The sequence below is a fragment of the Pseudomonas sp. 1L-B-1-E-C1 genome (assembly GCF_057291835.1).
In genome coordinates this window covers 287,463-402,805 of the sequence record NZ_JBXAWN010000002.1, presented here as the reverse complement: position 1 = coordinate 402,805, position 115,343 = coordinate 287,463, and the positions used below count along the sequence as shown (strand labels likewise).

Here is a 115,343-nt window from a genome sequence, read left to right as displayed (position 1 = left end):
GGCTGCGCGATGATCTGGCGTTTTTGACCAGCGAACTGAGCGTCGAACAGACCTACATTGCCGCTCTGCTCTTGGGCAGCGCCCGTTGCAATCAGTTACGCCAGAGCCAGATTGCCAGACTCGCCGAGGTGATCGAGCCGTGGAGCGCGCTGCTCACGCTGTATCCCGATCGCGCCAATGACGGTCTGTTTGCGGTCAGCCCGGAACTCGATGTCGGCCCGCGTTACCGCAAGATGTTTCGCAGCGAACAACAGAGCGAGCTGATGGGCTTCGACCCGCAACCGCTGGTGAATAACCTCGAAGCGCATTTACAGCAGCAACCGACAACCACGCCGTTGCCCCTCTCTGCAGGGCTCAGCGTCGACACCCTGCAACATCTGCACGCCACCTGGGGGCAGGCCGCCGAGCGCAGCTTTCAGCGCAGCGCCGGCCAGGGCACGTTGACCGTGTGCGTCGGCATGAGCGCCCTGCACTTCTATCTCGGCGGCGAGCGCACCTTCAGCGAATTACTCAAACATCCGGTGGCCCCCGCGGCGAATTTCAGCCGCGTCGTAGCCAACGGGGAAAAGGACAGCTGGAGCCAGGCATTCGACGCGGCACCGCAAAGCAACGATGAGCTGTTGCCGTACGAGGAAATCCAGTACGACCAGTTGGTAGAAGACGAAAGCCCCGGCAACGCGCCGAATTATCCGACTTACGCCCTGCCGGTGATCAATCATAGCCCCGGCGGTTATTGCCTGGCCTGGCCGAGCGAGGTGCCGGCCGAATTGCAGGCCGGGGAAATGCTCGGCATTCAGGACAGCGAAAGCAGAGGCTGGAGCATTGCAGTGATTCGCTGGATCCGCCAGGTACGCGGCAGCGGCACGCAGATGGGCATCGAACTGGTCGCGCCACACGCCCAGCCGTGTGGGCTGCAACTGGTGCGTTCAAAGGACGATCACGGCCATTATTTGCGCGCTTTGCTGTTGCCGGAGATCAGCGCGATCGACTTGCCGGCTACCGTACTGGCGCCGCGCCTGCCTTTTCAGGAAGGCAGCAAGGTTTTGATCAACACTCAGGGCGAGGAACACCGCGCGGGGCTGGATCGGCGGGTGGCGAGTACGCACAGCTTCAACCAGTTCGCCTATCGCTCGCTGGATACTGCGCAGAATGGCGGGGGTGAAGAGGATTTTGATTCGTTGTGGAATTCGCTTTAAAGCAAAAGATCGCAGCCTTCGGCAGCTCCTACAGGGAAATGCATTCCAAATGTAGGAGCTGCCGAAGGCTGCGATCTTTTTGCTTTGTCAGTTACAACTGCCCGTCGCGATCGCGGAAACCCAGAAGATACAACACGCCATCCAGCCCCAGCGTTGAAATCGCCTGCTTCGCCGATTGCTTCACCAGCGGTTTGGCGCGGAACGCCACGCCCAGCCCGGCAATCGCCAGCATCGGCAAGTCGTTGGCACCGTCGCCGACAGCAATGGTCTGTTCCAGGCGCAAGCCTTCCTTGTGCGCCAGCTCCTTAAGCAAGTCAGCCTTGCGCTGTGCATCGACAATCGGCTCGATCGCCACGCCGGTGCACTTGCCGTCGACCACTTCCAGCTCGTTGGCGAACACGTAGTCGATACCGAGTCTGGCTTGCAGCTGCTTGGCGAAATACGTGAACCCACCCGAGAGAATCGCGGTTTTGTAACCCAGGCGCTTGAGTTCGGCAAACAGGGTTTCAGCGCCTTCGGTCAGGCGCAGCGAGGCGCCGATCGAGTCGAGCACACTGACGTCGAGGCCCTTGAGCAGCGCCAGACGCTCCTTGAAGCTGGCGCGGAAATCCAATTCGCCGGCCATCGCGCGTTCAGTGATCTCCGAAACCCGATCACCTACGCCGGCCGCCTTGGCCAATTCGTCGATCACTTCCGCTTCGATCAGCGTCGAGTCCATGTCGAAAACAGCCAGACGGCGGTTACGGCGGAATAGCGAATCTTCCTGAAAGGCGATATCGACGTTCAATTCCTGCGCAACGCTGAGGAATTCGGCGCGCAGGGCCTGCGGATCGGCCGCTTCGCCACGTACGGAAAACTCGATGCAGCCCTTGCCCTTATCGGCCGGAGTATCCAAAGGCATGCGCCCCGACAGGCGGTCGATATGGTCGATGTTCAGGCCATATTTGGCGGTGATCGCGCTAACCGCCTGCAACTGGCCAGCGGTGACCTTGCGCGTCAGCAGGGTAACGATATGGCGTTTCTTGCCCTGATTGCCCACCCACTGCTGGTAATCCTCTTCGGACACCGGGGTGAAGCGCACTTGCTGATCCAGTTCATAACCCTTGAACAGGATGTCCTTGAGCACCGACTTGCCCTGCTCGGAATCGGGAATCTCAACCAGGATGCCGAACGACAGGGTGTCGTGGATCACCGCCTGACCGATGTCGAGAATATTCACACCACCTTGTGCCAGAACACCGGTGATGGCCGCCGTCAGACCCGGACGGTCGACTCCCGTGATGTTAATCAGGACGATTTCGCGCAACGCGCACCCCCGCAACTGGAAAAAAACCGCATTCTACCCACTTTCAGTGACCATCGGGCACCGCGAGCGCTTTGCCGGTCTGGGGCCTGTCGCTATACTGCGCGTCAACTTCACGGACAAAGAGCCGAGCTCAAGTGAACCGGCCCACGCCAGTCAAAACCGATAACTTCTTCCTGCTGATCTTCCGTGCACTGCGCCACCGCCGTGTACCGATTGCATTGCGCATTGCCAGCCACAACGTGATCCTGGTCGCTCTGGCCCTGGTGATCTATGCCGGGGTGATGGGTCTGCAATTCAAGCAGGCCATGCACGAGCAGGCCGATGCGCTGGGCGAAAGCCTGACCACGCAGACCGCCACATCCGCCACCGAGCTGCTGGTGTCCAACGACATCCTCAGCCTCAACGTGCTGCTCAACAACCTGACCAAGAACAAACTGGTCGCTCACGCGGCGATCTACAGTGTCGACAACCGCATCCTCGCCGAGTCCGGCCAGCGTCCCAAGCACAGCCTGCTGGGCGAAGCCGAGGGCATGTACGAGAGCAAGATCACTTTCCAGGACGTGACCGCCGGGCAACTGCGCATCAGCCTGGACATGGATCAGTTCCAGCAGCCGATGACTATCAGCCTGCAGAGCATGGGCATTTTGAGCGCGATTCTGCTGGCACTGTCGCTGGCCCTGAGCTTGCGCATGGGTCGTTATCTGTCGACGCCGCTGCTGCAATTGCGCGTGTGGCTGCGCCGGATCGACGCACACACGCCGGGCATTGATCGGCAGGATGAAATCGGCGATCTGGCGCGCCAGCTGCACGCCAGCTACGCCCCGGAACCCGAGCCTGAGCCTGAACCCGAGCCGGAATTCGCCGAGGATGAAGACGAGCCGGAATTCGAGGTGCGTAACCTGCGCGATCCGAGCTTCGACGAAAGCCGCCCGCTGGCCGCGAAGAAACCGGCACCGCGTCATTTGGTGAGCACGGTCGAAGACGATGATGACGACGACGACGCTTTCGCCGACCTGCGCGACGAATCGCTCAACAGCGCCGCCCAACCGCTCACGCGCAAACCGACCCCTGACGTCCCGCAGCACACCGCCGTACTGGCTGTGCAACTGGGTTCGCAGGAACAACTGCGCCGCTTGCCTCGCGCACGTCTGGAAGAATTGCAGGAACGCTATCGTGACTGCCTTGAACAGGCCGCTTCGCTGTATCAGGGCGAAATCGAAACCCTCAACGATGGCAGCACACTGCTGCTGTTCCACACCGAAGATTGCGGCGACGACTACCTGACCAATGCCATCTGCTGCGGCGAACTGCTGCGTGCGCTAGGTCATCAGTTGCAGATCGAGGTCGCAGACAGCGGCATCACCCTGCAATTGCAACTGGGCCTGACGCTGGGCGATGAGTTGTTCGGTTTGAGCCAGATTGATCTGCTGCTGACCGATTCTGCGCAGGATGCACTGGCCTTGTCGCAACACAGCCGCAACCTGCTGCTGGTCGAGCGCAAGATCAGTGACGACGCGCTGATCCGCCAGCGTGCGCGGATCCGGCCAATCGCCAGCCCTGAAGGCGCTTGCTGTGTCGAGCGGTTGATGGAGCCGTATCCGTCGATGCTGGAGCGGCAACTGGCGCGGATGCATGAGCGCCGAGCGTAAGGTTTAGGCAACATACGCAAAAGCCCGCAGACGAGTGAATGTCTGCGGGCTTTTTTGTGTGCGGCGTTATTGGGATCGTGGGCATCCATGAAAAGCCCCTCACCCTAGCCCTCTCCCAGAGGGAGAGGGAACCGACCGAGGTGTCTGGCGCCATACATCGACCTGACAGATCTTGGCGATTATGGATTCACCTCCGCGCGTTCACATCGGTGTAGCTCTCGAATATCCCCCAATCGGTTCCCTCTCCCTCTGGGAGAGGGCTAGGGTGAGGGTTTTTTTGATCTTCCACCTTGCCTCCAGACACAACAAAGCCCGCACAAGGCGGGCTCTGTTCTGACTCGTTCCAGGCTCAGAAGCGAAACACTTCCATATCCGTACGAATCGGCGAAGCCATCGGAATCTTCGGTTGCTTCTCGGCATCCGCCGCCGGCGCAGCAGGTTTCGGCGCGGCTTTGCGTGTTGCCTCCGCCACTGGCGGCTGGTTGGCCAGCGGCTTGAGCGCCACCGACAATTGCTCGGCCAGACGCTGCAACAGAACCCCCTGTGCCTGCACCTGCGAAGCGGTGCTGCCAGCGTGCGTTTCCTGCAGATGAACGATGCGGTTATCGCGCACTTTGCCCCGGCGATCGATCAAACGCCATTGCGCATCGAGAATGGCCGGTTGTTTCGCCCCGGAATCCAGACGGGTGATGGTCAGGAGCACCTGCACATCCGGTGTGAACCCGGCGGTCGCAGGCGCCAGCACCACTCGCTGGCTGTCCAGGTGGCCCGCGACCTGCCGCATCAGCAACTGATCGATATCCGACGAAAGGCTGCCAGCCCAACGACCGTCGGTCGCCGCTTGCAGGCTGCCGTCCGGTTGACGTTGCAGAAGTGTCTCGCGCTGAAGGTAATCGGCAACCACTACCGGCCCCAGCAAAACCGCCATGCCCGCGCTTTGCGCAGGCTGAACCGGACTTCCGCTGTCCAGTTGATACAGCGACACCGGCTGGTGAACGCTGCAACCCGCCAGGCCAAGAACGCCGGCGAGCAACAAAATAAGGGGGCGTAGAGCAGTCATCATCCCGTCCAGGTGGCCGCCACAAGGCTGACCACAGTGAAAATACTCAATAAATATGAAGAACGCTCGACCACGCCGGCGCTTGAAAGGCCATATCATCCGTGAATATGCGTTCCGACTCCAGCGCCAAAGCGTCGATCTACGCGTTTAATCGCAGATCGAACGCTCTAGGGTGGCGTTCTCGCCTAATTGAGGTTTTCGACGAGCAGCGCATCCACTCTCTGGAAGCCCCTTGGCAACTTGTTACCACGGCGTCCTCGCTCACCTTTGTAATGTTCGAGGTCGTCGGCCTTCAGTGACAGGGTCCGCTTGCCAGCCTGCAACACCAGGGTGGCGCCTTCCGGTAGAACGGCGATGTCCGTGACATATTCCTCGCGGCTGGCCACGCGCTCACCGGAAATACCGATGATCTTGTTGCCCTTGCCCTTACCCAATTGTGGCAGATCGCTGATCTTGAAGATCAGCAGGCGACCTTCGGTCGTGACCGAGGCCAGCCAGTTCTGCTCACGATCGGCGACCGGGCGCGGTGCGATGACCTTGGCGTTGTTCGGCAAGCTCAACAGGGCCTTGCCAGCCTTGTTCTTGGCTTGCAGGTCTTCGCCTTTGACCACGAAGCCGTAACCGGCATCGGAAGCGATAACGTACAGCGCATCGTCTTCGGGCATCAGCACGCATTCGAACGAGGCGCCCGGTGGCGGCGTCAGGCGGCCGGTCAACGGTTCGCCCTGGCCACGGGCCGACGGCAAGGTGTGCGCGGCGACTGAATAGCTGCGACCGGTGGAGTCGATGAACACGGCAAACTGATTCGAACGCCCCGCCGCCGAGGTCTTGAAGCCGTCCCCCGCCTTGTAGGAAAGACCGGTGGCGTCGATGTCATGGCCCTTGGCCGAACGCACCCAGCCTTTTTCCGACAACACGACGGTGACTTTCTCGTTCGGCAGCAGATCGTGCTCGGTCAGCGCCTTGGCTTCGGCGCGCTCGACAATTGGCGAACGACGGTCGTCGCCGTAGGTTTCGGCGTCCTTGAGCAGCTCGGTGCGCACCAGTTTTTTCAGCTTGGCTTCGCTGCCCAGCAGGGCTTGCAGCTTGGCTTGTTCCTTGAGCAGCTCGTCCTGCTCGTCGCGCAGCTTCATCTCTTCCAGTCGCGCCAACTGACGCAGACGGGTGTCCAGGATGTAGTCGGCCTGAATCTCGCTGAGGGCGAAACGCTCGATCAGTTTGGCTTTCGGGTGCTCCTCGGTACGGATGATGTGGATCACTTCATCCAGATTGAGATAGGCAATCAGCAAGCCGTCCAACAGGTGCAGGCGACGCTCGACCTTGTCGAGGCGGAATTGCAGGCGGCGACGCACGGTCAGCACGCGGAACTCCAGCCATTCGACCAGCAGCGCACGCAGATTTTTCAGCTGCGGCTTGCCGTCCAGACCGATGATGTTGACGTTGACCCGGTAGGTCGACTCCAGCTCGGTGCTGGCGAACAGGTGCTGCATCAGCGCTTCGTGATCGACGCGGCTGTTGACCGGGATGATCACGATGCGGCACGGGTTTTCGTGGTCGGATTCGTCGCGCAGGTCGGCGATCTGCGGCGCTTTCGACGGTTTGGCCTGCATCAGCGCGGCAATCTGCTCCAGCACCTTGGCCCCGGAGACCTGATGCGGCAGCGCGGTGACGATGATGTCGCCGTCCTCGACGTGGTAAACGGCGCGCATGCGCACCGAGCCCTTACCGGTTTCGTACATCTTCAGCAGGTCGGCGCGCGGCGTGATGATTTCCGCTTCGGTCGGATAGTCCGGCCCCTGAATGTGCTCGCAGAGCTGCTCGACCGTGGCTTTCGGCTCATCGAGCAGACGCACGCAGGCAGTGGCGACTTCGCGCAGATTGTGCGGCGGCACGTCGGTGGCCATGCCCACGGCGATACCGGTGGTGCCGTTGAGCAGAATGTTCGGCAGGCGTGCCGGCAACACCAGCGGTTCCTGCAGGGTGCCGTCGAAGTTCGGGCCCCAGTCAGCGGTGCCCTGGCCCAGTTCGCTGAGCAGCACTTCGGAATAGCGCGACAGCCGCGCTTCGGTGTAGCGCATGGCGGCGAAGGACTTCGGATCGTCCGGCGCCCCCCAGTTGCCCTGGCCGTCGACCAGCGTGTAGCGATAGCTGAACGGCTGCGCCATCAGCACCATCGCTTCGTAGCACGCCGAGTCGCCGTGGGGGTGGAACTTGCCGAGCACGTCACCGACGGTACGCGCCGATTTCTTGTGCTTGGAATCGGCGTCCAGCCCCAGCTCGCTCATGGCGTAGACGATACGCCGCTGCACCGGTTTCAGGCCGTCGCCGATATGCGGCAGGGCGCGGTCCATGATCACGTACATGGAGTAGTTGAGGTAGGCATTTTCGGTGAAGTCAGCCAGCGAGCGGCGTTCTACACCGTCCAGGCTGAGATCAAGGGAGTCGCTCATGCGGGCCTCATCGGTTCGTTGTCTGGCGCAGCAGCATGGTGCCACCGCGCTGGGTAAATTCAAGTTTGTTCAGGGCGCTCATGCCGAGCAGCACCTGATCGCCATGCAGCCCCGGCGCCACCAGTGCGCGGACATCCCGCAGCACAATGTCGCCCAATTGCAGGCGCGCAATCTTTGTTCGATAACCCTGGCTCAGGCCATTGGCCGTGCTCAGGGTCACGCCGAAACCTTCTTGCAGCTTCAAACGCTTGGCCAGATCCGCCGGAATCGCCACATCGGTAGCGCCGGTGTCGAGCATGAACTCGACCGGCTCACCGTTGATCTGGCCGCTGGCGACAAAATGCCCTTGGGCATTGCTCGCCAGTTTCACCTCGATAAAACCTTCGCCCTGCTCCGACGTAACCACGATGTTCGGATTCTGCTGGCGCTGTTCCCACTGCCCGAAAAATTTCGTCGCGAGAAACAGCGCCGCGCACCAGGCGAAAACCATCAACACCCGACCGGCACGCTTGCCCGGCGGTTGCCGACTCATGGCCTGGCGCTCCAGCCACCGTCCGGTGCGGCGAAGCGCCAGACCACCGGGCGGGCCTCGCCGTCGGCACGCGGGCCGAAATTATTATCGACGCCGATCCAGGCACCTTCAGCATCAATGATCAGCGCTTCTTCCAGCCCGTAGTTCTGCGAGTAGCGTCGTTTTTCCTGCAACAGTTCACCGGCATATGACCAGCATTTCTCGACCCTGGCCGTCTGTGCATCGCGACGACAGATCTCATAAGCATTGCGTTCAAGAGTAAACAGCTTGCCGTTGAACAGTGAAATGTCGGAAAAGTCGCGATGAACCGCTTTCGCCTTGGGAAACTGTGGCGGCTGCATCTCCTTGCCGCCCTCACTGAGCAGCACGCAGCGACCGTCGCAATCCCACACCGTCTGCTGGCGCTTGATCAGCAGCAGCCCGCGTTTCTGCCGTTCGGCGGCCAGCCAGATCTGATCACCGGCGGGGTTGATCGCCAGGCCCTCGAAGATCGAATTGAACTTCAGCAGCAGGCCGCTCGCCCGCGCTTCGCGAACCAGCAGCGGCGAGATCTTCAGCCAGTTCGCCGGGCCGCTGACCGGCACCTGCAATACCGCGGCGTGAGCCTCGCTGACGATGTAGCGATTGCCAGCGCTGTCGCAACTGATGCCTTCGAAATCCAGATCGCCCCCGCGAATGAACGACGCCGCCCAGGTACGCGAGCTCAAGCCCCACGGCAGGCCGCTTTCGGGCACGGGCGGCACGTCGATGTGCACGGTTTGCGCTTGCCAGACCGGATCGCGGGTATCGAGCCGGTAAATCTGCTCATCATCGCGATCGGACACCGTCCACAGTTCATTGCCGCACATGGCCAGCCCCGACAGGTTGCCGCCACGCATGCCCTCGACCGGGTGCTCGGAAAGCAGCCGCAACTCTTGCAGCGGCTCGGCCGACACGCTCAGCGCACTCAGCAGCAACGCACCCGCCAAGGCCCAGCCAAACTGCATCAGGCCAGCACCTCGGCGAGGTTGCCTTTGGATTCCAGCCAGGATTTGCGGTCGCCGGCGCGTTTCTTCGCCAGCAGCATATCCATCATTTCCGAGGTTTCGGCGAAGTCTTCGCCCAGCGTCAACTGCACCAGGCGCCGGGTGTTCGGATCCATGGTGGTTTCACGCAGTTGCGGCGGGTTCATTTCACCCAGCCCCTTGAATCGGGTGACCTGCGGCTTGCCGCGCTTCTTCTCGGCCACCAGGCGATCGAGAATGCCGTCGCGTTCGGCTTCGTCGAGGGCGTAGTAGATCTCTTTACCGAGGTCGATGCGGTACAGCGGCGGCATCGCCACATAGACGTGACCGGCATCCACTAACGGGCGGAAGTGCTGGACGAATAGCGCGCACAGCAAGGTCGCAATGTGCAGACCGTCGGAGTCGGCGTCAGCGAGGATGCAGATCTTGCCGTAGCGCAGCTGGCTCATGTCCGCGGCGCCCGGATCGACGCCGATGGCCACAGCGATGTTGTGCACTTCCTGGCTGGCGAGCACTTCGCTGCCGTCGACTTCCCAGGTGTTGAGGATCTTGCCGCGCAACGGCAGGATCGCCTGGAATTCCTTGTCCCGCGCTTGCTTGGCCGAACCACCGGCGGAGTCACCCTCGACCAGGAACAGCTCGGAACGCATCGGATCCTGCCCGGCGCAGTCAGCCAGTTTGCCCGGCAGTGCCGGGCCCTGGGTGACGCGTTTGCGCTCGACTTTCTTGCTCGCCTTGAGGCGGCGACCGGCATTGTTGATCGCCAGTTCGGCCAGGGCCAGACCGGTTTCCGGGTTGGCGTTGAGCCACAGGCTGAACGCATCCTTGACCACCCCGGAGACGAACGCCGCCGCTTCACGGGATGACAGACGCTCTTTGGTCTGGCCGGAGAATTGCGGTTCCTGCATCTTCATCGACAGGACGAACGCGATGCGCTCCCAGACGTCTTCTGGCGCCAGCTTCACGCCGCGCGGCAGCAGGCTGCGGAATTCACAGAATTCGCGCATGGCATCGAGCAGGCCCTGACGCAGACCGTTGACGTGAGTACCGCCCTGCGCGGTCGGGATCAGGTTGACGTAGCTTTCCTGTACAGCGTCGCCACCTTCCGGCAGCCACAGCAGCGCCCAGTCGACCGCTTCTTTATTGCCGGCGAAGGCGCCGCAGAACGGCTCGTTCGGCAGCCGTTCGAATTCGCTGACCGCATCCACCAGATAGGAGCGCAGGCCGTCTTCGTAATGCCACTCGACTTTCTCGCCGGTGCCTTTGTCTTCGAAGCTGACCAGCAAGCCCGGGCACAGCACAGCCTTGGCCTTGAGCACGTGCTTGAGGCGGCTGATAGAGAATTTCGGCGAGTCGAAGTATTTCGGGTCCGGCGCGAAGTACACGCTGGTGCCGGTGTTGCGCTTGCCGACGGTGCCGACGATTTCCAGCTCGGAGGCCTTGAAGCCGTCCTTGAAGGTCATCTGGTATTCATTGCCGTCACGTTTGACCCGCACGCGCACTTCGGTGGACAGGGCGTTGACCACGGAAATACCCACCCCGTGCAAGCCGCCGGAGAACTGGTAGTTCTTGTTGGAGAACTTGCCGCCCGCGTGCAGCTTGGTGAGGATCAGTTCAACGCCGGACACACCCTCTTCCGGGTGAATGTCGACCGGCATGCCACGGCCGTCGTCACTGACTTCCAGCGAATGGTCGGCGTGCAGGATGACCTGCACCGATTTGGCGTGGCCGGCCAGGGCTTCGTCGACGCTGTTGTCGATGACTTCCTGGGCGAGGTGGTTCGGCCGACTGGTGTCGGTGTACATGCCGGGGCGTTTGCGCACCGGGTCGAGGCCCGAGAGGACTTCGATGGCGTCGGCGTTATAAGAACTAGCGCTGGGAGTGGCCATAAGGTCTCGTCGTCAGTCATTCATGAAAGAGGGGCAAGACTTCACAGCGTGGTGAAATCGATTGCCTGATACATATCGGCAGCCATGCCGGCAAAACTCAGCAACGCCGGCAATTGCCCGGCAAAGCCCTGGAAACTGTGATCGCCGCCAGCCTGGATGCGCAAGGCACAGGCGCGGTAATACTGTTGGGCGAGGCGATAATCCAGCGTTTCGTCGCCGGTTTGCAACCAGACCTGATAACGCTGCGGATCCTGCGGTGGTGGCACTTCCAGTTCGGCCAGCGCCGTGACGTGGTCGTGGGTCAGTTCCCAGGTTTCATCGGTGTAGAGGTTTTTCTGCGTGCCCAGATAACCATCGAACATCCGGTGCGGGCTGACCGCCGGGTTGACCAGCAGGGCTTTCAGGCCATGGCGCTCGGCCAGGTGAGTCGCATAGTAGCCGCCGAGCGAACTTCCCACCAGCAACGGCCGGCCCAGCTCGGCGATTGCCTGTTCGAGCTGACCGATGGCTTCGCGCGGATGGTGATGCAGCGCCGGCACGCGCAATTGCCCGCTCAAGCCCAGCCGCTCCATGACCGCGACCAGCTGACAGGCCTTCTTCGAGGCCGGCGCGCTGTTGAAACCGTGGATATAGAGGATCGAACCGGACATTTGAGCTCCCTGGCTGTCGGCGAAAGATAGCGGAGTTTACAGGGAGTCTGCATTGGATGGGCCATACAAATGCACCTGTAGGAGCTGCCGAAGGCTGCGATCTTTTGATCTTGTCTTTTAAAGCGAAAATCAACAGATCGCAGCCTTCGGCAGCTCCTACACGGAGGTCTCAGTAACCGTTGGAGCGGTAATCGACGGTGAACTCGAAGTTGGTGACTCGTTCGACGCCGGTTTCCAGTTGGCCATCCGGCAACAACCGCAACCACCGATACCCCGGCGCCTGCTCGCCGACCTTGAAATCCGCACTCCCCGGCTCGAACTGGATGCACGTCGAAGGCGAGGCCATCAAGCGCACGCCATTGCGCTCGCAGTCGATTTGCTGATGCACGTGCCCCCACAGCACCGCGCGAACCTGCGGAAAGCGATCCAGCACTTCAAAGAACGCTTCCGGGTTGCGCAAGCCGATCGGTTCCATCCACGCACAGCCGATCGACACTGGATGATGGTGGAAGCACACCAGATGATGACGCTCCGGCGCTTCACTGAGCGCGCGGGCCAGCAACTGCAACTGGTCGTCCTGCAGATAGCCCGGTACCGAACCCGGCACCGCCGAATCCAGCATGGTCACCCGCCAATTGCCAATATCGACCACCGGTTCCAAGAGCGTGCTCTGCACCGCCGCCTCGGCCATCACCAGCGGCTCGTCGTGATTGCCGGGAATCCAGCGCGCCGGCGCATCGATCTGCGCGCTCAGTTGACGGAAGGCCTGATAGGACTCCAGCGTGCCGTCCTGGGAGATGTCACCGGTGGCCAGCACCAGATCGATCTGCGCCTGTTGCGCCAACACCAGGTCGATGACCCTTTGCAGGCTCTCGCGGGTCTTCATGCCCAGCAGCGTGCCGTCCGCCTCGGCGAACAGGTGGCTGTCGGACAACTGCACCAGCAGCGCCGGGTCGGCGCTGGTCAATGTCGATACGCTGGGCAAGGCGCTCTCCCGGGGCTAAGCACGCAATGGATGGGTGCGGCAATTATGCTGGGGGATGACACAAAGGGGAAACCGCCGAAGCGGACGCAGTTCACAACTAGCGAACGACTTCGTACTCGTGCCCCAACGCCAGGCAATGACTCAGCCATTCGCCCAGGAACACATTGAGCTGGGCCTTCTCATCAGGCTGGTGCATGGCGGCGTTCGGGTAAGGATAGATGCCCCGAAAGCGTCGTGCATGTTCGGCGCTGACCACTTCGGCCATGCGCGCGTCGTGATAGACCTGCACTTCCAGCTGCGGCACCGGCAACCAAGGCAGGCTGTGCTCCTGGCGCACCTGCAACGTCGTGGTGTACGGGCAGGTCTGCAGCACTTCGAGGGCGAGCACGCCGAGCATCTGCTCGCCCTGGGTCACGGCGATACGCCGCGCCTCGGGTTCGTTGCGCATGTCCGGCAGCAGTCGCATCAGGCGCGCGTAGTTGGCCTCGCAGGCGGCTTGCAGCCTCACGAGGTCAACCCGATAACGATCGCGCAGCTTGTTTACGACCATAGCCCCCTCACTTCGGCGCGGTTCAGCGCCAGCCACTGCAAGGCGATGATGCTCGCCGCGTTGGCAATCCGTCCGTCACGCACGGCCTGCAAGGCATCTTCGAATGCCCAGACCGTTACGCGAATGTCTTCAGCCTCTTCTTCCAGCCCGTGCAGACCGCCGACGCCGTCGGTGCTGCAACGCCCCAGATACAAATGCACGAATTCGTTGCTGCCACCCGGCGACGGGAAATACTTGGTCATCGGCCACAACGCCTTGATGTCCAGCCCAGCTTCCTCCTGCGCCTCGCGGTGAGCAACTTCTTCCGGTTGCTCATCCTTGTCGATCAGACCGGCGACCAGTTCGACCAGCCACGGGTTGTCGGCCTTGCCCATGGCGCCGACGCGAAACTGCTCGATCAGCACCACTTCATCGCGCTGCGGATCGTAAGGCAGCACGCAGACGGCATCATGGCGCACGAAGATTTCACGGTTGATCTCGCGGCTCATGCCACCGGCGAACAATTCATGGCGCAGGTGCACACGGTCGAGCTTGTAGAAGCCCTCGTAGCATTTTTCGCGCCGCACGATATCGACGGCGGTCGGAATGGCGTTGGCAAAGTCAGTCATAAGCATCCTCTTTACTGCACATCCATCACGAGGCTGCGTGCGGTTACCGGCAACCTCGACTTCGCGCCATCCTAACGCGCCCGCACCGTTTGATGCAGCCCCTTTACCGTCAGCGGGATGGACGGTGACGGTGAAACCCACTCTAATTAGCTTAGTGGCGAACTGACTGCCTCGTTGAGAGTCGAAGCGGTAACTTTTCGCCTTCCCCTGCTTTCGAAAGGACGCCCATGTCGCTTTTCAAAATCGCCTCTGTGGCCGCTATTGCCCTGACTCTGGGCGCCTGTGCCAGCCTGTTCCAGCCCAACTATCGCACGCCGCTGGAAACCACCCGCGACGCCTCGGAACAACTCAAACCCGGCTGTTCCAACCCCGATTGCCCGTTGGTGAACATCGACACCCTGCGCTTCCCGGATGAGCCGGCACTGGACGGCATCATCGAAAAGCGTCTGCTGCAAATGACCCGCACCGAGAAGAACGCACCCGTAGCGCCAACCCTGGCCGCCTACCGCGAGCAGTTCCTGGCCAGCGCCGGCCCGCGCAACAGCAGCTATCTGCAAGCGAAAGTACGCGAGCAGCATGACGGACTGGTGATCATCGAGCTGTCGAGTTACCTCGACACCGGCGGCGCCCACGGCACTCCGGGTCGCGGCTTCATCAACTATTCGCGCCAGCAGCACAAGGTGCTGAACCTGTCGGACATGTTGCTGCCGGGTCAGGAAGAGGCGTTCTGGAAAGCCGCGCAAGTGGCGCACAACAGCTGGCTGATCAGCACCAAACTCGATCAGGAGGCGGAATTCGTCGCGAACTGGCCGTTCGTGAAAACCCCGCACGTAGCACTGACCTACGGCGGCGTGATCCTCAAGTACGACGTGACCACCATCGCGCCTTACGCGCTGGGCCACGTCGAACTGAAGATCCCTTACCCGCGCCTGAACGGCATTCTCAAGCCTGAGCTGTTTCCCGGCCGTAACTGAAGGCCCGGCCCAGCACCAGTTGTAGCAACCCTGCCAGCACCAGCGCCGGCAGGGTTGCGCCGACATCCGGATACAGATTCGCCAGCAAGTGGTAGGTGCTGACCCCGCCCAGCCACGCCAGCAACGCCGGCCAGCGCAATGCGGCTAACGCGACCTGAGTACTGCGCTTGCGCAGGATGAAGTGATCCACCAACACCACGCCGAACAGCGGCGCAAACACCGAGCCGATCAGCAACAGGAAATTCTGATACTGCGCCAACGGCGCGAGCAGAGCGATCAGCGTGCAGATCACGCCGATGGCCAGGGCCAGATGCTCGACTTTCAGACGCAACAGAATCCCGCTCGATACCGCTGCCGAATGAATATCGGCGAAAGCGTTTTCCGACTCATCGAGCAGAATCAGCAACAGCGGAATGCCCAGACCGGCGCCAGCCAAGGCCAACAGCAGCGCGTTGACTTCACCGCTCGGCGCGAACGCCAGGGTGTAGGCGACGCCGAGGCTCATCAGCCAGAAGTTGCCGATGAAAAAACCCACCGCTGTGCCGCCGAAGACATTCTTCGCACGCTTGCCGAAACGCGAGTAATCGGCAATCAGCGGCAGCCACGACAGCGGCATGGCGATAGCAATGTCGAAGCCCACGGCGAACGGCATCGAACCGTCACCGGCGCGCGCCCACAGCGCCGCGAGGTCGGCTTTGGCGAACAGATTCCAGGTCAGCCACAGGCACGCCGCGAGCAGCAGCCAAATGCCCCATTTGCGCAGAATCTGCCGCACGAACGTCAACGGCCCGCTCACCGCGAGCAAGGTCGCCAGCGCCCCGAAGAACAGCGTCCACAGGATCGGATTGGCCCACAGCGAGCCTTCGCTGAAGGCACGGGTGCCAAGCAGGCTGGCAGCATCGCGCATGACGATGATTTCGAACGAGCCCCAGCCGATCAGTTGCAGCAGATTGAGCAGCGCCGGCAGGCTCGCGCCTTTGCTGCCGAGGCTGAGCTTCAGCGCCGCCATCGAAGACAGACCGGTATCACTGCCGATCACGCCAACAGCGGCGAGCAGCAGCACGCCGACCAGCGTGCCAAGGAAAATCGCCAGCAGCGAGCCGGACAGACCCAGACCCGGCGCGAGCAATGCGCCGGTCTGCAAAACCATCAGGCCGATGCCGAGGGAGAACCACAGGGAAAACAGATCGCGCCCGCCGAAAACACGCTTTGCAGCGGGGACGGCGAGATCGGGGGAATAGGTGCCGGGTTGAATGCTCAAGGGTGTTATCTCAGAGGGACAATTGTTGTTGTGTCGACCGCATTCGCGAGCAGGCTCGCTCCCACAGAGGAACGCGTTCCAAAGTGGGAGCGAGCCTGCTCGCGAAGGGGCCTTCTCAGGCCAGTTCAGATTTTTTTGTACAGCTGACTGCCTTCCTTCTTGAACCGCTCGGCCTGCTCCGCGAGGCCTTTTGCGACGTCCACGTCGACCGCATCGATGCGCTGGTTGGCCGCGTATTCGCGGACTTCCTGGGTGATCTTCATCGAGCAGAATTTCGGCCCGCACATCGAGCAGAAATGCGCGACCTTGGCCGAGTCCTTCGGCAGGGTTTCGTCGTGATAGGAACGCGCGGTGTCCGGATCCAGGCCGAGGTTGAACTGGTCTTCCCAGCGGAATTCGAAACGCGCCTTGCTCAGTGCGTTGTCGCGAATCTGCGCGCCCGGATGTCCCTTGGCCAGGTCCGCTGCGTGCGCGGCGATCTTGTAAGTGATGATCCCGGTTTTCACGTCATCCTTGTTCGGCAGACCGAGGTGCTCCTTCGGTGTCACGTAGCAGAGCATCGCGCAACCGAACCAGCCGATCATTGCCGCACCGATACCCGATGTGATGTGGTCGTAACCCGGGGCAATGTCAGTGGTCAGCGGGCCGAGGGTGTAGAACGGTGCCTCGTCGCAGCACTCGAGCTGCTTGTCCATGTTCTCTTTGATCAATTGCATCGGCACATGGCCCGGGCCTTCGATCATGGTTTGCACATCGTGCTTCCAGGCGATCTTGGTCAGCTCGCCGAGGGTTTCCAGCTCACCGAATTGCGCGGCGTCGTTGGCGTCGGCAATCGAGCCCGGACGCAGGCCGTCGCCGAGCGAGAAGCTGACGTCGTAGGCCTTCATGATTTCGCAGATTTCTTCGAAATGGGTATAGGCGAAGTTCTCCTTGTGATGCGCCAGGCACCACTTGGCCATGATCGAGCCGCCACGGGAGACGATGCCGGTTACGCGTTTGGCGGTCAGCGGCACGTAACGCAGCAGCACACCGGCATGGATGGTGAAGTAGTCGACGCCCTGCTCGGCCTGTTCGATGAGCGTGTCGCGGAACAACTCCCAGGTCAGGTCTTCGGCAACGCCGCCGACTTTTTCCAGCGCTTGATAGATCGGCACGGTACCGATCGGCACCGGCGAGTTGCGGATGATCCACTCGCGGGTTTCGTGAATGTGCTTGCCGGTGGACAAGTCCATGATGTTGTCCGCGCCCCAGCGAATGCCCCAGGTCAGTTTCGCCACTTCTTCTTCGATCGAAGAACCCAGGGCGCTGTTGCCAATGTTGCCGTTGATCTTCACGAGGAAGTTACGGCCGATGATCATCGGTTCCAGCTCGGTGTGGTTGATGTTGGCCGGGATGATTGCGCGGCCACGGGCGATCTCGTCACGGACGAATTCGGGGGTGATGATTTTCGGCACGCTGGCGCCGAAGCTGTGGCCGGGGTGTTGCTGATCGAGTAGGCCGGCGGCGCGAGCCACTTCCAGCTTCATGTTTTCGCGGATGGCGACGAACTCCATCTCGGGCGTGATGATGCCCTGACGCGCGTAATGCATTTGCGTGACGTTGTGCCCGGCCTTGGCGCGGCGCGGATTGTTGACGTGGGCGAAGCGCAGTTTGGTCAGCTCCGGATCGGCCAGGCGTTCGCGGCCGAAGTTGGAGCTCAGACCGGCGAGGCGCTCGGTGTCGCCGCGATCATCGATCCATGCCGAACGCACATCGGCCAGGCCTTTGCGCACATCGATGATGACATTCGGATCGGTGTACGGGCCGGAAGTGTCGTAGACAGTGACGGGCGCATTGATCTCGCCGCCGAAGTCGGTCGGGGTTACATCGAGGCTGATTTCGCGCATCGGCACGCGGATGTCCGGGCGCGAGCCCTGAACGTAGATTTTTTGCGAACGGGTGAACGGCTTGACCGATTGCTCGTCGACCTTGGCCGAGTCACTCAGGTTGATCGCGTTTTTTTCTTTTGTTGTCATCACGGGCTCTCCAGACAGCATCCAGCAGTGGATTGTCGGAGCAGAACCTGAAAGGCACGGACGCACCAGGACCGGTGCTGTGCATTCGTCGAGCGTTCGATTGTCGAACAATATCCCGGACGAAGCACAAGAGGACTCGCCGGGTGACGAGAAATCTTGTTCCCTACGCAGGCGCTAACCTGATCAGGTTCAACGGGATCCGAAATTATTCGATCTCAGCCTCATAGCAAGGCACCCCGACAAGAACCCGGCCAGTCTAGACACAACCGCCGAGGAACGCCAACACCGCAGCGAACGCCATGATGAATGGCGTAAATACACAGACTTGCCCGATTGTTGCCGGAGCAATGCGCAACTACACTCGCTTGGCCTGGCTCAGCCTTGACGCTGTGCGGGCTGCGCCTTACCTTTGGCGCCCGGATTACTTCCATAATATTCATGCTAGGGATCGCCTCATGCTGCGCAAACTTTCACTGGCTGTTGCCGTGTCCTGTGCGTCCAACACAATGGCCTGGGCAGCGGAAGCACCCTTGTCGACCAAAACCGATCTGGTCAGCGTCTACCAGGAAGCGGTCGACAACAACGCCGACCTTGCGGCAGCCCGCGCCCAGTACGGTGCGCAGAAAGAAGTGGTGCCGCAGGCCCGCGCCGGTCTGTTGCCGAACCTGTCCGGTGGCGCCGAAGTCGCCGACGTGCGCACCTCGATCGACCAGCCCTCGGCCATTGCCAACCGCAGCGCGCACTCCTATCAGGCGACGCTGGCGCAGCCATTGTTCCGCGCCGATCGCTGGTTCCAGTACCAGGCCGCCAAGGACGTCAACGAACAGGCCGCGCTGCAGCTCTCGGCCACTGAACAGAACCTGATCCTGCAATCGGCCGAAAGCTACTTCAATGTGTTGCGCAGCCAGGACAATCTGGCCTCGACCAAGGCTGAAGAAGCGGCGTTCAAACGTCAGCTCGACCAGTCCAACGAGCGCTTCGATGTCGGCCTCTCGGACAAGACTGATGTGCTGCAATCGCAAGCCAGTTACGACACCGCACGGGCCAACCGCATCGTTGCCCAGCGTCAGGTCGATGATGCCTTCGAGGCGTTGATCACCCTGACCAACCGTCAGTACAACTCGATTCAGGGCATCGTCCATACGCTGCCGATCCTGCCGCCAGCGCCCAACGATGCGAAATCCTGGGTCGATACGGCGGCGCGGCAGAACCTCAATCTGCTCGCCAGCAACTACGCGGTCAGCTCCGCCGAGCAGACGCTCAAGCAGCGCAAGGCCGGCCACTTGCCGACCCTCGACGCCGTGGCGAAATACGAGAAAGGCGACAATGACGCTCTCGGCTTCGCCAACCCGAACTCGTTTGGCGCGCCCTACGGCGGCAACGTCGAACAGAGCACGCTGGGCCTGCAACTGAACATCCCGATCTACAGCGGCGGCCTGACCAGTTCGCAAGTTCGCCAGTCGTACGCACAACTGGATCAGAGCGAACAGCAGCGCGAATCGCTGCGCCGGCAGGTAGTGGAAAACACCCGCAATCTGCACCGCGCGGTGAACACCGACGTCGAGCAGGTGCAGGCGCGTCGCCAGTCGATCATCTCTAACCAGAGCGCCGTGGAAGCCACTGAAATCGGTTATCAGGTCGGTACGCGCAACATCGTCGACGTCCTCGACGCGCAGCGCCAGCTGTACACCTCGGTGCGCAACTACAACAACACGCGCTACGACTACATTCTCGACAACCTGCGCCTGAAGCAGGCGGCGGGCACGCTGAACCCGGGTGATCTGGAAGATCTGCGGCGCTATCTGAAGGCCGACTACAACCCGGACAAGGACTTCCTGCCGCCGGATCTGGCCAAGGCTGCCGAGGCGCAGCTCAGGGCGCGGCCTTAAGCCACAAAAGCAAAGATCGCAGCCTTCGGCAGCTCCTACAGTTGGAATGCATTTCCTTGTAGGAGGTGCCGAAGGCTGCGATCTTTTCGCTTACTTGATCAATCTGCCCAAGCCATCCAGCAAACGCTGCAACGCGCCCTGATTACGGCGCATCACCGCCAGTCCGGCCTCGGCCATGCGCTGCGCGTCACGCGGCAATTCGAACAAGCGCTGCACCTCCACCGCCAGGCCCTCGGCATCATCCACCTCGGCCAGCGCCCCGGCTTCGCGCAGTTGCGCAGCGATGTCGAGGAAGTTGAACAGGTGCGGGCCGCTGAGTACCGGTTTCGCCAGCGCGGCGGGTTCGAGCAGGTTGTGCCCGCCGTTCGGGACCAGACTGCCGCCGACAAAGGCACTGTCGGCCAGGGCATAGAGAAACAGCAACTCGCCCATGGTGTCGCCAAGCAGCACAGAAGTCTGTGGATCGACATCGGCCCCGGTCGAACGGCGCACCGTGGCGAAGCCTTCGCGCTGGCACAGTTCGAACACCGAGTTGAAACGTTCCGGGTGGCGTGGGACCAGAATCAACAATGCATCCGGGTGACAGGCCAACAGGCGACGATGGGCATTCAATACCACTTCGTCTTCGCCTTCGTGGGTGCTGGCGGCGATCCACACCGGACGATCCTGAGCCTGCCATTGGCTACGCAATTCGGCCGCACGTTGCAGCAATTGCGGATCGATGGTCAGGTCGAACTTGATCGAGCCGGTGACTTCCACTGTTTTCGGACGTGCGCCGAGATCACGGAAGCGCTGGGCTTCGGCTTCGGTCTGTATGGCGAACAAACTTATTTCCGCCAGCATCGGCGCAGTGAGTTTGCGCAAGCGCCCATAACCACGTGCCGAACGCTCGGACAAGCGTCCATTGGCCAGCGCGACCGGTATCCCGCGCTTGGCACATTGATGAATATGGTTGGGCCACAGCTCGGTTTCCATGATCACTGCAAGCCTGGGCTGCACGCGCTCAAGAAAGCGTGCCGCTGCGCAGGGCAAGTCGTACGGCAAATAACAGTGCTGGATGCGCGGCTCGTTGGCGAACAGTGCCTGAATCCGCTCCGAACCGGTCGGGGTCATGCAGGTCACGGTGATCGGCAGCGTCGGATAGCGTTCCAGCAGAGCGCGAATCATCGGCGCGGCAGCAATGCTTTCGCCCACCGACACCGCATGCACCCAGATGCCGCCGGGCTGCAAGGTCGGCATGCCGTAAGTGAAGCGCTCGCCGATGCGCTTGGCATACGCTGGCGCCTTGCGCGCGCGCAGCCACAGCCGAATCGCCACCAATGGCAGCCCCAGATAAAACAGCGCGGTGTAGAGAGTTCTATTCATGGCGGCGGAGTTTATCGGCTTTTGTCGCCGATCGCCCGCAAGTGCACGGCAAAACGTTCCGCCAGCCAGCGCGCGGCCGGGCCGAGCGGCTCGTCGCGGCGCCAGACCAGTTCCACCACCAGCGCCGGCGGCGTCCATTCGCTGTCGAGCTCGACCATCAGGCCCTGATACGCCGAGTACTGCACAACGTGGCGCGGCAACCACGCCCAACCGAGATCGCGCACCAGCCATTCGGACATCACGTAAAAGCTGTCGGCGCGCCACACCTGTGGGCTGGCCGGCTCGTTGCCGGGATAGACGCTGGTCTGCGTCGACATCAGCAGTTGCCGATGTTGCGCCAGTTGCTGACAGGTCACGTAAGGCTGCTGCGCCAGCGGATGCTTGACGCCGCAGACCGTGACCATTTCAACGCTGCCGAGCACGCGGCGCTCAAGGGCCTCGGGGATTTCATCGTGATAGAAGAGCAGGCCGAGATCGGCGCGACGCTCGACCAGTTTGCGCGCGACTTCGCCCTGGGCAGCGCTGGTCAGTTGCACTTCCAGGCTGGGAAACTGCTCGGCCAGTTCGCCGAAACTTTCCACCAGCGCCTGATAGGGCATCGCCTCGTCCTGGGCCACGCGCAGTTGCGCTTCCTGGCCGCGCAGCATGGCCATGGCGCGGCCGTTGAGGCGCTCGCACTGGCGCAACACTTCGCGGGCCTCTTCCAGCAATGCCGCGCCCGCCTCGGTGAGACTCGGCTGCCGACCGCTGCTGCGCTCGAACAGGCTCACGCCCAAATCCTCTTCGAGCATTGCGATAGCGCTGCTGATCGCTGACTGCGCTTTGCGCTGCCGCCGCGCCACGGCGGAAAACGAACGTTGCTCGGCAACGTCGACAAATATGCGCAACTGCTCAAGATTCCACTGCATGCCGGCTTCCAACCCATCTTCAGGACAGATAGGTAATGACTTTACCCCATCTGAGCATTCCCTAGAATGTCGCCTCAGCAAGCAACGATTTATCTGAGGGATTGAAATCATGAACGCCTACGTCTATCTGGCCATCGCCATCTGCGCCGAAGTGATCGCCACCGTTTCGATGAAAGCGGTCAAAGGCTTCAGCACGCCACTGCCGTTGATTCTGGTCATTGTCGGTTACGCGATTGCGTTCTGGATGCTGACGCTGGTGGTACGCACCGTACCGGTGGGCGTTGCCTACGCTGTCTGGGCGGGGATGGGCATTGTCATGGTCAGCGTCGCGGCGCTGTTTATCTACGGGCAAAAGCTCGATGTACCGGCAATGCTGGGGATGGCGTTGATCGTGCTGGGGGTCGTTGTGATTCAGCTGTTCTCCAAGACCGCCGGGCATTAACCGCCAGACACAATCCCCTGTGGGAGCGAGCCTGCTCGCGAATGCGGTATATCAGTCCACGAATACGTCGACTGGCATTCCCTCATCGCGAGCAGGCTCGCTCCCACATTTGGATATGCATTCAGCCAGTTGATCATCGACAAATCCGCCCTTTTCCCGAGTCTGTATACTGCGCCCTCGTCTTGAACACTGAGGTCGCTGCATGCCATCCGTTATTTCCACCGACGTTATGATTGTCGGCGCTGGTGTCGCCGGCCTCTGGCTGAATGCGCGCCTGCGCCGCCAGGGTTTTTCGACCGTACTGGTGGAAAGCGCCAGCCTCGGTGGCGGGCAGAGCGTGAAGTCCCAGGGCATCATCCATGGCGGTGCAAAATACGCGCTGCACGGTGCGCTGACCGGCGCCTCGGAAGCCATCGCAGATATGCCGCGCCGCTGGCGCGAGGCGCTGGCCGGCAATGGCGAGCTGGACTTGTCCGGCGTGCGCCTGCTGTCCGAAGCGCATTACCTGTGGTCGCCGGGCACCCTCGCCGGCAACCTCACCAGTTTCTTCGCCAGCAAAGCCGTGCGTGGCCGGGTCGATCAGGTCAAGGGCGACGAACTGCCACCGGCCCTGCAAGACAAGCGTTTCAAGGGCAAGGTCTACCGTCTCGCCGAACTGGTGGTCGACGTACCGAGCCTGATCCAGCGTCTGGCCGAGCTGGCCGGTGACGGTCTGCTCGCCGGTCAGGTCATCGAGCCGCTGCTGGAAGCGGGCGTGCTGGTCGGCCTGAAAGTCGACGGCCGCGAGATCCGCGCCCAGCGCATCGTCCTCAGCGCCGGCGCCGGTACCGCCGAATTGCTCGAAGCCCTGGGCCTGAGCCGGCCGGCCATGCAACGCCGGCCGCTGCACATGATCCTCGCCAAAGGCCCCGGGCTGAAACCGCTGTACGCGCACTGCCTGGGCGGCGGCACCAAGCCGCGCATCACTGTGACCACGCACCCGGCGGCTGACGGCCAGTGGGTCTGGTACATGGGCGGCGACATTGCCGAAAGCGAAGGCGTGGCCCGCGAGCCGGCCGAGCAGATCGCCACCGCGCAACAGGAAATCGCCCAATTGCTGCCGTGGATCGACCTCAGCACCACCCAATGGGCAACTCTGCGCGTCGACCGCGCCGAGCCGCTGCAGACCGGCCTGACCCGCCCGGACAACGCGTTCCTCGCCGAGGAAGGTCGTCTGCTCGTCGGTTGGCCGACCAAACTGGCACTGGCGCCGGACTTCGCCGATCGCGTCATCGCGTCCTTGCAACACGACGGCATCCAGCCGCAAGCGACCGAGCCGTTGCCGCCGTTGCCAAAACCGCCGCTCGGCGTGCCCGCCTGGGAGCAACTGCTGCCATGACCATCGCCACTCTGCACCAACTCCATCGCCCGCTGGGCAGCACCGGCCTGACGGTTTCGCCGCTGGGTCTGGGCACGGTCAAACTCGGCCGCGACCAAGGCGTGAAATACCCCAACGGTTTCCAGATTCCCGGTGATGACGAAGCGCGCATGCTGCTGCGTCAGGCGCGGGATCTGGGCATCAACTTGATCGATACCGCGCCGGCCTACGGGCGCAGCGAAGAACGTCTCGGCCCGCTCCTGCGCGGCCAGCGTCAGGACTGGGTGATCGTCAGCAAGGTCGGCGAAGAGTTTGCCGACGGTGTGTCGCGCCATGACTTCAGCGCCGCGCACACGCGGATGTCGGTCGAGCGCAGCCTGCAACGTCTGGAAACGGATTTTATCGATCTGATTCTGGTGCACTCCGATGGCAAAGACATGGCCATCCTCGAGCACGAAGAGGTGTACGCCACCCTCGCGGCGCTGAAGGCCGAGGGCAAGATTCGCAGCTTCGGGTTTTCCGGCAAAACCGTCGAAGGCGGCTTGAGAGCGCTGGAGCAGGGCGACTGCGCGATGGTCACCTACAATCTGAACGAACAAAACGAAAAGGCAGTCATTGACTACGCTGCTGCCCAGGGCAAAGCCATTCTGGTAAAAAAAGCCCTGGCCAGCGGGCATGTCTGTCTGAGCCCCGGAGTTGATCCGGTGCGCGCCAGCTTCGAGTTGCTGTTCACTCAGCCCGGCGTCGCCAGTGCTATTGTCGGCACGATCAATCCGCTGCACCTCGCCCATAACGCCGCGACCGTTGCCCAGGTCCTGCGTGGTCACTGACGCCGCCCCGCGGCCTTAAGCAGGAGCCGATATGCCGCGCACGCTCATCCGCAAGAACCCGAGCAACTTCAAGACGCTGCCGCTGTTCGTCGAAGCCACGCCCGAGGGCCTGAGCTATCAGAGCGTCGGCATGCCGCTGAATTTCGCCCAGACCCTGCAACGGCGCAAACCGGTCAGCGTCGCCGACAGCGAGCGCTTTGCGCTGGAACTGGCCAACCTCGGCGTATCCGTGCGCTTGACATTGCATTGGCAGAATCGCGATTACTGGGTGCTGGTACGCCAACGCCGGCAGGATCGCGGCGATGTGGTGCTGAAGCTGATTTCCGGCTACGTGCCGGCCCACGAATTGAACATTCCGCTGCACACAGCAATACAGGAAATTGCCGAAGAATGCCTGTTGGAAACCCCGGAAGGCTGGCTCGGCGGGCGCTTCAACGAAACCTGGCTGCCGGCACCCTACTCCGCTGCGCTGCACTATCGTGAGGCGCTGCCGTTTCGCCTGACACCGTTGTCCGGTTCGGCGCGTCCGGTGCGCTGCGCCAACCTGCAATTGCTGGAGCGACCACGGGCCTACGTGCATCTACCGACCGCGTCGCTGCAATTGATCTATGACTTGCGCCTGGAAGTGCCCAAGGAAGCCAAGTCCCTGAGTTTGTTTCATGTCGATGAACGCCTCGAGGGCGATCAGTTGGTCGCGCGGCTCGACCGCAAGCGGCCAGACCTGTATCTGATGCCCCTTAAGGATGGCGCGCCAACTGCGGAGTTGTTCACCCTCAAACGAGACAAGTTGATACCGGCCAGCACCCGCGGCATTCATCTGGCCGAGAGCTTTGCTACCCAGCAGGGCTGGGTGGTGCACGACGAGCGCATTCGCTGGAAGGACTGGCTGGTGCAACAGGGCCTGCAACCGGCCAAGGCACCCCGCACCGGCCTCAAGCAGTTGAGCATCAAGGCGCTGCGCCTGGTCGGGCTGGGCAGGAAACGCGCAAGCCGCTAGCGGCGGCGATCCCACCAGGTGCGCAACGTCGCGAAGAAGTGAAAGTAACGGTTTTCGCGCTTGCCCATGCCACGCTTGGGTGAGAACGACTCTTCGGCAAATGCGCCGGTGATGCGCACGCGAGAGGCCTGGATCGGCAGTGTGCAAACCTTGGCGCCCGCCTCCAGTAGCGCGTATTTGAGCAAGCGCTCGGAGTGCAGCTTGCGGCCGGTCGCCTGGCAGAAATCGAAGATGCGTTCGATGCGTTTGCCGTAGGCGACATACGTATCGCGCCCGCATACGGCGAACCGGTCATTCAGACCGCCCCACCACTGCCAGTCCGGAATATAAGCGTTGTGCCGCCGCGCCTCGGCATGGTTGAACACGTAGGCTGGCAGTGGGGTGTGGAAGAAATTGTCCGGCCGCACAAAAACAACGAAATCCGGATTGAAGGATTCGATCTCGCCGGTGACGGTGTACAACGAGTTGAGCTGATAAATCAGGTTGCGCAACGACGCATAGTCATCGGCCCAGGTATCGCCCTGTGCCTTGACCTGATCGAAATCCCAACGCTCGAGCACACCTTCGGTCGAGGTCAGCGCGCCGCTCATGGACTCGAAGGGCTGGTAGTTGTCAGCCGCCAGTTCGCCTTTCTCGCCCGAGCGCGAATTCTGCACTTCATCGACTTTATACAGATGATAAAAGCACTTCACCTCGCTGCCCGCAGGCAACTGCGCCAGTACGTTCTGTTCGATTGAAGGGAAGCAGATCTGCGAATTTCTCGGAATCCCGAAAAACGCCACGGCAATTTTCAACACTCGATTGCACCTATGAAAAAGTGATTCGGGCCAGCGGGTACCCGGCTGCAGCGTCGCTTATTTGCGCTGAAACAGTCTCTGCCACCAGTGGCGAGGTTGCAGCGGTACGACAATGACAGCGGACTTTTGCAACCAGTCCCGCTCGTAATCCCAGGCATGCCCGCCCCACAACTTCCCCGCTTCGTTGGAAAATCCCAGGGTCATCAGCTGATAGGAATAACCGACATGCTCGCGTAGCCAGTCGAACAGCACCAGCGTGTTGAAACCTGTAGACGGTCCGACATAACGCTTGCCGCCGGGGCGGTCGACCGGGTAGTTCCACAGCGGCGGTAACGGGATGCGATCCCAGTACATTGCCACGCGGGGCAGCGGGCACATCGGCGCCGCACAACCCACCAGCATGGTGAAGCAGCGCTCGCCCGCGCGGTCGAACAATCGCTGCACGTCCGCGCTGCAGGGCAGCCCGAAAAAGTAGGCATCCGGCGCGTTGTAGCCGTGCACAAAGACGTTGACGCTTTGCGCGTTGAGCAGCGATGCCTTGATGCAATGATTGAAACTGACGACGACATCATTGGCGCCGATGTTCAGCCGCGCGAAGTCGACTGCGGTAATGGCGGGATTATTGGCGATCAGTACAACTCGGGCGGCGCGGCTCAGGCATTCACGCAGTGCATCGGGCAAGGCCTGCAAAACCGACTGGTCGCCACCGGGCAGCGCATCCAGCGCCATGTCGTCATCCGTCATTCAGGTCGGTACCTTCATGCCGTAACGCAGCTTGACCCAGAACCGGGTAAAACCCGACGGCGGCTGCCATGGGCGCATCTCGCGCTGGATGGCTTCGGCGAGTGCCTGGCCGACCCGAGCAAACGAATAGCGGCTTTCGGCAAACGCCTGGCCGTTGCTGGCAATGCGTTGTGCCAGTTCGGGGTCGTCCTGGAGCAGTTTGATCTTCGCCACCGCCTCGTCTTCGCTGCGGTAGAACACGGTGTTGTGCATGTCTTCGAAACCGAGCAATCGGTCCTCTTCGCCCTGGCTCCAGGCCAGCAGCACACAGCCGCACGCCATAGCCTCGAAGTTCTTGATCATGAATTCGTTCATGCCTATGTCGGCGCTGACGAAGATCTTGATGCGATTGAGCGTTTCCAGATACTCGGCGCCGGACTTGGTGCGGGTCACGAGCATGCCGGTGCGCCGCGAGAGCGATTCAAGCATGGCCTTGCGCTCGGCGTACTCGGTACTTTTCAAGCTGCCGAGGAAGCCGATCGGGATGTCTCGCTCAACACCGGTGTTGTGCAGCATCTGCTCGTCGTAGCCTTTGGAAACGAACACCGTATCGATGCCCTCCGCCAGCATCTTGCGCGCGACGACCGCACCGGAGACCAGCGCCCGACAGCTCGGCAAGCGGCTATACAGACGCGAATACACGCCACGATACTTACTGGCGGGCATGTAGTTCTGATAAGCATCGTGTTCCAGAAACACCAGGCCCGGAATGCACTTGAGCACCCGCAATTGCGGAGCCAGACGTTTGACCCGGGAGAAAATCACCACGCGGTCGAAGGTCTGGTACTCGACCGAAGCCAGAAAAGCTCCGAGGTTCATCTGCTGCTGCTTGCTCAGACGATAGATGAAACATTCATCGCAGTTCTGCTGAACGATGTCATAGAGCCGATCGAGGATGACCCGCTGCTCGTCCATCACCAGGAGCATGACTTTCATAAGTTAAATGACCACGTAACGTAGGCAGGCAAGCGCAGCGGATTCAAGCCTGCCAACTTCAACGGAAACGGTGAGATCCCCAAGGCAAAATCCGTTCACACGTGGTACACAACGGTAAAGGTTCATCTGATCAGCGACTGCGGATTTTTTCGACAATCGCCGTCGTCGAGCTGTTTTCCACCAGTCCCAATACTTTCACGGTGCCGCCGTAAGCGGTCACGATATCGGCGCCGACCACTTGATCGATGCTGTAATCGCCGCCTTTGACCAGCACATCAGGCTTGACCTCGCGCAGCAGGTTCTCAGGCGTACCTTCCGGGAAACTGATGACCCAATCCACCGCGCCCAGACCTGCCAGCACCGCCATTCGTCGGTCGACGCTATTGATCGGGCGACCAGGGCCTTTCAGGCGACTGACCGAAGCATCGTCATTGACTGCGACAATCAGGCGATCGCCCTGAGCCCGCGCCTGTTCCAGATAGGTCACGTGGCCGGCATGAAGGATGTCGAAGCAGCCGTTGGTGAAAACGATTCTTTCGTTGTGAGCACGGGCATCGGCGACGGCCAGCACCAACTGCTCAAGCCCCAGCACGCCACGCTCGGAACCCTCTTCACGCTGAATGGCGCGACGCAGTTCCGGGGCGCTGATGGCGGCCGTACCGAGCTTGCCGACCACAATACCCGCAGCCAGGTTGGCCAAGGCCACGGCATGAGGCAGGTCTTCGCCTGCCGCAATGGCGGCGGCAAGGGTTGAAATCACCGTGTCGCCGGCACCGGTCACATCGAACACTTCGCGGGCGCGGGCCGGCAAGTGCAATGCGGGTTGATCAGGGCGCAACAGAGTCATCCCGTGTTCGCCACGAGTGACCAGCAGCGCGCCCAGTTCGAGGTCGTGCATCAGCGTCGCGCCCTTGCTGACGAGTTCGTGTTCGTCAACGCAACCGCCAACGATCGCTTCGAATTCGCTGAGGTTCGGCGTGATCAGGCTGGCGCCACGGTAGATCGAGAAATCCTTGCCTTTCGGATCGGCCAGCACCGGGATGTTTTTCGCCCGTGCCGCCTGAATCAGCGCCTGATGGTTTTTTAGCGCGCCTTTGCCGTAGTCGGAAAGGACCAGCACCTTGATACCTTCCAGAAGATCATCGACCTGCGAGCCAAGGGCCAGCGCATCGGTGGCGAACGGTTCTTCGAAGTCGATACGCAGCAGCTGCTGGTGCCGGCTCATGACCCGCAACTTGACGATCGTCGGCTGATGCGCAATGCGCTGGAACAACGCGCGTACACCAGCGCCCTTGAGACTGTTGCTCAGGCTGTCGGCGGCTTCGTCATCACCGGTCACCCCGACCAGCGACGCCGGCGCACCGAGCGCGGCAATATTCAAGGCAACGTTCGCGGCACCGCCCGGACGATCTTCGATCTGCTCGACCTTGACCACCGGCACCGGCGCCTCAGGGGAAATCCGTGAGGTTCCGCCATGCCAGTAACGGTCGAGCATGACATCGCCGACTACCAAGACAGGGGCTTGATCGAAACGCGGCATGGACAACTTCATGGAGCAACCCACATACAAATGAACAGGGGCGCGATATTAACACAGGGTAAAGCGCCGTCCGCCTCAATCTGAAAGGTCGCGGACCCAGAACAGTTCATGGCGCCGCACTGCCTTGCGGAAAAACTCGTTACTGCCTGTAACCGGCCAGCGTCGTCCGACAAGCCACTGTTGAATGACACGACGCAACTGGCGCTTGAATCCGAGCGAACCTTGCAGGTCGTGCTCCATGGCCAGCGCCATGGCCTTGTCGAGCTGCACATCCGCCGACAGCATCGGACTCCACAAATGGTCGGCCGGCAACGGCTCGATCGCCGGAGGCAGGGCGATACCAGCACCGGCCGGACCCATCGGCCATCGATCGTTGTCATGCAAGTGGTTGGCGTACATCAGCAAGGTCGCCGGCTTCCACGTACTGGCGGCGATAGCTTCCAGCACGGCACGGGTGGAGGCTACGTGATCGCTGTGCGGGTCCAGCTCGGGATGCGGAGTGACGACGACTTCGGGGCGAAAGTGCTCAAGCAATGCTTGAATATCGCCGACGAGATTGACCCAGGTCGGCGCGCCATCGACATCGCCCGGCAGTTTGAACGGATTGTGCTGCCGAACACTGCGCACATCGTCCTCGCCTGATTCCCGCGAGCCGAATGACGTGTTCGGCTCTTCGGCCATCGCCGGCAATTGCAGGCAGTAGTAACCCAACTGCACGCAATGGCTGGCCGGGACCCCGCCCCACAGCGGAATGCTCAGGCTGTCCCAGCTGCGCAACCGGCCCTTCAAGCGCGCCGCCTGGGCCTTGTCCAGCCCCAGACGCTGGAAGTCATCAGCTTCGATTTCACCCTGGGTAAGGGTAACGATGCTGGCTTCCTCGGTGCGGCAGTAGAGACCGAACGCCGCCAGCTCGGCATCATCGGCGTGGGGCGCGATGATCATGACCCGTTGCTGTGCGTAATCGGGATTGCTCATCACCCACAGCGTACCGCTGGAACTCAGCGTGCAATGGCGACCACGCAGCGTCAGCGTATTTGCGCCAAGCGCTGCGGCTTGCCCGGACAGATTGAGATAGCGCCGCCCGCTGACGCCACGCTCGAAGTCCTGGCGATCGTCACCCAGCTCGACATAAGGGTCCAGCCAGCGCCCCAGCCAGGTGGTCTTGACCTGAAGCTCAAGCACCAGTGTTTCTCCCGACGCCAGCGGTTCGCTCAGATGCACGATACCGGCATCCAGCTTCACGGCTTGACGCGGAGTATGGCCGGGAAAGTTGTATTGATAGTCGTCGGCCGCGCTATAGAACAGATGGTCGGCAAACCACGCTTCGTGCGCCACCCAGGCCAAGACCAGCAGCACCGGCACCAGCCACCAGCCGAGCAAAAAGCCGGCCGCCAGCAGCGCGATCACAAACGCGATCAGGAACATTCGCTTGCTGCGGCGGTGAGCCTTGAGGAGCTGTTGCTTGCGAGCAGTCATGGTTTCAGACCTTGTAGACCGGCACCGTATGGCACCAGCGATCCTTGTATTCACGGTCGGCTCGGCCGAACGAATAACGCAGCGTCTTGCCCAGTGCCTGAGCATCCGCCCAGGCCTGCTGGGTGTTGACGAAACTCAATACACTGCCGGGGCTGAACTCGCGGCTTTGCGGATCGACGCCGCCATTGACGTATTCCAGCGATACCCACTGTGGCGCTTCGACACGGTAGAGAATCTGAATCGCCACTGGCGCCGATTCAAGCATCACTACCGACCCGGTCATGAACTCGCGCAGCAGGGTGAAGACTTCGACCAGCCCGGCCTTGCCAGGCACTTCGAAACCCCAGCGGCGCTGGAACAGATCACCATAAGCGGCGGCCTGCTCTTGCGGCGTCAAGTCGGACATCGGAATCAGTGCACCACCCGCCTCTTCCAGCAGGCGCTGTTCGCGACGCTGGTTGTAGCGAAACTTCTTCGAGTAGTCCTCAGGCAGCCGCGCCAATGCCAGTCCTTCCGGCTGGACGCGCAGAGTGCTGATCTGCTCGGCGTTGAGTTGCGAAACATAAGCCATGCGCTGACGCACCGGAACGACGGCATCCGCGGCAATTGGCAAAATCAGCTCGGCGTTGCCCATATCGAGCAGCCCGCGCTTGCCTTCGCGCTTGAGCACTTCTTTGGACAGAGCGGCGTGCCTGCCCCAGCAGGCAACAGCCGCGACGACGTCACCATCGACGATCCAGCCCAGGTAGTGCAGCTTGATGCCGACAAACGTCGACAACCGTTCCACCACGTCGGGATGAGTGGCAAAACTGCCACCGAAGCGCTGCCAGGCCTGAGCATAGGCCGCCTGATCGATCTCGCTCCAGCCACGTTCACGCCAGATGCGAAACGCCGTCAGCATAGGTCGGTCGCATGAGTCGGTTGCGGCTCATCGCCCTCTTCAAACTCTTTGGCATGCAGCCGCGAGTAGTAGCCGTTGTGCGCCAGAAGCTGAGCATGAGTGCCACGTTCGACGATTCTGCCTTCATCCATGACCAGGATAAGGTCGGCCTTTTCGATGGTGCTCAAGCGGTGAGCGATCACCAGTGTCGTGCGGTTTTGCACCACGTGATCCAGAGCCGCCTGGATATGCCGTTCGGATTCGGTATCGAGGGCCGATGTGGCTTCGTCGAGAATCAACAGCGGCGCATCCTTGAGCAACGCGCGCGCAATGGCGATGCGCTGACGCTGGCCGCCGGACAGCAGCACGCCATTCTCGCCAACCAGGGTTTCATAGCCCTGCGGCATCTTGATGATGAACTCATCGGCGTAGGCTTCCGTGGCCGCGCGCTTGACCTCTTCAAACGGCGCGCCCGCAAGATCGCCGTAGGCGATATTGTTGGTCACCGTGTCGTTGAACAGCGTGACCTGCTGGGTCACCAGGGCTATCTGCCGACGCAGGCTGCGCAGGGTGAGATCCTGCACCTGCACGTCATCGAGCAAAATCTGCCCGTGCTCCTGCTCATGCTGGTAGAAGCGTGGAATCAGGCCGGCCAGAGTCGACTTGCCACTGCCGGAGCGACCGACCAGCGCCACCATTTGCCCTGGCTCGACGACGAAACTGATGTCGTCGAGGACCTTCTTCTCGCTGTCCGGATAGCTGAAACTGAGGTTGCGCACTTCGAGGCGACCTTGCAGACGGTCGCGCTCGACCGTCCCCTGATCGACTTCCGCCGGCTCGTCCAGCTGTTCGAAAATACTCTCCGCACCGGCGACTCCCTTCTGGATCGTCGAGCTGACTTCGGAAAGCTGGCGAATCGGCTTGGGCAGCAGGCCAGCCATGGTGATGTAGGCCACCAGATCACCCGGCGATGCATCACCGCGAAGGTACAGGACCAAAAACATCACCACTGCCATGGCGCTGTACGTCACTAATTGCAGCATCGGTGTATACACCGCGCCGGTCTTGGTCATTGTCAGCTGTTTGTCGGTATTGCTCTGGCTGGCGTCATGGAAGCGTACCTTTTCATAGGTTTCGCCACCAAAACTGCGGACCACGCGGTAGCCGTGAATCGTCTCGGATGCGACGTGCGTGACGTTACCCATCGAGACCTGAATCTTTTTGCTCTGCTTGCGGAATTTCTTGCTGGTGCTGTTCACCATCAGACCGATGACCGGCAGGATAGCGACCATCACCAGGGTCAGCTTCCAGTTCATCCACAACAGGGTGCAGAACAGGAAGATCACCGTCATGCCTTCACGGATCACCACTTTGATCGCGTCGGTGGCGGCGCCGGTGACCATGGTCACGTTGAACGTGATACGGGAAATCAGGTGGCCGGAGTTATTCTTGTCGAAATAGCTGTTGGGCAGATCCAGCAGCTTGTTGAACAGAACCACACGCAGGTCATGCACCAGCCCCAGAGAGACCCGCGCCAGAAAGTAGTTGCCCAGATACGAACCGACGCCTTGCCACACAGCAATCAGCACGATTAGCAACGGCACGCTCTCGAGCAATTGCAACTTGCCCAGATAGGGGTTGCCGGGGAACAGGCTGGCCTCCGGGTTGGCCAGGCCATCGACGAAATACTTGAGAATGTAGGCGAGCATCGGTTGGGTCGATGCGAAGATCAGAAAGCCAACAATACTCAGGATGAACAGGCCGGCGTAAGGACGCACGTAAGCCAAAAGGCGGAAATAGATCGCCAGCGTCGACTGGGCTTTCGGTTCAGGACTGCTCATGGTAATCCGCGTAAATCAGTGAGGCGGCGATGATATCACAGGCCCTTTTGCGCCGATCAACATCACCGGGCGCCAGCCATTGGGCAAGTCGGTTAAGATAGCCGGCTCATGATGGGGAGTCAGGCATGCAATCGATTGATCACAGCACTTACGAGGCACTGCGCAAAGGTGCTCAGGTACTCGAAGCCGACGGTTCCGGCGACAAGGTGCTCAGGTTGGCCGACGGTCGCATGCTCAAGCTTTTCCGCCGCAAGCGCTTGCTGAGTTCGGCGCTGTTCTTTCCCTACGCGCAGCGCTTCGCCAACAACACCAAGGCATTGCAGCAGCGCGGCATCCTCTGTCCGAACGTCATCGCGGTGTATCGTATTCCGAGTATCGAGCGCGACGGCGTGTATTACGCGCCGCTGGCGGGCGAAACCGTGCGGCAATTGCAGGGCACGCCCGAAGAAACCGAGACGTTGCGCAGTCAACTGGGAGCGTTCATTGCACAGCTGCATGAAAAAGGCGTGTATTTCCGGTCCTTGCACTTTGGCAATGTGGTGCAGACACCGGAGAATCAGCTCGGATTGATCGACATCGCCGACCTGCGTTGCCAGAGGCATGCGCTGAGCGACAGCAAGCGACTGCGCAACTTCGCCCACTTGCTGCGCTACAAACAAGACCGGCAATGGCTGCTCGGCGGCGATGCCGGAAAAACCTTTCTTGAAGGTTATCGCCAGGCGTTGCCGAGCAAGCGACAGGCTGCGCTGATCGAACGCCTGCGCCTGCTGCTGGGCTGACGTCTAACGGCCGATGACCAGAATCGTCGCGCCCCTGCGATTGGCGAAGCGTTCGATGATGCGCATTTCATGTGTCGCCAGCCATTCGCCCAGCCACGGCTCATCGCCCTTCCCTTCGATGAGAAAATAACGATACTCACCGGCGTGCTCCGGCGACATTGCCTGTTCACGGGTCAGCGTCGGCAGGACGTAACCCCGCCCCGCGTAATAGCTGATGCGACCGTCTTCGAACCAGGCGCTGGCCTCAGGTTCGACGTGCGCGGACATCCAGCGCCCGGCGGCCACGTAATGAGTCTTGCCTGCGCCGGTCGAAATCACATTCGACAGCATCACCAGCAACGCCGCCACGACCAGCACTTTGGTCCAGCGCGGAAACTGCCGGGCAAACGCCGCCAGCCCCATCGCCAGTAGCGGTACGACCAGCAGATTGAGAAAGCTCAGATAACGGGCATTCATGAATTGCTGCTTGATGAAAAACAGCATCAGCACTACCAGATACAGCAGTGCTGCCCAGGCGAACGGACGATAGTCACGCCAGTAAGTACCCAGGACACCCCAGTTGCGGCGCAGTACGAACGGGGCAGCGAACGGCCCCATCAGCTTGACGAATGTGATCGTCATCGTCGCCAGCAGCCCGAAGAACACGATGCGCCCGGCTTCATCCTGGGAATACTTGTTGATCAGCGAGTTGCCAAATTGTTCGGACAGCAACTGAAACGAGGCGTAGACGCTGTGCGGTGCAATCATGTCCAGATAGAGCATGAAGCGCGCCGACATGAACACTCCAAACGCCGATGCAACCAACAGCCCCACCACCGGCAAAAGAGCAAACTGCAGCAAACGAGTGCGCTGGCCAGAGCGCCAGAGCCCCGGCATTTGCCACAGCCCGAGCGCCGGCAACAAGAGTAATGCCTCAAGCCGAAACAGCGCTGCAGCCACAATGGCCAAGTGAATGAGACCGGCTCTGAGCCAGCCGCCCAGGGCCTGCCAACGCAGTGCCTGCCATAACGCGAGGGTGCAGAAAAACCAGAAACCGCATTCGCGGATGATGTCGTTTCGAAAGGCATTGACCGCAGGCATCGCCAGCACAATCAGACACGCCCAGCCGGCAAGCTCGGGAGAGCGTCGGCGAATACAATCGACCATCAGGGCACTGGTGCCGGCGAAAAACAGGCCGCACCAGAGATAGGCGCTCAACTCCAGCGGCAGCAGCAGGAAGCGATGGGTCAGGGCCAGAAGAATGGAGAACCACGGCCAGTCGAAATGCACCCAGGCGACGTCGGGTCCATGCAAGACAACCTGATGTGCAATATCGATGTACAACGCGGCATCGCGCCCGACCGTTGCGGTACCCGACACGGCAATCAGCGACAGTAGAATACTTGCCCAGAAGGCCACACTCACCGGTCGCTCACTGATCAACTGAACAGCCCTGACCGCCAATTTACTGCCCGTACCTTTCACCCAGCCCCCTCACATCACGCGCCACAGGTACGCAAAAAACAACAATCAACTTATCTGAACAGCAGACGCAAGGCTTTGCGCATGTACGACCAGCGCCCAAGGATGCGCCAGTCAGCGCGTAGCGCTTGCATATAGAATGTTTTCGCCAACGCATATTCGCCATGCGAATAGCAATCGCGGAACAACGACAGACAACGCTGCGCCAGATAGGCCTGGCGCAGATCCTGAAACTCTTGCGGCATCCGTTGACTGGAAAACACTTCACCGACCACCTGCTCAGTACCCGCTGCCAGGCTCTGGCGCAGATCATGGCGCATGCTGTCGGCGTGCTTGTAAATGAGTGCCAGCGGCTGCTCGACCACGGTGCAGGGAAAGCGCGCCAACACCTGGGCAAACACCGGCAGATCTTCGACGTTGCGCAGGCACTCCGGATAGTTGCCCGGCGCGAATACCTCACGATGCATGGCACAGGCACCGTTTGAGATCGACACCGTCTTGTCCAGCAGATAGCCCCTGACTCGCTGTCGCAGCGTGGCTGGCAGCGGTTTGACAGCCTGCAGGCTGCGCTTGCCACCGGAGAAGATCGACCAATGAGCGCCAATGATCATCCGCGTTTCCGGGTGACTGGCGATGTGTTGCGATAATGCCGCCAGCGCACCGGGAGCCATCTCGTCATCTGCGTCGAGAAAAATCAGAAACTGCCCCGTGGTTTCCTCGATCCCGCGATTGCGCACTGAAGACAGCCCGCCATTGCTTTGGCGTATGGCACGAAAACGCCCGGCATGTTCAGCCAGCAACGCTTGCAACACCTCGGGCGTGGAGTCAGTGGAACCGTCATCGATAACCAACAGCTCCGCTGCCGCGTCGTGCAACTGCACCAGCACCGATTCCACGGCACGTGGCAGCGATCTGGCGTAGTTGTACGCGGGAATCACGACGCTGATCAGTGCCTCAGTCAAGACTGTTTCCTTGCACACCTTCTTTGACGACAAGAATATCTTCCATGATCAGATATTGCAGGTCAGAGCCGAAAAACATGTTCAGCGCGTCAGTCGGCGAGCAGATCATCGGCTCGCCGCGTCGGTTGAGCGACGTGTTCAGCGATACGCCGTTACCGGTCAGGTCTTCCAGCGCCTTCATCATGTCGTAGTAGCGCGGGTTGTACTCACGCTTGAGCACCTGAGCGCGTGAAGTACCGTCTTCATGGACAACTTCCGGCACGCGGGTCTTCCATTCTTCAGCGACTTCGAAGGTGAAGGTCATAAACGGCGCCGGGTGATCGATCTTGATCATCTGCGGCGCAACGGTGTCGAGCATCGACGGGCAGAAAGGCCTCCAGCGCTCGCGGAACTTGATCTGGTGGTTGATGCGGTCGGCCACACCGGGAATGCTCGGACAACCGATGATCGAACGACCACCGAGTGCACGCGGGCCGAATTCCATGCGGCCCTGGAACCAGGCCACCGGATTGCCTTCGACCATGATCCTGGCGATTTCTTGCGGCATGTTGTCGAGCTTGCGCCAGGTCGGCTTGTTCTCATGACGAGCGCAGGCGGCAATCACATCTTCGTTGCTGTAAGACGGGCCAAGGTAGACGTGCTCCATCTTCTCGACCGGTACGCCACGGGCGTGCGACACGTAAGCGGCAGCGCCGACTGCGGTGCCGGCATCGCCCGACGCGGGCTGTACGAACAGCTCCTTGATGTCGTCGCGGGCGATGATTTTCTGGTTCAACTTGACGTTCAACGCACAGCCACCGGCGAACGCCAGCTTGCCGGTTTCCTTGAGCACATCGCCCAGATAATGATCGATCATCTGCAACGCCAGTTTTTCGAACAGCGCTTGCATGCTGGCGGCGTAGTGGATGTACGGCTCGTCGGCAATGTCGCCTTCGCGCTTGGGCCCCAGCCACTCGATCAGCTTCGGCGAGAAGTAAAAGCCTTTGCCCTTCTCTTTATAACGACGCAGGCCGATGACGTTGGCGTAGTCGGTATTGATCACCAGCTCGCCATTCTCGAACGAGGCCAGACGCGAGAAGTCGTACTTGCTGGCATCGCCGTACGGCGCCATGCCCATGACTTTGAATTCGCCGTCGAGCATCTCGAACCCGAGGAATTCGGTGATCGCGCCATACAGACCACCAAGGGAGTCCGGATCGAAGAATTCCTTGATCTTGTGGATCTTGCCGTTTTCGCCATAACCGAAGAAGGTCGTGGCGTATTCGCCTTTACCGTCGATGCCGAGGATCGCGGTTTTCTCTTTGAAACCCGAGCAGTGATAAGCACTGGAGGCGTGAGCGAGGTGATGCTCGACCGGTTCGATCTTGATTTTCTTCGGATCGAAGCCCAGTTGCTCGAGGCACCAGACGATCTTGTTGCGATAGCGCTTGTAGCGACGGTTGCCCATCAGGATCGCATCGAGGGCGCGATCCGGGGCGTACCAGTAGCGCTTGGCATAGTGCCAGCGGGCCTTGCCGAACAGGCTGATCGGCGCGAATGGAATTGCCACAACATCAACGTCGGACGGCTTGATGCCGGCTTGCTCGAGGCAGAATTTCGCCGATTCGTAGGGCATGCGGTTCTTTGCATGTTTATCGCGTACGAAGCGCTCTTCTTCAGCTGCAGCGACCAGCTTGCCGTCGATGTACAGGGCTGCGGAAGGATCATGGCTAAGGGCGCCGGACAGGCCAAGAATCGTCAATGCCACAGGGGTCTAGCCTCTTTAGTCTGCGTGCAGGCGCGATGCGCCTTGAAAATTGATGTGCCCTCGCACAGGGCGAGTGACAGCTAAAGGGCGGGATTATAGCGTAAACATCAGGGGAATTACCCGGTGCGAATTGCACTACCGGTATTGGCCCGATTCAACGGGCACTAAAGCCTCAGTAGCCGTCCCTGCGCCAGTAAATACTCAGATTTCCGTCGGCAGCCTGGCGATAGATCGTGTAGGGCAGCGAAACCGTGTCGAACGCAGCGGACAACGGCAGATCAAACAATACGAAGGACACAATGCCACCAGGATTGGGCGGCGCGTTCAATATGCAGAAATCAAAGGCCAGGCCGCTGTAGATACGCGGGATGGATTGACAGTAAGTCTTCTGTTTGCGCAGCTTCCGAGCGGCATCTGCGTCGTGCTGCAACACCGTTGAGACACTGCCACAGCCTGATAGAACCGAGAACAAAACGCCTAGCGTCATAATCTTTTTCATGCCCGAGGCTCGTCATCCGAAATCGTCAGGCAAATTAGCATCGAGGCTGAACAGCAGACAGTTCATGGCTTCTGGAGAAGCTGTAGGACAAGTCGCTGTTATTTGTCCGTAGCCGCCAACAGGCTCGCCCTCAGAGCAGGCCGAGCTATTGTGCGAGCCAGCCTGCTGCGAAAAGGCTCAGCCAGCGTCGGAGATATCCTTGGGCAACCGCTGATCGATGACTCGATACAACGCGCTGCTTTGCGGCCAGTTACGCATGAATCGCGCGCGATCGCGGGCATAAGCCGGGGCGAAACTGCCGACCGAGGCATGCTGACACATCGAATCGAGATCGATCAGCGCCCAGCGATCCGTCTGCCAGAACAGGTTGTGGCCTTTGAAATCGCCATGGCTGATGCGCTCGGCGATCAATCGGGCAAACAGTCGATCCAGCGCTTGCAACTCGGCTTCCGGCGCCTGGCCACTTTCCACGAACGGCGCAAAGCGCTCGATGATGTCCGGCCCCGGCAGGAACTCGGTTACCAGATACGCGCGGCCGCGCAGCCACATAAAGCGCTTCTCCAATACCGCCAGCGGTCTCGGCGTAGCGATGCCAAGGAACGCCAGACGATTGCCTTCACGCCACGAATGCCAGGCCCGGCTCGGACGCCAGAAACGCTTGAGCCAATGGGCAAAGCCCTTGATGTTGTAGCGTTTTATCACCAGCGTGCGCCCGCCCGCCTGAACCTTGCCGACGCTGGCTGCGCCGCCGGTCTTGTACAGATGCCCCTGATCGAGCAGGGCGTCGGCCTGTTCGAGCACCGGCAGCATGGCGGCTTCTTCTTCGCGGCGGATGGCGCGCAGGGCAAACGCGCCGCGATGCACTGCAAACAATGTGCATTCGCGGCCGACCTTGATCAGGTAATCCCTGAGCCGCCATCTACGCACTTTGTCGATCTGTGTCTGCAACGCCTCCAGCGGTAACGCATGCTCGCTGTTGCTCAACAGGTAATACACCAGCAACTCTTCGGTGAACGGCTCGAGTGATTTGGGCAACTGGGCGAAAAACACGCCGAGGTTTTCCAGCACTTTTTGCCGGGACAAGGGCTGCCCCGCCGTCTCCGCGCGAACCCCGGCGCCATCGATCAAATACAGCTGACCGCCATGGCGCAGCAGATTGTCCAGGTGCAAATCTTCCTGCCAGAGCCCTTTGCCATGCAGTCGACCAATGGCATCCAGCGCTTCGGCCAACACCGCCGTTTGCTCATCGGCCAGCGCCGGCAACGCCTCGACCTTCGCCCAGGCATCACCGAGGCTGTGCGCGCCTTCGAGAAACTCAAACAGTAGCCAGCCACCTTCTCCGTCTTTCAGACCATCGACCAACAACAGCGGCGTGGTCATGCCCTGGGCCGCCAGCAGGCGCACGCCTTCGAGTTCACGCTGGAAATGCCGTGCTGCCTTGCTGCCGACCAGCAATTTGGCCAGTACCGTCCGGCCGCGCCAAACGCCGGCGCCAACATAGCGCTGCCCGGGCAAGACGCGCAGCAGGCTCAACAATTGCAGATCCGCCGTACCGGCCGCATCCGCCAGGGTCACGCTCAGCGGTAATGAGGGGCCGCGCCCTGTCCGCGCCAGCTCGGACAATTGCATCAACGGGTCTCCTTGTGACTGCGTCGGGCCGTCAGCCGGACCAGCCAGCTGTCGAGCAGATCACCGTCGATCGGCTGATCGAGGTACGCCGCGAGCAATTGGCGCAAGTCTGCCTCGCTCCACTGTGGCGCGCGGCGTTGCAACGGCTCCAGATCCTTGATCCGGTCGCGCATGCCGAACAGCAACGGCCGGGTCTTCTCCAGATCAATCAGTTGCGCCTCATAGCCGTCGCCGGTAGCGCGCAGAAAAATATGCTTGGGATAAAAGCAGCCATGCACCTGACGCGCGCCGTGCAGGCGCCGCGCCAACAGCCCGCAAGCCTTGAGAATGGCCGAATGCTGCGCCGCGCTGAGTTGCGCCCAGCGGGCCAGCAACGATTCCAGATCGCTCCAGCCGTCCAGCGCGCGCGTGAGCAGTACCGCCCTGACTTCACCGTCGACCTTGCGCTCGCCAAAAAAAGCCGCTTGCAGCGCCGGAATGCCGAGCTTGCGATAACGGCTGATATTGCGAAACTCACGGGCAAAGCTGGGCTCGCCAAACGGCGCATGCAAGGTGCGCGTCAGGTAATTGCTCTGGCGCTTGAGGTAATAACCCTGGCCTTCCAGATCCAGGCGGAACACGCTGCTCCAGCCGCCACCGGAAGTATTGGGCTCATCCACCGCTTCCAGCTGTCTGGCCCACAACGCCTCGAAAGTGCCGAGACCGTGGCGCTCGAGCAGCGCACGGTCTTGTTCGGCGAGAAAATCAGTCATTCACGTCCCTCAAAAAATCTCACCACGTGCCGAATCCGTTTCTTGTCGGCAACATTGAGCCGATCGCACTGGCGGTATTGCTTATAGAAGCGCAGGCGCTGGGTATTGGACAGGTGATATTTGGCCAGCTTGTCGAGACAGGCCAGGTCCTTGGTGATCCGGTACTTGAGCCAGAAGCCGCGCCAGAATTCACCGTTGGGGCAATCGATCAGGAATATGCGCGCCTGATCGTCGATCAACAGATTGCGCCATTTCAAATCGTTATGGGTAAAGCGGTGATCATGCATTGTCCGGGTATAACCGGCCAGTTGCCGGCTGACACCATCGACCCAGGCGCGATCCTTGAGCTTGGGATCCTTGCGCTCGGCCAGCGCCGAGAGGTCTTCGGTGTTGGGCAACTCGCGGGTGATCATGGCGCCACGATCGTAGGCCGCACCACGCCTTTCCAGACCCCAGGCCACCACTTCGGCGGTTGGAATGCCCCACTTGGCGAAGCGCTTGAGGTTCTGCCACTCCATCTTCACGCGCGGCTTGCCAAGGTAGCGGCGCAGGCCCTTACCGGCACCGACGTAGCGCTTGACGTAGTAATTGACACCGTCGCGCTGCACGCGGATCACCTCCGACAGCGGATCGCGGGTCAGGCGTTCGCCCTGCAACGCAAACACCGCTTCGAGGCTGCCGAAATCTTCGGCAAGGTCGCTGTACTGCGGCTCAAGAGTCCAGCCCGCCATCAGAGCGCGTCCCCGTAACGCTGCTTACGCTCATAGAGCTTGTCGGCCTTGCCTTGCAGCCAGTTCAGCAGCGGCGCTTCCTGCGCCAGAATCTGCCGCAGCGGCTGCTGGAAATAGCCCTTGAGGAAACGCAGTTTGTCGCGGCGGGTCAGGCCGATGTCCAGCGCCGAAAAGTACAGCGCCGCGAGGTCCTTGTTGCGCCAGCGTTGGGTGATCTTCGCGCGGGTCTGGGCACGGTGCAGGTCGATCACCGAGAGCTTGAAATCTTCCGGCGTGACCGGCTTGTCGGTGTGCAGCAGGAAGTGGCAGATGTAGCAGTCGCGGTGGTTGACCCCGGCGCGGTGCATCATGCCGGTCATCCGCGCGACTTCGGCAATCAGCGCGCGCTTGAGCTTCGGCGCCGGCGGCTGCTTGACCCAGTCGATGCTGTAATCTTCCAGACTGATGGTCGGCGCCAGTTCTTCGGTGACGATAAACGAATGCTGATCCGCCGGGTTGCTGCCCTTCTCGCCATACGCGACGGCGGTCATGGTCGGCACGCCCACTTCCTGCAAGCGCTGAATGGCTTTCCACTCCTGCCCGGCGCCAAGCACCGGCAGTTTGGCGGTCAGCAGGTTCTTGAAGATTTCACCCCAGCCGATGCCACGGTGGATCTTGACGAAAAAACCATGCCCGTCGACTTCCGTGCGCAATGTCCGGCGCGCTTCCAGCTCGCGGTATACCTCGCCCTGCAAGCCTTCGACTGCGGCGAACGGGTCGCGTCCGGCCCAAAGGCTTTTGAACGGTTCAGCCAGCATCAACTTCATTAAGCGTGCTCCGCCAGAATCACATCGGCCGCGTGCTGCGGCATGCTGTAGAGGTCGGCCGTCTCGGCGAAGGCCAGACCGTTGCGGCTCCAGGCCGCACGTGCAGCGTCGTTGCTCAACATCTCGGTCAGGTACTGCGTCAGTTGCGCCTGCTCGAACGGCTCGTCCAGCACTCGCCCGGCATCAGCCTCGGCAATGTAATGGGCGTAGCCGCAGACCGCACTGACCAGCACCGGCAACCCGGCGACCAGCGCTTCAAGCAGCACGGTACCCGTGTTTTCGTTGTACGCCGGGTGAATCAACAGGTCGGCACCAAGCAGAAAACGCGGGATATCGCTGCGCCCTTTGAGAAAGGTCACGTTGTCGCCCAGGCCCAGCGTCGCACTCTGCATCTGGAACAATTTGGGGTCATCCTGGCCAATTACAAACAGTCGCGTGCGTTTGCGCAATTCGGCCGGCAATGCGGCCAGCGCTTTCAGGCTGCGATCGACGCCCTTGGTCTTGAAGCCGGAGCCGATCTGCACCAGCAGCAGTTCGTCGTCCTTGAGACTGAATTCGGCGCGGAACCCGGCGCGGATTTCATCAGCATTGGCTGGACGCCGACGATCCTGGGCGATGCCCGGCGGCAGCAGGTGGAAGCGTTCGAGTGGCGTGTCGTAATACTTGATGAACAGCGGCTGCTGCACTTCGGAAATCATCAGCACTTCGGTCTTCGCGTCTTTGGCAAAGACCGCGCGCTCGTACTCGGCGAAATGGCGATAGCGGCCCCAGCGGCGGTACAGCGAGTTGCGCAAGTTCTGCGCCTTGTCTTCGAAGCAGCCATCTGCCGCGTAGTAGACGTCCAGACCCGGCATCTTGTTGAAACCGATCAGGCGATCGACCGGGCGCCTGGCCAGGTCCGCTGCCATCCACGCGCTGAGTTTCTCGTTGCGGCGGTGATTGAAGAACGCCTTGACCGGTGCCACCAGCACTTCGAAGCCCGGCGGTACGTCGCCTTCCCAGATCAGCGTGTAGACGCGAATCTGATGACCACGCTTCTGGCACTCGAGGGCGATGCGCATGAAGTCGCGCTGCAAGCCACCGAACGGGAAATATTTGTACAGGACGAATGCCAATTGCATCAACGCAGCTCCTCAGCCATCAACAACGTGCTCAGTCGGCTGGCGACACGCTCGGGGTTTACACGCGTGAAGCACAAAGGCTGCTCGCGTTTCAGGTCAAACTGACGGGCATCCTGCTCGGTCGGTTGATAAGTACATTTCTTCTGCAGGCAAGGTGCGCACGGGAAGTCGCTGGCCAGATGAACCTGCAATTTGCCGTAAGCGCCAGTCAGGCCCGGGTTGGTCGGGCCGAACAGCGAGAGGGTCGGCACGTCCAGCGCAGCAGCCAGATGGCCGAGTCCCGTGTCCACCGCTACGCAAGCCTGCGCGCCGGCGAGGACTTTGCCGACGCCAGCCAGATTCAGCTTCGGCAAGACTTCGGCGTGTTTGAAGCCGGCGGCGATACGTTCGGCGCGGGCCTTTTCCTGCGCGTTGCCCCACGGCAGCTTCACGCCAACGCCGAGGTAGCCGACCCGCTCGGTCAGCTCGCGCCAGTAGATTTCCGGCCAGTGCTTGGTGTCCCAGGTGGTGCCGTGCAGAAACACCACGTAGGCATTCTTGCGTGGCAACTCGACCAGCCGTTCAACACTGAGGCCGTAATCGCCGAGGCCTTTGGGCAAGTCGTATCCCAGAGCAATGGCGAACAACTGACGCACGCGTTCGACGGCGTGCTGGCCACGGGCGACGGCGAGTTTACGATCGTAGAAGCGTGCAGCCATCGGCTCGCGAGCCGAGGTTTTATCCAGGCCGGCCACCGGGGCTTTGACGTAGCGGGTCAACCAAGCGCTCTTTAACAGGCCCTGGGCATCGATCACCAGATCGTATTTGTTCGCGCGCACGCTTTGCTTGAAGCGTTTCCACTCGCCGCTGGTGATGGTCTTCCAGATGTTTTTGCGCCAACGGCGAATCGCCACCGGAATCACTTTGCCAACGGCCGGGTGCCAGGTCGGGATTTCGGCGAAGCCTTCTTCCACCACCCAGTCGAACTTGATCCCCGGGATCGCGCGGGCGGCGTCGGTCAGCGCCGGCAACGCGTGAATCACGTCGCCCAACGATGAAGTCTTGATCAGCAATACCCGCAAGTTAATGAACCTCGACCACGGAGCCCTGCAGTTTCTGCAAGGCATCGTTGACCGCATCCGGCATCAACTGGCGCAGGCAGTTGTAATGGCCGAAACGGCAGGTGCGATCGAAGCAAGGGCTGCATTCGATGCCCAAGCGAACGATTTCGACCTGCTCGGCCAGCGGCGGGGTGAAGCCCGGCGAGGTCGAACCGTAGACCGCGACCAGTGGACGATTCAACGCCGCGGCGACGTGCATCAGGCCGGAATCGTTGGACACCACCGAGTCGGCGCAGGACAGCAGATCGATGGCCTCGGCCAGCGAGGTGCCGCCGCTGAGGTTGACCGACTCTTCGCGCAAACCCGGGATCAACCGAGCGCGGATGTCTTCGCCTACGGCATGATCGTTTTTCGAGCCGAACAGCCATACCTGCCAGCCTTCGCGAATGCGTGCTTCGGCAACTTTCGCGTAATGCTCGGACGGCCAGCGCTTGGATTCGCCGAACTCGGCGCCGGGGCACAGCGCCAGGACCGGGCGATCGAGGGTCAGCCCGAACTTGGCCAGCGCGGCTTCGCGGGTCACCGGGTCGATTTGCAGACTCGGCCGCGGGTACGGCTTCGGCAGCTCGGCGTTCGCTTCATAGGCCAGCGCCATGAAACGCTCGATCATCAGCGGATAGCGTTCTTTATCGAGAGTGCGCACGTCGTTGAGCAGGCCATAGCGGAATTCGCCGCGCCAGCCGGTGCGCTTGGGGATGCCGGCAAAAAACGGCACCAGTGCCGATTTCAGCGAGTTGGGCAGCAGGATCGCCTGATCGTACTGGCCGCGCAGGGATTTGCCGATGCGCCGGCGCGTCGCCAGTTCCAGCGCGCCATGGCCGAGCGGGAAGCTCAAGGCGTTGCGCACTTCGGGCATGCGCTCGAGGATCGGCCGGCTCCACTCGGATGCCAGCACGTCGATTGCGCAGTGCGGGTGGCGCTGCTTGAGACACTGAAACAGTGTCTGCGCCATCACCATGTCACCGACCCAACTGGGTCCAACGATCAGAATATTCATGTGGTTTCCAAAAACGAACCGGGGAGGCATTTACGCCTCCCCGCCTCGATAATCATTGTGGAAGCGGCGCAGCTGGCGATGGGTCACTTCCTTCAACATGACTGTCGACTGTCATTGCGCTATCGCGAGCAGGCTCACTCCTACATTGTTTGTTCATCCTGCTTCAGATCTACAGACACTGTAGATCTCCTGTGGGAGCGAGCTTGCTCGCGAAGGGGCCATCACATCCTACATCGGAGTCATCTGACACTCCGTCTTCGCGAGCAAGCTCGCTCCCACAGGGTATTGGGTGCTGCATAAACCGGCTTCAGCTTAGCCCCAACTCACGCCAAATCCGCAAAACCTGCCGGCGTTCGTCGGCAAACTGGTCGCCCGGTATCACCCCGGCATCTTTCTGCAAGGCCTGCCGGTGGGCGGCGGAGCGGTAGGCTTTGTAGGCCTCGCGCAACAGACTGGCATCTTCGGCGGGCATCAGCCCTTCGTGTTCCAGCTCTTCCAGAATGCGGATGTTATCGGTCCAGCGCAGCAGCGGCGGATGGCTGTGCGACCACGCCAGGGCCGCGTATTGCACCATAAATTCAATATCGACGATACCTCCGGCGTCCTGCTTGAGGTCAAACGGCACCGTCGCTTCGAAGGCATTCGCCGCTGTGCCGGCCGCAGTGCTGCGAGTGCCAAGGTTGTCGCGCATCTTGGCGCGCATCTCGCTGACTTCCTGTTGCAATTTTGCCAGATCGCGCGCCCTGCCCAAGACCTGCGCACGGACTTTCTCGAATGCCTGGCCGACATCCTGACTGCCCACCAGCACCCGCGCACGCACCAAGGCCTGATGCTCCCACGTCCACGCTTCATTCTCCTGATAGCGCGCGAACGCGCCGAGGGAACTCACCAACAGCCCGGAAGCACCGGACGGACGCAGACGCATGTCCACTTCATACAGCTGGCCGGAATTGGTCTGCGCCGTGAGCAGGTGAATGATCCGCTGCCCCAGGCGCGTGAAGAACTGTGCGCCATCGATGGATTTCGGCCCGTCGGTTTCCGCCTGCGGATCGCCATCGTGGATGAACACCAGATCCAGATCCGAACCATGCCCCAATTCAATACCGCCGACTTTGCCATAACCGACAACGATGAAGCCGGGATCGCACAGCGTGCCATCGGTGCGCAGCGGCGTGCCGTACTTGGCCACGGTCTGGCGCCAGGCCAGGGCCAGCACTTGTTCGAGAATCGCCTCGGCCAGCCAGGTCAGGTAATCGCTGACCTTCATCAACGGCAGACTGCCGGCGATTTCCGAGGCAGCCACGCGCAAGCGATGCGCCAGTTTGAAATGGCGCAAGGCTTCCATTTGTTGTTCGAGGTCGTCCTCGGGAATTCGCGTCAGTCGCTCGCGCAACTCGGCTGCCAGCTCCGGCGCCAGCGGTGGTTTGAACAGTCGACCTTCGTTGAGCAACTCGTCGAGCAGCAGCGGGAAGCGAGTGATCTGCTCGGCAATCCACGGGCTCGCCGCACACAGCGTCAGCAGACGGCGCAGCGCACCGGGGTTTTCCGTGAGCAACACCAGATAGGCCGAACGCCGCGCCACCGCTTCCACCAGCGGCAGCACACGCTCAAGCACCAGATCAGGATTGTCGTGTTCCACCGCTTGCGCGAGCAGCCGCGGAATGAAGGCATCCAGACGTTCGCGCCCCAGCCGTTGCATCGCGCGCAACTGCGGACTGCCGCGCAAACCGGCCAGCGCCTTCAGCGCTTTACCGGCATCGACGAAACCGCCCTCTTCCAACTGCCGGCACGCGGCCTCTTCGTCCTGTTCTTCTTCCCACAGCGGCAGCCATTCACCGCCGACCACCACTTCGCTTTCGCTGCCTTCTTCCTCGTCGGGATCGGCAATCACCTGAGCGAAGTGCCAGGCCACGCGGCCACGCCAGAACATCAGTTTTTCGTGGAAGGCGGCCCAGTCGGCGAAGCCGAGCATGAAAGCAATGCGCGCCTGATCCTGCGCGCTGTCCGGCAGCATCTGCGTCTGACGGTCGGCAATCGCTTGAATGGCATGTTCGGTGTAACGCAGAAACTCGTAACCTTCGCGCAATTCACTGACCACCGCCGGCGGCAGATAGCCCTGCCCTTCCAGGGTGCTCAGCACCTTTAATAGAGGACGCTGTTGCAGGCTGAGGTCGCGGCCACCGTGGATCAGTTGAAAGGCCTGAGCGATGAACTCGACTTCACGGATGCCGCCGGAGCCGAGTTTGATGTTGTCGGCCATGCCCTTGCGCCGCACTTCCTGCTGGATCAACTGCTTCATGGTGCGCAGCGCTTCGATCGCCGAGAAGTCCAGATAGCGCCGATAAACGAATGGCCGAAGCATGTCGAGCAACTGCGCGCCGGCGACCTGATCGCCAGCCACCACCCGCGCCTTGATCATCGCGTAGCGTTCCCAGTCGCGGCCCTGATCCTGGTAATACTGCTCCAGCGCATTGAAGCTGAGCACCAGCGCGCCCGACGATCCATATGGACGCAGGCGCATGTCGACGCGGAAAACGAAGCCGTCGACCGTCATCGGGTCGAGGGCCTTGATCAGACGCTGACCGAGACGAATGAAAAATTCCTGATTATCCAGCGAGCGCTTCACGCCAACGGTTTCGCCGCCTTCGGGGTAGGCGAAGATCAGGTCGATGTCCGAGGAAAGATTCAGTTCTACGGCGCCGAGCTTGCCCATGCCAAGGATGACCATCTGTTGCGGCAAACCGCTGCGTCGGCCGGTCGGTGTGCCGAATTGCTCGCAATGGCGGCTGTACAGCCATTGATAAGCCTGATCAATGGTGGCGTCGGCCATGTCCGAGAGGTCGCGACAGGTCTGTACCAGATCAGCCTGGCGGGTCAGGTCGCGCCAGATGATCCGCACCTGATGGCGCGCACGCTGGCGGCGCAGGGCACGGCCGAGTTCATCTTCGCTCTGCGCGCTGTTCACCGCGGCGGCGATCTGCGCGCGCATCTCGCCGGGCGCAAAGGGCCGGTCGAGTTCGCCGGACGCCACCAGCGACAGCAACATCAAAGGGTCACGAACGCTCTGTTCAATGACAAATTCACTGGCGGCGGTGACCCGGGCGAATTGCGCCCAGCGCTCCGGGGTCCAGTTCGACAGGCCGTGATCGTCTTCAAGGGCGGCGACGGACGTACGGAACGACTGCTCGGATCGGCTGACCAACGGCAGGAGAATGGCGGGCAGTTCGGCAAGCGCGGGCAGGGTCATGGTCTATCCTTGATCGGCGTATAAAGGGCCGCTTGTAGTGAATGATGAAAACCCGCTACGTGAAGGACTGTCGAACAAAAGTTAGAAATAGCTGAAATTTCTTCTTCTTTGGCATCCAGCATCAAACTTTCACCTTATTCGGATGGAAAACGACCCGCCTTAACGATTATTCTCACAACGCAGTCGGAGGCCACAAGCCTTTCATCTGTAGTTTTACTACTCGTCTATACATTCGAAAGGCTGAAATGCCGGAAGATTTGTAGTAAAACTACACGCCGCCGGAACAACCTGTCGGCAATCCAAGAATTTTAAATCGTCTGCCCACAAGGCCAGTCGCAAACTCAGGCAACCGATTCTGGAAGCCTTTCCGCCCTGGAGCAAGCCATGCAAGACCTCGATCCCGTCGAAACCCAGGAATGGCTGGACGCCCTGGAATCGGTTCTCGACAAAGAAGGCGAAGACCGTGCTCACTATCTGATGACCCGTATGGGCGAACTCGCGACCCGCAGCGGCTCGCAGCTCCCTTACGCCATCACCACGCCTTACCGCAACACGATCCCCGTTACCCACGAAGCACGCATGCCTGGCGACCTGTTCATGGAACGCCGCATTCGCTCGCTGGTACGCTGGAACGCGATGGCCATGGTAATGCGCACGAACCTGCGAGATTCGGATCTGGGTGGTCACATCTCCAGCTTCGCTTCCAGTGCGACCCTGTATGACATCGGCTTCAACTATTTCTTCCAGGCCCCGACCGACGAACACGGCGGCGACCTGATCTACTTCCAGGGCCACACTTCGCCAGGCGTATACGCCCGCGCATTCATGGAAGGCCGCATCACCGAAGACCAGATGAACAACTTCCGTCAGGAAGTCGATGGTCAAGGCCTGTCGTCCTATCCGCACCCTTGGCTGATGCCTGACTTCTGGCAGTTCCCGACCGTATCGATGGGTCTGGGTCCGATCCAGGCGATCTACCAGGCGCGCTTCATGAAGTACCTGGAACACCGCGGTTTCATCCAGCCGGGCAAACAGAAAGTCTGGTGCTTCCTGGGCGACGGCGAGTGCGACGAGCCGGAATCCCTGGGCGCGATCTCCCTGGCCGGCCGCGAGAAGCTGGACAACCTGATCTTCGTCATCAACTGCAACCTGCAGCGCCTCGACGGCCCGGTTCGCGGCAACGGCAAGATCATCCAGGAACTCGAAGGCGTGTTCCGTGGTGCACAGTGGAACGTGACCAAAGTCATCTGGGGCCGTTTCTGGGACCCGCTGCTGGCCAAAGACGTCGACGGCATCCTGCAACGTCGCATGGACGAAGTCATCGACGGCGAATACCAGAATTACAAAGCCAAAGACGGCGCGTTCGTTCGCGAGCACTTCTTCAACACGCCTGAACTCAAGGCAATGGTTGCCGATCTGTCCGACGACGAGATCTGGAAACTCAACCGTGGCGGCCACGACCCGTACAAGGTTTATGCGGCGTACCACGAAGCGGTCAACCACAAGGAACAACCGACCGTGATCCTCGCCAAGACCATCAAGGGTTATGGCACCGGTGCCGGCGAAGCGAAAAACACTGCGCACAACACCAAGAAGGTCGACGTCGAGAGCCTGAAGCTGTTCCGCGACCGCTTCGACATCCCGGTCAAGGACGAAGAGCTGGAGCACCTGCCGTTCTTCAAGCCAGAGCCAAACAGCGCCGAAGGCCGCTACCTGGCCGAGCGTCGTGCCGCACTGGGCGGTTTCGTGCCGCAGCGCCGTGCGCAGAGCTTCAGCGTACCGACTCCGGATCTGGACACCCTCAAAGCCATCCTCGATGGCTCGGGCGACCGTGAAATTTCCACCACCATGGCTTTCGTGCGGATCCTCGCGCAACTGGTCAAGGACAAGGAAATCGGCCCGCGCATCGTCCCGATCATCCCGGACGAAGCCCGTACCTTCGGTATGGAAGGCATGTTCCGTCAGCTGGGTATCTACTCCTCGGTCGGCCAGCTCTACGAGCCAGTCGATAAAGACCAGGTGATGTTCTACAAGGAAGACCAGAAAGGTCAGATCCTTGAAGAAGGCATCAACGAAGCAGGCGCCATGAGCTCGTTCATCGCTGCCGGTACTTCGTACTCCAGCCACAACCAGCCAATGCTGCCGTTCTACATCTTCTACTCGATGTTCGGCTTCCAGCGTATTGGCGACCTGGCCTGGGCCGCTGGCGACAGCCGTACCCGTGGCTTCCTGATCGGCGGCACCGCCGGCCGTACCACCCTGAACGGTGAAGGTCTGCAGCACGAAGACGGTCACAGCCATCTGCTGGCGGCGACCATCCCGAACTGCCGCACCTACGATCCGACCTACGGCTACGAGCTGGCGGTGATCATTCAGGACGGCATGAAGAAGATGACCGAAGAGCAACAGGACATCTTCTACTACATCACCGTGATGAACGAGTCGTACCAGCAGCCAGCCATGCCGGCCGGTGCCGAAGAAGGCATCAAGAAAGGCATGTACCTGCTCGAGGAAGACACTCGTGATGCGGCGCACCACGTTCAACTGATGGGCTCCGGCACCATCCTGCGCGAAGTGCGTGAAGCGGCGAAGATCCTGCGTGAAGAGTTCAACATCGGCGCTGACGTGTGGAGCGTCACCAGCTTCAACGAACTGCGTCGCGACGGCCTCGCTGTAGAGCGCAGCAACCGTCTCAAGCCTGGCCAGAAGCCGAAGCTGAGCTACGTCGAAGAGTGCCTGAGCGGCCGCAAGGGTCCGGTCATCGCCTCTACCGACTACATGAAGCTGTTCGCCGAGCAGATCCGTCAGTGGGTACCGTCCAAGGAATTCAAAGTCCTGGGCACCGACGGTTTCGGCCGCAGCGACAGCCGCAAGAAACTGCGTCATTTCTTCGAAGTCGACCGTCATTTCGTGGTGTTGGCAGCCCTGGAAGCACTGGCTGACCGTGGTGATATCGAACCTAAAGTCGTGGCCGAGGCCATCGTCAAGTTCGGCATCGACCCGGAAAAACGCAACCCACTGGACTGCTGAGGAGACATTTTGTGAGCGAACTCATTCGCGTACCTGACATCGGCAGCGGTGAAGGTGAAGTAATTGAACTGTTTGTGAAGGTCGGCGACCGCATCGAAGCCGACCAGAGCATCCTGACCCTGGAATCGGACAAGGCCAGCATGGAAGTGCCGGCCCCGAAAGCCGGCGTCATCAAGAGCCTGAAAGTCAAGCTGGGCGACCGCCTGAAAGAAGGTGACGAACTGCTCGAGCTGGAAGTCGAGGGCGCCGCAGAAGCGGCCCCTGCACCTGCCGCCGCTCCTGCGAAAGCCGAAGAGAAACCGGCTGCCGCACCTGCTGCTGCCGCGCCGGCCGCTGCTCCTGCTGCCGCTTCGGTACAGCAAGTGCACGTGCCGGACATCGGTTCGTCGGGCAAGGCGCAGATCATCGAGATCCAGGTCAAGGTCGGCGACAAGGTAGAGGCTGATCAATCGCTGATCACCCTGGAGTCCGACAAGGCCAGCATGGAAATCCCGTCGCCTGCCGCTGGCGTGGTCAAGGCCATCAGCGTCAAGCTCAACGACGAAGTCGGCACTGGCGACCTGATTCTGGATCTGGAAGTGGCAGGCGCTGCGGCCCCTGCTGTCGCCGCTCCGGCTCAGGCTGCTGCGCCTGCTGCCGCCGCTGCGCCAGCCCCGGCTGCTGCTCCGGCAGCAGCGGCCGCTGACAGTGTTCAGGACATCCATGTCCCGGACATCGGTTCGGCCGGCAAGGCGAAGATCATCGAAGTGCTGGTCAAGGCGGGTGACACCGTCGAAGCCGACCAGTCGCTGATCACCCTGGAATCCGACAAGGCGAGCATGGAAATTCCATCGCCTGCCGCCGGCGTGGTCGAAAGCGTTTCGATCAAGCTGGATGACGAAGTCGGCACCGGCGACCTGATTCTCAAGCTCAAAGTAAAAGGCGCGGCACCTGCTGCGGCCCCGGCTCCGGCTGCTGCACCAAGCGCTCCGGCATCTGCCGCTGCTGCTCCGGCCGCTGCTGCACCTGCTGCCGCTCCAGCCGCCGCACCGGCCAAGCCCGGCGCGAAAGTTCACGCCGGTCCAGCCGTGCGTCAACTGGCCCGTGAGTTCGGTGTCGAGCTGAGCGCTGTTGGCGCCAGCGGTCCGCACGGTCGCATCCTCAAGGAAGACGTGCAGGTTTACGTCAAGGCGATGATGCAGAAGGCCAAGGAAGCGCCGGCCGCTGCTGGCGGCGCTACCGGTGGTGCGGGCATCCCGCCGATCCCGGTCGTTGATTTCAGCCGTTTCGGCGAAATCGAAGAAGTGCCGATGACCCGTCTGATGCAGGTCGGCGCTGCCAACCTGCACCGCAGCTGGCTGAACGTGCCTCACGTAACGCAATTCGACTCGGCGGACATCACCGAGCTGGAAGCCTTCCGTGTTGCGCAGAAAGCCGTGGCCGAGAAGGCTGGCGTCAAGCTGACCATCCTGCCGCTGCTGCTCAAGACCTGCGCGCACTTGCTCAAGGAACTGCCGGACTTCAACAGTTCGCTGGCACCAAGCGGCAAAGCGATCATCCGCAAGAAGTACGTGAACATCGGCTTCGCCGTCGACACTCCGGATGGCCTGCTCGTGCCGGTGATCAAGAACGTCGACCAGAAGAGCCTGCTGCAACTCGCTGCCGAAGCAGCTTCGCTGGCTGAAAAAGCCCGCACCAAGAAGCTGTCCTCGGACGAGATGCAAGGCGCCTGCTTCACCATTTCCAGCCTCGGTCACATTGGCGGCACCGGCTTCACGCCGATCGTCAACGCGCCGGAAGTGGCGATCCTCGGTGTTTCCAAGGCAACCATCCAGCCAGTCTGGGACGGCAAAGCCTTCCAGCCGAAGCTGATGCTGCCACTGTCGCTGTCCTACGATCACCGTGTGATCAACGGCGCTGCAGCCGCACGCTTCACCCAGCGTCTGGGTAGCCTGTTGGGCGACATCCGCACCATCCTGCTGTAACCCAAACGGCCCTCCGGTAACGGAGGGCCGCTTGCTGCACCCTTTCGAGCGCCACACGCTCGTACCTCAACCCCGTCAATTGACGGGGCTTTTTTTGCCTGAAATAAACCGGGCCGCGCACCTTTCCTACAACTTGCGCTGATATCGGCCACAGGTCTGGTCCACTTAACGCCAATATTTTCCGCCGCCGGCCAACTAACCTCTGCTCAGGAAAGTTGCATCAACGCGCTCCGCTTATTCATTTCTTATTTCTTCAACTTTCGAACGGAATCGATCATGTTCAAACCGACTATCGGCCCCATCGTGGGCCACACCACAACTAACCAAGTGCGCATTTTCATTCGCGGTGAACAACAGGACAACAAACGCGTATTCGCCGGATTTCGTGCTCGCAAGGCCGGCGCGGAAAAATGGTCAAACAGCGTATTTGCACTTTTAAGTCCGGCCAACGACATGTCGGGTGTACTGGTACTGCAGGATCTGGAAGCCGATTGCGAATATGAATACCAGGCCGGCTGGTTGAGTCCGATGAACCCGGTGCATACGATCGACACGGTAGTGGAGTTCCCACTGCAATGGCCGCGCCAGCTCTATCGCTTTCGCACCCGCACCGCGCAAGTCAGCCAGCCCCGGGGCTTTATCGTCGGTTCGTGTCGTTATCTGCGGATCACCGCTGGCATCGCCTCCTTACCGCAACTGGGTGATCGGATATTTGGCTCGATCAATCAACTCATCGAAAACAGTCAGCCAGCGGTCAGTGCGGTGATCATGACGGGTGATCAAGTGTACGTGGATGATCTGAATCTCATCGCACCTGATCGTGAAGCAAAAGATATATTGAAGAAATATCGAACAGCATTTTCACAGCCGAACATTCAACGACTGATGTCCAACATATCGACTTACATGATACTCGATGACCATGAAATCGAAGATAACTGGCCTGCCAATGCCAAAGCGGCTGACAGGGACTTATATCGCAACGCCATGGCCGCTTATGAACTTTATCAAGCCAGCCACGGCCCGGTTTACTCATGTAACAGCGAGGGCCAGATAGACCGGGATACCTTGAAGCATTACTGGTATCAGTTCGGCGACAGCGATATCGCCTGGTTCGTGACTGACAGTCGCACCCGGCGCAACTTGTCAAAGGATGACCGACGGATTCTCGACGCTGAACAGGAACAGGCGCTCCTTGAGTGGCTGATCCACAGCCCGGCGCGGGTGAAGTTCGTGGTGACCAGCGTGATGTTCTATCCCGACCGCAAGTTCAACGGTGATGATGCCTGGAAAGCATTTCCCGAGCAGAGACTGCGTCTGTTGGAAACCATCCGCACCCATCGGATCAAAAACGTGGTGTTCGTCTCCGGCGATGTCCATGGTTCTCTGACCAGTCGCCTCACTCACAGCGAGGACGCCGACTTTGAAGTGCATACCATCGTGTCCTCGCCGCTGCACAACAGCAAACTGTTGCCGTATGCCAAGGCTTCAACGTTCATCCTTGATGAACCGCTGGTGCGCACGGCTGCCGGTGACTACCGGCACGAGCTGACCAGTGTCGTAGTCAGTCAGGACAATTTCGCTCATGTGGTCGTCGAGGCTGACCGGATTCTGGTCAAGTATCACGATCGTGACGGCAAACTGCTGCAGTCGATCAGTATGAAATTGCGTTGAACCCGCTAAAGATCGCGGCCTTCGGCGGCTCCTGCACGGATATGCGCGCCCGGTGAGGTTGCGATCTTTTGTTCATTTCATTCGTGCACTGGAGAAATGTTCACTGCAGCCGACATATTCTTATAGCACTTGGCCTTCATCTCTCTTGTCAGTCGGGGCCGCAATGATGCAACCTTGCCGCAGCCAACAATCAAGAGGGCGAGAGCCCGGCGCATTCAGCATATTTCCAAGCGAGTTCCCTTCATGAAGAGCCAACCCGATGCCGCCAGCCGTATGGCGGCCGAGGTAGTGACGCAGTTGCCGGTGCCTTCGCGGCTCGGCATGCTGCGTTTCGAGCGCTTGAATGAAGCGAGTTGGGCGATGCTGTTCCTCGATCCCAATTGCGAACGCCAGTTCGGTCAGCCGGCTGTCGAGCTTTGCGCGCTGGTCGGTTCGCCCTACGCCAGCCTGATGGAACCGCAAGCGCGCTATCAACTGCACGACGCGATCCAGCAGCAACTGAGCAAAGGTGCGCATTACGCGGTGCGCTACACCCTGCACACCGCCGCGGGCGCGTTGAACATCCTCGAATTGGGCGAAGCCTATAAACAGCACAACCGGCACTTGCTGCGCGGCTATCTGCTGGCGGTCGACAGTATGTTCGATGAGGCCCAGGCGCTGTCTTCGGTCGATCTGGAAACCCAGAATTCACGTCTGCAAATAGCCCTTGAGCTGAACCAGCGCGCCCAGCAGGAACAGCTGCAGCATCTGGAACGCGTACGCGCGCAGCAGGATCTGATTCTGCTGCTCGCCCGCCAGCGTTACAGCACGCACAACTCATTGCAGGAAGCCGCAGAACTCATCACCCGTTGCGCCTGCGACATCTATGAAATCGACTGCGCCAGCCTGTGGAACCTTGAAGGTCAGCAGTTGCTGCCGATCTCCGCTTACCATCGCGCGCCCCAGGAATACATCCTGCCGGATCCGATCGATATCAGCGGCTTCCCCGATTACATGGAAGCGCTGCACAGCAGCCGCGCCATCGATGCGAACAACGCCATGCATGACCCGCGCACGCGCGAAATGGCCGAGGCGATGCGCCCGCGTGACGTCAATGCAATGCTCGACGCGAGTATTCGTGTCGACGGCCAGGTGGTCGGTGTGCTGTGTCTGGAACAGACTGGCGCCACCCGCGCCTGGCAGTCCGATGAAATCGCCTTTGCCGGCGAGCTGGCCGACCAGTTCGCGCAAGTCATCAACAACCACAACCGCCGCACCGCCACCAGCGCCCTGCACCTGTTCCAGCGCGCGGTCGAGCAAAGTGCCAACGCCTTTTTGCTGGTCAACTGCGACGGCGTTGTCGAGTACGTCAACCCCAGCTTCACCGCGATCACCCAGTACACCACCGAGGAAGTCCACGGCCAGCGCCTGTCGGAATTGCCGGCGCTGGAAAATCTCAGCGAGCTGCTGTTCGACGCGCCCTCGGCGCTGGCCCAGAGCAACAGTTGGCAGGGCGAATTCAAAAGCCGGCGCAAGAATCTCGAACCCTACTGGGGGCAGCTGTCGATTTCCAAGGTCTATGGCGACAACCGTGAGCTGACGCATTACATCGGCATCTACGAAGACATCACCCAGACCAAACTGGCGCAGCAACGTATCGAGCGCCTGGCCTATACCGACAACCTGACCAATCTTGGCAACCGCCCGGCATTCATCCGTAACCTCGACGAGCGTTTTGCCCGCGACAGCGATGCGCCGATCAGCCTGTTGCTGGTCGACATCGACAACTTCAAGCGGATCAACGACAGCCTTGGTCACCAGACCGGCGACAAACTGTTGATCAGCCTCGCCCGGCGTTTACGCAACAGCCTGAGCCCGAGCGGCAGTCTTGCACGCTTCGCCAGTAACGAGTTTGCCGTGCTGCTGGACGACACCGATCTTGAGACCGGTCAGCAGATCGCCAGCCAGTTGCTGATGACCCTCGACAAGCCAATGTTCGTCGACAACCAGTTGATCAGCGTCACTGGCTCGGTCGGCCTGGCCTGCGCGCCGTTGCACGGGCGCGACCCGCAAACCCTGATGCGCAACGCTGGTCTGGCGTTGCACAAAGCCAAGGCCAACGGCAAGCATCAGGTGCAGGTATTTACCGAAGCGTTGAATGCCGAGGCCAGTTACAAACTGTTCGTTGAGAACAATCTGCGTCGCGCCCTGACGCAAAACGAGCTCGACGTTTTCTACCAGCCGAAACTTTGCCTGCGCAGCGGTCGTTTGCTGGGCATGGAAGCACTGCTGCGCTGGAATCATCCGGAGCGCGGCATGATCCGCCCGGACCAGTTCATCAGCGTCGCCGAGGAGACCGGCCTGATCATTCCGATCGGCAAGTGGATCGCCCGCCAGGCTTGCCGCATGAGCAAATCGCTGACCGCCGCTGGCCTGGGCAATCTGCAAGTGGCGATCAACCTGTCGCCGAAACAGTTTTCCGATCCGGATCTGGTCGCCTCCATCGCCAACATCCTCAAGGAAGAAGCACTGCCGGCCAATCTGCTCGAACTCGAGCTGACCGAAGGCCTGCTGCTGGAAGCCACCGAAGACACGCACTTGCAGCTTGATCAGCTCAAGCGTCTGGGTCTGACCCTCGCCATGGATGACTTTGGCACCGGGTACTCGTCGCTGAGCTATCTGAAGAAATTTCCGATCGATATCATCAAGATCGATCGCAGCTTTATCCATGAGATCCCGGACAATCAGGACGACATGGAAATCACCTCCGCGGTGATCGCCATGGCCCACAACCTGAAACTCAAGGTCGTTGCCGAAGGCATCGAAACTGCGGAGCAACTGGCGTTCCTGCGCCGGCATCGTTGCGACGTCGGCCAAGGTTATCTGTTCGACCGGCCGATTCCCGGTGACGAGTTGATCAAAGCCCTCAAGCGTTACCCGCGCGGACCGCTCTGTCTCTGAAACACCGTAGATCCCTGTAGGAGCTGCCGAAGGCTGCGATCTTTTGATCTTGTTTTTGAAGGACAGATCAAAAGATCGCAGCCTTCGGCAGCTCCTACATTGGATAGTGCGAAATCGGGCATCATTCGGCACACTGGCGGTCTGACTTTTACCTCCAACCTGACTGAGAGGAACGATCATGGTTCTGCGCTCGGAAATTCTGGTGAACAAAAACGTGCTTCCAACCAAAGAACAAGCCCTGCCCGGCCGCGAAACCCCGATGACCCTGCCGGAAAAACACTTCGTCTTCGAAGACACCGCGCTGCTCGGTCCATTCTTTCAGGACGTCGACTTCGCGATTTTCGGCCTCGGTTGCTTCTGGGGCGCGGAACGACGCTTCTGGCAGCGCGAAGGCGTGGTCAGCACCGTGGTCGGTTACGCCGGTGGCTTCACGCCGAACCCGACGTATGAAGAAGTCTGCTCGGGCCTGACCGGCCACGCCGAAGTGGTCTTGGTGGTGTATGACAAGGCCCAAGTCAGTTACGAAGAACTGCTGGCGATGTTCTGGGAACTGCACAACCCGACTCAGGGCATGCGTCAGGGCAACGACATCGGCACCCAGTACCGCTCGGTGATCTACGCCACCACCCCGGAGCAACTGGATGCCGCGCTGAAGAGTAAAGCCGTGTATCAGGCTGAACTGGCGAAGGCTGGTCTGGGTGAAATCAGCACCGAGATCGACCAGGCCCCGACCGTGTACTTTGCCGAGGCCTATCACCAGCAGTATCTGGCGAAGAATCCTGAAGGTTACTGCGGCATTGGCGGCACCGGCGTGTGCATGCCGGCGAGCCTCGCGGGTAACTAAATCCTGACAGCAAAAGATCGCAGCCTTCGGCAGCTCCTACAGGGAAACGCATTTCAACTGTAGGAGCTGCCGAAGGCTGCGATCTTTTGATCTTGCTGTTGATCAGCTCTCGGCAATCAGCCAATCCATCTGCCAGCCACCTTGGGTCTGCCCAAGCTTCTTCGACAGCCACGGCAGCAACTCACGCAACTCTTCCTCCAGCCCCCACGGCGGATTGGCGATCGCCAGCCCGGAACCGTTCAGGCTGTTCGGCGTGTCCAGCGGATGCACGAGCAACTCCACACGCAGCAGCTTCGGCGCACCCGTGCCTGCCAGGTCCTGATAGAAACGCCGCAGTGCACGCTGATCCTTCACCGGATACCAGATCGCTGCCACGGTCTGACGCATACGGCCGATGGCTTCTTTCATCGACGCCGCACAGCGCTGCATCTCGTCGAGCTGCTCGAAAGGCGGATCGATCAGCATCACCGCGCGCTTCTCCTGCACCGGCAACATCGCCCGCGCCACGTGCCAGCCCTCACCCAGATGCACTTTCACCCGACGATCACCGGCCATGTTGTCCTTGAGCAACACACCGTCTTCAGGGTGTTTCTCGTTGAGCATCACCCGATCCTGCGGCCGGGTCAGACGCCGAGCCAGCTCGGGAGAACCCGGGTAGTAGCGCAACTGCCCATCCGGGTTCATCTCGTGCAGCACCTTCATGTAGTCGGCGGTCAGTGCCGGCAGGTCCGGCTGATCCCACAACCGCGCGATGCCTTCCAGATACTCGCCGGTGCGATTGGCCTGATCGCCCTGCAAGTCATACAGACCAATGCCGGCGTGCGTGTCGAGATAGGCAAACGGCTGCTCCTTGCGCGACATCAGGGCGATGAGGCGGGTCAAGGTCAGGTGTTTGAACACATCGGCGTGATTGCCGGCATGGAAGGCGTGACGATAATTCATGGCTGCTCCTGCGAAGGGCGCAAAGTTTACCTTTTACCGGGCGGCAAGTCAGGGGTTGGCGGCCGAGCGGACAAACGCCTGCCCTCACCCTAGCCCTCTCCCGGAGGGAGAGGGGACTGACGGTGGTGATCTTGCGAGTTACATCGACTTGAATGATCGACGTGATCTCAGGCTTGGCCAAACGAAGGTCACCGCTGAAGTCGCAGGTCGGCGTACAACACCCAGACACCTCGGTCAGTCCCCAGAAAGAACACCACCATCCAGCCTTGGCCAAGCGAAGTTCACCACTGAAGTCGCAGGTCGGCGTATTTCACCCAGACAACTCGGTCAGTGCCCTCCGCCTCTGGGAGAGGGTGAGGGGCTTTGCTTTTATGGCGTTAAACTGGCTAACCATGAACGACAGGAAGTCAAAAACTCATGCGATATCTGATCATCTGTTTACTCAGCCTTCTTGGCCCATACTTAGCCCTTGCCGACGAAACCCACATTGAACAGGCACGCCAGACACTAAAGAACTACGGGCTGAGCCACTGCATCCTGGCGCCATTCAATGAGCGATCAGCCCTGAGAAAAGACATTGCACTATCCGCCGATGCCTACTCATTCATGGGCAACGGCCTGCATTCCATCCTGCAAAATGAAGACACGCTGCAAGTGCTGCACGATCCCTATAAAGAAACACTGAGCTACGTGTTGGCGGCTTACGAGCAGACACCCTCACGCAGCAAACACTCAAATGAGAAAGTAGTGTTCCTTGCGTGCCTGAAAATCTACAACTCCGAAGCGTTCAACCGCTTTATCCAAACTCAAGATGCCTACATCTCTGACTGACTCCCTGATTTCAATCAACATCAAAAGATCGCAGCCTTCGGCAGCTCCTACATGGGATAGGCGCTCACCCTGTAGAAAGCTGCGATCTTTTGATCTTTTTCAGGCGGGTAAGCTGCGCAGGCGCTTGCCGATGACGTCCAGCACATCGCAGCCATCGCGCAGTGGAATCGCGCAGAGCAAGGCAAAGTCGCTGAGGATCACGGAGTCGCATTCGATCGAGCCGCGCATGCACATGTTTTCCAGGACCTGGGCCACGGCGCGAATGCGGTAGTTGGCGGCGTCCATGAGGATGTCGAGGGGCACGTGGGTGTCGATGAACAGGCTGGGCATGTCGCTGCAATTGCCGGTCAGGGCCATGAAGCGGTTATCGGGGTGAGGGGTGATTTTTTCGTAAGGAGGATCAGTATGCATATTGGCCATTTTTGTCGTTCCATGATTGATTAACGTGAGCCGCCATCACACCTTCCTACGGGTTAGGGTGGCAGCTGTGCGCAGGAGTAGGAACCGAGCAATCATGGACCTCGGCCACGCCGAAGCGTGCCCCACGCACAGCCGCCGCGAACGATCTTACGGACTTGAACCAAGTGCCGCAAAAAGCCAACGAACTGTAACGTCATGAATGCGGGGATCCTTCACCCTGTCACCACTCTCGCAGTGACAACGAAAAGACTATCCCTGCAACCCAGCGCGCACCAGTTCATGAAAACCGCCGCGATTCGAAGGAAACGTCCGAAGCTTTTGCCCCGAAAATTCACTCTGACTCTGCCAGCAAAAACTCCAGAAGCGTCGATCGTGACGAATCTTCCGACATCGATAATTTGAAAAACTGCCCGACCTTGCAGCGCAGCACCGCCTCGGGAAATGCCTCGAACATGGCTGGGTGTTCTTCGCTCAGCCATTGCAGAGCGTTCGCGACGCGTACGCTCTCATCAGTCTGCGCCAGCACCGGTTTCGGCACGTTCCACCACGGAAAGACCCGCCCCGAAACCAGCGCCCGACCGCCGATTTCAAAGGCTTTCCCATTGATCAACCCTCGCGAGATCACCGGCAGCAATTGCGCGGAATTGACCTCGTCAGACTGCAAAAGAGGCAGTAAAAACCGACCATCCCAAAAGCGGAAAAACACCGCCTTACCGTCCGGCATCAGCACTTGAGTCAGGCTGCGGAAATGTTCGACCAGCACTTCAGGATCCGCCGAAGACACCGCCAGCCACCCCCAGTCCCGCGAGGCGGTTTCCGCTACCCAACGTAAAAACTCACTGTCCGCAGCGACAATTCCCACATAGGGCATCACCGCATCCCACTCGGCATAAATGGTCTCGGCCCAGATCGGGTGAGCCGAGCCCTGCCAGGCTTTGAACGCATCGGCGTCGCTGGCGCGGCTGAAAATCGCGAACAGTTGTTCCGACGCCAGCAGCGGCTGACGCGCCAGCCAATCTTCGGGGGTTAATACTTCAGGCTGCACAAACACCGTCCTTGCACCGCTCACACTCTTCGCAGAATGGCGCATCACCTTTGAGACTCATGATTTGTGCGGCCGTGAGAATCGCCGCCGGCGCAGCGGCCAGTTTCTCCGGCAATCCCGGCGCCACTGGTGCCGCACTCATTGCCGCCATCGGCGCGCCGCCCACGACAATCGGCACGCTGCTGAAAATCCCGCCGGGGCCGATATTGATCCACTGCCCGCCGGCCTGAATCGTCGCGCTCGCGCCGCCATCGATGACCACTTGCTGGCCTGCGCTGATATGGATCTGCGCCGAGGCGCTGGTGGCCTGACTGTTCACCCGCACCTGCTGGTCGCCGAGCACGGACAAATGATCATCCTGCCTGACTTCGGTCTGCCGCTGGCCGTGAGTGATGCGCTGCTCGTCGGCCTTGAGTTCATGCCGGGCGGTGCCGGTGACCACCACACTGCGCTGATTATCGACCTGCAGCTGTTGGTCGTTGAGCACGTGCTGGGTCCAGTTGCGCTGGGCGCGCAGGTAGATTTCCTCGGCGCCCTTTTTGTCCTCGATGCGCAGTTCGTTGTAACCGCCACCGCCGGGGCTGCTCTGGCTGCGGAAAACGCTGCGGGTCTTGTCCGCCGGCAGATCCAGCGGCACCGGGGTCGCGGCGTTGGGCAGGCACCCCATGACCAGCGGCTTGTCAGCATCGCCATCGATGAAACCGACCAGCACTTCCATGCCGACGCGCGGAATCAACACGCTGCCGTAGTGATCGTGAGCCCACCCGGTGGCGACGCGCAGCCAGCAACTGGAGTGCTCGTTCAATTCGCCATCGCGATCCCAGGCCAGTTGCACTTTGACCCGGCCATATTCATCGCAATGGATTTCCAGATCTTTCGGGCCGGTGACCACGGCAGGTTGGTAACCGGACATGCGCGGCTTCTCCGGCGCCAGTGCCGGGCGAAAGAAAACGTCCCAGGGCGTGGCGACGAAGGTATTGCGGTAACCCTGAAAGGATTCGCCATCGCTGGTCACCGACTCCTCCAGCACCTGCGGCTGGCGGCCGCGATGTTCGACGGCAGTGAGCAGCCACAGATCATTCCAATCGTTGCGCGGATGCTCGGTGAGTTGCAGAAAATGTCCGCTGACCAATGAAGATTCGTCGCTGCTGCCCTCGGCCTGACGGTAATCGGCAACGTGCCGTTCCAGCGCACGTCGCGTCAGGTGTTTGCCGGTTTCACGATCATTGAATTGGCCGGGGAAGTGATAGTCCTCCAGCACCGGACGCTGTTCACCGTCGCTGCGACTTTCCAGCGACAGGCGTGGTTTCTCGAAATTGTAGTCGCGCCGGGTGACGACGCTGGTGCGGGTTTCCACGCGCACGTTGAAACGCTGAATCGCCGGGGCGCCCGCCGACATGCCGCTGCCCGGCAGATACAACGTTGGCGCGGCCAGCTTGGGGAATACGGTCTGGTCGTCGCCGAACACCAGCAAATGGCCTTCGGGGCTGTGTTGAAAGTGGTAATGAATGCCGACTTCGGCACACAGACGCTGGATAAAGGCCAGGTCGCTTTCGGCGTATTGCACGCAGTACTCGCGCTCCGGATATTCGCTGCCCAGGCGAAATTCAAAGGCATCGCGCAGGATCGAATGGTCCTTGAGAACCTGAGTGACAATTTGCGGCACGCTCTGATGCTGAAAAATCCGCTGATTGATGCGATGGCCGAGATACGTCAGACGCGGGACGAGGCTGAGGTGATAGCGTGTCAGACGTTTCCCGGAATCGCCCTGTCCGACCTGATAAATCTGACCGTGAATACCGCAACCCTGAGCATCAAAACTCAGATATGCCTGACCATGCAGCAGGCTTTCCAGATCCAGGTCCGGCCGCTCGCTGACCAGTTCCAGTTCGAAGCGAAAGGGTTGGCTGATGGCTTCCCTGCCCGTGAACTCAAGGACCTTGAGGTCATGCTGGGCGCCTTCGAGGGTCAACGTGAAACGCGGTTGATTGGCAGGCGCGAACATCCGATGTCTCTCTGCAGTGTGAGGGCGGGCGATTCTGCATGAGGGGCAAGGGGCGATGAGCAGGTGACGGGAAATTCAGATTTGCCCTACGTAGTTTGCTGAAAGGACCTTGTTAATTCGGCCGTTCGACTACAGACAATTCAAGCAAATCCGCCACCCACCCTGTGGGAGCGAGCCTGCTCGCGAAGACGGTGTACCGGTCGAGGCATTTGTCGGTCCAGCAACCGCCTTCGCGAGCAGGCTCGCTCCCACATTGGATCTGCACATTCTTCAGGGAAAACCACAGGCAATAAAAAAGGCCCGCCTCCGGTAGGAGACGGGCCGTTCTCATGTGAGCCGAAGCTCAGTCCATCACTTGTTCAGATGGAAGTCTTTTTCCGCTGCCTCGAAGCGCTCAACCATGCCGCGAGTCGGCTCACCCGCCTTGCTGACAAAGTAGATGGCCAGGCTGGCGAAGATGAAGCCAGGAATGATTTCGTACAGACCCAGCAGTTCGAAATGCTTCCAGACCACCACGGTGATCGCACCGACCAGGATACCGGCCAGTGCGCCGTTGCGGGTCATATCTTTCCAGATGACCGAGATCAGCACTACCGGACCGAACGCAGCGCCGAAACCGGCCCAGGCGTAGGACACCAGGCCCAGTACGCGGTTGTCCGGATTCGCAGCCAGTGCGATAGCGATCAGCGCCACCAGCAGCACCATGGCACGACCGACCCAGACCAGCTCCAGTTGCGAAGCGGACTTGCGCAGGAAGGTCTTGTAGAAGTCTTCGGTCAGGGCGCTCGAGCACACCAGCAACTGGCAGCTCAGGGTGCTCATTACCGCAGCCAGAATGGCCGACAGCAGCACACCGGCAACCCATGGGTTGAAGAGGATTTTTGCCAGTTCGATGAACACACGCTCGTGGTTCTCGGTCACAGGACCGGCCACTTCCGGGTGCGCCGAAAAGTAGGCGATACCGAAGAAGCCGACGGCCACGGTGCCGCCCAGGCACAGGATCATCCAGGTCATGGAGATGCGACGGGCGTTGGCAATCGATTTCACCGAATCCGCTGCCATGAAACGCGCAAGGATGTGCGGCTGACCGAAGTACCCCAGACCCCAGCCCAACAGCGAAATCACGCCGATGAAGGTGGTGCCCTTGAGCATGTCGAAGTTGCTTGGATCGTTGGCTTCGATCGCCAGGAACGTGGTATCGACGCCGCCGGTTGCCAGCAGAACGATGATCGGCGTGAGGATCAGCGCGAAAATCATCAGGGTGGCTTGCACGGTGTCGGTCCAGCTTACCGCGAGGAAACCGCCGACGAAGGTGTAAGCAATGGTCGCCGCAGCACCAGCCCACAGCGCCGTCTCGTAGGACATGCCGAAGGTGCTTTCGAACAGACGTGCACCAGCAACGATGCCGGAAGCGCAGTAGATGGTGAAGAACACCAGAATCACTACTGCCGAGATAATTCGCAGCAAGCCGCTTTTATCTTCGAAACGGCTGGAAAAGTAGTCCGGCAGGGTCAGGGCATCGCCGTTGTGCTCGGTCTGCACACGCAGACGGCCGGCGACGAACAGCCAGTTCAGGTAGGCACCGACGATCAGGCCGATGGCGATCCAGCTTTCGGACAGACCGGACATGTAGATGGCGCCCGGCAGGCCCATCAACAACCAGCCACTCATGTCGGAAGCACCGGCCGACAACGCGGTTACGACACTGCCGAGGCTGCGACCGCCGAGAATATAGTCGGAAAGGTTGTTGGTGGAGCGATAGGCCATGAAGCCGATCAGCACCATTGCTGCGATGTAGATCACGAACGTGATCAGGGTTGGATTGCTTACGCTCATTGAGTTACGCCCTGGCTTTGTTTTTATGTAGCGGCGGTGGTGAACCGCTCGCAAACGACGACGTTTTGCAGACGATCCGGGATCCCGCGCATTTAAGACTGATGTTTCCCCAGGAAAGCCATCAGCCGATGCACCGGGTTATTCCCGGTTGCACCTTGGCGGCGAATGCTATGCAACAAAGCAAATAAGGTGCAACCAGTTTCGCCCGAATTAGTTGCACCCAGTCGGATTAATCGACAATCACCCCGTTTTTGCTCCCTTTTGTGGCAATCACGCCTCTTTGCTAGAAGTAAAAGCACCAAGCAGGAGCAGCACTTTCGTACCAGAAATTATTTCCTGACGAGCTGCGTATTATTCCGGCAAAAAAAGGGTTGCACCCGGTTGCACCTCATTCAGCGCACGGCTAATCTTGCGGCCAGCTGATGCCACGCAACTGTGGCAACCATGAGGATAAAAATATGGCTACCACCACCCTTGGGGTCAAACTCGATGACCCGACCCGCGAGCGCCTGAAGGCTGCCGCAACCTCGATCGATCGCACGCCGCACTGGCTGATCAAGCAGGCAATTTTCAATTACCTGGAAAAACTCGAGGGTGGTGCAACCTTGACCGAGTTGAACGGTTTGACCGCCAAAGATGCCGATGACGCAGGCGAAGTGCAGACCGATCACGCTCACCAATGCTTCCTCGAATTCGCCGAAAGCATCCTGCCGCAATCGGTTCTGCGTGCCTCGATCACCGCGGCCTACCGTCGCCCTGAGCCGGAAGTGGTGCCGATGCTGATCGAGCAGGCGCGCCTGCCGGCACCGATGGCCGAAGCCACCAACAAACTCGCCGCGACCATCGCAGAAAAACTGCGTAACCAGAAGAGTGCCGGCGGTCGTGCCGGTATTGTCCAGGGCCTGCTGCAGGAATTCTCCCTGTCGTCCCAGGAAGGCGTGGCGCTGATGTGCCTGGCCGAAGCGCTGCTGCGCATCCCGGACAAAGGCACCCGCGATGCGCTGATCCGCGACAAGATCAGCACCGGCAACTGGCATCCGCACCTGGGCAACAGCCCTTCGCTGTTCGTCAACGCTGCGACCTGGGGCCTGCTGCTGACCGGCAAACTGGTTTCCACTCACAACGAAGCCGGCCTGACTTCTTCGCTGAGCCGCATCATTGGCAAGAGTGGCGAGCCGATGATCCGCAAGGGCGTCGACATGGCCATGCGCCTGATGGGCGAGCAGTTCGTTACCGGCGAAACCATCGCCGAAGCGCTGGCCAATGCGAGCAAGTTCGAAGCCAAAGGCTTCCGCTATTCCTACGACATGCTCGGTGAAGCGGCACTCACCGAAGTCGACGCACAAAAATACCTGGCCTCGTACGAACAGGCGATCCACTCGATCGGCAAAGCGTCCCACGGTCGTGGGATTTATGAAGGCCCGGGTATTTCCATCAAGCTCTCGGCGCTGCACCCGCGCTACAGCCGTGCGCAATACGAGCGCGTGATGGACGAGCTGTATCCGCGCCTGCTGTCGCTGACCCTGCTGGCCAAGCAGTACGACATCGGCCTGAACATCGACGCCGAAGAAGCCGACCGCCTCGAGCTGTCGCTGGATCTGCTCGAACGTCTGTGCTTCGAGCCGCAGCTGACTGGCTGGAACGGCATCGGGTTCGTTATCCAGGCTTATCAGAAGCGTTGCCCGTACGTGATCGACTACGTGATCGATCTGGCCCGTCGCAGCCGTCATCGCCTGATGATCCGTCTGGTAAAAGGCGCGTACTGGGACAGCGAAATCAAGCGCGCCCAGGTTGAAGGCCTGGAAGGCTATCCGGTCTATACCCGCAAGGTGTACACCGACGTTTCCTACATCGCTTGCGCACGCAAACTGCTGTCGGTGCCGGAAGTCATCTATCCGCAGTTCGCCACGCACAACGCCCACACCCTGTCGGCGATCTATCACATCGCCGGTCAGAACTATTACCCGGGGCAGTACGAATTCCAGTGCCTGCACGGCATGGGCGAACCGCTCTACGAACAGGTTGTAGGCAAGGTTTCCGAAGGCAAGCTGAACCGTCCGTGCCGCGTGTACGCACCGGTCGGCACCCATGAAACCCTGCTGGCGTACCTGGTGCGTCGTCTGCTGGAAAACGGCGCCAACACCTCGTTCGTCAACCGCATCGCCGACCAGTCGATTTCGATTCAGGAACTGGTGGCCGATCCGGTGGCGCAGATCGAGCAGATGGCGACCGTGGAAGGCGGTTTCGGCCTGCCGCACCCGCGCATTCCGCTGCCGCGTGACCTGTACGGTGCCGAGCGCGCCAACTCGAGCGGCATCGACATGGCCAACGAACATCGTCTGGCCTCGCTGTCCTGCGCCTTGCTCGCCACTGCGCACAATGACTGGAAAGCCGCGCCGATGCTTGGTTGCGCGTCCAGCAACGAAACGCCGGTCGCCGTGCTGAACCCGTCCGATCACCGCGATGTGGTCGGCCACGTTCAAGAAGCTACCGTCGAAGACGTCGACAACGCCATTCAATGCGCGCTGAACGCCGCGCCGATCTGGCAGGCCACGCCGCCGGCCGAACGTGCAGCAATTCTGGAACGCGCCGCTGACTTGATGGAAGGTGAAATCCAGCCGCTGATGGGCCTGCTGGCTCGCGAAGCCGGCAAGACTTTCGCCAACGCCATCGCCGAAGTGCGCGAAGCGGTCGATTTCCTGCGTTATTACGCAGTGCAGGCGCGCAACGATTTCAGCAACGACGCCCACCGCCCACTGGGTCCGGTGGTGTGCATCAGCCCGTGGAACTTCCCGCTGGCGATCTTCAGCGGCCAGGTCGCTGCGGCATTGGCTGCCGGTAATCCGGTACTGGCCAAACCGGCCGAGCAGACTCCGCTGGTCGCCGCTCAAGCCGTGCGTCTGATGCTCGAAGCCGGCATCCCGGAAGGCGTGCTGCAACTGCTGCCGGGTCGCGGTGAAACCGTCGGCGCTGGTCTGGTCGGTGACGAACGCGTCAAAGGCGTGATGTTCACCGGTTCCACCGAAGTCGCGCGCTTGCTGCAACGCAACATCGCTGGCCGTCTCGACAGCCAGGGCCGTCCGATTCCGCTGATCGCCGAAACCGGTGGCCAGAACGCGATGATCGTCGACTCCTCGGCACTCACCGAACAAGTCGTGATCGACGTGGTGTCGTCGGCCTTCGACAGTGCCGGTCAGCGCTGCTCGGCGTTGCGCGTGCTCTGCCTGCAGGAAGATTCCGCCGATCGCGTCATCGAAATGCTCAAAGGGGCCATGGCCGAAAGCCGTCTCGGCAACCCGGAGCGTCTATCCGTGGACATCGGCCCGGTGATCGACGCCGAAGCCAAGGCCGGTATCGACAAGCACATTCAAGGCATGCGCGACAAAGGTCGCAGTGTTTACCAGGTGGCGATTGCCGACAGCGAAGAGATCAAGCGCGGCACTTTCGTCATGCCGACCCTGATCGAACTGGAAAGCTTCGACGAGCTGCAACGCGAGATTTTCGGGCCAGTGCTGCACGTGGTTCGTTACAAGCGCAAAGAGCTGGATCAACTGATAGGCCAGATCAACGCATCCGGTTACGGCCTGACGCTGGGCGTGCACACGCGCATCGACGAGACCATCGCCAAGGTGATCGACAACGTCAACGCCGGTAACGTCTACGTCAACCGCAACATCGTTGGTGCCGTGGTCGGCGTGCAGCCATTCGGCGGCGAAGGCCTGTCGGGTACTGGCCCGAAAGCCGGCGGCCCGCTGTACCTGTACCGCCTGCTGTCGACGCGTCCGACCGACGCCATCGAACAATCCTTCGCTCGTGGTGACGCCATCGTCGCCCCGGACGTGCGCTTGCGCGATGCCATGAGCCAATCGTTGAACGCTCTGAAAGCCTGGGCCGACAACAACAAGTTCGCTGATCTGAGCAGCCTGTGCGTGCAATACGCGGCGCAATCACAGAGCGGCATCACCCGCGTGCTGGCCGGGCCAACCGGCGAGAAAAACAGCTACGCGATCCTGCCGCGCGAGCACGTGCTGTGCCTGGCGGAGGTCGAAGGTGATCTGCTGACGCAACTGGCGGCGGTGCTGGCGGTGGGTGGTTCGGCAGTGTGGCCGGAAACCGAGCTGACCAAGGCCTTGTTCGCCCGTCTGCCGAAAGAAGTCCAGGCACGGATCAAGCGCGTTGCCGACTGGAACAAGGACGAAGTGGTGTTCGATGCAGTGCTGCATCATGGCCATTCCGACCAGTTGCGCGGCGTCTGCCAGCAGATCGCCCAGCGTGGCGGCGCGATCGTTGGGGTTCAGGGCCTGTCTCAGGGCGAGACCAACATTGCCCTGGAGCGTCTGGTGATCGAGCGGGCATTGAGCGTCAACACCGCTGCGGCGGGGGGTAATGCCAGTTTGATGACCATCGGTTAAACCGCTGTAAATCCAGGCGACCGCAATGGTCGCCTGGAATGAAATACCCTGTAGGAGTGAGCCTGTTCGCGAAGACGGAGTGCCAGACGACATGAATGTTGCCTGACCCACCGCTTTCGCGAGCAGGCTCGCTCCCACAGAAGATCAAAAGATCGCAGCCTTCGGCAGCTCTTACATGGAACCGCATTCCAAATCTAGGAGCTGCCGAAGGCTGCGATCTTTTGCTTCTGCATCACGCTCATCAATCTTCCTGTTCAGCCTTCATCAGCACACCTAGACTCGGCCCAACCCCAATTTCCAGGTAGGCCGCCATGTCCGAGACGCTGCTCAGTTCCCGCAATCTGGCTTTCGAGCTGTACGAAGTCCTTGATGCCGAGGGCCTGACCCGGCGTGAGCGCTTTGCCGAGCACAATCGCGAGACCTTCGACGCCGCCATCGGCACTGCGCGCAACATCGCCGAAAAGTATTTCGCCCCGCACAACCGCAAGGGCGATGAAAACGAGCCGCGCTATGAAGATGGCCAGGCCATTCTGATTCCCGAAGTGAAACCGGCCGTGGATGCCTTCCTCGAAGCGGGTTTTCTCAACGCCGCACGTAGTTTCGAGGCCGGCGGCATGCAACTGCCGACCCTGCTGTCGCAAGCCTGCTTTGCGCATTTCCAGTCAGCCAACGCCGCGTCGACCTCGTACCCGTTCCTGACCATGGGCGCGGCCAACCTGATCGAGAGCTTTGGCAGCGAAGAGCAGAAACAGCGCTTCCTGCAACCCATGATCGACGGCCGCTTCTTCGGCACCATGGCCCTGACCGAGCCCCATGCCGGTTCGTCGCTGTCGGATATTCGTACCCGCGCCGAGCCGGCATCCGACGGCACCTATCGCCTCAAGGGCAACAAGATCTTCATTTCCGGCGGTGATCACCCGCTGTCGGAAAACATCGTGCACATGGTGCTGGCCAAACTGCCGGATGCACCGCCGGGGGTGAAAGGTATTTCGCTGTTTATCGTGCCGAAGTTTCTGGTCAACGACGACGGCAGCCTCGGCCAGCGCAACGACGTCCTGCTCGCCGGGTTGTTCCACAAGATGGGCTGGCGCGGCACCACTTCGACGGCACTGAACTTCGGCGATAACGGCGAGTGCGTCGGCTATCTGGTGGGCAAGCCGCACCACGGCTTGAGCTACATGTTCCAGATGATGAACGAAGCGCGGATCGGCGTCGGCATGGGCGCGGTGATGCTCGGTTATGCCGGTTACCTGTATTCGCTGGAGTACGCCCGCGAGCGGCCGCAGGGTCGGGTGCCGGACAGCAAGGATCCGACCACGGCGCCGGTGGCGATCATTCAGCACGCGGACGTCAGACGCATGCTGCTGACGCAGAAATCCTACGTCGAAGGTGCATTTGATCTTGGCCTGTATGCCGCGCGGCTGTTCGATGACACCACGACGCTGGAGACCGAAACCGAGCGTAAACAGGCGCATGAGCTGCTGGACCTGCTCACGCCGATCGTTAAATCCTGGCCATCGGAGTTCTGCCTGAAAGCCAACGAACTGGCGATCCAGATTCTTGGCGGCCACGGCTACACCCGCGAGTACCCGGTGGAGCAGTACTACCGCGACAACCGCCTGAATCCGATCCACGAAGGTACCCACGGTATCCAGTCGCTCGATTTGCTCGGACGCAAGCTGGCGCAGAACGGTGGCGCCGGGTTGAAGCAATTGATTCGCTTGATCGCCAACACCGCGCAACGCGCGACCGCATACGACTCGCTGAGCGCACTGCGCGAACCGCTGGAAAAACTCGTTGCCCGCCTGCAAACCGTGACCATCGGCCTGCTCACCGATCTGGCCCAGGGCAAGGTCAACAGCAGTCTGGCGAACTCGGCGCTGTACCTGAAAGTGTTCGGCCACGCAGTGATCGGCTGGCGCTGGCTGGAGCAGGCGATTCGCGCCGAGGAAGGCCTGGCCAAAGGCAATGCGGCGGATGTCGACTTCTATAAGGGCAAGTTGCAGGCGGCGCGGTATTTCCTGACGTGGGAAGTGCCAGGGTGCCAGCATGAGCTGGACCTGCTGGAAGCGCGGGACGATACGTGCCTGGGGATGCGCGAGGAGTGGTTCTGATCGACGACCGGGGTGAGTTCGTGACCCTCACCCCAGCCTCTCCCCGAAGGAGAGGGAGCCGATTGGGGGATATTTGAGAACTACGCCGACTTGAAATGACCTTACCGAATCCATCATCGACAAGTCTTTCAGATCGACGCATGGCGCAAGACGACTCGGTCAGTCCCCCGCGGGCCTACTCTCTCTGCTTCAACCCTGACTGATCGTCTTGGCAATGGTCTCGACCGTGGCGCTGACTTGCTCTTGATAACGCTCGAGTTCTTCTTTGTGCTGCTTCTTCATTTCGATCTGCTGCGAGCACAGATTCATCGCCGCCAGGACCAGCAAGCGATCGCCGATCAGCGTCGGGTATTTGCGCTTGGTGTCTTCCAGCGCTGCCTTGAGCATCATCGCCGCGTCGAGCAGGGTCTGTTCTTCCCCGGCCGGCGCCTTGATCGAATAGTCCTCGCCAAGAATGGAGATGACTTTTACCCCTGCTGTGCCGTGGTTCATGCGCTGACGGGACCTGCGTTGACGCGATCGACCAGTGCCTGGATGCGCGCGGCGGTGGCGCCGTGTTTTTCTTCCTGCTCCATCAGGTTCAGTTGCAGGTTTTCGTTTTCATCCTTGGCCTGGGCCAGTTCCGTGGACAGGGTCTGGTTGGTCTGCAGCAAGGTCTGGTTCTGTTGCACCAGATCGCTGACGAGCTGTTCCAATTGGCTGAGGGATGCTTCCAACATTTTGATCTTCCAAGCGTTTTTCAAAGGGCGCGTACGATAAAGAAAAGTCACCACGGATGCCAGGGTTAAACCGGCGCAAGGCCTTGATTTGCCTGGCGGGCAAGCGTTCTCGCGAGTTCAAAAGACTGTGATTGGTCGATCTGGTTCCTGCACTTCGTCGCTCAGGGCTGTCTGCGACAAATACGCACACCACCTCAAGACTTTAGTCGTACGACCGATAAGTCACCCATACAGCAGTCTCAGCCCGCATGGATGCGGCCCTTTTCGGTATCCGCCCATGTCCCTTCGCAATATGAATATCGCCCCACGGGCGTTCACCGGTTTCGCCCTGATCGGCGGCCTGATGTTGATTCTCGGCGTGTTTGCGCTGAACCAGATGAGCAAGATCCGCGCGGCCGGCGAAGACATCGCCACCGCCAGCGTGCCATCGATCAAGGCCCTCGACGAATTCACCCAACTGACCCTGCGTCTGCGCGTGCTGTCCTATCGTTTGCTGATCAACCGCGAACCCGACGTGCAGCAGAAAACCATCGAACTGTTCGACATGCGCAACCGCCAGATCAGCGATGCGCAACGTGCCTACGAGCCGCTGATCTCCGGCCCTGAAGAACGCGCGGCGTACGATCAATACGTGCAGTTGCTGGCGCAGTACCGTCAGCTTGAAGAGCGCATGAAAACCCTGTCGCGCAACAATCAGGTCGACGAGTTGCGGCAGATGCTCAACAGCGATTTGCTGAGCAACTCTGAAGCAGTAAACACCGCCCTCGCGCGCTTGCTGGAGATCAATACCCAGCAAATTGCCGAGACCGATCAGGGCGCCAAGGATCAATACTCGATGTCATTCGATCTGGTCGTCACCTTGTTGGTGATCGCCAGCGGCTTGACCTTGCTGTTCGCCTGGCTGCTGACCGTGAGCATTACCAAACCGATTTCCAAGGCACTCGAGGCAGCGGAAACCATCGCCGAAGGCAACCTGACCCAGCCGATCCATGTCGATGGCGAAGATGAAGCCGGGCGCCTGCTGGCCGCCATGGCCAAGATGCAATCGAAGCTGCGCGACACCCTGCAGCGCATTTCCGGTTCGGCCACGCAGTTGGCCTCCGCCGCTGAAGAACTCAACAGCGTCACCGACGAAAGTGCTCGCGGCCTGACCCAGCAGAACAACGAAATCGAGCAGGCGGCCACTGCCGTCAACGAGATGACCAGTGCCGTCGAAGAAGTCGCGCGCAACGCGGTCAGCACTTCGGAAGCCTCGAAAAACGCCACCACTTCGGCGGGCGACGGTCGTGATCTGGTGCAGGAAACCGTCAGCGCCATCGAACGCATGAGCGCCGATGTGCAGAGCACGGCTTCGCTGATCGGCGATCTGGCCAATGAATCCCGCGATATCGGCAAGGTACTCGACGTCATCCGTGGCCTCGCCGACCAGACCAACCTGCTGGCACTGAACGCAGCGATCGAAGCGGCCCGTGCCGGTGAGGCCGGTCGTGGTTTCGCCGTTGTGGCGGACGAAGTGCGCGCGCTGGCCCATCGCACTCAACAGTCGACCAGCGAAATCGAACGCATGATCGGCAGCATCCAGAGCGGCACCGAACACGCCGTGGATTCGATGCGCAACAGCACCGAGCGCGCCGAATCGACCTTGAACATCGCCCGAGGCGCGGGTATGTCGCTGGACACGATCAACAGCGCCATCGTCGAAATCAACGAGCGCAACCTGGTCATCGCCAGCGCCGCCGAAGAGCAGGCGCAGGTGGCGCGGGAAGTCGACCGCAATCTGGTCAACATCCGTGATCTGTCGGTGCAATCGGCGACCGGCGCGAGTCAGACCAGTGCGGCGAGCAACGAGCTGTCGCGCTTGGCGCTGGATCTGAACAACATGGTTGGACGGTTCAGTCTGTAAATTTTGAGATCAAGGTCAAAAGCCCCTCACCCCAGCCCTCTCCCAGAGGGAGAGGGGGAAAGGGAGCAGATCTCTGTGCTGTTCAAACCTGAGTCCGACGCGCAATTGCAGGTCGGCGTTATTCGAACAAACACCGCGGTCAGTCCCCTCTCCCTCTGGGAGAGGGCTAGGGTGAGGGCCGCAATCGTCCGCCTGCCGCAAATCCTGATGCCACCCTGAAAAAGCTTTTTGACAGCATCACATTTCAACAGGTTAGAATCGCTGGCACGCAGACTGCATGGTCAGTTTGTGCCCCCGTCTTTACGCTTCTGGAGTACTGCCTTTGAATGCGACGACCATCAACAGCCTGTTCTTGATCGGCGCGTTGCTGGTAGGCGCAAGCATTCTTGTCAGCTCGCTTTCTTCACGTCTCGGCATTCCGATTCTGGTCATCATCCTCGCGGTCGGCATGAGTGCCGGGGTCGATGGTGGCGGGATCATTTTCGATAACTACCCGACGGCCTATCTGGTCGGCAACCTTGCTCTGGCGGTGATCCTGCTCGACGGCGGTTTACGTACGCGGGTTTCCAGTTTCCGCGTGGCGTTATGGCCGGCGCTGTCGCTGGCCACGGTCGGGGTGTTGATCACCACCGGGCTGACCGGCATGGCCGCGGCGTGGCTGTTCGACCTCAATCTGATTCAGGGCCTGCTGATCGGCGCCATTGTCGGCTCGACCGACGCCGCTGCGGTGTTCTCGTTGCTTGGCGGTAAAGGCCTCAACGAACGGGTGAGCGCCAGTCTGGAAATCGAATCCGGCAGCAACGACCCGATGGCGGTGTTCCTCACAGTAACCCTGATCGACATGCTCGCCAGCGGCGAAACAGGCCTGCACTGGAGTCTGCTGACCCACCTGATCCGCGAGTTCGGCATCGGTGGTGTGATCGGTCTGGGCGGCGGCTGGGTGATGCTGCAACTGGTCAACCGCATCAATCTCGCCGCCGGGCTCTATCCGATCCTGATCATCGCCGGTGGTCTGGTGGTGTTCGCGTTGACCAACGCTTTGCACGGGAGTGGCTTCCTCGCCGTGTACCTGTGCGGTCTGGTCATCGGCAACCGGCCGGTGCGCAGCCGCCACGGCATTCTGCACATGCTCGACGGCATGGCCTGGCTGGCGCAGATCGGCATGTTCCTGGTGCTGGGCCTGCTGGTCACGCCCCATGATCTGCTGCCGATCGCCCTGCCCGCCCTTGGTCTGGCGCTGTGGATGATCCTGTTCGCGCGGCCGCTGTCGGTGATGGTCGGCCTGCTGCCGTTCAAGGCCTTCCACGGTCGCGAAAAAGCCTTTATTTCCTGGGTCGGCCTGCGCGGCGCGGTGCCGATCATTCTCGCGGTGTTCCCGTTGATGGCCGGATTGCCGCAAGCGCAGCTGTATTTCAATCTGGCGTTCTTCATCGTACTGGTCTCGCTGCTGGTGCAGGGCACGAGCCTGCCGTGGGTGGCCAAGCTGCTCAAAGTGACGGTGCCGCCGGAGCCCGCGCCGATTTCCCGGGCGGCGCTGGAAGTGCACGTGACCAGCGAGTGGGAACTGTTCGTTTACAAGCTCGGCGCCGAGAAATGGTGCATCGGTTCGCCCCTGCGAGACCTGAAAATGCCCGAAGGCACACGCATCGCCGCCCTGTTTCGTGGCCAGCAATTGCTCCATCCGTCGGGTAGTACGGTGCTGGAAGTCGATGATTTGCTGTGTGTTATTGGCCACGAACACAACTTGCCGGCCCTCGGCAAACTGTTCAGCCAGGCGCCGCAACGCGGCCTCGATCTGCGTTTCTTCGGCGACTTCGTGCTCGAAGGAGACGCCCAGCTTAAAGCGGTTGCAGCGCTGTATGGCTTGCCGGCCGAAGGCATCGATCCGGACATGACCCTGGGCGCGTTCATTGCCCAGAAAGTCGGTGGTGCACCCATCGTCGGTGACCAGGTGGAGTGGAACAACACCCACTGGACGGTCGCGGTCATGGACGGGAACAAGATCGGCAAAGTGGGCGTCAGATTCCCCGAAGGAAGTCGCCCGGGTCCCGGGCTCTTCCTCTAAACTGCCTCCACTCTCACTTGCTTGACCGGTCTCTATGCCTACCCTGCGCTCCTTTTTCGCCGCGGCCCTGTTGGGCCTCAGTCTTGTCGTCGGCCCGCTGCATGCTGCCGAACCACCGTCCAGCGACGCCGTGCAGGCCAGCCTCGACAAGCTGGCCGACAGCAAACTGCCGGACGCTGACAAGAAGACCCTGCAGACCGTCCTGCAGAACACCCTCAATCAGCTGAACAACCAGCGTGATTACGAGCAGAAGCTGATCGATCTCAAGCGTCAGCTGGCCAATGCGCCGAAGCTGACGATCGAGAACACCCGCGAACTCAGCCGCCTCAAGGCCACCGCACCAGTGCCGGTCGCGCAGCGTTTTCCGAAAGAGTCGATCCAGCAACTGGAGCAGATCCTCACCGACCGCTCCACCCAGCAAAGCGATCTGCAAAAAGCCCTGGCCGAAGCCAACAGTCTGATCATCACCGCACAGACTCGCCCCGAGCGCGCGCAGGCTGAGATTTCCGCCAGCCAGACGCGCATCCAGCAGATCAACACCATCCTCAAATCCGGCAAGGACACGGGCAAAACGGTCACCGCCGAACAGCGCGACCAATTGAATGCCGAACTGGCCGCACTCAATGCGTTGATTCCGCTGCGCCGTCAGGAACTGGCCGGCAACACTCAATTGCAGGATCTGGGCAACGCCCAGCATGACTTGCTCTCGGAAAAATCCGATCGCCTCGACCGCGAAATTCAGGAACTGCAAACCCTGATCAACCAGAAGCGTCTGGCGCAGTCGCAGGAAACCGTTACCCAGCAATCGATCGAAGCGCAGAAGGCCGGCGGCAGCAGCCTGCTGGCAAGCGAGAGCGCGACCAACCTCAAGCTTTCCGACTATTTGCTCAAGAGCACTGACCGCCTCAACGAAGTCACGCAGCAGAACCTGCAGACCAAACAGCAACTCGACACCCTGACCCAGAGCGATTCAGCACTGGACGAGCAGATCAGCGTGCTCAAGGGCAGCCTGTTGCTGTCGAAGATTCTCTATAAGCAGAAACAGGCGTTGCCGCATTTGAAGGTCGACCGCGACCTCGCCGACCAGATTGCCGATATTCGCCTGTATCAGTTCGATGTCAGCCAGCAGCGGGAGCTGTTGAGCAATCCGGCGACCTATGTCGACAATCTGCTGGCCACGCAGCCGCCGGAGCAGGTCACCCCGCAGTTGCGCAAAAGCCTGCTCGATCTGGCCAACACCCGCGCCGATCTGCTCGAGCGGCTGAACCGCGAATTGAGCGCGATGCTCAATGAGTCGATCACCCTGCAGCTCAATCAGAAACAATTGCTCAGCACTGCGCAGAGCCTGCGCGCGACCCTCGACGAACAGATGTTCTGGATCCCCAGCAACAAGCCGCTGGACGTGGAATGGATGCGCGGCGTGCCGGAGCGGCTGGAGCGGCAGGTCAACACCCTGCCCTGGGCATCGAGCCTGAGCGAACTGACTGACGGCCTGACCCAGCGCCCCTTGCTGTTCCTGCCGTTGGCATTGCTGATCGGCGCCCTGCTGTGGCGACGCAAGGCACTGTACGGGAGACTCAACAAGGTTCACCAGGACATCGGCCACTTCAAGCGCGACAGTCAATGGCATACGCCGCAGGCGATTCTGATCAATATTCTGCTGGCGATGCCGGTGGCGCTGGGTCTGGCGCTGTGCGGTCTGGCCTTGCAGATCGACGCGCGCGGGCAGAACGCCAATATGGGCGCGGCACTGTTGCAGATGGGACAGGCCTGGCTGGTGTTCTACACCGCTTACCGGATCCTCGCGCCCGGCGGTGTGGCGGAATTGCACTTCCGCTGGGAGAAGCCGCAGGTCGAGTTCCTTCAGGGCTGGGTGCGTCGACTCGGCCTGGTAGTAATGGCGCTGGTCGCCGTGGTAGCCGTCGCCGAGTTGCAACCGGCGGCGCTGGCCGATGACGTGCTAGGCATGCCGGTGGTGCTGACTTGCTATGCGTTGATGGCATGGCTGCTCAGTCGCCTGCTGATCAGCAGCCCGACCCACCAGAATGCCTCGCTGTTCCGCAAAGCCGTCGGGGTGATGTTCACCCTGCTGCCGATCGCCCTGTTTGTCGCGGTGTGCTTCGGCTACTACTACACCGCACTGAAACTCAGTGATCGCTTGATCAATACCTTGTATCTGCTGATGTTCTGGCTGGTGATCGAGGCGACCTTCGTGCGTGGCCTGAGCGTTGCCGCGCGGCGTCTGGCTTACCAGCGCGCGCTGGCCAAACGGCAGGCAGCGAAGGAGGCTGGCGACGGCGAAGCGGTGATCGAAGAACCGACGCTGGATATCGAAAAGGTCAACGAACAGTCCTTGCGCCTGATCCGTCTGGCCCTGCTCGGCGGCTTCATCGCGGCGCTGTACTGGGTCTGGTCGGACCTGATTTCGGTGTTCTCGTATCTGGACAACATCACCCTCTACGAATACACCAGCGGCACCGGCGCCAACATGAGCATGGTGCCGATCAGCATCGGCGACATGCTCGGCGCGCTGATCATCATCGGCATCACCTTCGCGCTGGCGCGCAACTTGCCCGGTCTGCTCGAAGTGTTCGTGCTGTCCAAGCTCAATCTGGCGCAGGGTAGCGCTTATGCGACAACGACGCTGCTGTCCTACGTGATTGCCGGCGTTGGTTTTGTCACCACCCTGTCGACCCTCGGCGTCAGTTGGGACAAGTTGCAATGGCTGGTGGCGGCGCTGTCGGTAGGCCTCGGTTTCGGTATGCAGGAGATCTTCGCCAACTTCATCTCCGGCATCATGATCCTCTTCGAACGCCCGGTGCGAATCGGCGACACCATCACCATCGGCAACCTCTCGGGTACGGTGAGCAAGATCCGCATCCGCGCCACGACCATCACGGATTTTGACCGCAAGGACATCATTGTCCCGAACAAGACGTTCATCACCGGGCAACTGATCAACTGGTCGCTGACCGACACCATCACTCGGGTAACGTTGAAGCTCGGCGTCGATTACGGCTCGGATCTGGACCTGGTCAAGGAGCTGCTGCTCAAGGCGGCCCGGGAGAATCCGCGCGTGCTGAAGGAACCGGAGCCGCACGTGTACTTCCTCAACTTCGGCGAAAGCACCCTCGACCACGAACTGCGCATGCATGTGCGTGATCTGGGCGACCGCAACCCGGTGCTCGATGAGGTCAACCGCTTCATCAACCGCGAGTTCAAGAAGCAGCACATCAACATCTCGTTCCGGCAGATGGAGGTTTATCTGAAGAACCTGCACGGCCAGGAATACAAGATGGTGCCTGTGGAACCCGAGAACAAAACCATCGTGCCGATCGTCGACGGGCAGAAACCGTTGCCGGAACCGCCACCGAGCAAACTCGACTAACCGACATGGTCCCAGCAGAATGCTCGGACATTCTGCTGGAGCCGGCCCGTGAAAGCCCTCGACGAACTGACTTTCGACAACCGCTTCGCCCGTCTCGGCGACGCGTTCTCTGCGCACGTACTGCCGGAGCCGATCGACAACCCGCGTCTGGTGGTCGCCAGTCCCGAAGCCCTGGCCTTGCTGGATCTCGACGCGACCAGCGCCGAAACCGAAGAATTCGCACAACTGTTCGGCGGCCACAAACTCTGGGCCGACGCCGAACCGCGGGCCATGGTGTATTCCGGGCATCAGTTCGGCGGCTATACCCCGCAACTGGGTGACGGTCGCGGTCTGCTGCTGGGCGAGGTCTATAACAACGCCGGTGAGCACTGGGACTTGCACCTCAAGGGCGCCGGGCAGACGCCGTTTTCGCGCATGGGCGATGGCCGCGCCGTATTGCGCTCCTCGATCCGTGAGTTTCTCGCTTCTGAAGCGCTGTACGCGCTGAACATTCCGTCTTCGCGGGCCGCCTGCGTGATCGGCTCCGACACGCCGGTCTGGCGGGAAAAGCAGGAACGCGCGGCGATGGTACTGCGCCTGGCGCCGAGCCATATCCGCTTCGGCCACTTCGAATATTTCTACTACACCAAACGCCCCGAGCAGCAGAAACAGCTCGCTGAGCATGTGCTGGCGATGCACTTCCCAGAATGCCTTGAGCAACCGGAACCGTATCTGGCGATGTTCCGCGAAATCGTCGAGCGCAACGCCGAGCTGATCGCCAAGTGGCAGGCCTATGGCTTCTGCCACGGCGTGATGAACACCGACAACATGTCGATCCTCGGCATCACCTTCGACTTCGGCCCGTTCGCCTTCCTCGATGACTTCGACGCGCATTTCATCTGCAACCACTCCGATGATCAGGGCCGCTACTCGTTCAGCAATCAGGTGCCGGTAGGCCAGTGGAACCTCAGCGCCCTCGCCCAGGCGTTGACGCCGTTCATCAGCGTCGAGGCCCTGCGTGAAACCCTCGGCCTGTACCTGCCGCTGTTCCAGGCGCACTACCTCGACCTGATGCGCCGCCGCTTCGGCTTCACCACCGCCGAGGACGATGACCAGCAACTGCTGGAAAACCTGCTGCAACTGATGCAGAACAGCGGCGTCGACTACACGCTGTTCTTCCGCCGCCTCGGTGAAGAGTCAGCCGAACAGGCCATCGCCCGCCTGCGCGACCACTTCGTCGATATCAAGGGCTTCGATGCCTGGGGCGAACGCTACGTCGCCCGGGTGGCCCGCGACGGCGATGCCGATCAGGCACAACGCCGCGCGCGGATGCACGCGGTCAATCCGCTGTACATCCTGCGCAATTACCTGGCGCAAAAAGCCATTGATGCGGCCGAGCAAGGCGATTATTCCGAGGTGCGCCGGCTGCATGCGGTGCTGAGCCAGCCGTTCGAGGAACAGCCGGGAATGGAAGGTTATGCCGAGCGGCCACCGGAGTGGGGCAAGCATTTGGAGATCAGTTGTTCTTCCTAAAGCTTTTCATAGGTGAATGCCCGGAAGGCAGGTCATAACCTAAAGCCATATAGTCGCAATGGAAAATTGCAACCAAGCGCGCTCAGAAAAACAACTATTCACCACGTACGTTCGACTTGCTCAGCGAAAATAATTGAGAAGAGTATCGACATCTGTAATAGAGCGTCGAACATCCGCGAATAGCTCTCTCATCTCCTTTTCAACACCATCGTACTCCCATAAGACCCGATCATTCTCATCCAAGATTGCGATCACATTCGTATAGGACCAGTAAAACTCCTCTTCATCGGTATAGTGGCGATATTTAACCTCGTAGAGAGCGATTCTTTTCCCCTTAAATCTAGTCTCTACAAAAAGAGGAAAGTAATTGTTAGTACCCTGTTTAATTGTCAACGGCACGTCGCTTACCGCCCACCTGATTGAGCGCCGTGAAGTCTCCTCAATTAGGCGAACGACCATATTTCTCGCGGTAGAATTTTTCATACTCGAGCTGCCTCATTATCTTTTGCATAACTGTCAAGTAAAACCGAAAATCTATTCAGTTCGCGCTGCACTCGCCATGCACGGGCCGGATTAAGGTCAGGCGCCCTTCGAAATAGTGTTTTATCTTCACTCATTAAGGCAAGAAGCTCGTCCGCACATTCCTTTTGCAACACTTCGAGGCTAGGCCTGATACTTTGCACATGCCCTTTAGCTTTGTAGATAAGCGTTATAGCCTCATGTTTGTATTCTAAATGCTTCTTCGCTTCCTCGGGATCCTCTAAACCTTCGAGCGCTTCCCAATTCTTAATTCCTTCCCGTATTGCGGGCAATAGCGCCTCCAATACAGAATGAACTTCGGGAACGCGAATTTTCTTCTTGAGCAAACTACTTATTCGGCCGACATAAACGAAGGTTACAACCGTAAAAATCGTACCAAATATGGTAAATACAATTCCTACCTGATTGGCTCCACCCCAAAAACTATCACTGCCCCAGCCTAAAGCAGCTGCACCCAACAACAGGCAAAGAAACAACCATTTTGGCAAAGAAATACGCCCCAGCATCTCCATTTCGCTAACCTTCCCAAAAAACAGAACCTTACAACCTCATATTGCCGGGAGTCTACCCCAATCAAAACGAAGAAAAGCCGACATTATCTGACAGAAATTTCTTACGCGTTAGAAATGCGATTGAGCTGACGTGTAGAAAGACCAGATCCGGCCGATGGCAGCGCTGAATATAGAATTCTTGAAATCCCCGTTTATGCCTCCAAGATACAAAAATTACGAACACAGTGTTGGTATCACAATGGCTCTTCTAATACCCTGCCCCACCTGCAACGGCCTCAACCGCATTCCCGCCGAGCGCCTGGCTGACCAGCCCAAATGCGGGCGCTGCAAGTCTGCGGTGCTGTTGAGCAAACCGTTCGAACTCAAGCAAGGCGATTACGCCAGTCAGATCAAAGGTGATCTGCCGTTGCTGGTAGATGTCTGGGCGGACTGGTGCGGACCGTGCAAGTCGTTTGCGCCGGTGTTCGAACAGGCCGCAGCGCAACTGGCGGGCAAGTGTCGGCTGGCCAAGCTCGACAGCGAGGCGAACCCGCAGTTGTCGGCGCAGTTGGGGATTCGCTCGATTCCGAGTCTGATTCTGTTTAAAAACGGCGGGGAAGTGGCGCGGCAGAGTGGTGCGTTTCCGCTGCCGCAGCTGATGGCGTGGCTGCGTAGCCAAGGGATCTGACACAACTAGATCACCCTGTGGGAGCGAGCCTGCTCGCGAAAGCGGCCGATCATTCAGCGCTGATATTGGATGTGCCGGCCTATTCGCGAGCAGGCTCGCTCCCACATTAGGAGTTTGCGTGTCATTCGGAAAATCAGTGGTCTTCCAGCAGATTGTGCAGTTCAACAAACTGCTGGGTCAGTTTGTGCCGTGGGTCGAGGTGGATCAGCGGCATGCTGGCTTGGTGCGACTCGCGCATGCGCACCGAACTGCTCAGATACACCGGCAGCACCGGCAGGCCCTCAGCGATCAGCTCATCAAGCATCTGCTGTGGCAGGCTGGCCCGGGCCTGAAACTGATTGACCACAATGCCTTCGACTTCCAGGCCTTCGTTGTGGTCGTCCTTCAGTTCCTCGATTTCGGCGATCAGCCCGTACAGCGCCTGACGCGAGAAACTGTCGCAGTCGAAAGGAATCAACACCCGATCCGCCGCAATCAGCGCCGATACCGCGTAGAAATTCAGCGCAGGCGGGGTGTCGAGATAAATGCGGTCGTAGTCTTCGGACAACTCGTCCAACAACTTGCGCAGCTTGTTGATCTTGTGTTTCGCCTCGAGCTTGGGCTGCAGATCGGCCAGCTCGGCGGTGGCGGTGATGATGTGCAGGTTGTCGAACGGGGTTTCGTAGATGTCGGCCTGATTCTTTTTCGAGAACGGCCCTGAAGACAGGGTCTGTTTGAAGAAATCGGCGATGCCCATGGGGATGTCGTCGCCGGTGAGCCCGGTCAGGTACTGGGTGGAATTGGCCTGGGCATCGAGGTCGACCAACAACGTGCGATAACCCTCGCTGGCGCTGACCGCCGCCAGGTTGCAGGCGATGCTGGATTTGCCCACGCCACCTTTCTGATTGAACACCACGCGCCGCATGACCAAACCTCCGTGTATCAAAGAATGACCGAGTGTAGTTGCCGTCGACCGCGCTTCGCTACCTTCACGGACATGGACTACGCCGTCAGGTGTAAATATCGACGCTCAGCCATGGAAAAAACCGCCAGCCATCGCAGAGACTCCTGACAGACGGGCCGCGGGGAATATGGATAATGGCCAAGTGATAGCCACCCCAACGAACCGCTCGGTACATTTTGTTGGGCAAAATGTAACCAGCATTTGCTACACACCCGTCGCACCGGGATAATGCGCGCCACCCGGCGCCCTGCGCCAAGCCAAGCCTGCTGCGGCGCTGGCGACTCAACGCGTCAACGAAAGCCCGCAGGGGCGGGATGAATGTCCGTGATCAACTTCAACATCGCCCAATGGCGCGCGTGGGCCCCGGGGCTCGACAGCGTGGACGCCTGGCAGGCCTGGAGCCGACAACCGGTCGTGCTCCAGAGCAGTGATGCCGCGCCCGATGTGTCGTTTCTGCCGGCCATGCAACGCCGTCGCCTCAGCCGCCTGGCGCGCATGGCCTTCAGCGTTGGCTGGCCGCTGGCCGACGGACGGGACAATCTGCCGCTGGTGTTCGTCTCCCGGCACGGGGAAACCCCGCGCACCTTTGAAATCCTTCGCGACCTGGCCACCGAACAGCCGCTGTCGCCGACCCAATTCAGTCTCTCAGTGCACAACGCCATCATCGGCTTGTGGTCGATCATGCGCGGCGAAACCAGCGAAATGACTGCCCTCGCTGCCGCTGGCGACGGCCTCGAACACGGCATGCTCGAAGCCGCTGCGTTGCTTGATGAAGGCGCCCCGGCGGTGCTGCTGGTGGTCACCGAAGAGCAACCGCCCGAGGCATATTCACAGTGGGTCGATGATGTGCCGTTCCCTTATGCACTGGGTTTGTTGCTCACGCCCGGTACCGACTGGCGGCTGACCCTGAACAGCAGCACCGAAACCCGGTCAAAGGCGCACTGGCCGCACCCGCTCAACCTGCTGCGAACCCTACTCGGCCAGCAACCTGACTGCCAACATGCGTGGAAAAATCGTGTATGGACCTGGCATCGCAACCCGTGACCGCCAAACACCGCGACGCCTACTACTGGCGCCTGCTGGCCACTGCTGCGAGCTTCGCGTTGTTCGGGCTCGGCGGGCTGTGTCTGCGCCTGCTGGTGTTTCCGCTGCTCGGCTGCCTGCCCGGTGACGCACTGGCACATCGCCTGCGCGCCCGGCGCACGGTCAGCCGGCTGTTCTGGTTTTTTGTACGCTTCATGGCTCGCACCGGCGTGCTCACCTACGACATCGAGGGCGCAGAACGCCTCGGCCGGCCGGGGCAGATGATCATCGCCAACCACCCGTCGCTGATCGATGTGGTATTTCTCATCGGTCTGGTGCGCCACGCCAATTGCGTAGTGAAGAAGAGCCTGTGGGAAAATCCCTTCACCCGTGGCCCGCTGCGCCGCACCGAATACATCAGCAACGACGGCAGCATGGACATGCTCGACGCCGCCGCGCAGTCGTTGCAGGACGGTCAGACCCTGATCATCTTCCCCGAAGGCACGCGCACCCAGCCGGGGCAGGCGCCGGCCTTTCATCGGGGGGCGGCGGCGATTGCCTTGCGCGGTGCGAAAATCGTTACCCCGGTGATCATCAAGGTCAGCCCGACCACCCTGACCAAAGCCGAGCCGTGGTATCGCATCCCCCATCGCCGCGTGCACTTCAGTTTCCGCGTGGGGGCCGATATAGACCCACAGACCTTCGCCGCGCAAGGCCCCGCACCGCAGGCCTCGCGCAAGCTCAACGATTATTTGCATGACTATTTCATTAAGGAGCTCGCCGCAGATGAGCGAACTGAACACCGCTAGCCTGGTGCGTGACATCAAACTGCTGATCATCGACGCCCTCGGCCTCGAAGACATCAGCCCCGAGGACATCGGCGACGAGCAGACACTGTTCGGCGAAGGCCTCGGCCTGGACTCCGTGGACGCACTGGAACTGGGCCTGGCGATCCAGAAAAAATACGGCATCAAGATTGACGCCGATGCCAAAGACACCCGCAACCATTTCACCAACGTGGCCAGCCTTGCGGCATTCGTCACGGCAAAACAGGCAGCTTGAGACCGGACCATGCAAACTCGTGACGATATTTTCAACACCCTGCGCGATGCCCTGGTCGAGCTGTTCGAACTGGATCCGGCCCGTGTAAGCATGGACGCCAATCTGTATCAGGATCTGGAAATCGACAGCATCGATGCCGTCGACCTGATCGATCACATCAAACGCCAGACCGGCAAGAAAATCGCCGCCGAAGAGTTCAAATCAGTGCGCACCGTCGGTGACGTGGTCGAGGCGGTGTTCCGTCTGGTTCAACCGGCCGCATGAGCCGACTGATCGGCCTGGGCCTGCTGCTGGCCGGTCTGCTGTACCCCTTTGCGGTGTATTTCGGCATGGAGCATTTCGCCCCGTGGCAATTTGCGCTGCTGCTGGGCAGCCTGTGGCTGGCGCGCGCCCTGACCGGCGAGCGTAAACCCGGCAGCCTGTGGATGGCCTGCGTAGCGATCGCGTTCTGCCTGCTGCTGGCGGTATTCGACAGCCCGCAATTGCTGCGCTGGTACCCGGTGCTGATCAGCGGTTTCATGCTGGTGCTGTTCGGCGTGAGCCTGAAATACGGCCCGCCGATGGTCGAGCGTCTGGCGCGCTTGCGTGAGCCGGAGCTGCCGGAGGTTGCCGTTCGCTACACACGCAAGGTCACGCTGGCCTGGAGCGTATTTTTCTTCTGCAACGGTTTGTGCGCCGCCCTCCTCACCCTGTGGGCGCCGCTGGATTGGTGGATGTTGTACACCGGCCTGATCTCCTACGGATTGATCGGCCTGATGTTTGCCATTGAATGGCTGATACGACAACGGGTAAGAGGCCGTACATGAATTGGATAAAACTTGAGCAGCTGTTGCTCAAGGCATGGCCGGCGCGGGCGATCTGCCAGGCGCCGGCCCTCGATCACACGCAACTGCGAGCGCAGGCCCTGAGCGTTGCCGCTGGCCTGCAAAGTCAGGGCGTGAAACGCCTGGCCGTGCACCTGGAAGATGCCGCCGACCTCGCCATCGCCCTGCTCGGTGCGTGGCGCGCCGGCGTCAGCGTGTTGCTGCCGGCAGACCTGCAAGCGCAGACGCGCCAGCGCTGGTCGCAGGAAGTCGATCTATGGCTGACCGATCAATCGGGCGATGCACAGTTGGACGACTTCACTCAGCCCGAACTGCCCGGAGCACAACTGGACCTCGATCAATGCCGACTGAGCCTGTGCACCTCCGGCTCCAGCGGCGAACCCAAGCGCATCGACAAGACCTTGCGCCAGTTGGCCAACGAAGTCGAAGCGCTGGAACAGTTGTGGGGCGCAGACCTCGGTGAAGCCTGCATCATCGGCAGCGTCGCCACGCAACACATCTATGGTCTGCTGTTTCGCGTGTTGTGGCCGTTGTGCGCTGGACGTCCATTCGTGCGCCGGCAACTGGCGTTTTCCGAAGACTTGCAGCGCGCCAGCCGCGAACACCCGGCGTTCGCCTGGGTCGCCAGCCCGGCGCTGCTCAAGCGCATGGGCGACAACCTCGACTGGCGAGCCTTGAGCGCAGTGCGCCGGGTGTTTTCATCCGGTGGCGCGTTGCCGCTGGAGGCCGCGCAAAGTCTGCAACAGCGCTTGCAGCAATGGCCGACGGAAATCCTCGGCAGCTCGGAGACCGGCGGCATCGCCTGGCGTCAGGGCGAATCGTTGTGGCAGCCGTTCACTGGCGTCGAGCTGAGCCAGGACAGCGACGGCGCCCTGCTGATCGCCTCGCCGTATCTGCCTGCCGGCCACGTTGAACACAGCGCTGATGCCGCGCGCATTGCCGCCGATGGGCGCTTCGAACTGCTGGGTCGCCTCGACCGGATCGTCAAACTTGAAGAAAAACGTATCTCGCTGCCAATGCTCGAACAGGCTCTGATCGATCACGACTGGGTCGCTGAAGCGCGCCTCGGTGTCGTCCAGGAAAACCGCGCCTCGCTCGGCGCGCTGCTGGTGCTCAGCGAATCTGGCCTGTTCGCCCTGCGCGAACACGGCCGCCGGGGCCTGACCGAAATTCTGCGCAAACATCTGAGCCAACATTGCGAAGCCATAGCCCTGCCCCGGCGCTGGCGCCTGCTGCGGCAAATGCCGTTGAACAGCCAGGGCAAACTGGCGCAAGCCGACGTCGAAGCATTGCTGCTGGCCGCACGGCCGAAAGTCCCCGAAGTGCTCGAGCAAAGCACAAGCGACGGCGAGTGGAGCCTGCAACTCAGCGTGCCGCCGGATCTGGCCTACTTCAGCGGGCATTTTCCCAAGGCACCGGTGTTGCCCGGTGTGGTGCAGGTGGAATGGGCGCTGAATCTGGGTCGGCAGTTGCTGAAGCTGGACGGCGCGTTCGCCGGAATGGAAGTGCTGAAATTCCAGCAACTGGTGCGCCCGGGTGATGAAATCCAGCTGCATCTGCGTTTCGATGCCGAGCGCGGCAAGTTGTATTTCGCTTATCGCAATGACACGGCGACCTGTTCCAGCGGAAGGATTTTACTGGATGTTGGTCATGGTTGATTTCGGTGAGTGCTGCGCACTCAATCGCGAGCAGGCTCACTCCTACAGGGATCACCGGTATGCATAACCCCTGCGCCGTAATCCCGGTTTACAACCACGAAACCGCGATCACCACCGTGGTCGATGCCCTGCTCGCACAAGGTCTGCCGTGCATTCTGGTGGACGACGCCAGCGAGCCGTCCTGCGCGCGGGTGCTCGACACCCTGGCCGAGCGCGACAGGGTTTTCCTGGTGCGCCTGACCGCCAATCAGGGCAAGGGCGGTGCGGTGATGACCGGTCTGCGCGAAGCCTCGCGCCTGGGCTACAGCCATGCCTTGCAGGTCGATGCCGACGGCCAGCACGATTTGCACGACGTCGCGCGCTTCGTCGGCGAATCCCGCGCCCATCCCGAGGCGATGATCTGCGGCTATCCGCTGTTTGACGAGAGCGTGCCGAAAGGACGTTTGTATGCGCGCTATCTGACCCACGTGATGGTGTGGATCAACAGCCTGTCGTTGCAGATTCGCGACTCGATGTGCGGCTTCCGCGTTTATCCGCTGGCGCCGACCCTGGCAGTGATCGACTCTGCCAAGGTGGGCAAACGCATGGATTTCGACTCGGACATTCTAGTGCGCCTGGCGTGGCGCAATCAGCCGATGCGCTGGCTGCAGACCAGCGTGCACTACCCGCTGGACGGCGTGTCGCACTTCCGCCTGTTCCACGACAACGCGCTGATTTCGAGCATGCACACGCGGCTGTTCTTCGGCATGTTGCTGCGTTGGCCGCTGATCCTCTGGCGGCGGTGGAAACCATGAGCGAAGAAGCCGACAAAAAGCACTGGGCCGACCGCGAAGAGCGCGGCAGTTTCCTGCTGATGAAATTCACCGCGTTCGCCGCCAAAGTCCTCGGCCGCCGCCTGCTCAGTCCGTTGCTGTACGCCATCGTGCTGTATTTTTTCCTGTTCGGCCGCGTCGCCCGGCGCAGTGCCTGGCAGTACCAGCAGCGTCTGGCCGAGTGGAGTCAGCGCGACGACCTGCGCCCGAGCCACTGGCGGGTGTTCGGCCAGTTCATGACATTTGCCGATTCGCTGCTCGACAAGCTCGATGTGTGGAACGGCAAACTGAGCATCGAACAGATCGAAATCATCGACCCGGCGCTGCTGCGCAAGCAATTGCGCGGCAGTCGCGGGCAACTGCTGGTCGGCGCGCATCTGGGCAATCTCGAAGTCTGCCGGGCGCTGGCGGAGATCGGCGAAAAGGTCACGATGAACGTGCTGGTGCACACCAAGCACGCCGAGCAGTTCAACCGCTTGCTCGGCGAGGCCGGGGCGACCAATCTGCGCCTGATTCAGGTCAGCGAACTCGACCCGGTGATCATGCTGCAACTGCACGAACGGCTGGAACGCGGCGAGTGGCTGGCGATCGCCGGCGACCGCGTCCCGCTGCATGGCGGGCGCAGTGTCACCGTGGATTTTCTCGGCCATCCGGCGCCGTTCCCGCAAGGCCCGTGGTTGCTGGCCGGCCTGCTCAAGTGTCCGGTCAATCTGCTGATGTGCCTCAAGCAACCCGACGGCCACTATCGCCTGACTCTCGAACCGTTCGCCGACGCGGTGGTCTGGACGCGCCGCGAGCGCGAGCAGGTCATTCATCAGTGGGCCACCCGCTACGCGCAGCGCCTGAGTCACTATTGCCTCGAAGCCCCGCAGCAATGGTTCAACTTTTACCCTTTCTGGAAGACCGATGACGACGCCAACCCATGAGCCGGTAACCTTCGGCGAACGCCCTCTGCGCATCGAAGACGTGCTGGCCCTGGCCAACCGTCAGGCGCCCGTGCAATTGCAGGCTGACGCCGACTATCGCGAGCGCATCGCCAAGGGCGCGCGGTTTCTCGATTCGCTGCTGGACAAGGAAGGCGTGATCTACGGCGTCACCACCGGTTACGGCGATTCCTGCGTGGTCGCGGTGCCGCTGCATCACGTCGAAGCCTTGCCGCGTCATCTCTACACCTTTCACGGCTGCGGCCTCGGCAAGCTGCTCGACGCGCAAGCCACTCGCGCGGTGCTGGCGGCGCGTTTGCAGTCGTTGTGTCACGGCGTCTCCGGGGTTCGGGTCGAGCTGCTGGAGCGTCTGCACGCGTTTCTTGAGTACGACATCCTGCCGCTTATTCCCGAAGAAGGTTCGGTCGGCGCCAGCGGCGATCTGACGCCACTGTCCTACGTCGCCGCCACCCTGTCCGGCGAGCGCGAGGTGATGTTCCGTGGCGAGCGTCGCCAGGCTGCCGATGTGCATCGCGAACTCGGCTGGACGCCGCTGGTGTTGCGCCCGAAAGAGGCGCTGGCGCTGATGAACGGCACGGCGGTGATGACCGGCCTCGCCTGCCTCGCTTTCGCTCGCGCCGATTATCTGCTGCAACTGGCCACGCGCATCACTGCGCTCAACGTCGTCGCGCTGCAAGGCAATCCGGAGCACTTCGACGAGCGCCTGTTCGCCGCCAAACCGCATCCGGGGCAGATGCAGGTGGCCGCATGGCTGCGCAAGGATCTGGCGATCGACGCGCCGACTGCACCGCTGCATCGCCTGCAGGATCGTTACTCGCTGCGTTGCGCGCCGCATGTGCTCGGCGTGCTGGCCGACAGCCTGAACTGGCTGCGCGGCTTTATCGAAACCGAACTCAACAGCGCCAACGACAACCCGATCATCGACGCTGAAGCCGAGCGCGTTCTGCATGGCGGGCACTTCTACGGCGGCCACATCGCCTTCGCCATGGACAGCCTGAAAAATCTCGTGGCCAACGTCGCCGATCTGCTCGACCGGCAACTGGCGTTGCTGGTCGACGAGCGCTACAACCACGGCTTGCCGAGCAACCTCTCCGGCGCGCCGGCGGATCGGGCGATGATCAATCACGGCTTCAAGGCGGTGCAGATCGGCACCAGTGCCTGGACCGCCGAAGCGCTGAAAAACACCATGCCGGCCAGCGTGTTCTCGCGCTCCACCGAATGCCACAACCAGGACAAGGTGAGCATGGGCACCATCGCCGCCCGTGATGCGATTCGCGTGCTGGAGCTGACCGAGCAGGTCGCCGCCGCCACGCTGCTCGCCGCCAATCAGGGCGTGTGGCTGCGCGCTCAAGCCTTCGATGCGCGTCCGCTGCCGCCGGCACTGGCGGCGATGCACGCAGAGCTGGGCAAAGACTTCCCGCCGGTCATCGAAGACCGCGCGCTGGAAGGCGAACTGCGCCTGTGCCTGCAACGCATCGCCGCGCAACACTGGAGGCTGCATGCGTAGTGCCGGAGTGCTTCACGCCGATACCGAGATTCTGGTGCCGTTTTTCGACGTCGACACCATGCATGTGGTCTGGCACGGCCATTACGTCAAATACCTCGAAGTGGCGCGCTGCGCGCTGCTGGACAAGATCGGCCACAACTACACGCAGATGGTCGAGTCCGGTTACGCCTGGCCGATCATCGACCTGCAACTGCGCTACGTGCGCAGCGCGGTGTTCGGCCAACGGCTGAACGTGCGCGCCAGCCTGGTCGAGTGGGAAAACCGCCTGAAGATCAATTACCTGATCACCGACCTGCAGACCGGCGAACGCCTGACCCGCGCCAGCTCGGTGCAGGTCGCCGTCGAAGTCAGCAGCCGCGAAATGCAACTGGCTTCACCGAAAGTCTTCACCGATGCCGTGGAAAGGATGCTGCGATGAATGTGTTTTTCAAAAGTCTTGGCGTGTTGACGCTGCTGGCCGTGTCGTCATGGGCCAACGCCTTCGACCTGCAACAGCTCAGTGAACAACTGGCGCAACCGGATGTTATCCACGGCCAGTTCATTCAGGAAAAACACCTGCGCGCCCTGCCGCAGCCGCTGATCAGCAAGGGCAGTTTCGTCCTCGCCAAAAATCATGGCCTGCTGTGGTTATTGAAAACCCCGCTGCAACAGGATTATCGGATCACCGCCAAAGGCATCGCACGCCGCGACAACAACGGCTGGCAACTGCTGCCGAACAAGAGCGCCGGCGCCGAGCAGAACCGCCTGTTCCTCGCCGTGCTGCAAGGTGACAGCAGCGGTCTGCAGCGGGATTTCGAACTGGCCCTGAGCGGCACGGCGCAACAGTGGCAACTGACCCTGACCCCACGCTCGATACTGCTCAAGCAAGTGTTCAAGCAAATCAATATCGACGGTGGCGCTCTGGTGCAAACCATCGAGCTGCTGGAAACCCAGGGCGACAGCACCCTGCTGCGCATGCAGGACAGCACCGCCGAGCAACCTCTGAGCGAAGCGGAGCAACATGACTTTGCCGAGTGAGCGCAGGCTGCCCTGGCTGTTCCTGAGCCTGCTGTTGGCCGTCGTCGCGCTGGCTGCCTGGCAGTGGCGCGACGGTGCGCCGCTGTCGGCCAATCTCATGGAGCTGGTGCCCGGCACCAATCCCGACGCGCTGGAATTGCGCGCCGAGCAGCGTATGCAAGAACCGCTCAACCGCGAAATGCTGGTGCTGGTCGGCCACACTGATCGCCAGCAAGCACTGGCCATGGCCCGGCAATTGGGCGAGCAATGGCGGGCCAGTGGTCTGTTCGAAACCGTGCAGTGGAACCTGCAAGCCGACTTGCCGGCGCTGCGCACGCAATTGTTGCAAGGGCGCCTGGCGATGCTCTCGGCAGATGATCGGCAGCTACTCAGCGAGCACCCCGACGCGTTCATCCAGCAGCGGGTGCAGGCGCTGTTCGATCCGTTCAACGGCTTCACCCTGGTGCCGAGCCAGGACGACTGGCTGGGCCTGACCGGGCGCATCCAGAACAGCCAGCCGAAACATGGCGCAGTGCAACTGGACATTGGCAGCGGCGCACTGGTCGCCGATGCCGACGGCAAGAGCTGGGTGATGCTGCGGGCGCGCACCACCGGCAACGCCTTCGACATGAACCTGCCGCTGCAAGTGGCGGATCTGCTCCAGCACAGCCGTGAACAGGCAGCGAAAAGCGACGTGCAGTTGCTTGCCGCCAGTGGCCTGCTGTATGCGGCTAACGGCCAACAACAAGCCACCCGCGAAATGACCTGGGTCGGCGGCGGCGCGACGGTCGGCATTCTGCTGTTGCTGCTGTTGGCGTTTCGTCGCTGGCGCGTGTTGCTGGCGTTCGTCCCCGTGCTGGTGGGCATGCTGTTCGGCGCGGTGGCCTGCGTGGCGCTGTTCGGTCACATGCATGTGATGACGCTGGTGCTCGGTTCGAGCCTGATCGGCGTCGCCGTGGATTACCCGCTGCACTATCTGTCCAAGAGCTGGAGCCTCAAGCCGTGGCGCAGCTGGCCGGCCGTGCGCCTGACCTTGCCCGGACTGACTTTGAGCCTGATCACCAGCATCATCGGCTATCTGGCGCTGGCGTGGACACCGTTCCCGGCACTGACGCAGATCGCGGTGTTTTCGGCCGCCGGTTTGCTCGGTGCCTATCTATCGGCGGTCTGTCTGCTGCCGGCGTTGCTGAAAAATGTCGAACTGCGCCCGGCGCAATGGCCGCTGCGCCTGGCCCAACGCCTGATTCAGCTGCGTGAAGCGCTGCTCGGTTGCATAAGCACGCCCGCGCTGCTGGCCCTGCTGATCGCCTTCTGCGTTGGCGGCCTGATGCAGTTGCAGAGCAAAAACGACATCCGCCAATGGGTCGGGGCGCCGCAGCATCTGACCGACGAAGCGCAGACCATCGCGCGCATCACCGGTTTCCAACCGACCAGCCAGTTCTTCCTCATCCGCGCCGCCAATCAGGAGCAATTGCTCGAGCGCCAGGCAGCGCTGAGCGAGCGTCTGCAGCAACTGGTCAACCTGGACAAGCTGCAGGGCTTTCTGGCCCTCGATCAACTGGTCAGCGCGCCGAGCCAGCAACAGCAAGTGCGCGAATCATTGAACAAACTGCCATCGTTCTGGCAACCGCTGCTCGACCTCGGCGTGCCAGCGGCGGCTTTACAAAACGAATTGCAGCAATTGCAGACCCTGCCCGCCGAAGACATCGACGCGGCGCTGGCCGGCCCGCTCGGCGAACCGTATCGCACGCTATGGCTTGGCCCGACGGAAGACGGCGTTGCGGCGATGACCAGCCTGCAAGGCCTGAATAATCCATCGTTGCTGCGCGTGCAGGCGCTGGACTTGCCAGGAGTGGTGCTGGTCGATCGCCTCGGTGATCTGAACAAGGTGTTCGCCGCCACGCAGATCAGCGCTGCCGAATTGAAACTGGCCTCCTGTGTGCTGATCGTGCTGGTGCTGATCCTGCCGTTCGGCTTGACCGGCGCGCTGCGTATCGTCGCCCTGCCGCTGCTGGCGGCGCTGTGCAGTCTGGCCAGCCTCGGCTGGCTCGGGCAGCCGCTGACCCTGTTCAGCCTGTTCGGCCTGCTGCTGGTGACGGCGATCAGCGTCGATTACGCGATCCTCATGCGCGAGCAGGTTGGCGGCGCGGCGGTGAGCCTGCTCGGCACCCTGCTCGCGGCGCTGACAACGTGGTTGTCGTTCGGCCTGCTGGCGGTTTCCAGCACGCCGGCGGTGAGCAATTTCGGCCTGTCGGTAAGCCTCGGTCTGGCGTTCAGCTTCATGCTCGCGCCGTGGGCCGGGCGCCATGAAGCGGTTGCGGAGACAGCAGCATGATGGTTGTCGGCTTCTGGTTGCTGGCCCTGGCGCTGTTTGCCCTGGCGACCCGGCTAGGCCGCCGTTTCGGCCTGATCCCGATCGTCAGTCAGTTGCTGCTGGCGAGCTTCGGTTTGCCGCTGTTGATGTACTTCTGGATCGAGCCGGGCTGGCAGCTCGGTGGCGCACAATTGATCGCGCCGCACTGGCTGAAGAATCTTTACAGCCTGAGTTTCGCCTTGTTGCTCGGGCATATCCTCAGCGATGTGATCGACCTGCGTTTGGACCGCCAGAGTGTGAAAATCGCTGTGCCGAGTTTCGCTGTGCCGTTCGCTTGCGGGCTGGCGGTCGCGTACTGGTTGCTGCCGGCGCAGCCGTGGCTCAACTCGCTGGCTATCGGACTGGTGTTCGCGATTACCGCAATCCCGGTGTTGTACCTGTACTTGCGCCACATCGATTACCCGCCCGCCGCCACTCGTCGATTGGTGCAGACCGCAATCCTCATCGACCTGACCTGCTGGACGCTGTTCGGCCTCGCCCAGGGGAGCCTGCACCTGAGCAGCCTTTTACTGCCCGTGGCCATGGCCGGCGTGCCGCTGCTCTTGTATGTGCTGCGAGTGCGCCGCCCGTTGACTTACAGCCTCGGCTTCTTCGCCCTGCTGGTGCTGGCCGAGCATTACAAACTCAACGCGCTGATTTTCGGCATCGGCTATCTGCTGTGCATGGCGCTGCTGAAAGTGCCGTTGGTGCTGCCGCTGCCGGCGCGCTGGATGAGCCGTTTGCAAACGTGGATCGCGATCCCGCTGATCCTCACGTTCGGCATCGTTCAGATCGACGTGCACAGCGCCCTGGCCAGTCTTGGCGCCGGGCAATGGGCGGCGCTGCTGCTGTTGCCGATTGCCAGTAAACTGCTCGGCAACTGGCTCGGCCTCGGTTGGGCTGGCGCCTCGTTCGCTGGCGCCAGCCGCTGGCGCGAGAGCGTGCTGCTGAACATTCGCGGCCTGAGCGAAATCGTCTTTCTCAATCTGCTGTTGCAACAACAGCTCATCACCCCGGCGCTGTATTTCGCGCTGATGCTGATGGGCCTGATCGCCACACTGCTGCCGGCCCTGATCGGCCTGCATCGCGCACCCCTGAACAGTCCTTTGCCCCGGAGCTCACGTGCCAATCGTTGAAATGGAATCCCGTCAGGTCGTGATCATCGGTGCCGGCCCGTCCGGCGCTATCGCCGCCGCCCTGCTCAAACGCAAGGGCCACGATGTGCTGGTGCTCGAGCGCCAGCACTTCCCACGCTTCTCCATTGGCGAAAGCCTGCTCAGCCACTGCCTGGATTTCGTCGAAGAGGCCGGCATGCTCGACGCCGTCAACGCCGCTGGTTTCCAGCGCAAGACCGGCGCGGCGTTTGCCTGGGGCGAGCGCTACAGCGCCTTCGATTTCAGCGACACCTTCACCGCCGGCAAGCCGACCACGTTCCAGGTGCAGCGCGCCGATTTCGACAAGTTGCTGGCCGATCAAGCGGCGCTGCAAGGCGCGGAGATCCGCTATGGCGATGCGATCGTCAGCGTCGATTTCGATCAGGCGAAACCACAACTCGAGGTGCGCCGCGAAGATGGCAGCGAGTACCGCGTGGAGGCCGATTTCGTGCTCGATGCCAGCGGCTACGGCCGCGTGCTGTCGCGCTTGCTCGACCTCGAAGCACCGTCGAATTTCCCGGTGCGTCAGGCGGTGTTCACCCATGTCGAAGATCACATCGACAATCCGGCGTTCGACCGCGAAAAGATCCTCGTCACCACCCATCCCGAGCATCGCGATGTGTGGTTCTGGACCATCCCGTTCAGCAACGGCCGCTGCTCGGTGGGCGTAGTGGCGGCCGAGGAGCATTTCCAGGGCCGCGACAGCGACCTCGATGCCTGCCTGCGCAGCTTCATCGCCGAGACGCCGAGCCTCGCCGGGGTTCTGAACAACGCGGTCTGGGACACTCCGGCGCGCACCCTTGGCGGTTACGCGGCCAACGTGAAAACCCTGCACGGCCCGGGCTTCGCGCTGTTGGGCAACGCCGCAGAATTCCTCGACCCGGTGTTTTCCTCCGGCGTGACCATCGCCATGCGTTCGGCGAGCATGGCCGCCGGCGTGCTGCATCGTCAGTTGCAGGGTGAAACGGTCGACTGGCAACGGGAATTTGCCGAACCGCTGAAACGCGGCGTCGACACCTTTCGCTGCTACGTCGAAGGCTGGTACGCCGGCACCTTCCAGGACGTGATTTTCTACGAGGACGGCCAGGCGGACATTCGCCGCATGATCTGCTCGATCCTCGCCGGCTACGCCTGGGACGAGCGCAACCCGTTCGTCAGCGAAGCGCGGCGCCGGCTGAAGATGATTTCCGAACTCTGCGCGCAGGACAACCCATGAATTACCTGAGCGACAGCTACGTCGAGGAAACCCGCTTCGGCTTCTGGTTCCTGCGCAGCCACACCTGGCAGCACCATGTCTTGCGCGTGGCGATCAATGATCTGCGCGGATTGTTCAGTGAAGCTGTGCCGGAACACCCGGTGCTGCTGGACGCCGGTTGCGGTCAGGGCAAGTCCTTCGGCCACCTGCGCCAGACCTTTGCCCCGCAGCGCCTGATCGGCGTCGACGCCGACCCGCACAGTTTGCAACTCAGCGCCGAAGAGGCCACGCGCCTGGGCATGCCAGTCGAGTTGATCGGCAGCGATTGCGCCACGCTCCAGATCGCCGATGCCAGCGTCGATCTGCTGTTCTGTCACCAGACCTTCCATCATCTGGTCGAGCAGGAAAAGGCCTTGGCCGAGTTCTATCGCGTGCTGAAACCGGGCGGCTATCTGCTGTTCGCCGAATCCACCGAGGCTTACATCGATACCTGGGTGATCCGCTGGCTGTTCCGCCACCCGATGCACGTGCAGAAGAGCGCCGCCGGCTATCTGCAAATGATTCGCGAGCAGGGTTTCGAGTTTACCGAGCGCAATGTGTCCTACCCGTATCTGTGGTGGAGTCGGTCGAAGGATTTTGGATTGCTGGAGCGGCTGGGGTTGAGCAAACCCAAGCCATTCGGTGAGCGGGAAGAGACGCTGGTGAATGTCGTTGCGCGCAAGCCATTGCAGGAATCTGTCTGATGTACGGCTATCGATCTGAACACCTGAAAACCTGTGGGAGCGAGCCTGCTCGCGAAAGCGGTGTATCAGTCAGCCAAAGTGGCGAATGTCAGATTGCATTCGCGAGCAGGCTCGCTCCCACAGGGTTTGCTGCGTGGCTGGTGATCGTTTTGTCAGCCTTGCTGTTGAGTGCCTGCGCCAGCCAGCCACCGCTGCCAGCGGCCAACCCGACACTGCCTCTGCCACTGCAACTGCACATCGAGCGCGAGCAAGCCGGACAGCGTCAGGACTGGCTGCTGGTGATCCAGCGCGAAGGCGCCGGCACGCGTTGGTCGATGATGGATCCGCTGGGCATTCCCCAGGCGCGTCAGCAACTGATCGACGGGCATTGGCAGGCCGACGGTCTGCTGCCGCCCAATCCCGAGGCGCGGGAGTTGTTCGCCGCATTGCTGTTCGCCCTGACGCCGTCTGCCGAGCTGCTGCGCAACTATCCCGACGCCCGGCAACAGGCCGATCAGCGTTCACTGCCGGCGCGCTGGGACATCCGTTATTCACAACCGTTGAGCTTCGAATTGAATCTGCCTCAAGGCCCGCACTACCGCGTTTCCCAGTTAGGTGAATCGACGCCATGACCGCTTACCTGAATGCCCTCGGCGTGATCTGCGCCCTGGGCCGCGACAAGTCTGAAGTCGCGCGCAATCTGTTTGCCGGCGACTGTTCGGGAATGCGCCGCGAGTCCGGCTGGGTCGCCGAACGTGAGCTGCCCGTCGCCGGTGTGCACGGTGAATTGGCGGCGATCCCTGCCGAACTGATCGAACACAGCAGCCGTAACAACCAACTGCTGCTGGAAGCCGCCCTGCAGATCCGTGACGACATCGATCGCGCGATCCAGACCTATGGCCGTGAACGCATCGGCGTGGTGCTCGGCACCAGCACGTCGGGCATCGACGAGGCCAGCCGTGGTCTGGCGCATTACATCCGCGAGCAAGAGTTTCCGCGCGAGTATGACTATCGCCAGCAGGAACTCGGCGCTCCGGCAAATTTCCTCGCCGAGTGGCTGCAACTGAGCGGCCCGGCCTACGTGATTTCCACTGCTTGCACTTCCAGCGCCCGCGCTTTGATGAGTGCCCAGCGCCTGCTCGATCTGGGCCTGTGCGATGCGGTGCTGTGCGGCGGCGTCGACAGTCTGTGCAAGCTCACCCTGAACGGTTTTTCTTCGCTGGAAGCCGTTTCCGACGAGCGCTGCAATCCGTTTTCCGCCAACCGCAACGGCATCAATATCGGCGAAGCAGCGGTGCTGTTCGTGATGAGCAAACGGCGCGGCGAAGGCCCGGGCATTGCCTTGCTCGGCGCAGGTGCCAGCTCGGATGCGCACCATATTTCCGCGCCGGAGCCGAGCGGTCGCGGCGCCCTGCAAGCGATGCAAAAAGCCCTTGGCCGCGCCGCTCTGCAAGCCGCGCAAATCAACTACCTGAACCTGCACGGCACCGCCACCCAGCACAACGACGCGATGGAAAGTCTGGCGGTCGCGGCGCTGTTTCCCCAAGGCGTCGCCTGCTCGTCAACCAAGCCGCTGACCGGCCACACCCTTGGCGCGGCTGGCGCGCTGGAGGCGGCGTTCTGCTGGCTGAGCCTGAGCGCCGACAACCCTGAGCAGGCGTTGCCGCCGCACATCTGGGACGGCCACGCCGATCCCGCGCTGCCGCCCCTGCAGTGGGTGACTGCGAGCGAGCGCCTGACGTCCATTGCACCGCGCTACCTGATGAGCAACTCGTTTGCCTTCGGCGGCAACAACGTCAGCCTGATAATCGGAGACGCCCCATGAGCCACTGGCCGCTCGCCGAACTGCTGCCGCATGCCGGCGACATGATTCTGATCGACGCCATCGAGCGCTTCGACGATGAGCAGATTTTCACTCGCCTCACGGTCAAGCCCGACGGTCTGTTCAACCTGCCCGACGGCAGCCTGCCGGCCTGGGTCGGCGTCGAGCTGATGGCGCAGAGCGTCGCCGCTTTCGCCGGTTGCCATGCGCGGCAGAAAGGCAATCCGGTGGCGCTGGGCTTTCTCCTCGGCACGCGCAAGTTCGAGTGCAACGTCGACACGTTTCCTGCGGGCAGCGAGTTGACCATCCATGGCCTGCGCTCACTGGAAGACGATAACGGCATGGGCGTATTCGAATGCCATATCCACGGTGACGGCATTCATGCCAGCGCTCGCCTGAACGTGTACCGTCCGCCGCAAGCCAACCACTATCTGCAACAGACAAAGGAGTCGCACGATGACTGAATCCGTACTGGTCACCGGCTCCAGCCGTGGCATCGGCCGCGCCATTGCCTTGCGTCTGGCGCAGGCCGGGCACGATATCGTCCTGCATTGCCGCAGCGGCATGACCGAAGCCCAAGCGGTGCAGGTGGAAATCGAAGCGCTGGGCCGCCGTGCGCGCATCCTGCAATTCGACGTCGCCGACCGCGAAACCTGCAAAAGCATTCTCGAAGCCGACGTCGAAAATCACGGTGCCTATTACGGCGTGGTACTTAACGCCGGGCTGACCCGCGACGGCGCGTTTCCGGCCCTGAGCGATGACGATTGGGACGTGGTCCTGCGCACCAATCTCGACGGCTTCTACAACGTTTTGCACCCGGTGATGATGCCGATGATCCGTCGTCGCGCCGCCGGACGCATCGTTTGCATCACCTCGGTGTCGGGCCTGATCGGCAACCGTGGCCAGGTCAATTACAGCGCTTCGAAGGCCGGCGTGATCGGCGCGGCAAAGGCGTTGGCGATCGAGCTGGGCAAGCGCAAAATCACCGTTAACTGCGTCGCCCCGGGCCTGATCGACACGGCCATGCTCGACGAAAACGTACCGGTGGAAGAACTGATGAAAATGATCCCCGCGCAACGCATGGGCAGCCCTGAAGAAGTGGCCGCGGCGGTGAATTTCCTGATCTCGGCGGAAGCCTCGTACATCACCCGCCAGGTCCTGGCGGTCAACGGAGGCCTGTGCTGATGAAGCGCGTCGTCGTCACCGGCATGGCCGGCATCACCTCGCTGGGCAGCGACTGGCAGACCATCGCCGGCAACTTCGCGGTCAACCGCAGCGGCATTCGCCGCATGGACGAATGGGATCGTTTCACTGAACTCAACACGCGTCTGGCCGGCCCCATCGATGACTTTGTCGTACCGTCGCACTGGACCCGCAAGCAATTGCGCAGCATGGGCCGGGTCTCGCGACTCGCGGTCGGCGCGGCGGAAAAAGCCCTGGCCGACGCTGGCCTGCTCGGTGACGAATCGATCAAGGATGGACGGATGGGTGTCGCGTGCGGCTCGTCCACTGGCAGCACCGACGAGATCAAAGCGTTCGGCAATATGCTGCTCAACTCGGTGGCCGAGGGGCTCAACGCCAATTCCTATGTGCGGATGATGCCGCACACCACCGCCGCCAATATCAGCATCTTCTTCGGCCTCACCGGACGCCTGATTCCGACCTCCAGCGCCTGCACCAGCGGCAGTCAGGGCATCGGTTACGCCTACGAGGCGATCAAGTTCGGCCGTTTGCCGCTGATGCTCGCTGGCGGCGCCGAAGAGCTGTGCCCGACCGAAGCCATGGTGTTCGACGCGCTCTACGCCACCAGCCTGAAAAACGACGCACCGCAGACCAGCCCACGCCCGTACGACAAGGGCCGCGATGGCCTGGTGATCGGTGAAGGTGGCGGCATGCTCGTCCTTGAAGAGCTGGAACATGCTCTGGCGCGCGGTGCGCACATCCACGCCGAGATTGTCGGTTTCGGCAGCAACGCCGACGGCCAGCACACCACGCGTCCGGAGCAAGTGACCATGCGCCGCGCCATGGAGCTGGCGCTGGAAGACGCCGGCCTGACGCCGGATGCCATCGGTTATGTAAATGGCCACGGCACGGCTACAGAACAGGGCGACATTGCCGAAACAATGGCGACCAGCAGTTTGTTCGGTGAGCGCATGCCGATCAGCTCGCAGAAAAGTTTCCTCGGCCACACGCTCGGTGCCTGCGGCGCGCTGGAGTCATGGTTCAGCATCGAGATGATGAACCGCGACTCATACGTGCACACGTTCAACCTCGACGAGGTCGACCCGCACTGCGGCAAGCTCGATTACCTGCGCGGCGAATTCCGCCAGATGCATCACGACTACGTGATGAACAACAATTTCGCTTTTGGTGGCGTCAACACCTCGTTGATTTTCCGCCGCTGGCACTGACCGCAACACCTTTGGAGTGAAGGGAATGACTCAGTTTCATCGCATCGCCGCGCTACTGGCACTGGCTTTCGTGCTCGGCGGTTGCACCAGCAAACCGGTTTACAACGCCAAGGAAGAGTTCTCACCCAACCTCGGCTTCACCCAGCAGCAGATGAGCCGCGCCATTGTCACCGCGCTCAACGACCGCCAATGGGTCGTGCAATCGGTGCGTCCGGGCATGATCAAAGCGGCGATCACCGTACGCGGTCGTCATCACGCCGAAGTCGATATCCCGTTCACCCCGACCTCATTCGAAATCGACTACCGCAGCAGCTACGGCCTCAATGCCAAGGACGGTAAAATCCACGGCAACTACAACCGCTGGGTCAACCGCCTGCGCGACAATGTGCTCAAGGAGCTGTCGATCAACCCGGACATCGAATTCGTCAACGATCTGGGCATCGTCAAACAAGGCGCGGACGAGCCGACCTACCTGAGCTTCCGCGAAGGCGTCAAACGCGCCACCGACGCCGGCCTGCTCGACGGCAGCGTGAAGTTCTACCTGGCCGGCGAAACCCTGCCAAAACAGGTGCGCAAACTCGACACCGTGAGCAGCAGCCGCAAGACCAACGGCTCGAACAAGTCCGACGAAGACGCTTGCTTCTGGGCCCTGCAATCAGCCCTGGCAACCTTGCAGAACGCAGCGAAAAAAGCCGACGCCAACGCCGTGATCAACATCGCCAGCGTCGACCAGCGCGACCTGTACAAAGACACCGAGAAATTCCAGTGCCGTGCCGGGATGGTAGTGTCGAGCGTGGCGTTGCGTGGTGATTTGGCGCACGTGGATTGAATAATTGACTAACTAGAACGTGTACAAAACAATTTGTCCCGTCTAAAAGCGAATGCCCCGACTTTTCGGGGCATTCGCTTTTCTGCGATCTGAAAAAACAAGGAGCTTGTCAGCGCCATCAACTGTTGCCCTCCCAGCGCTGGCGTTGATGGGGTTCCGATTCAGGTGTATCAAGCTGACCTCACTTTCTGAAGTAATGAACCGGGCGCTGATCGATATTGCCTCATTGCGTGCCTAGTCAATCATTCGACTTACGTCTAGAAACTCGCTTATGCCAAAACCCACCAAAGCAAGCGAAATTATAAAAATATATTCTAAAAAACTGTCAAGGTTGACAGGTGTAAAAAAAACCCTGCCCGCCTACTTTAACTTTTCGGGACGCATCACCCACAACAAATCCCGACAAACTAATTGGAGTCATCGGAAATGAATATACAAAACAAAGCCCAACTTAAGGATTGCCTGGTAGAAATGATGGAAACAGCTACAAGCAACTTTAACACTGCCAATCAAACAGTTGAAAAAAAGGTAACATACAGCTTCGATCTGGAAGCCCGGAATCCGGCCTGGAAACATCAGCTCTTGCCCTCTCCAGATCATCCCTTGTTGACAATCAGAGTAACCGCCTATGGTTCTTCGGCCCCAACACCTCTCGACAAGTATATTGAGGAATTCTGTTCTAAAGACACTCATTCATCAATGCTTGAAACTGAAAATGAAGTCGAAACAACTCACAACCATACCACAATGAGATGCAAGATATTTATAAGCGAACAACGGACTGAGACACAACCAGAGTTTTCAATCGGATCTATCGCGCACTTCCCGGAACATTAACTCCAAAACCGAAGTTTCCAAACGGATTAAGCTGGCGAGGCAAGCCGAGCGATATTCATAATTCTCGTCAAACTGTTGCTACGAGTCGTCGGTAAATTCGACGTTGTAGATTGATCAGCAAGTTTCATCGTCTGTCGCGTTGCAGCTAGGGTTTGTGCGGTTACCTTAGCCGGCATTGTTTAAACGTACGGCTGCCGTTTCTGCGCTCTTCGCGAGCAGGCCCGCTCCCACAGTTGAAAGCGGTCTAATGTGGGAGAGAGTTTGCTCGCGAAGGGTCGTCAGCCTTCACAAAGATTCAGCCCTGCGCATAAGCAATTCGACAAACGCCTTGGCCATCGGCGATCGATGAAGCACGCTGAACATGCTGATGTTCCTATAGGTCCTTCAATAGCATTCAGCTCGCGTACCGAAACCACATCGAAATTGTCGGTGTATCCGCGCCTGAAGCGCCCCATAGCGAATAACGAATAACGAATAACGAATCTGACTCCTTATCAAGTTATAACGACCGCGATGAATTTTCCAGACAGCTAGTGCGAACGGGTCTGAAGGACTGTCATTTCTGACAGGTGTAATGACAGTACGGCGCATCTAACCTGCCAACCCAAGCCCGACACCTTCAGCAATGGGCTCGAGGCACGCATCCTGACTATTTTTTGATGAGGACATATCATGAACGACGAAATAATTATTCTGGAAACCCCTCAAAAGCTCAAAGAACAAATTCAAAAACTCATGGTGGATGTCACCGGAGATAGCTATAAAGATATAAGAAGCAAAAGCGCGAAGCTCTGTTACGTCGAGCAACGGCAGGCGGGAAAAATCGGCTATCGCTTGGACCTTTCGGTTGAGGCGAACGGGTCTGATATCAATGTCTCGCTTGATAATTTTGTATCTACGATCAAAGAATATCTGTACCTGGACCAGGAGCCTCCATTCATGCAAGAAAGTCATGATGGTCAAATGTTCCGCGAGGATCATCAACCGTACAAGCAAAACGTCAAGCACGAAGTCCAAGGTAAAACGATGTATTGCGCCGTCTCGATATCTGTCGAGAGAAACCAATAGCATTGATCAGGCTTATCGCTAACCGATCAGGCTTATCATCACCTTGACCTGATATCGAAGAACCTCGATCGAGTGAAGGGGCGCCAGCAATCAAGCGCCCTTTTGCTTTCAATCCAATCTCAACTTAAGCGAGGTTTTTTAAAACCTGCACGCAGTCAGCGGCTCAACCTTGCGCGTAAGCAGTTCGACAAAAGCCTTGGCCATCGGCGATTTCTGACCCTTGCGCTGCACCAGCCACACCGCTGAAATCGCTTCGGGATCCAGCAGCGGGCGGTAGACCACGCCGTCGATGCGCATGCGTTGATAGGACGCCGGCAGCACTGATACACCGAGGCCGGCTGCGACAAGACCGATGATGGTCATCGCCTCGCCGGCCTCTTGGGCAAAGTGCGGGCTGAATCCGGCATCACGGGCCAGACTCAGCAATTGCGCATACAGCCCGCTGCCGTAGCTGCGCGGAAAAAACACGAACGGCTCCAGCGCCAGCGCCGAGAGAAACAGGCCTTCGTCGCTGCCCTGGGCCAACGAATGCTTGGAGCTGAGCACCGCCACCAACGGCTCGCGCATCAACTCCACCACACTCAGCGAATCCGGCAAACCGAGCGGGCGCATGATGCCGACTTCGATCGACTCGTCCACCAAGGCATCGGCGACCATGGTGCTGCTCATCTCGCGCAGATTCAGATGCACCGCCGGAAACCGCTGACGAAAGGAAAAGATCGCCTGCGGAATGGTCGAGTTGAACGGTGCCGAAGAAGTGAAGCCAATCTTCAGTTCGCCAAGCTCGCCAAGCTGCGCACGCCGGGCGACGTCAGCCGCTTTGTCGACCTGCGCCAGCACCAGCCGCGCCTCCTGCAGAAACAACCTGCCTGCCTCGCTCAACTCGACCCGACGATTGGTACGCTCGAACAATCGCGCGCCGAGTTGTTGCTCCAGCGCCTGAATCTGCTGACTCAGCGGTGGCTGGGAAATGCCCAGCACCTGCGCGGCGCGGCCGAAATGCAACTCTTCGGCGACGGCAATGAAGTAACGCAGATGACGCAGTTCCATGGGAGCTCCAATAGGTCGTCAAAGCTATCAAACAGGTCGAACAATATATTGGATAGAAACATTAGCCAGCTATATGATTTTTTCATTGCCTGCCTGGCTGTGCTTTCCGAGGTCTGAAGTGAAAACTGCTGTCGCGCCCCTTGCCCACGAAGTCCCACCTGCTGCAGCGGATGATGTTGTCGCCGGGCTGCAAGAGATCTACATCGAAAAAGGCACGCCGATGTTCATGCGTACGGTGTTGGCGCTGTTCAGCGGCGGCTTCGCGACGTTTGCCCTGCTCTATTGCGTGCAGCCGATGATGCCGCTGTTGTCCCACGAGTACGGAATCAACGCGGCGCAGAGCAGCCTGATTCTTTCGGTGGCCACCGGCATGCTGGCCTTAGGTCTGCTGATCACCGGGCCGATTTCCGACCGCATCGGCCGTAAACCGGTGATGGTCGCGGCATTGTTCGCTGCCGCGTTGTGCACCATCGCCAGTTCGATGATGCCGAGCTGGCAGGGCGTGCTGATCATGCGCGCGTTGATCGGCCTGTCGCTGAGCGGCCTGGCGGCCGTGGCGATGACCTATCTCAGCGAGGAAATTCATCCACAGCACATCGGTCTGGCGATGGGTTTGTACATCGGCGGCAACGCGATCGGCGGGATGAGCGGGCGCTTGATCACTGGCGTGCTGATCGACTTCGTCAGCTGGCATACGGCGATGCTGGTGATCGGCGGCCTGGCGCTGATTGCCGCAGCGGTGTTCTGGAAGATCCTGCCGCAGTCGCGCAATTTCCGCTCTCGCTCGTTGCACCCGCGCAGCCTGCTCGACGGCTTCACCATGCACTTTCGCGACGCCGGCCTGCCGCTGCTGTTTCTTGAGGCGTTCGTGTTGATGGGCGCGTTTGTCACGCTGTTCAACTACATCGGTTATCGCTTGCTGGCGGCGCCGTACAATCTGGATCAGGTGTATGTCGGTTTGCTCTCGGTGGTCTACCTGTCCGGGATTTACAGCTCAGCAAAGATCGGTTCGCTGGCGGATAAACTGGGACGGCGCAAAGTATTGTGGGCGACCATTGCGCTGATGTTCGCCGGGCTGGCGTTGACGATGTTCACGCCTCTGTTGCTGGTGATCATCGGCATGTTGGTGTTCACCTTCGGCTTCTTTGCCGCGCACTCGGTGGCGAGCAGCTGGATCGGCCGGCGGGCGTTGAAAGCCAAGGGTCAGGCGTCGTCGCTGTATCTGTTCAGCTATTACGCCGGGTCGAGTATTGCCGGGACGGCGGGCGGGGTGTTCTGGCATCTGGGCGGGTGGAACGGGATTGGTTTGTTTATTGGGGCATTGCTAGTCGTGGCGCTACTGGTGGCGTTGAAGCTGGCGAAGTTGCCGCCGTTGCAGGGTGTTAAAGCCTGACAGAACTCCCCTGTAGGAGTGAGCCTGCTCGCGATAGCGGTGGGTCAGCCAATACATTCAGCGTCTGGGCTCGCCGCTATCGCGAGCAGGCTCACTCCTACATTTGAACGGCGCTCGACACTCAATCGCGCAAACAAAAACGCCCGGCATAAGCCGGGCGTTTTTGTTTGCGCGATCACTCGTGATACTGCGCCGACAACTCATGCACTGCACGCAGGAACGCGCCGGCATGTTCCGGATCGACTTCCGGGGTGATGCCATGGCCGAGATTGAACACGTGGCCGCTGCCCTTGCCATAGCTGGCGAGGATGCGCCCGACTTCAGTGCGGATCGCTTCCGGTTTGGCGTAGAGCACGGTCGGGTCCATGTTGCCTTGCAGCGCAACCTTGTCGCCAACGCGGGCGCGGGCGTTGCCGATGTCGCAGGTCCAGTCCAGGCCGAGGGCGTCAGCGCCGGCGTCGGCGATGCTTTCCAGCCACAGGCCACCGTTCTTGGTGAAGAGGATCACCGGCACTTTGCGACCGTCATTCTCGCGAATCAGGCCGCTGACGATCTTCTTCATGTAGGCCAGCGAGAATTCCTGATACGCCGCCGCCGACAGGTTGCCGCCCCAGGTATCGAAGATCTGCACCGCTTGTGCGCCAGCCATGATCTGGCCGTTAAGGTATGCGGTCACCGACTGCGCCAGCTTGTCGAGCAGCAGGTGCATGGCTTGCGGGTTGTCGTAGAGCATCGCTTTGGTCTTGCGGAAGTCTTTCGACGAGCCGCCTTCGACCATGTAAGTCGCCAGGGTCCACGGGCTGCCGGAGAAACCGATCAACGGCACCCGACCGTTCAGCTCGCGACGGATGGTGCTGACTGCGTCCATGACGTAGCCGAGGTCTTTGTGCGGATCAGGGATCGGCAGAGCTTCGATATCAGCCAGTGTGCTGACGACTTTCTTGAAGCGCGGGCCTTCACCGGTCTCGAAGTACAGGCCCTGCCCCATGGCATCGGGGATGGTGAGGATGTCGGAAAACAGGATCGCCGCGTCCAGTTGCGGGTAGCGGTCGAGCGGTTGCATCGTGACTTCGCAGGCGAATTCCGGATTCATGCACAGGCTCATGAAGTCGCCGGCGTGGGCGCGGCTGGCGCGGTACTCCGGCAGGTAGCGACCGGCCTGGCGCATCATCCACACCGGGGTGACGTCAACGGGTTGCTTGAGCAGGGCGCGGAGGAAACGGTCGTTCTTCAGGGCAGTCATGTCGGCATCCGGAAAAAAAGTGCGGGCATTTTCTCAGAGCGCGAGGCAAAAGGCACGGATGTGGGTCAGCCTTTTGTCTATCGGGTCAATTTACTGTGTTGGAAATGCTCTATTGGTAACACTGAAAAACAACTGTGGGAGCGAGCCTGCTCGCGAAAGGGCCGGCACATCCAACATTGCAGTTGGCTGATAGACCGCTTTCGCGAGCGAGCTCGCTCCCACATTTTTGATCGCATTTCAGCTTGAAATGTAATCAGACACCCAGGTAATCGAGAATCCCTTCAGCCGCATTGCGCCCTTCGAAGATCGCCGTCACCACCAGGTCGGAACCGCGCACCATGTCGCCACCGGCGAAGATTTTCGGGTTGCTGGTCTGGTGCTTGTACTGACCTTGCTCGGGCGCAACAACGCGGCCCTGGCTGTCGGTCTGGATTTCGAACTGTTCGAACCACGGCGCCGGGCTCGGGCGGAAGCCGAAAGCGATAACCACGGCGTCGGCCGGGATGATCTCTTCGGAACCGGGGATCGGCTCGGGGCTGCGACGGCCACGGGCGTCCGGTTCGCCGAGACGGGTCTCGACCACTTTCACGCCTTCAACCTTGTCTTCACCGACGATAGCGATCGGCTGGCGGTTGTAGAGGAATTTCACGCCTTCTTCCTTGGCGTTCTTCACCTCTTTGCGCGAGCCGGGCATGTTCGCTTCGTCACGACGATACGCGCAGGTCACCGACTTGGCGCCCTGACGGATCGAGGTGCGGTTGCAGTCCATCGCCGTGTCGCCGCCGCCGAGCACCACGACCTTCTTGCCTTTCATGTCGACGAAATCTTCCGGCGACTTTTCAAAGCCCAGGTTGCGGTTGACGTTGGCGATGAGGAAGTCCAGTGCGTCATAAACGCCCGGCAGATCCTCACCGGCAAAACCGCCCTTCATGTAGGTGTAGGTGCCCATGCCCATGAACACCGCGTCGTACTCGGCGAGCAGTTGTTCCATGGTCACGTCTTTGCCGACTTCGGTGTTGAGACGGAACTCGATGCCCATACCGGTGAAGACTTCGCGACGATTGCTCAGCACGGTCTTCTCAAGCTTGAACTCAGGGATGCCGAAGGTCAGCAAACCGCCGATTTCCGGGTTCTTGTCGAACACCACCGGAGTTACGCCGCCACGCACCAGCACGTCGGCACAACCCAGACCCGCCGGGCCAGCGCCGATGATCGCCACACGCTTGCCGGTCGGTTTGACCTTGGACATGTCCGGGCGCCAGCCCATGGCGAACGCGGTGTCGGTGATGTACTTCTCGACCGAACCGATGGTCACCGCGCCGAAGCCGTCGTTGAGGGTGCAGGCACCCTCGCACAGACGATCCTGCGGGCACACCCGGCCGCAGACTTCCGGCAGGGTGTTGGTCTGGTGCGACAGCTCGGCGGCCTGGAGGATGTTGCCCTCGGCCACCAGTTTCAGCCAGTTGGGAATGAAGTTGTGCACCGGGCACTTCCATTCGCAATACGGGTTGCCGCAACCCAGGCAGCGGTGGGCCTGGTCGGCCGACTGCTGGGGTTTGAACGGTTCGTAGATTTCGACGAACTCTTTCTTGCGTTGACGCAACAGTTTCTTCTTCGGATCCTTGCGCCCGACATCGATGAACTGGAAGTCGTTATTCAGACGTTCAGCCATTGTTAAAACCTCATCAAACTCTTCAGGCGCATATCACTGCGGGTTGGCACGAGTGCTGGAAAGCAGGGTTTTCAAGCTGGCAGCCTTGGGCTTGACCAACCAGAAGCGCCGCAAGTAATCGTCGAGATTCTCGGCGAGTTCACGACCCCACTCGCTGTCGGTTTCGGCGACGTACTCGTTCAGCACGTTCTGCAGGTGGCTGCGGTAGGCCTCCATCGCCTCGCCGCTGATCCGCTGGATCTCCACCAGTTCGTGGTTGACCCGGTCAACGAAGGTGTTGTCCTGATCGAGCACGTAGGCGAAACCACCGGTCATGCCAGAGCCGAAGTTGTAACCGGTCTTGCCCAACACGCAGACGAAACCACCGGTCATGTACTCGCAGCAGTGATCGCCAGTGCCTTCCACGACGGTGTGGGCACCGGAGTTACGCACGGCGAAACGCTCGCCTGCGGTGCCGGCGGCGAACAGCTTGCCACCCGTGGCGCCGTACAGGCAGGTGTTGCCAATGATGGCGCTTTCCTGAGTTTTATAGACGCTGCCCTTCGGCGGCACGATGACCAGCTTGCCGCCGGTCATGCCTTTGCCGACGTAGTCGTTGGCGTCGCCTTCCAGGTACATGTTCAGACCGCCAGCGTTCCACACACCGAAACTCTGCCCGGCCGTGCCTTTGAAACGGAAAGTGATCGGCGCCTTGGCCATGCCCTGGTTGCCGTGCTTGCGCGCGATTTCGCCGGAGATCCGGGCGCCGATCGAACGGTCGCAGTTGCAGATATCCAGCTCGAACTCGGCGCCGCTGAGGTCGTTGATCGCCGACGCGGCCAGCTCGACCATCTTCTCCGCCAGCAGGCCTTTGTCGAACGGTGGGTTGCGCTCAACGCCGCAGAACTGCGGTTTGTCCGCCGGGATGTGATCGCTGCCCAGTAGGGGCGTCAGGTCCAGGTGATGTTGCTTGGCGGTCTGGCCTTCGAGGATTTCCAGCAGATCGGTGCGACCGATCAGCTCTTCCAAGGAGCGCACGCCGAGCTTGGCCAGCCACTCACGGGTTTCTTCGGCGACGTAGGTGAAGAAATTCACCACCATGTCGACGGTGCCGATGTAGTGATCCTTGCGCAGCTTTTCGTTCTGCGTCGCAACGCCGGTAGCGCAGTTGTTCAGGTGGCAGATGCGCAGGTATTTACAGCCCAGCGCGATCATCGGCGCGGTGCCGAAGCCGAAGCTTTCGGCGCCGAGGATCGCTGCCTTGATCACGTCGAGGCCGGTTTTCAAACCGCCGTCGGTCTGCACCCGGACCTTGCCGCGCAGGTCGTTGCCGCGCAGGGTCTGGTGGGTTTCAGCCAGGCCGAGTTCCCACGGTGCTCCGGCGTACTTGATCGAGGTCAGCGGCGAAGCACCGGTGCCACCGTCGTAACCGGAGATGGTGATCAAGTCCGCATAGGCCTTGGCCACACCGGCGGCGATGGTGCCGACGCCTGCTTCGGCGACGAGTTTCACCGAAACCAGCGCCTGCGGGTTGACCTGCTTGAGGTCAAAGATCAGCTGCGACAGGTCTTCGATCGAATAGATGTCATGGTGCGGCGGTGGCGAAATCAGGGTCACGCCCGGCACTGCGTAACGCAGCTTGGCGATCAGCCCGTTGACCTTGCCGCCCGGCAATTGCCCGCCCTCGCCCGGCTTGGCGCCTTGGGCGACTTTGATCTGCAGCACTTCGGCATTGACCAGGTATTCAGGGGTAACCCCGAAACGGCCAGTCGCAACCTGTTTGATTTTCGAGCTCTTGATGGTGCCGTAACGCGCCGGATCTTCACCACCTTCGCCGGAGTTGGAACGCGCGCCGAGGCGGTTCATGGCTTCAGCCAGGGCTTCGTGAGCTTCCGGCGACAGCGCGCCCAGCGAGATACCGGCGGAGTCGAAGCGCTTGAGCACCGACTCCAGCGGCTCGACTTCACTGATGTCCAGCGGCGTATCGAGGGTCTTGACCTTGAACAGGTCGCGAATCATCGACACCGGACGGTTGTCCACCAGTGAGGTGTATTCCTTGAATTTGGCGTAGTCGCCCTGCTGCACGGCGGCTTGCAGGGTGTTGACCACGTCCGGGTTGTAGGCGTGATATTCGCCACCGTGGACGAACTTCAGCAGACCGCCCTGCTGGATCGGCTTGCGCGGGCTCCAGGCTTCGACGGCGAGCGCCTTCTGCTCGGCTTCGATGTCGACGAAACGCGCGCCCTTGATCCGGCTCGGCACGCCACGGAAGCTCAGCTCGCAGACTTCTTCGGACAGGCCGATGGCCTCAAACAGCTGCGCACCACGGTACGAAGCGATGGTCGAAATACCCATCTTCGAGAGGATCTTCAGCAGGCCCTTGGTGATGCCCTTGCGGTAGTTCTTGAACACCTCGTAGAGGTCGCCCAGCACTTCACCGGTACGGATCAGGTCACCCAATACTTCGTAGGCCAGGAACGGA

Annotated in this window: 93 protein-coding genes, 1 pseudogene and 1 riboswitch (2 of these 95 cut by a window edge); of the genes and pseudogenes, 47 read left to right on the top strand and 47 right to left on the bottom strand. The window is 60.7% G+C overall.

The annotated features are described in order from the left end of the window. Positions 1-1,196, top strand: partial view of a molecular chaperone gene (locus tag AC0Z4S_RS05475; RefSeq protein WP_485622339.1) — the 3' portion only. Its footprint begins 553 nt before the window's first position; the window shows 1,196 of its 1,749 coding nt (coding positions 554-1,749); its start codon lies beyond the left edge, outside the window; the stop codon is at positions 1,194-1,196. A gap of 91 nt (positions 1,197-1,287) precedes the next feature. Here the strand turns inward: AC0Z4S_RS05475 and serB are convergent, their stop codons facing one another. Continuing rightward, complete coding sequence (gene serB / locus AC0Z4S_RS05470) at positions 1,288-2,502, bottom strand: phosphoserine phosphatase SerB (RefSeq protein ID WP_041477650.1); 1,215 nt, start codon at positions 2,500-2,502, stop codon at positions 1,288-1,290. 134 nt (positions 2,503-2,636) lie between these two features. On the opposite strand from serB, the gene AC0Z4S_RS05465 reads away from it, so the two are divergent. Beyond that, positions 2,637-4,151: an AhpA/YtjB family protein gene (locus AC0Z4S_RS05465; protein WP_485622338.1), complete on the top strand. Its 1,515-nt coding sequence runs from the start codon at positions 2,637-2,639 to the stop codon at positions 4,149-4,151. A gap of 349 nt (positions 4,152-4,500) precedes the next feature. On the opposite strand, the gene AC0Z4S_RS05460 is transcribed toward AC0Z4S_RS05465, so the two are convergent. The 9 genes from AC0Z4S_RS05460 to AC0Z4S_RS05420 form a co-directional block, all read right to left on the bottom strand. After that, on the bottom strand, positions 4,501-5,211 hold the full coding sequence (locus tag AC0Z4S_RS05460) for a PqiC family protein (protein WP_485622337.1): 711 nt from the start codon (positions 5,209-5,211) through the stop codon (positions 4,501-4,503). 185 nt (positions 5,212-5,396) lie between these two features. Then, positions 5,397-7,661: a DNA topoisomerase IV subunit A gene (parC, locus tag AC0Z4S_RS05455; protein WP_130909839.1), complete on the bottom strand. Its 2,265-nt coding sequence runs from the start codon at positions 7,659-7,661 to the stop codon at positions 5,397-5,399. Positions 7,662-7,668: 7 nt separating this feature from the next. After that, a complete protein-coding gene (locus tag AC0Z4S_RS05450; RefSeq protein WP_485622335.1) occupies positions 7,669-8,193 on the bottom strand; it encodes a retropepsin-like aspartic protease family protein in 525 nt (174 codons plus the stop codon). Further along, entirely contained in the window at positions 8,190-9,179 is a 990-nt protein-coding gene (locus tag AC0Z4S_RS05445) for an esterase-like activity of phytase family protein (protein WP_485622333.1), read from the bottom strand. The genes AC0Z4S_RS05450 and AC0Z4S_RS05445 overlap by 4 nt, the downstream gene beginning before the upstream one ends. After that, on the bottom strand, positions 9,179-11,086 hold the full coding sequence (parE, locus tag AC0Z4S_RS05440) for a DNA topoisomerase IV subunit B (protein ID WP_024011346.1): 1,908 nt from the start codon (positions 11,084-11,086) through the stop codon (positions 9,179-9,181). Before parE ends, AC0Z4S_RS05445 begins: the two co-directional genes overlap by 1 nt. Before the next feature lie 41 nt (positions 11,087-11,127). Then, a complete protein-coding gene (locus tag AC0Z4S_RS05435; protein ID WP_071174223.1) occupies positions 11,128-11,736 on the bottom strand; it encodes a YqiA/YcfP family alpha/beta fold hydrolase in 609 nt (202 codons plus the stop codon). 169 nt (positions 11,737-11,905) lie between these two features. Then, positions 11,906-12,721, bottom strand: a complete 816-nt coding sequence (gene cpdA / locus AC0Z4S_RS05430; protein ID WP_485622332.1) for a 3',5'-cyclic-AMP phosphodiesterase — start codon at positions 12,719-12,721, stop codon at positions 11,906-11,908. A gap of 97 nt (positions 12,722-12,818) precedes the next feature. Next, positions 12,819-13,271, bottom strand: a complete 453-nt coding sequence (locus tag AC0Z4S_RS05425; RefSeq protein WP_485622331.1) for a DUF1249 domain-containing protein — start codon at positions 13,269-13,271, stop codon at positions 12,819-12,821. Beyond that, positions 13,262-13,879: an NUDIX domain-containing protein gene (locus AC0Z4S_RS05420; protein ID WP_024011344.1), complete on the bottom strand. Its 618-nt coding sequence runs from the start codon at positions 13,877-13,879 to the stop codon at positions 13,262-13,264. The genes AC0Z4S_RS05425 and AC0Z4S_RS05420 overlap by 10 nt, the downstream gene beginning before the upstream one ends. Before the next feature lie 227 nt (positions 13,880-14,106). Here AC0Z4S_RS05420 and AC0Z4S_RS05415 point away from each other — a divergent pair, with 227 nt between their 5' ends. Further along, on the top strand, positions 14,107-14,853 hold the full coding sequence (locus AC0Z4S_RS05415; RefSeq protein ID WP_016771974.1) for an RsiV family protein: 747 nt from the start codon (positions 14,107-14,109) through the stop codon (positions 14,851-14,853). Here the strand turns inward: AC0Z4S_RS05415 and cytX are convergent. Then, a complete protein-coding gene (cytX, locus tag AC0Z4S_RS05410) occupies positions 14,822-16,114 on the bottom strand; it encodes a putative hydroxymethylpyrimidine transporter CytX (protein ID WP_485622330.1) in 1,293 nt (430 codons plus the stop codon). The genes AC0Z4S_RS05415 and cytX overlap by 32 nt on opposite strands. A gap of 125 nt (positions 16,115-16,239) precedes the next feature. Beyond that, positions 16,240-18,129 carry a phosphomethylpyrimidine synthase ThiC gene (gene thiC / locus AC0Z4S_RS05405; protein WP_485622329.1) on the bottom strand — a complete coding sequence of 630 codons (1,890 nt, stop codon included), beginning with the start codon at positions 18,127-18,129 and terminating at the stop codon, positions 16,240-16,242. 143 nt (positions 18,130-18,272) lie between these two features. Continuing rightward, positions 18,273-18,378, bottom strand: a riboswitch (TPP riboswitch). Between the two features lie 206 nt (positions 18,379-18,584). On the opposite strand from thiC, the gene AC0Z4S_RS05400 reads away from it, so the two are divergent. Next, positions 18,585-20,018, top strand: coding sequence for a TolC family outer membrane protein (locus tag AC0Z4S_RS05400; protein WP_485622328.1), 1,434 nt, complete (start codon positions 18,585-18,587; stop codon positions 20,016-20,018). Positions 20,019-20,108: 90 nt separating this feature from the next. Here AC0Z4S_RS05400 and waaA read toward each other — a convergent pair whose 3' ends face one another. Together waaA and AC0Z4S_RS05390 are read right to left on the bottom strand one after the other, a co-directional pair. Continuing rightward, positions 20,109-21,383: a lipid IV(A) 3-deoxy-D-manno-octulosonic acid transferase gene (waaA, locus tag AC0Z4S_RS05395; protein ID WP_485622327.1), complete on the bottom strand. Its 1,275-nt coding sequence runs from the start codon at positions 21,381-21,383 to the stop codon at positions 20,109-20,111. Positions 21,384-21,394: 11 nt separating this feature from the next. After that, positions 21,395-22,291: a LysR family transcriptional regulator gene (locus tag AC0Z4S_RS05390; RefSeq protein WP_485622326.1), complete on the bottom strand. Its 897-nt coding sequence runs from the start codon at positions 22,289-22,291 to the stop codon at positions 21,395-21,397. A gap of 109 nt (positions 22,292-22,400) precedes the next feature. On the opposite strand from AC0Z4S_RS05390, the gene AC0Z4S_RS05385 reads away from it, so the two are divergent. The 4 genes from AC0Z4S_RS05385 (at position 22,401) to AC0Z4S_RS05370 (ending at position 25,917) form a co-directional block, all read left to right on the top strand. Continuing rightward, on the top strand, positions 22,401-22,733 hold the full coding sequence (locus AC0Z4S_RS05385; protein ID WP_253498446.1) for a DMT family transporter: 333 nt from the start codon (positions 22,401-22,403) through the stop codon (positions 22,731-22,733). Between the two features lie 202 nt (positions 22,734-22,935). Next, positions 22,936-24,111, top strand: coding sequence for an NAD(P)/FAD-dependent oxidoreductase (locus AC0Z4S_RS05380; RefSeq protein WP_485622325.1), 1,176 nt, complete (start codon positions 22,936-22,938; stop codon positions 24,109-24,111). Next, a complete protein-coding gene (locus AC0Z4S_RS05375) occupies positions 24,108-24,920 on the top strand; it encodes an aldo/keto reductase (protein WP_485622324.1) in 813 nt (270 codons plus the stop codon). The genes AC0Z4S_RS05380 and AC0Z4S_RS05375 overlap by 4 nt, the downstream gene beginning before the upstream one ends. A gap of 31 nt (positions 24,921-24,951) precedes the next feature. Then, positions 24,952-25,917: a metal ABC transporter ATPase gene (locus tag AC0Z4S_RS05370; RefSeq protein WP_471878497.1), complete on the top strand. Its 966-nt coding sequence runs from the start codon at positions 24,952-24,954 to the stop codon at positions 25,915-25,917. On the opposite strand, the gene AC0Z4S_RS05365 is transcribed toward AC0Z4S_RS05370, so the two are convergent. From AC0Z4S_RS05365 to msbA, 7 genes are all read right to left on the bottom strand, one after another. Next, complete coding sequence (locus AC0Z4S_RS05365; RefSeq protein WP_485622323.1) at positions 25,914-26,714, bottom strand: hypothetical protein; 801 nt, start codon at positions 26,712-26,714, stop codon at positions 25,914-25,916. The genes AC0Z4S_RS05370 and AC0Z4S_RS05365 overlap by 4 nt on opposite strands. 57 nt (positions 26,715-26,771) lie before the next feature. Continuing rightward, positions 26,772-27,458 (bottom strand): hypothetical protein, encoded by a 687-nt coding sequence (locus tag AC0Z4S_RS05360; protein ID WP_485622322.1) that lies wholly within the window; start codon positions 27,456-27,458, stop codon positions 26,772-26,774. Next, positions 27,459-28,433: a glycosyltransferase family protein gene (locus AC0Z4S_RS05355; protein WP_485622320.1), complete on the bottom strand. Its 975-nt coding sequence runs from the start codon at positions 28,431-28,433 to the stop codon at positions 27,459-27,461. It lies immediately after the preceding gene. Positions 28,434-28,563: 130 nt separating this feature from the next. Next, positions 28,564-29,985 carry a bifunctional D-glycero-beta-D-manno-heptose-7-phosphate kinase/D-glycero-beta-D-manno-heptose 1-phosphate adenylyltransferase HldE gene (hldE, locus tag AC0Z4S_RS05350; protein ID WP_485622319.1) on the bottom strand — a complete coding sequence of 474 codons (1,422 nt, stop codon included), beginning with the start codon at positions 29,983-29,985 and terminating at the stop codon, positions 28,564-28,566. A 63-nt stretch (positions 29,986-30,048) separates the two neighbouring features. Next, positions 30,049-31,449 (bottom strand): PIG-L deacetylase family protein, encoded by a 1,401-nt coding sequence (locus AC0Z4S_RS05345; protein WP_485622318.1) that lies wholly within the window; start codon positions 31,447-31,449, stop codon positions 30,049-30,051. A gap of 4 nt (positions 31,450-31,453) precedes the next feature. Then, positions 31,454-32,350, bottom strand: a complete 897-nt coding sequence (locus AC0Z4S_RS05340) for a GNAT family N-acetyltransferase (RefSeq protein WP_485622317.1) — start codon at positions 32,348-32,350, stop codon at positions 31,454-31,456. Then, on the bottom strand, positions 32,344-34,170 hold the full coding sequence (gene msbA / locus AC0Z4S_RS05335) for a lipid A export permease/ATP-binding protein MsbA (protein ID WP_485622316.1): 1,827 nt from the start codon (positions 34,168-34,170) through the stop codon (positions 32,344-32,346). The genes AC0Z4S_RS05340 and msbA overlap by 7 nt, the downstream gene beginning before the upstream one ends. A 125-nt stretch (positions 34,171-34,295) precedes the next feature. Here msbA and AC0Z4S_RS05330 point away from each other — a divergent pair, with 125 nt between their 5' ends. Next, positions 34,296-34,949: a BUD32 family EKC/KEOPS complex subunit gene (locus AC0Z4S_RS05330; protein WP_485622315.1), complete on the top strand. Its 654-nt coding sequence runs from the start codon at positions 34,296-34,298 to the stop codon at positions 34,947-34,949. A gap of 3 nt (positions 34,950-34,952) precedes the next feature. Here the strand turns inward: AC0Z4S_RS05330 and AC0Z4S_RS05325 are convergent, their stop codons facing one another. The 13 genes from AC0Z4S_RS05325 to AC0Z4S_RS05265 all read right to left on the bottom strand — a co-directional run bounded on the left by AC0Z4S_RS05325 (position 34,953) and on the right by AC0Z4S_RS05265 (position 50,123). After that, on the bottom strand, positions 34,953-36,353 hold the full coding sequence (locus tag AC0Z4S_RS05325; protein WP_485622314.1) for a hypothetical protein: 1,401 nt from the start codon (positions 36,351-36,353) through the stop codon (positions 34,953-34,955). Positions 36,354-36,463: 110 nt separating this feature from the next. Continuing rightward, entirely contained in the window at positions 36,464-37,372 is a 909-nt protein-coding gene (locus tag AC0Z4S_RS05320; protein ID WP_485622313.1) for a glycosyltransferase family 2 protein, read from the bottom strand. Further along, positions 37,365-39,119 carry a carbamoyltransferase family protein gene (locus tag AC0Z4S_RS05315; protein WP_253498403.1) on the bottom strand — a complete coding sequence of 585 codons (1,755 nt, stop codon included), beginning with the start codon at positions 39,117-39,119 and terminating at the stop codon, positions 37,365-37,367. Before AC0Z4S_RS05315 ends, AC0Z4S_RS05320 begins: the two co-directional genes overlap by 8 nt. Positions 39,120-39,291: 172 nt before the next feature. Beyond that, positions 39,292-39,618 (bottom strand): YceK/YidQ family lipoprotein, encoded by a 327-nt coding sequence (locus AC0Z4S_RS05310; protein ID WP_253498400.1) that lies wholly within the window; start codon positions 39,616-39,618, stop codon positions 39,292-39,294. Between the two features lie 177 nt (positions 39,619-39,795). Next, entirely contained in the window at positions 39,796-41,247 is a 1,452-nt protein-coding gene (locus tag AC0Z4S_RS05305) for a lipopolysaccharide kinase InaA family protein (protein WP_485622312.1), read from the bottom strand. Then, positions 41,247-41,999, bottom strand: coding sequence for a lipopolysaccharide kinase InaA family protein (locus AC0Z4S_RS05300; RefSeq protein WP_485622310.1), 753 nt, complete (start codon positions 41,997-41,999; stop codon positions 41,247-41,249). The genes AC0Z4S_RS05305 and AC0Z4S_RS05300 overlap by 1 nt, the downstream gene beginning before the upstream one ends. After that, the gene (locus AC0Z4S_RS05295; protein ID WP_485622309.1) at positions 41,996-42,730 is read right to left on the bottom strand and encodes a lipopolysaccharide kinase InaA family protein; all 735 of its coding nucleotides are present in this window, start codon (positions 42,728-42,730) and stop codon (positions 41,996-41,998) included. The genes AC0Z4S_RS05300 and AC0Z4S_RS05295 overlap by 4 nt, the downstream gene beginning before the upstream one ends. Continuing rightward, positions 42,730-43,536: a lipopolysaccharide core heptose(I) kinase RfaP gene (rfaP, locus tag AC0Z4S_RS05290; RefSeq protein ID WP_485622307.1), complete on the bottom strand. Its 807-nt coding sequence runs from the start codon at positions 43,534-43,536 to the stop codon at positions 42,730-42,732. The genes AC0Z4S_RS05295 and rfaP overlap by 1 nt, the downstream gene beginning before the upstream one ends. Further along, positions 43,536-44,657, bottom strand: a complete 1,122-nt coding sequence (locus AC0Z4S_RS05285; RefSeq protein ID WP_253498385.1) for a glycosyltransferase family 4 protein — start codon at positions 44,655-44,657, stop codon at positions 43,536-43,538. Before AC0Z4S_RS05285 ends, rfaP begins: the two co-directional genes overlap by 1 nt. Then, positions 44,657-45,718, bottom strand: coding sequence for a lipopolysaccharide heptosyltransferase I (gene waaC / locus AC0Z4S_RS05280; RefSeq protein ID WP_485622306.1), 1,062 nt, complete (start codon positions 45,716-45,718; stop codon positions 44,657-44,659). The genes AC0Z4S_RS05285 and waaC overlap by 1 nt, the downstream gene beginning before the upstream one ends. Position 45,719: 1 nt before the next feature. After that, positions 45,720-46,754 carry a lipopolysaccharide heptosyltransferase II gene (gene waaF, locus AC0Z4S_RS05275; RefSeq protein WP_485622305.1) on the bottom strand — a complete coding sequence of 345 codons (1,035 nt, stop codon included), beginning with the start codon at positions 46,752-46,754 and terminating at the stop codon, positions 45,720-45,722. A 307-nt stretch (positions 46,755-47,061) separates the two neighbouring features. Beyond that, a complete protein-coding gene (glnE, locus tag AC0Z4S_RS05270) occupies positions 47,062-50,001 on the bottom strand; it encodes a bifunctional [glutamate--ammonia ligase]-adenylyl-L-tyrosine phosphorylase/[glutamate--ammonia-ligase] adenylyltransferase (RefSeq protein WP_485622304.1) in 2,940 nt (979 codons plus the stop codon). Beyond that, positions 49,998-50,123, bottom strand: a complete 126-nt coding sequence (locus tag AC0Z4S_RS05265; RefSeq protein ID WP_301291621.1) for a hypothetical protein — start codon at positions 50,121-50,123, stop codon at positions 49,998-50,000. The genes glnE and AC0Z4S_RS05265 overlap by 4 nt, the downstream gene beginning before the upstream one ends. 262 nt (positions 50,124-50,385) lie before the next feature. On the opposite strand from AC0Z4S_RS05265, the gene aceE reads away from it, so the two are divergent. The 5 genes from aceE (at position 50,386) to msrA (ending at position 60,453) form a co-directional block, all read left to right on the top strand. Then, positions 50,386-53,031: a pyruvate dehydrogenase (acetyl-transferring), homodimeric type gene (aceE, locus tag AC0Z4S_RS05260; RefSeq protein WP_253498373.1), complete on the top strand. Its 2,646-nt coding sequence runs from the start codon at positions 50,386-50,388 to the stop codon at positions 53,029-53,031. Between the two features lie 11 nt (positions 53,032-53,042). After that, on the top strand, positions 53,043-54,995 hold the full coding sequence (aceF, locus tag AC0Z4S_RS05255; protein ID WP_485622303.1) for a dihydrolipoyllysine-residue acetyltransferase: 1,953 nt from the start codon (positions 53,043-53,045) through the stop codon (positions 54,993-54,995). Between the two features lie 276 nt (positions 54,996-55,271). Continuing rightward, entirely contained in the window at positions 55,272-56,669 is a 1,398-nt protein-coding gene (locus tag AC0Z4S_RS05250; protein ID WP_485622302.1) for an alkaline phosphatase D family protein, read from the top strand. A 243-nt stretch (positions 56,670-56,912) separates the two neighbouring features. Then, positions 56,913-59,609 (top strand): putative bifunctional diguanylate cyclase/phosphodiesterase, encoded by a 2,697-nt coding sequence (locus AC0Z4S_RS05245; RefSeq protein WP_485622301.1) that lies wholly within the window; start codon positions 56,913-56,915, stop codon positions 59,607-59,609. A 178-nt stretch (positions 59,610-59,787) separates the two neighbouring features. Continuing rightward, positions 59,788-60,453, top strand: a complete 666-nt coding sequence (msrA, locus tag AC0Z4S_RS05240) for a peptide-methionine (S)-S-oxide reductase MsrA (RefSeq protein WP_485622299.1) — start codon at positions 59,788-59,790, stop codon at positions 60,451-60,453. Positions 60,454-60,555: 102 nt separating this feature from the next. Here the strand turns inward: msrA and AC0Z4S_RS05235 are convergent, their stop codons facing one another. Next, positions 60,556-61,395 (bottom strand): 23S rRNA (adenine(2030)-N(6))-methyltransferase RlmJ, encoded by an 840-nt coding sequence (locus AC0Z4S_RS05235; protein WP_016772007.1) that lies wholly within the window; start codon positions 61,393-61,395, stop codon positions 60,556-60,558. A gap of 417 nt (positions 61,396-61,812) precedes the next feature. Between AC0Z4S_RS05235 and AC0Z4S_RS05230 the strand changes: the two genes are divergently transcribed. Further along, positions 61,813-62,226: a hypothetical protein gene (locus AC0Z4S_RS05230; protein ID WP_471878523.1), complete on the top strand. Its 414-nt coding sequence runs from the start codon at positions 61,813-61,815 to the stop codon at positions 62,224-62,226. Positions 62,227-62,325: 99 nt separating this feature from the next. Here the strand turns inward: AC0Z4S_RS05230 and AC0Z4S_RS05225 are convergent, their stop codons facing one another. From AC0Z4S_RS05225 to putP, 4 genes are all read right to left on the bottom strand, one after another. Further along, positions 62,326-62,646, bottom strand: coding sequence for a hypothetical protein (locus AC0Z4S_RS05225; protein ID WP_039756751.1), 321 nt, complete (start codon positions 62,644-62,646; stop codon positions 62,326-62,328). Between the two features lie 331 nt (positions 62,647-62,977). Then, entirely contained in the window at positions 62,978-63,691 is a 714-nt protein-coding gene (locus AC0Z4S_RS05220) for a DUF4123 domain-containing protein (RefSeq protein WP_485622297.1), read from the bottom strand. Then, entirely contained in the window at positions 63,681-65,696 is a 2,016-nt protein-coding gene (locus tag AC0Z4S_RS05215; protein ID WP_485622296.1) for a type VI secretion system Vgr family protein, read from the bottom strand. Before AC0Z4S_RS05215 ends, AC0Z4S_RS05220 begins: the two co-directional genes overlap by 11 nt. 351 nt (positions 65,697-66,047) lie before the next feature. Further along, positions 66,048-67,532 carry a sodium/proline symporter PutP gene (gene putP, locus AC0Z4S_RS05210; protein WP_485622295.1) on the bottom strand — a complete coding sequence of 495 codons (1,485 nt, stop codon included), beginning with the start codon at positions 67,530-67,532 and terminating at the stop codon, positions 66,048-66,050. 458 nt (positions 67,533-67,990) lie between these two features. Between putP and putA the strand changes: the two genes are divergently transcribed. Both putA and AC0Z4S_RS05200 read left to right on the top strand, forming a co-directional pair. After that, on the top strand, positions 67,991-71,944 hold the full coding sequence (gene putA / locus AC0Z4S_RS05205; RefSeq protein WP_485622294.1) for a trifunctional transcriptional regulator/proline dehydrogenase/L-glutamate gamma-semialdehyde dehydrogenase: 3,954 nt from the start codon (positions 67,991-67,993) through the stop codon (positions 71,942-71,944). A gap of 311 nt (positions 71,945-72,255) precedes the next feature. Then, a complete protein-coding gene (locus AC0Z4S_RS05200) occupies positions 72,256-74,058 on the top strand; it encodes an acyl-CoA dehydrogenase (RefSeq protein ID WP_485622293.1) in 1,803 nt (600 codons plus the stop codon). 189 nt (positions 74,059-74,247) lie between these two features. Here the strand turns inward: AC0Z4S_RS05200 and AC0Z4S_RS05195 are convergent, their stop codons facing one another. Then, positions 74,248-74,550, bottom strand: coding sequence for a cell division protein ZapA (locus AC0Z4S_RS05195; RefSeq protein ID WP_039756738.1), 303 nt, complete (start codon positions 74,548-74,550; stop codon positions 74,248-74,250). Then, positions 74,547-74,777: a hypothetical protein gene (locus AC0Z4S_RS05190; protein ID WP_016772015.1), complete on the bottom strand. Its 231-nt coding sequence runs from the start codon at positions 74,775-74,777 to the stop codon at positions 74,547-74,549. Before AC0Z4S_RS05190 ends, AC0Z4S_RS05195 begins: the two co-directional genes overlap by 4 nt. Before the next feature lie 277 nt (positions 74,778-75,054). Between AC0Z4S_RS05190 and AC0Z4S_RS05185 the strand changes: the two are divergent. From AC0Z4S_RS05185 to selO, 5 genes and pseudogenes are all read left to right on the top strand, one after another. After that, positions 75,055-75,777: pseudogene (locus AC0Z4S_RS05185) on the top strand (MCP four helix bundle domain-containing protein); the annotation flags it as partial. Positions 75,778-75,807: 30 nt separating this feature from the next. Next, positions 75,808-76,680, top strand: coding sequence for a methyl-accepting chemotaxis protein (locus tag AC0Z4S_RS05180; protein ID WP_371919857.1), 873 nt, complete (start codon positions 75,808-75,810; stop codon positions 76,678-76,680). Positions 76,681-77,002: 322 nt separating this feature from the next. Further along, positions 77,003-78,745, top strand: a complete 1,743-nt coding sequence (locus AC0Z4S_RS05175; RefSeq protein ID WP_253498331.1) for a potassium/proton antiporter — start codon at positions 77,003-77,005, stop codon at positions 78,743-78,745. Positions 78,746-78,779: 34 nt separating this feature from the next. After that, positions 78,780-82,133: a mechanosensitive channel MscK gene (gene mscK / locus AC0Z4S_RS05170; RefSeq protein WP_485622292.1), complete on the top strand. Its 3,354-nt coding sequence runs from the start codon at positions 78,780-78,782 to the stop codon at positions 82,131-82,133. A 48-nt stretch (positions 82,134-82,181) separates the two neighbouring features. Next, on the top strand, positions 82,182-83,645 hold the full coding sequence (gene selO, locus AC0Z4S_RS05165) for a protein adenylyltransferase SelO (protein WP_485622291.1): 1,464 nt from the start codon (positions 82,182-82,184) through the stop codon (positions 83,643-83,645). A gap of 479 nt (positions 83,646-84,124) precedes the next feature. Here the strand turns inward: selO and AC0Z4S_RS05160 are convergent, their stop codons facing one another. Beyond that, positions 84,125-84,697, bottom strand: a complete 573-nt coding sequence (locus tag AC0Z4S_RS05160) for a hypothetical protein (RefSeq protein WP_253498322.1) — start codon at positions 84,695-84,697, stop codon at positions 84,125-84,127. A 232-nt stretch (positions 84,698-84,929) separates the two neighbouring features. Between AC0Z4S_RS05160 and trxC the strand changes: the two genes are divergently transcribed. Then, positions 84,930-85,364: a thioredoxin TrxC gene (gene trxC, locus AC0Z4S_RS05155; RefSeq protein ID WP_485622437.1), complete on the top strand. Its 435-nt coding sequence runs from the start codon at positions 84,930-84,932 to the stop codon at positions 85,362-85,364. 133 nt (positions 85,365-85,497) lie between these two features. Here trxC and AC0Z4S_RS05150 read toward each other — a convergent pair whose 3' ends face one another. Then, entirely contained in the window at positions 85,498-86,268 is a 771-nt protein-coding gene (locus AC0Z4S_RS05150; RefSeq protein WP_024011296.1) for a ParA family protein, read from the bottom strand. Positions 86,269-86,625: 357 nt separating this feature from the next. On the opposite strand from AC0Z4S_RS05150, the gene AC0Z4S_RS05145 reads away from it, so the two are divergent. The 23 genes from AC0Z4S_RS05145 to AC0Z4S_RS05035 all read left to right on the top strand — a co-directional run bounded on the left by AC0Z4S_RS05145 (position 86,626) and on the right by AC0Z4S_RS05035 (position 107,524). Next, positions 86,626-87,351: a beta-ketoacyl synthase chain length factor gene (locus AC0Z4S_RS05145; protein WP_485622290.1), complete on the top strand. Its 726-nt coding sequence runs from the start codon at positions 86,626-86,628 to the stop codon at positions 87,349-87,351. Next, on the top strand, positions 87,327-88,139 hold the full coding sequence (locus tag AC0Z4S_RS05140; protein ID WP_485622289.1) for a lysophospholipid acyltransferase family protein: 813 nt from the start codon (positions 87,327-87,329) through the stop codon (positions 88,137-88,139). Before AC0Z4S_RS05145 ends, AC0Z4S_RS05140 begins: the two co-directional genes overlap by 25 nt. Further along, positions 88,117-88,392: a phosphopantetheine-binding protein gene (locus AC0Z4S_RS05135; RefSeq protein WP_039756723.1), complete on the top strand. Its 276-nt coding sequence runs from the start codon at positions 88,117-88,119 to the stop codon at positions 88,390-88,392. Before AC0Z4S_RS05140 ends, AC0Z4S_RS05135 begins: the two co-directional genes overlap by 23 nt. A gap of 9 nt (positions 88,393-88,401) precedes the next feature. After that, entirely contained in the window at positions 88,402-88,656 is a 255-nt protein-coding gene (locus tag AC0Z4S_RS05130) for an acyl carrier protein (protein WP_016772026.1), read from the top strand. Next, the gene (locus tag AC0Z4S_RS05125) at positions 88,653-89,198 is read left to right on the top strand and encodes a COG4648 family protein (RefSeq protein ID WP_485622288.1); all 546 of its coding nucleotides are present in this window, start codon (positions 88,653-88,655) and stop codon (positions 89,196-89,198) included. The genes AC0Z4S_RS05130 and AC0Z4S_RS05125 overlap by 4 nt, the downstream gene beginning before the upstream one ends. Further along, entirely contained in the window at positions 89,195-90,874 is a 1,680-nt protein-coding gene (locus AC0Z4S_RS05120; RefSeq protein ID WP_485622287.1) for an ApeI family dehydratase, read from the top strand. The genes AC0Z4S_RS05125 and AC0Z4S_RS05120 overlap by 4 nt, the downstream gene beginning before the upstream one ends. Before the next feature lie 59 nt (positions 90,875-90,933). After that, complete coding sequence (locus AC0Z4S_RS05115; RefSeq protein WP_485622286.1) at positions 90,934-91,668, top strand: glycosyltransferase family 2 protein; 735 nt, start codon at positions 90,934-90,936, stop codon at positions 91,666-91,668. After that, positions 91,665-92,612: a lysophospholipid acyltransferase family protein gene (locus AC0Z4S_RS05110; RefSeq protein WP_485622284.1), complete on the top strand. Its 948-nt coding sequence runs from the start codon at positions 91,665-91,667 to the stop codon at positions 92,610-92,612. The genes AC0Z4S_RS05115 and AC0Z4S_RS05110 overlap by 4 nt, the downstream gene beginning before the upstream one ends. Continuing rightward, a complete protein-coding gene (locus AC0Z4S_RS05105; protein WP_065615456.1) occupies positions 92,593-94,137 on the top strand; it encodes an HAL/PAL/TAL family ammonia-lyase in 1,545 nt (514 codons plus the stop codon). The genes AC0Z4S_RS05110 and AC0Z4S_RS05105 overlap by 20 nt, the downstream gene beginning before the upstream one ends. After that, positions 94,130-94,555, top strand: a complete 426-nt coding sequence (locus tag AC0Z4S_RS05100; RefSeq protein WP_042608713.1) for an acyl-CoA thioesterase — start codon at positions 94,130-94,132, stop codon at positions 94,553-94,555. The genes AC0Z4S_RS05105 and AC0Z4S_RS05100 overlap by 8 nt, the downstream gene beginning before the upstream one ends. Then, a complete protein-coding gene (locus tag AC0Z4S_RS05095) occupies positions 94,552-95,154 on the top strand; it encodes an outer membrane lipoprotein carrier protein LolA (protein ID WP_485622283.1) in 603 nt (200 codons plus the stop codon). Before AC0Z4S_RS05100 ends, AC0Z4S_RS05095 begins: the two co-directional genes overlap by 4 nt. Beyond that, positions 95,138-97,468 carry an MMPL family transporter gene (locus AC0Z4S_RS05090; protein ID WP_485622282.1) on the top strand — a complete coding sequence of 777 codons (2,331 nt, stop codon included), beginning with the start codon at positions 95,138-95,140 and terminating at the stop codon, positions 97,466-97,468. The genes AC0Z4S_RS05095 and AC0Z4S_RS05090 overlap by 17 nt, the downstream gene beginning before the upstream one ends. Continuing rightward, the gene (locus AC0Z4S_RS05085) at positions 97,465-98,622 is read left to right on the top strand and encodes a cation:proton antiporter (RefSeq protein ID WP_485622281.1); all 1,158 of its coding nucleotides are present in this window, start codon (positions 97,465-97,467) and stop codon (positions 98,620-98,622) included. The genes AC0Z4S_RS05090 and AC0Z4S_RS05085 overlap by 4 nt, the downstream gene beginning before the upstream one ends. Further along, positions 98,609-99,856 carry an NAD(P)/FAD-dependent oxidoreductase gene (locus AC0Z4S_RS05080; RefSeq protein ID WP_253498286.1) on the top strand — a complete coding sequence of 416 codons (1,248 nt, stop codon included), beginning with the start codon at positions 98,609-98,611 and terminating at the stop codon, positions 99,854-99,856. Before AC0Z4S_RS05085 ends, AC0Z4S_RS05080 begins: the two co-directional genes overlap by 14 nt. Next, entirely contained in the window at positions 99,853-100,578 is a 726-nt protein-coding gene (locus AC0Z4S_RS05075) for a class I SAM-dependent methyltransferase (RefSeq protein ID WP_485622280.1), read from the top strand. The genes AC0Z4S_RS05080 and AC0Z4S_RS05075 overlap by 4 nt, the downstream gene beginning before the upstream one ends. Next, positions 100,578-101,189 (top strand): hypothetical protein, encoded by a 612-nt coding sequence (locus tag AC0Z4S_RS05070; protein ID WP_485622279.1) that lies wholly within the window; start codon positions 100,578-100,580, stop codon positions 101,187-101,189. The genes AC0Z4S_RS05075 and AC0Z4S_RS05070 overlap by 1 nt, the downstream gene beginning before the upstream one ends. Continuing rightward, positions 101,186-102,382, top strand: coding sequence for a beta-ketoacyl-[acyl-carrier-protein] synthase family protein (locus tag AC0Z4S_RS05065; RefSeq protein ID WP_485622278.1), 1,197 nt, complete (start codon positions 101,186-101,188; stop codon positions 102,380-102,382). Before AC0Z4S_RS05070 ends, AC0Z4S_RS05065 begins: the two co-directional genes overlap by 4 nt. Further along, on the top strand, positions 102,379-102,843 hold the full coding sequence (locus AC0Z4S_RS05060; RefSeq protein WP_253498273.1) for a hotdog family protein: 465 nt from the start codon (positions 102,379-102,381) through the stop codon (positions 102,841-102,843). The genes AC0Z4S_RS05065 and AC0Z4S_RS05060 overlap by 4 nt, the downstream gene beginning before the upstream one ends. Continuing rightward, positions 102,836-103,564: a 3-oxoacyl-ACP reductase FabG gene (gene fabG, locus AC0Z4S_RS05055; protein WP_485622277.1), complete on the top strand. Its 729-nt coding sequence runs from the start codon at positions 102,836-102,838 to the stop codon at positions 103,562-103,564. The genes AC0Z4S_RS05060 and fabG overlap by 8 nt, the downstream gene beginning before the upstream one ends. Beyond that, the gene (locus tag AC0Z4S_RS05050; RefSeq protein WP_485622276.1) at positions 103,564-104,790 is read left to right on the top strand and encodes a beta-ketoacyl-ACP synthase; all 1,227 of its coding nucleotides are present in this window, start codon (positions 103,564-103,566) and stop codon (positions 104,788-104,790) included. The genes fabG and AC0Z4S_RS05050 overlap by 1 nt, the downstream gene beginning before the upstream one ends. A gap of 25 nt (positions 104,791-104,815) precedes the next feature. Continuing rightward, positions 104,816-105,619 (top strand): hypothetical protein, encoded by an 804-nt coding sequence (locus AC0Z4S_RS05045; protein ID WP_485622275.1) that lies wholly within the window; start codon positions 104,816-104,818, stop codon positions 105,617-105,619. Positions 105,620-106,045: 426 nt separating this feature from the next. Beyond that, the gene (locus AC0Z4S_RS05040; protein ID WP_485622273.1) at positions 106,046-106,456 is read left to right on the top strand and encodes a hypothetical protein; all 411 of its coding nucleotides are present in this window, start codon (positions 106,046-106,048) and stop codon (positions 106,454-106,456) included. Between the two features lie 672 nt (positions 106,457-107,128). Continuing rightward, entirely contained in the window at positions 107,129-107,524 is a 396-nt protein-coding gene (locus tag AC0Z4S_RS05035; protein ID WP_485622272.1) for a hypothetical protein, read from the top strand. Between the two features lie 138 nt (positions 107,525-107,662). Here AC0Z4S_RS05035 and AC0Z4S_RS05030 read toward each other — a convergent pair whose 3' ends face one another. Then, on the bottom strand, positions 107,663-108,574 hold the full coding sequence (locus tag AC0Z4S_RS05030; protein WP_485622271.1) for a LysR family transcriptional regulator: 912 nt from the start codon (positions 108,572-108,574) through the stop codon (positions 107,663-107,665). A gap of 118 nt (positions 108,575-108,692) precedes the next feature. On the opposite strand from AC0Z4S_RS05030, the gene AC0Z4S_RS05025 reads away from it, so the two are divergent. Beyond that, the gene (locus tag AC0Z4S_RS05025) at positions 108,693-109,967 is read left to right on the top strand and encodes an MFS transporter (protein ID WP_485622270.1); all 1,275 of its coding nucleotides are present in this window, start codon (positions 108,693-108,695) and stop codon (positions 109,965-109,967) included. 175 nt (positions 109,968-110,142) lie between these two features. On the opposite strand, the gene hemE is transcribed toward AC0Z4S_RS05025, so the two are convergent. From hemE to gltB, 3 genes are all read right to left on the bottom strand, one after another. Next, positions 110,143-111,210, bottom strand: coding sequence for a uroporphyrinogen decarboxylase (hemE, locus tag AC0Z4S_RS05020; RefSeq protein WP_253498249.1), 1,068 nt, complete (start codon positions 111,208-111,210; stop codon positions 110,143-110,145). Between the two features lie 253 nt (positions 111,211-111,463). Then, positions 111,464-112,882 (bottom strand): FAD-dependent oxidoreductase, encoded by a 1,419-nt coding sequence (locus AC0Z4S_RS05015; RefSeq protein ID WP_007909438.1) that lies wholly within the window; start codon positions 112,880-112,882, stop codon positions 111,464-111,466. Between the two features lie 33 nt (positions 112,883-112,915). After that, positions 112,916-115,343, bottom strand: the 3' portion of a protein-coding gene (gene gltB, locus AC0Z4S_RS05010; RefSeq protein ID WP_150638042.1) for a glutamate synthase large subunit. 2,018 nt of this gene lie beyond the right edge of the window; the window shows 2,428 of its 4,446 coding nt (coding positions 2,019-4,446); its start codon lies beyond the right edge, outside the window; it ends in the stop codon at positions 112,916-112,918.

What these genes read in the sequence shown, in the direction of transcription:
- AC0Z4S_RS05310 (WP_253498400.1), bottom strand. Translation starts at nt 39,618, where the DNA reads ATGAAAAAGATTATGACGCTAGGCGTTTTGTTCTCGGTTCTATCAGGC.
- AC0Z4S_RS05285 (WP_253498385.1), bottom strand. Translation starts at nt 44,657, where the DNA reads ATGCAATTGGCATTCGTCCTGTACAAATATTTCCCGTTCGGTGGCTTG.
- thiC (WP_485622329.1), bottom strand. Translation starts at nt 18,129, where the DNA reads ATGACAACAAAAGAAAAAAACGCGATCAACCTGAGTGACTCGGCCAAG.
- putP (WP_485622295.1), bottom strand. Translation starts at nt 67,532, where the DNA reads ATGAGCGTAAGCAATCCAACCCTGATCACGTTCGTGATCTACATCGCA.
- AC0Z4S_RS05125 (WP_485622288.1), top strand. Translation starts at nt 88,653, where the DNA reads ATGAGCCGACTGATCGGCCTGGGCCTGCTGCTGGCCGGTCTGCTGTAC.
- AC0Z4S_RS05245 (WP_485622301.1), top strand. Translation starts at nt 56,913, where the DNA reads ATGAAGAGCCAACCCGATGCCGCCAGCCGTATGGCGGCCGAGGTAGTG.
- AC0Z4S_RS05450 (WP_485622335.1), bottom strand. Translation starts at nt 8,193, where the DNA reads ATGAGTCGGCAACCGCCGGGCAAGCGTGCCGGTCGGGTGTTGATGGTT.
- AC0Z4S_RS05425 (WP_485622331.1), bottom strand. Translation starts at nt 13,271, where the DNA reads ATGGTCGTAAACAAGCTGCGCGATCGTTATCGGGTTGACCTCGTGAGG.
- AC0Z4S_RS05150 (WP_024011296.1), bottom strand. Translation starts at nt 86,268, where the DNA reads ATGCGGCGCGTGGTGTTCAATCAGAAAGGTGGCGTGGGCAAATCCAGC.
- AC0Z4S_RS05105 (WP_065615456.1), top strand. Translation starts at nt 92,593, where the DNA reads ATGACGACGCCAACCCATGAGCCGGTAACCTTCGGCGAACGCCCTCTG.
- waaF (WP_485622305.1), bottom strand. Translation starts at nt 46,754, where the DNA reads ATGAATATTCTGATCGTTGGACCCAGTTGGGTCGGTGACATGGTGATG.
- AC0Z4S_RS05090 (WP_485622282.1), top strand. Translation starts at nt 95,138, where the DNA reads ATGACTTTGCCGAGTGAGCGCAGGCTGCCCTGGCTGTTCCTGAGCCTG.
- AC0Z4S_RS05265 (WP_301291621.1), bottom strand. Translation starts at nt 50,123, where the DNA reads ATGCTGGATGCCAAAGAAGAAGAAATTTCAGCTATTTCTAACTTTTGT.
- AC0Z4S_RS05130 (WP_016772026.1), top strand. Translation starts at nt 88,402, where the DNA reads ATGCAAACTCGTGACGATATTTTCAACACCCTGCGCGATGCCCTGGTC.
- aceE (WP_253498373.1), top strand. Translation starts at nt 50,386, where the DNA reads ATGCAAGACCTCGATCCCGTCGAAACCCAGGAATGGCTGGACGCCCTG.
- AC0Z4S_RS05305 (WP_485622312.1), bottom strand. Translation starts at nt 41,247, where the DNA reads ATGCAATTGTCCGAGCTGGCGCGGACAGGGCGCGGCCCCTCATTACCG.
- parE (WP_024011346.1), bottom strand. Translation starts at nt 11,086, where the DNA reads ATGGCCACTCCCAGCGCTAGTTCTTATAACGCCGACGCCATCGAAGTC.
- hemE (WP_253498249.1), bottom strand. Translation starts at nt 111,210, where the DNA reads ATGACTGCCCTGAAGAACGACCGTTTCCTCCGCGCCCTGCTCAAGCAA.
- AC0Z4S_RS05100 (WP_042608713.1), top strand. Translation starts at nt 94,130, where the DNA reads ATGCGTAGTGCCGGAGTGCTTCACGCCGATACCGAGATTCTGGTGCCG.
- AC0Z4S_RS05385 (WP_253498446.1), top strand. Translation starts at nt 22,401, where the DNA reads ATGAACGCCTACGTCTATCTGGCCATCGCCATCTGCGCCGAAGTGATC.
- rfaP (WP_485622307.1), bottom strand. Translation starts at nt 43,536, where the DNA reads ATGAAGTTGATGCTGGCTGAACCGTTCAAAAGCCTTTGGGCCGGACGC.
- AC0Z4S_RS05445 (WP_485622333.1), bottom strand. Translation starts at nt 9,179, where the DNA reads ATGCAGTTTGGCTGGGCCTTGGCGGGTGCGTTGCTGCTGAGTGCGCTG.
- AC0Z4S_RS05215 (WP_485622296.1), bottom strand. Translation starts at nt 65,696, where the DNA reads ATGTTCGCGCCTGCCAATCAACCGCGTTTCACGTTGACCCTCGAAGGC.
- AC0Z4S_RS05030 (WP_485622271.1), bottom strand. Translation starts at nt 108,574, where the DNA reads ATGGAACTGCGTCATCTGCGTTACTTCATTGCCGTCGCCGAAGAGTTG.
- AC0Z4S_RS05060 (WP_253498273.1), top strand. Translation starts at nt 102,379, where the DNA reads ATGAGCCACTGGCCGCTCGCCGAACTGCTGCCGCATGCCGGCGACATG.
- AC0Z4S_RS05230 (WP_471878523.1), top strand. Translation starts at nt 61,813, where the DNA reads ATGCGATATCTGATCATCTGTTTACTCAGCCTTCTTGGCCCATACTTA.
- AC0Z4S_RS05330 (WP_485622315.1), top strand. Translation starts at nt 34,296, where the DNA reads ATGCAATCGATTGATCACAGCACTTACGAGGCACTGCGCAAAGGTGCT.
- AC0Z4S_RS05340 (WP_485622317.1), bottom strand. Translation starts at nt 32,350, where the DNA reads ATGCTGACGGCGTTTCGCATCTGGCGTGAACGTGGCTGGAGCGAGATC.
- AC0Z4S_RS05140 (WP_485622289.1), top strand. Translation starts at nt 87,327, where the DNA reads ATGGACCTGGCATCGCAACCCGTGACCGCCAAACACCGCGACGCCTAC.
- AC0Z4S_RS05190 (WP_016772015.1), bottom strand. Translation starts at nt 74,777, where the DNA reads ATGTTGGAAGCATCCCTCAGCCAATTGGAACAGCTCGTCAGCGATCTG.
- AC0Z4S_RS05195 (WP_039756738.1), bottom strand. Translation starts at nt 74,550, where the DNA reads ATGAACCACGGCACAGCAGGGGTAAAAGTCATCTCCATTCTTGGCGAG.
- AC0Z4S_RS05370 (WP_471878497.1), top strand. Translation starts at nt 24,952, where the DNA reads ATGCCGCGCACGCTCATCCGCAAGAACCCGAGCAACTTCAAGACGCTG.
- hldE (WP_485622319.1), bottom strand. Translation starts at nt 29,985, where the DNA reads ATGAAGTTGTCCATGCCGCGTTTCGATCAAGCCCCTGTCTTGGTAGTC.
- waaA (WP_485622327.1), bottom strand. Translation starts at nt 21,383, where the DNA reads ATGAATAGAACTCTCTACACCGCGCTGTTTTATCTGGGGCTGCCATTG.
- AC0Z4S_RS05250 (WP_485622302.1), top strand. Translation starts at nt 55,272, where the DNA reads ATGTTCAAACCGACTATCGGCCCCATCGTGGGCCACACCACAACTAAC.
- AC0Z4S_RS05110 (WP_485622284.1), top strand. Translation starts at nt 91,665, where the DNA reads ATGAGCGAAGAAGCCGACAAAAAGCACTGGGCCGACCGCGAAGAGCGC.
- AC0Z4S_RS05070 (WP_485622279.1), top strand. Translation starts at nt 100,578, where the DNA reads ATGTACGGCTATCGATCTGAACACCTGAAAACCTGTGGGAGCGAGCCT.
- AC0Z4S_RS05380 (WP_485622325.1), top strand. Translation starts at nt 22,936, where the DNA reads ATGCCATCCGTTATTTCCACCGACGTTATGATTGTCGGCGCTGGTGTC.
- AC0Z4S_RS05375 (WP_485622324.1), top strand. Translation starts at nt 24,108, where the DNA reads ATGACCATCGCCACTCTGCACCAACTCCATCGCCCGCTGGGCAGCACC.
- AC0Z4S_RS05065 (WP_485622278.1), top strand. Translation starts at nt 101,186, where the DNA reads ATGACCGCTTACCTGAATGCCCTCGGCGTGATCTGCGCCCTGGGCCGC.
- AC0Z4S_RS05085 (WP_485622281.1), top strand. Translation starts at nt 97,465, where the DNA reads ATGATGGTTGTCGGCTTCTGGTTGCTGGCCCTGGCGCTGTTTGCCCTG.
- AC0Z4S_RS05400 (WP_485622328.1), top strand. Translation starts at nt 18,585, where the DNA reads ATGCTGCGCAAACTTTCACTGGCTGTTGCCGTGTCCTGTGCGTCCAAC.
- fabG (WP_485622277.1), top strand. Translation starts at nt 102,836, where the DNA reads ATGACTGAATCCGTACTGGTCACCGGCTCCAGCCGTGGCATCGGCCGC.
- AC0Z4S_RS05145 (WP_485622290.1), top strand. Translation starts at nt 86,626, where the DNA reads ATGTCCGTGATCAACTTCAACATCGCCCAATGGCGCGCGTGGGCCCCG.
- AC0Z4S_RS05460 (WP_485622337.1), bottom strand. Translation starts at nt 5,211, where the DNA reads ATGACTGCTCTACGCCCCCTTATTTTGTTGCTCGCCGGCGTTCTTGGC.
- AC0Z4S_RS05050 (WP_485622276.1), top strand. Translation starts at nt 103,564, where the DNA reads ATGAAGCGCGTCGTCGTCACCGGCATGGCCGGCATCACCTCGCTGGGC.
- AC0Z4S_RS05300 (WP_485622310.1), bottom strand. Translation starts at nt 41,999, where the DNA reads ATGACTGATTTTCTCGCCGAACAAGACCGTGCGCTGCTCGAGCGCCAC.
- msrA (WP_485622299.1), top strand. Translation starts at nt 59,788, where the DNA reads ATGGTTCTGCGCTCGGAAATTCTGGTGAACAAAAACGTGCTTCCAACC.
- AC0Z4S_RS05235 (WP_016772007.1), bottom strand. Translation starts at nt 61,395, where the DNA reads ATGAATTATCGTCACGCCTTCCATGCCGGCAATCACGCCGATGTGTTC.
- AC0Z4S_RS05295 (WP_485622309.1), bottom strand. Translation starts at nt 42,730, where the DNA reads ATGGCGGGCTGGACTCTTGAGCCGCAGTACAGCGACCTTGCCGAAGAT.
- AC0Z4S_RS05360 (WP_485622322.1), bottom strand. Translation starts at nt 27,458, where the DNA reads ATGACGGATGACGACATGGCGCTGGATGCGCTGCCCGGTGGCGACCAG.
- AC0Z4S_RS05015 (WP_007909438.1), bottom strand. Translation starts at nt 112,882, where the DNA reads ATGGCTGAACGTCTGAATAACGACTTCCAGTTCATCGATGTCGGGCGC.
- AC0Z4S_RS05200 (WP_485622293.1), top strand. Translation starts at nt 72,256, where the DNA reads ATGTCCGAGACGCTGCTCAGTTCCCGCAATCTGGCTTTCGAGCTGTAC.
- AC0Z4S_RS05225 (WP_039756751.1), bottom strand. Translation starts at nt 62,646, where the DNA reads ATGGCCAATATGCATACTGATCCTCCTTACGAAAAAATCACCCCTCAC.
- AC0Z4S_RS05180 (WP_371919857.1), top strand. Translation starts at nt 75,808, where the DNA reads ATGGCCAAGATGCAATCGAAGCTGCGCGACACCCTGCAGCGCATTTCC.
- AC0Z4S_RS05040 (WP_485622273.1), top strand. Translation starts at nt 106,046, where the DNA reads ATGAATATACAAAACAAAGCCCAACTTAAGGATTGCCTGGTAGAAATG.
- parC (WP_130909839.1), bottom strand. Translation starts at nt 7,661, where the DNA reads ATGAGCGACTCCCTTGATCTCAGCCTGGACGGTGTAGAACGCCGCTCG.
- AC0Z4S_RS05390 (WP_485622326.1), bottom strand. Translation starts at nt 22,291, where the DNA reads ATGCAGTGGAATCTTGAGCAGTTGCGCATATTTGTCGACGTTGCCGAG.
- AC0Z4S_RS05035 (WP_485622272.1), top strand. Translation starts at nt 107,129, where the DNA reads ATGAACGACGAAATAATTATTCTGGAAACCCCTCAAAAGCTCAAAGAA.
- AC0Z4S_RS05345 (WP_485622318.1), bottom strand. Translation starts at nt 31,449, where the DNA reads ATGACTGCTCGCAAGCAACAGCTCCTCAAGGCTCACCGCCGCAGCAAG.
- AC0Z4S_RS05160 (WP_253498322.1), bottom strand. Translation starts at nt 84,697, where the DNA reads ATGGAGATGCTGGGGCGTATTTCTTTGCCAAAATGGTTGTTTCTTTGC.
- glnE (WP_485622304.1), bottom strand. Translation starts at nt 50,001, where the DNA reads ATGACCCTGCCCGCGCTTGCCGAACTGCCCGCCATTCTCCTGCCGTTG.
- putA (WP_485622294.1), top strand. Translation starts at nt 67,991, where the DNA reads ATGGCTACCACCACCCTTGGGGTCAAACTCGATGACCCGACCCGCGAG.
- msbA (WP_485622316.1), bottom strand. Translation starts at nt 34,170, where the DNA reads ATGAGCAGTCCTGAACCGAAAGCCCAGTCGACGCTGGCGATCTATTTC.
- AC0Z4S_RS05420 (WP_024011344.1), bottom strand. Translation starts at nt 13,879, where the DNA reads ATGACTGACTTTGCCAACGCCATTCCGACCGCCGTCGATATCGTGCGG.
- AC0Z4S_RS05135 (WP_039756723.1), top strand. Translation starts at nt 88,117, where the DNA reads ATGAGCGAACTGAACACCGCTAGCCTGGTGCGTGACATCAAACTGCTG.
- AC0Z4S_RS05435 (WP_071174223.1), bottom strand. Translation starts at nt 11,736, where the DNA reads ATGTCCGGTTCGATCCTCTATATCCACGGTTTCAACAGCGCGCCGGCC.
- AC0Z4S_RS05415 (WP_016771974.1), top strand. Translation starts at nt 14,107, where the DNA reads ATGTCGCTTTTCAAAATCGCCTCTGTGGCCGCTATTGCCCTGACTCTG.
- AC0Z4S_RS05095 (WP_485622283.1), top strand. Translation starts at nt 94,552, where the DNA reads ATGAATGTGTTTTTCAAAAGTCTTGGCGTGTTGACGCTGCTGGCCGTG.
- AC0Z4S_RS05075 (WP_485622280.1), top strand. Translation starts at nt 99,853, where the DNA reads ATGAATTACCTGAGCGACAGCTACGTCGAGGAAACCCGCTTCGGCTTC.
- AC0Z4S_RS05045 (WP_485622275.1), top strand. Translation starts at nt 104,816, where the DNA reads ATGACTCAGTTTCATCGCATCGCCGCGCTACTGGCACTGGCTTTCGTG.
- AC0Z4S_RS05115 (WP_485622286.1), top strand. Translation starts at nt 90,934, where the DNA reads ATGCATAACCCCTGCGCCGTAATCCCGGTTTACAACCACGAAACCGCG.
- AC0Z4S_RS05355 (WP_485622320.1), bottom strand. Translation starts at nt 28,433, where the DNA reads ATGAAAGTCATGCTCCTGGTGATGGACGAGCAGCGGGTCATCCTCGAT.
- AC0Z4S_RS05120 (WP_485622287.1), top strand. Translation starts at nt 89,195, where the DNA reads ATGAATTGGATAAAACTTGAGCAGCTGTTGCTCAAGGCATGGCCGGCG.
- mscK (WP_485622292.1), top strand. Translation starts at nt 78,780, where the DNA reads ATGCCTACCCTGCGCTCCTTTTTCGCCGCGGCCCTGTTGGGCCTCAGT.